This is a genomic window from Citrobacter sp. wls829, from assembly GCF_005280825.1.
GTDB classification, from domain to species: Bacteria; Pseudomonadota; Gammaproteobacteria; order Enterobacterales; family Enterobacteriaceae; genus Citrobacter; species Citrobacter gillenii.
Genome location: NZ_SZWP01000029.1, coordinates 173,015 through 284,536 on the forward strand (window position 1 = coordinate 173,015; position 111,522 = coordinate 284,536).

Here is a 111,522-nt window from a genome sequence, read left to right on the forward strand (position 1 = left end):
ACTTGAAGGATGAAGTGTATATTAGTTATCCAACTCACTCATATCCTTAACCTGATCGCGGTTAATTTGTTCCGTTTTACCGGTTTCCGCATTTTCATACGACACCAGGCCTGTATCATCATCCACCTGCGGCTTGCCGTTGGTGACAATGGTTTTACCGTCGGTTGTTTTAACCGCCTGGTTGGAGGAACAACCGACGACGGTGAACAGCGCTGCTGCGGTAAAAATGGAGGTGATCAGAATATGTTTTTGCATGGTGTTCTCCCTGCTTTTCAGTCATTTTCAGTGATATACCGTTTAAGTTTAGGCTAACTGACTGAGTAACAGGGAAAATACAGAACACTCCTAATGGCTGGCTCTGGACGCTGGCTTACTGCGGATCGTCATTTGGCTGGTCTGAGCCAACGTCAGCCCCCGCGTTTCTGGCGCAAAGGCAATGGAAACCAGCAGGCCAATCAGCGAAATCCCGGCCCCCATCAGCATCACATGGCTGATCCCGTATTTGGTGATGAATACTGGCAGCGCCCAAGTAGACACAATGGTTCCTACCCGGCTTAGCGACATGATCACCCCGACGGCGGACGCGCGAATATCGGTGGGGAACAGCTCATTGGGGTACAACCACTGAAGGTTCCCCGGTCCTCCCGAGAAAAACGCATACACGGCAAACGCCAGCACCACCAGCCAGACACCCATATCAGGAATCAGCCCTAACACGGCCAGCGCCAGCGTCATCATAATAAAGCTGCCGATTAACAGCGGCCTACGACCAGCACTGTTGAGCCAGAACATCGGTGGAATACAGCCCAGCATAAAGCACAGGCTAATCACCACGTTGCCCAGTGCGGCGCTTTTCCCAACGCCGAGGCCGAGCAATCCGACAATCTGTGGACCAAAGGTATAAATAGCGAACATCGGGATCACCTGGCAGGTCCAGATGGCGGCGACAAATAAGACAAACGGGAAATGGCGGCGATTAAACAACTGAAGAAAGCGTGTTTCCTGCGGTGCTTCTTCGTCGAACACCACCGGCTCGCCGAACAGCTTGATCATCATCGCGTCACACTCTTTTACCCGCCCTTTACGCAGTAGCCATCGCGGTGACTCGGGAAGATCGAAACGACCAATGAGGATCAATATACAGGGGATCACCGCACTCCCCAACATCCAGCGCCATCCCCCCTCGACATCATACAGCCAGTAGCCGACCAGATCGGCGCAGGTCGCACCGACATACCACATGGCAGCGATAAAACCGATGGAAAAGGCGCGCTGTCGGGTATTGGAGAACTCGGTGATCATGGAAGTGGCTATCGGATAATCTGCACCGATGACCACCCCGATCAACACCCGCATCACCAGCAGCTCTACGGGAGAAGAAACAAACATCGTCGCCGCCGATATCACGCCAATGGCGATGATATCGATGATGAACATTTTGCGCCGCCCGACTTTATCGGAGATGTAGCCAAACAGCGACGTGCCGACAAACAGCCCGGCCAGCGTCCCGGCACCTAACAGACCAATCCACTCCGCATCCAGCTTCAATGCCGGTGTGAGCTGCTCCAGTGCAACGCCAATCATCACCAGCACATAGCCATCCAGAAACGGTCCACCGCTTCCCCACAGCATTATTCGCCGGTGAATGGAGGTGAATTTGATGTCATCAAAGTTCCTGGGCTGCTGCATGGTGATGTCCTGTTTTATTTAACTTAATGCCTGATGGCGCTGCGCTTATCAGGCCTACGTACTGTGCCTGTAGGCCGGAAAAGGCGAAGCCGCCATCCGGCACCAGGTTTAGCCGTAGCGGAACTCCACACCAAAGGTGCCGCGTGGGTATTCCCATTTCTCCAGCGCCGTATCGAGTCCGAGAATTCGACAAGTGCCGCATTCCAGGCAACCGGCGTAATCAAAGCGCACGCTGCCGTCATCCTGTTTTTTGTACAAGCCGGCCGGGCAGGCTTTGATCAGCACCTCCAGCACCTGTTTATCGGGCTGAGTTTTCAGAATGATATGCGGGCTTTCTTCATCGACATTGAATTTATTGACGCCCAGTTTGACGTCTACATTGACGGGAGAAGTCATAATACGGTCACTCCTTTAAGGCCATCCTTCATCAGGTTGATGAAGCCCACTTTCTTCGCATGACGCAGCAATGTTTTACGCATCGGGACCGGCGCTGAACCATCCACGGTAAACAGGTCGCGGGCGATATTCACTACCATTTCTGGATAGGCGGTAAACATGCGGGGATTATCGAGGAACGCAGGCAGCTTCTGATACATGCGCATATCGCGCATCGGGCCGTCGTCCAAATGTTGGTGATATTCGGCAAGCGCTTGCTTGCTAAAGTCGTCACGCTTCATGGCTGAAAGTACCGTTTTAGCGGCCGCTTCGCCTGCCGAGATAGCCAAATCCATACCGCGAATGGTGAAGCCAAGGTTCATACACATTCCGGCAGCATCACCAGCAATCAGTACACCGTCGCCCACCAGTTCCGGCTGCATATTCATCCCGGCTTCCGGCACTACGTGAGCGGCATATTCCACCAGCTTGCCACCAGCAATCAGTGGGGCAACGGCCGGGTGCTGTTTGAAATCTTCCAGCATTTGCGGGACCGATTTTTTCGCGTCCTTCAGGTGATGAAGGCCGCATACCAGCCCTAAAGAAACAGTGGTTTCATTAGTATAGAGGAAGCCACCGCCCATCAGGCCGTCAGTTGGCGACCCAGCAAACAGACAGGCTGCGCCTTCGTTACCCTGCAGATGAAAGCGGTCTTCAATCACCGATTTCGGCAATTCAATAAGCTCCTTCACACCAACGGCCACATGTGCCGCGTCAACGCGCTTGGCCATACCCAACTTTTCTGCCAGAAGAGAATTCACGCCGTCAGCGAGGATCACCACTTTTGCTTCAAGAATATCGCCATCGGCCTCCACACCCACGACCTTGCCATCACGCTGGACGACATTATCCACGCGGATACCGGTAATCAGCTGGGCGCCCGCCTCTTCAGCCTGCTCCATCAACCAGGCGTCAAATTTACTGCGCAATACGGAATAAGAAACCTGCGACGCCGCCGCCTCTTCTCCGTTGCAATAATCCATCGTCATCGCCCCTTTTTCAGTCATAAAGGCGAGTTTTTCGTGGGTGATCATGCGTTCAATGGGAGCATGCTCAGCAAAGCCGGGGATGATACGCTCCAGGCTGTGCGCATACATGCGCCCACCGGTGACATTCTTCGCGCCAGCAGAATTGCCGCGCTCGATAACCAGCACCTGTGCACCTTCACGAGCGAGCACCAGCGCCGCAACCGAGCCAGCCAGCCCTGCACCCACGATGATGGCATCAAAGATATCTTCGGACATATACAACTCCTCTCAGCGGCAGAGTACTTTCGTACTCTGCCCGGAATGGTTTAGCGCGCTAATGCGGCCGTCAGCGCAGGCAGGATCTTCAGCGCATCGCCAACGATGCCAAAGTCGGCGTACTGGAAAATCGGGGCATTCTTATCTTTGTTGATGGCAAAAATCGTCTGTGCGCCGTTCGCGCCAACCATGTGCTGGATCTGCCCGGAGATCCCCACCGCCAGGTACAGGTCGGGCTTGAGCATCAAGTTGGAGATCCCAACGTAGCGTTCGTGCTCCATCCACTTCTCGTTTTCAGCCACCGGACGGGAGCAAGCCAGCTCAGCGCCCATGGCCTGGCACAGCGCTTCCGCCAGCGAGATATTCTCTTTGCTGCCAATACCGCGTCCCACGCTGACCACCAGTCGCGCTTTGTCGAGATCGACGCTGTTGCTCTTGCGCGCTTGCGTGGCGGTACGGGTGACCGCGACGGCCGGAGCCTGCCACTGCACCTCATGCTTCTCACCGATACGGGATGCCTCTGGCTGCATCGCGTCAAACGTTCTGCTGCTGAGCGTGATCACCGCAAATGGCGAGGCGATGGTTTCCGCCCCCATTGCCAGACCGCCATACACCATATGTTTGACCGCCACATTGCCGTCCTGCAACGTCACCGAGCTGGCATCGTTAGACACCGCAGCCGACAAACGAAAGCCCAGCTTTGCTGCCAGCAGTTTGCCGCGACGAGTATTCGGCAGCAGTACCGCGCCACCTTCACTGTGCTGACGAATGGTCTGGGCCATCACATCCGCATAATCTTCGATCATACGGTCATCGGGTTTACCGCTGAGCAGCCAGACATGGTTGGCGCCCAGCTGGATTGCTGCCGCACTGTCAGCCTCGCTCAGTACGAACGTGTTGATTGACTCACCTAAAGCCTGCGCACCCTTCATCAGCTCCGGCAGACGAGAAGGGGTATCGCTGAATACCCAGACACTGGAAAACTTGTTCATAACATCCCCTGATAATTAAATGATTTTGCGCAGGTTCTCGACAAACGCGGCAATCTGTTCTTCACCGTCACCTTCAATCACAACGCGCTGACGCTCGCGTTGCTTCGGTGCAGCAACCTGTTGGGCGGAATACACATCCACGCTATTTAGCGCAATATCCGCTGGCGACCAGACCTGAACCGGTTTTTTCGCCGCGCCAAGAATGGCTTTCATGGAAGGGATTTGTGGGGTGTTGATGTCGGTAGAGACCGCAATCACCGCTGGCAGCGGGATGCTCAGAGTTTCAATTTCATCTTCCAGCTCGCGTTCTACCGTGAGGGTGTTATCCGCCAGTGAGAGGATCTTGCTCACACCGTTAATCGCCGGGATATTCAATGCTTCGCCCACCAGCAGACCGACCTGCTGGGCATAAAGATCGGAAGATCCATCACCGCAGATAATCAGATCAAAACCGGATTTTTGTGCCGCGGCAGCCAGTGCTGTCGCCGTCTGCTGAGGCAGCGCCTGTTCGAATTGATCGTCAATCACCACGATCAGCTCATCCGGACCGCGAGAAAGCACATCTTTGCGCCCTTTAGCATTGGTCAACGCTTTGCCACCCACGCTCAGTGCAACAACCTGAGCCTCTCCCAGCTGCTGTTTTAACTGGCAAGCAGCCTCAATCGCATTCAGGTCGTACTGACTGATTTTGGCATCAGCCTTGCTGAGATCCAGCGAACCATCAGCATTATTAATCGCAATATCCTGTTCGTCAGGCACGCATTTGTAGCAAGTAATTATCTTCATTGCATCTCCAGAAATCATGAAGGAAACGTTATTCATATCGGCCGTGTTAAATACAGATATCACGCTCTTTAATTCGGAAATAAAACATTAATCACCAATATTGAAAATGTCACACATTCATATTCGTAACTTTCAATAGTGTTACGCATCTCAACAATATTGAAAATCACCTGTCAAACATGAAAGTTTTCAATATTGTTTGCTGGTTCAACAATATTGAAAGACAACGACTTATAAAACTTAAAAAACCAACATCAACATACTGATTTAAAACAATAAATAACAAAAAATCCAACAAAATAGCCAGCATAAAAAAGTGTGACACATATAACAGAACCACCGCTAACGAATACCCATTATGAGTTACTCACGGAGGCGCCCCAGAGGTTAAATAGTTATCAACAAATTATTAATAATAAATATACAAAACAGCACAATCGGGAACGCTAAATAAATTTCGTTTTCACACTGGAATTCACTTATGAAAAATGAAAAGAAGAAATCGGGAATAGAACCAAAGGTTTTTTTCCCGCCATTAATAATTGTCGGAATACTTTGTTGGCTAACAGTAAGAGATCTTGATGCCGCGAATGTGGTTATTAATGCGGTATTCAGTTACGTCACCAATGTCTGGGGCTGGGCATTTGAATGGTACATGGTGATCATGCTGTTCGGCTGGTTCTGGTTGGTCTTTGGCCCGTATGCCAAAAAGAAATTAGGTGATGAAAAACCGGAGTTTAGCACCACCAGCTGGATATTTATGATGTTCGCCTCCTGTACATCGGCTGCCGTGCTGTTCTGGGGTTCAATAGAGATTTACTACTATATCTCCACCCCGCCCTTTGCTCTCGCTCCTAATTCTACCGGCGCGAAAGAACTCGGTCTGGCGTACAGCCTGTTCCACTGGGGGCCGCTGCCGTGGGCAACCTATAGCTTCCTTTCTGTGGCCTTCGCCTACTTCTTCTTTGTGCGCAAGATGGACGTCATCCGTCCCAGCTCCACACTGGTACCGTTAGTTGGCGAGAAACACGCCAAAGGGTTATTCGGCACCATCGTCGATAACTTCTATCTGGTCGCGCTGATCTTCGCGATGGGGACCAGCCTCGGTCTGGCTACACCGCTGGTGACCGAGTGTATCCAGTATCTGTTCGGCATTCCGCATACCCTGCAATTAGACGCCATCATCATTACCTGCTGGATCATTCTGAACGCCATTTGCGTGGCCTGTGGTCTGCAAAAAGGGGTGAAGATCGCCAGCGACATTCGTAGCTACCTGAGTTTCCTGATGCTGGGCTGGGTGTTTATCGTCAGCGGTGCCAGCTTCATCATGAACTACTTCACCGACTCCGTCGGCATGCTGATGATGTATTTACCGCGCATGCTGTTCTATACCGACGCTATCGGTAAAGGCGGCTTCCCGCAGGGCTGGACCGTCTTCTACTGGGCATGGTGGGTGATTTACGCCATCCAGATGAGCATCTTCCTCGCCCGTATTTCTCGCGGCCGTACCGTACGTGAACTGTGCTTCGGCATGGTACTGGGTCTGACTGCTTCCACCTGGATCCTGTGGACGGTCCTTGGCAGCAACACGCTGCTGTTGATGGATAAAAATATTGTCAACATCCCACAACTGATTGAGCAACACGGCGTGGCGCGCGCCATCATCGAAACCTGGGCCGCATTGCCGTTCAGCACCGCCACCATGTGGGGATTCTTTATCCTCTGCTTTATTGCCACCGTCACGTTGATTAACGCCTGCTCTTACACCCTGGCGATGTCCACCTGCCGCGAAGTTCGCGACGGTGAAGAACCGCCGCTGTTAATCCGTATCGGCTGGTCGGTACTGGTCGGCGTCATCGGTATTGTTCTGCTGGCGCTGGGCGGACTGAAGCCCATCCAGACGGCGATTATTGCCGGAGGATGCCCGCTGTTCTTCGTCAACATTATGGTCACGCTGTCCTTTATTAAAGACGCCAAAGTGCACTGGAAAGACAAGTAAGTTTAATTAACCCATTACTGAAGAGGCTTGAAGATGGATTTCAATTTGAATGACGAGCAGGAACTGTTTGTCGCAGGTATTCGTGAACTGATGGCCAGTGAGAACTGGGAAGCTTACTTTGCCGAGTGCGATCGTGACAGCGTCTACCCAGAACGTTTTGTAAAAGCGCTGGCGGATATGGGCATCGACAGCCTGCTGATCCCGGAAGAACACGGTGGTCTGGAAGCCGGTTTCGTCACCGTTGCCGCGGTGTGGATGGAATTAGGTCGCCTTGGCGCACCGACTTACGTGCTGTATCAATTGCCGGGAGGTTTTAACACTTTCCTGCGTGAAGGCACCCAGGAACAAATTGATAAAATCATGGCGTTCCAGGGCACCGGTAAGCAGATGTGGAACTCCGCTATCACAGAACCGGGAGCTGGATCGGATGTTGGCAGTCTGAAAACCACTTATACACGCAAAGATGGTAAGGTTTATCTTAATGGCAGTAAGTGCTTTATCACCAGTAGCGCCTATACCCCGTATATCGTGGTGATGGCTCGTGATGGTGCATCGCCGGATAAACCGATTTACACCGAGTGGTTTGTTGACATGACGAAAGCCGGTATCAAAGTCAATAAGCTGGAGAAACTCGGCCTGCGCATGGACAGTTGCTGTGAAATTACCTTTGATGACGTCGAACTGGATGAAAAAGACATGTTCGGTCGGGAAGGTAATGGCTTTAACCGCGTGAAAGAAGAGTTTGACCACGAACGTTTCCTCGTCGCCCTGACCAACTACGGTACAGCAATGTGCGCCTTTGAAGATGCGGCGCGCTACGCCAATCAACGCGTCCAGTTTGGCGAAGCAATTGGTCGTTTCCAGCTCATTCAGGAGAAGTTTGCGCATATGGCGATCAAACTGAACTCCATGAAAAACATGCTGCTGGAAGCCGCGTGGAAAGCAGATAACGGCACCATTACCTCGGGTGATGCAGCAATGTGCAAATACTTCTGCGCTAACGCCGCGTTTGAGGTTGTGGACACCTCCATGCAGGTACTCGGCGGTGTGGGTATTGCGGGCAATCATCGCATCACGCGCTTCTGGCGTGACCTGCGTGTTGACCGTGTTTCCGGTGGCTCTGATGAAATGCAGATCCTGACGTTGGGTCGTGCGGTACTCAAGCAATACCGCTAAGTGGGATGCCGGATGGCGCTTCGCCTATCCGGCCTACAACTAACTGCCAGGAGTTACATTATGGACCATTTACCAATGCCTGCATTTGGGCCGCTTGCCGGCGTACGCGTTGTCTTTTCAGGAATCGAAATCGCCGGACCGTTCGCCGGACAGATGTTTGCCGAATGGGGCGCTGAGGTTATCTGGATTGAAAACGTCGCCTGGGCCGATACCATCCGCGTGCAACCCAACTACCCGCAGCTGTCACGCCGCAACCTGCACGCCCTGTCACTCAATATTTTCAAAGATGAAGGCCGGGAAGCGTTTCTGAAGCTCATGGAAACCACCGACATTTTCATTGAAGCCAGTAAAGGTCCGGCCTTTGCCCGCCGCGGTATTACCGATGAGGTTTTATGGGAGCATAACCCGAAGCTGGTTATCGCTCACCTCTCCGGCTTCGGCCAGTATGGCACCGATGAGTACACCAACCTCCCGGCGTACAATACCATCGCCCAGGCGTTCAGCGGTTATCTGATTCAAAACGGCGACGTTGACCAGCCGATGCCAGCCTTCCCGTACACCGCCGATTACTTCTCCGGCATGACAGCCACCACGGCAGCCCTGGCTGCTCTGTATAAAGTGCGCGAAACGGGTAAAGGCGAAAGTATTGATATTGCCATGTACGAAGTCATGCTGCGTATGGGCCAGTACTTCATGATGGATTACTTCAACGGCGGTGAAGTTTGCCCGCGTATGACCAAAGGTAAAGACCCCTACTACGCCGGTTGCGGCCTGTATAAATGCGCCGACGGCTACATCGTGATGGAGCTGGTTGGCATTACGCAAATCAACGAATGCTTTAAGGATATTGGTCTGGCGCACATTCTCGGAACGCCAGAAGTTCCGGAAGGCACACAGCTCATCCATCGTGTTGAGTGTCCGTACGGCCCGTTAGTCGAAGAGAAACTGGATGTCTGGCTGGCAGAACACACTATTGCAGACGTTCAGGCGCGCTTTGCCGAACTGAATATCGCCTGCGCGAAAGTACTGACGATCCCGGAACTGGAAGACAACCCGCAGTACGTAGCCCGTGAATCTATTACCCAGTGGCAAACGATGGATGGTCGCACCTGTAAAGGACCCAACATCATGCCAAAATTCAAAAATAACCCAGGGAAAATCTGGCGTGGCATGCCGTCACACGGCATGGATACCGCCGCCATTCTGAAAAATATCGGTTACAGCGAAGCAGACATTAATGAGCTGGTCGGCAAAGGCCTGGCCAGGGTTGAGGATTAAACGCGATGCGCTGACCGGCTTTGCGGGTTAGCGCTCACGCCTGATTTCAGTGGATAAGGTAAAATGGATATCGTTGGCAGACAAAACTTACGTCAGATGTGGGACGACCTGGCCGGGGTTTACGGAGATAAAGCAGCACTTATTTTCGAATCCTGCGAAGGAAACGTTCGGCAGTTTAGCTATGCCTCACTTAATGAAGAGATTAACCGTACGGCGAACCTTTTTCATTCATTGGGCATACGCAAAGGCGATAAGGTCGCATTACATCTGGATAACTGCCCGGAGTTCATTTTTTGCTGGTTTGGGCTGGCAAAAATTGGCGCCGTGATGGTACCGATTAACGCCCGCTTGCTGGGGGAAGAAAGCGCCTGGATCCTGCAAAACAGCCAGGTCAGCCTGCTGGTCACCAGCGCTCAGTTTTATCCAATGTACCGCCAGATAAAACGGGAAAATACCACCCCGCTCAATCACATTTGTCTTATCAGCGAGCAGGTTCCGGCTGACGATGGCGTGAGCCATTTTTCTCAGCTCAAGGACCAGCAGCCGACAACGCTGTGCTATACACCACCGTTATCCACTGATGACACGGCAGAAATTCTGTTTACCTCAGGCACCACCTCACGTCCCAAAGGGGTGGTGATTACTCACTATAACCTGCGTTTTGCCGGTTACTACTCCGCCTGGCAGTGCGCCCTGCGCGATGACGACGTCTACCTGACGGTCATGCCCGCTTTCCATATTGACTGCCAGTGTACGGCAGCCATGGCGGCTTTTTCCGCAGGCAGTACCTTTGTGCTGATAGAGAAATACAGCGCCCGGGCCTTCTGGGACCAGGTACGTAAATATCAGGCGACGGTGACGGAATGCATTCCGATGATGATCCGCACCCTGATGGTACAGCCCGCAAGCCCGACTGACAGGCAGCACAAGCTGCGCGAAGTGATGTTCTACCTCAATTTATCGGTGCAGGAAAAAGATGATTTTATCACGCGCTTTGGCGTTAGGCTGCTGACCTCCTACGGCATGACGGAAACCATCGTCGGTATTATTGGTGACCGCCCCGGTGACCAACGGCGCTGGCCTTCCATTGGCCGCGTGGGCTTTAGCTATGAAGCCGAAATCCGCGACGATCATAATCAGCCGTTACCTGCCGGAGAGATTGGCGAAATCTGCATTAAAGGCGTGCCGGGTAAAACGATATTTAAAGAGTACTACGCACAGCCACAGGCCACGGCCAACGCGCTGGAGCCGGACGGCTGGTTGCATACCAGTGATTCCGGCTACCGGGATGAAGACGGCTTTTTCTATTTCGTTGACCGGCGCTGCAACATGATTAAACGCGGTGGGGAAAATGTTTCCTGCGTCGAGCTGGAAAATATAATCGCTGCTCACCCTAAAATTCAGGACATTGTCATTGTCGGTATTAAAGACGCTATCCGCGATGAGGCGATTAAAGCCTTTATCGTATTGAATGAGGGCGAAACATTAAGCGAAGCGGAATTTTTCAGTTTCTGCGAAGGCAATATGGCGAAGTTTAAGGTTCCCTCGTTTTTGGAGATAAGAACCGACCTGCCGCGTAATTGTTCCGGAAAAATAATCAAAAAAAATCTGAAATAAATCCTCCGCCAGGAATGCCTCCTGTCGGCAAATCTATTTTTTGGAGATGAGCTATGAGTGAATCATTACATCTGACCCGTAACGGCCCGATTCTGGAAATTACATTAGACAGGCCCAAAGCGAATGCCATTGACGCCAAAACCAGTTTTGCCATGGGTGAGGCTTTTCTTCATTTCCGCGATGACCCGGAATTGCGCGTGGCGATTATCACCGGCGGCGGCGAGAAATTCTTTTCTGCCGGCTGGGACCTAAAAGCGGCAGCAGAAGGTGAAGCGCCGGATGCCGATTTTGGTCCCGGCGGTTTTGCCGGTTTAACGGAAATATTTGATCTCGACAAGCCGGTCATCGCCGCAGTAAACGGCTATGCCTTCGGCGGCGGATTCGAGCTAGCGCTGGCGGCAGATTTTATCATCTGTGCGGAAAACGCCAGCTTTGCGCTACCGGAAGCCAAGCTTGGTATCGTGCCAGACAGCGGCGGCGTGCTGCGTCTGCCGAAGCTGCTGCCGCCTGCTATCGTCAACGAAATGGTGATGACCGGCAGACGAATGAGCGCCGAAGAAGCACTGCGCTGGGGGATTGTGAACCGCGTCGTCAGCCAGGTTGAACTGATGGACAGCGCCCGCGAACTGGCGCAGCAGCTGGTGAATAGCGCCCCGTTGGCCATCGCCGCGCTGAAAGAGATTTACCGCGCGACCAGCGAAATGCCGGTAGAAGAAGGCTACCGCTACATCCGCAGCGGCGTGCTGAAGCATTACCCATCCGTACTGCACTCTGAGGATGCGCTCGAAGGACCGCAGGCATTTGCTGAAAAACGCGATCCGGTGTGGAAAGGTCGTTAATGTGCTGAGGCCGGATGGCGCTTTGCTTATCCGGCCTACAAAAAATGCACACTCGTAGGCCGCGTTATCCGGCAAAAACAACTGAGGAATATCGTGAGTTATTATGCGTTTGAAGGCCTGATCCCGGTGGTACACCCACAGGCGTATGTCCATCCTAGCGCAGTGCTGATTGGCGATGTGATCGTCGGTGCTGGCGTATATATCGGTCCTCTTGCCTCGCTGCGCGGCGACTATGGCCGCCTGATCCTTGAAGCAGGCTCGAATCTTCAGGATGGTTGCATCATGCACGGCTACTGTGATACCGACACCATCGTGCATGAGAATGGACACATCGGACATGGTGCAATCCTGCACGGCTGCGTCATTGGCCGGGACACGCTGGTTGGCATGAACAGCGTCATAATGGACGGCGCAACAATTGGCGAAGAGAGCATTGTCGCCGCCATGAGCTTTGTTAAAGCCGGATTTACCGGCGAGGCAAGGCAAATGCTGGTCGGTTCACCTGCCCGCGTGCTGCGAGAGGTGACAGACCAGGAGCTGCACTGGAAGCGGCTGAACACCAAAGAGTATCAGGATCTCGCGGTTCGCTGTCGGGTAGGGTTACGCGAAACACAGCCGTTAACGCAGATTGATAAAAACCGCCCGCGTCTGAAAGGCACAACGGATGTGAAGCCCAAATCAGCACAGTAATTGATGCCGGATGCGCTCACGCTTATCCGGCCTACGGGTCAATTACCGTTTATGCCGCCATCAGGCAAACTTACAATTAGCGACGCATACTTTTTGACAGCATCATCTGCCATTTCTGCTCGCGATTAAGCTCTGTTGGCGGTACAGCCGACATACGCGGCATTTTCCCTACGCTCACTTTTTTATCCTGCAAATTGTGATTCAATCTGCTGTAGAGATGAGAATCAATACTCACGACTTTCACCAGACGCTGGCACTGACAGCCCCGGCCTGCAATCTGGTTAGGGATCATCTTAACTTCACAAACAATTTCTCCCACCTCAGACAGAATATAGGAGAGCGTATTAATTGCTTTGCAGTGTTCAATATTAAAATGGAGGGAGATTTCTTTTGCCGTGACCCAACGATCTTCAGCCCTGATCCAATCGGCAATTAACAAATAAAGCGGTCTTTCAACATATTCTTCACACATAAGCACACCATTTCACAAATTAAAAATCTGGCTACGGCCTGTCTGGATAAATAAAAACAAAGCCCTATTAAAATTGTGTATATGAGAGATAGTATGCGACTTGAATGTTGATTAGTGTGAGCAACATCTTGCTTATTACATTGAAAATGTGGTTATCACAGCGCTATTTGCCTGTAATGACCTTAATAGATAAAAAAAACGGTTTCTTTACAGAAACCGTTTCTTATTAAATTGCAGACCCGACCCGCTCAGAAGCAGGTGGGTCATTGTCGATTACTTCGCGATCTGTGCGTGCATTTCCTGAACGGAGGTCACCTTCTCGGTAGCATCCGCATTCAGCGCCATCGCCGTGGCGAAACCGCCGTTTAGCGTGGTGTCATAATGAACTTTGTACTGCAGCGCGCTGCGGCGAATCAGCTTGGAGTCTTCAATCGCCTGACGACCTTCAGTGGTGTTGATGATATAGGTATATTCGCCATTCTTGATACGGTCCTGAATATGCGGACGACCTTCATGCACCTTGTTTACCAGACGCGGGTTGATACCGGCTTCCCCCAGTACAATTGCCGTACCGTGGGTGGCGTCCAGCTCGAAACCAAACTTCAGCAGCTTCGCCGCCAGGTCAACGACGCGCTCTTTATCGCCTTCACGCACGGAGAGCAATGCGCGGCCCTGTTTCTTCATGGTGGAGCTGCTGCCCAGCTGCGCCTTGGCGAATGCTTCCGCAAAGGTGCGGCCTACGCCCATCACTTCGCCGGTAGAGCGCATTTCTGGCCCTAACAGGGGGTCAACGCCCGGGAACTTGTTGAACGGCAGCACCACTTCCTTCACCGAGTAGTACGGCGGGATAATTTCCTTGGTGACGCCCTGCTGTGCCAGCGTTTGACCGACCATCACGCGCGCCGCCACTTTTGCAAGCGGTACGCCGGTGGCTTTGGAGACAAACGGTACGGTACGCGCCGCACGCGGGTTGACTTCAATCAGGTAAACTTCGTTGTTCTTCACCGCAAACTGGACGTTCATCAAACCACGAACCTGCAGTTCGAAGGCCAGTTTCTGCACCTGCTGGCGCATCACGTCCTGAATTTCCTGGCTCAGCGTGTAGGCTGGCAGGGAACACGCGGAGTCACCGGAGTGAACGCCCGCCTGCTCAATGTGCTCCATGATGCCGCCAATCAGCACCCTTTCGCCGTCGCAGATAGCGTCCACGTCCACTTCTACTGCGTCATCCAGGAAGCGGTCCAGCAGCACCGGCGCGTCGTTGGAGACGCTGACCGCGGTCTGGAAGTAGCGACGCAGGTCGGCTTCGTCGTACACAATTTCCATTGCCCGACCGCCAAGCACGTAGGACGGGCGCACCACCAGCGGGTAGCCAATCTCTTTTGCCTTCTCGACCGCCATTTCAATGGCGGTAACGGTGGCGTTGGCCGGTTGTTTTAGCTTCAGACGGTCAACCGCCTGCTGGAAACGCTCACGGTCTTCAGCGCGGTCAATCGCGTCCGGGCTGGTGCCGATAACCGGCACGCCTGCGGCTTCCAGCGCACGCGCCAGCTTCAGCGGAGTCTGCCCGCCGTACTGCACGATAACGCCTTTCGGCTTCTCGATACGCACGATTTCCAGCACGTCTTCGAACGTTACCGGTTCAAAGTACAGACGGTCGGAGGTGTCGTAGTCGGTAGAAACCGTTTCCGGGTTACAGTTGACCATAATGGTCTCGTAACCGTCTTCGCGCAGCGCCAGCGACGCATGTACGCAGCAGTAATCGAATTCGATACCCTGACCGATACGGTTCGGACCACCGCCCAGCACCATAATTTTGTCGCGATCCTGAGTCGGGTTCGCTTCGCACTCTTCTTCATAGGTGGAGTACATGTAGGCAGTGTCGGTGGAGAATTCTGCGGCGCAGGTATCCACACGCTTATAAACCGGGTGCAGCTTATACTGTTCGCGCAGTTTGCGGATTTCCGCTTCGCGCACGCCAGCCAGTTTTGCCAGACGCGCATCGGCAAAGCCTTTACGCTTGAGCTGGCGCAGGAAATCAGCGTCGAGGCCGTTAATCCCCAGCTCTGCAACTTTTTCTTCCAGACGCACCAGTTCTTCAATCTGTACCAGGAACCAGCGGTCAATGTTGGTCAGGTTGAAGACGCCATCAACGGACAGACCAGCACGGAACGCATCGGCGATGTACCAGATACGCTCAGCGCCTGCATCTTTCAGCTCGCGACGAATTTTGGTCAGCGCTTCCGGGTCATCCAGGCTCACTTTCGGGTCGAAACCGGTGGCGCCCACTTCCAGACCGCGCAGCGCTTTTTGCAGCGATTCCTGCTGTGTGCGGCCAATCGCCATCACTTCGCCGACGGACTTCATCTGCGTCGTCAGACGGTCGTTAGCACCGGCAAACTTCTCGAAGTTAAAGCGCGGGATCTTAGTCACAACGTAGTCGATAGACGGTTCGAACGACGCCGGGGTGCGACCACCGGTGATGTCGTTCATCAGCTCATCGAGGGTATAACCGACCGCCAGTTTCGCCGCCACTTTGGCAATCGGGAAACCGGTCGCTTTCGAGGCCAGCGCCGAGGAGCGGGAAACGCGTGGGTTCATTTCAATGACAATCAGGCGGCCGTTTTTCGGGTTCACCGCAAACTGCACGTTAGACCCGCCGGTTTCTACGCCGATTTCACGCAGTACCGCCATCGAGGCGTTACGCATGATTTGATATTCTTTGTCGGTCAGCGTCTGGGCAGGTGCCACGGTAATGGAGTCACCGGTATGAATGCCCATGGCGTCGAAGTTTTCGATGGAGCAGACAATAATGCAGTTATCATTTTTGTCACGTACCACTTCCATCTCGTACTCTTTCCAGCCAATCAGCGATTCATCAATCAGCAGCTCTTTCGTTGGGGAAAGATCCAGACCGCGTTCGCAAATCTCTTCAAACTCTTCGCGGTTATAGGCAATACCGCCGCCGGTACCGCCCATGGTGAAGGACGGGCGGATGATGCACGGGAAGCCGACGTCAGCGGCAACCGCCAGCGCTTCTTCCATGGTGTGGGCGATACCAGAACGCGCGGTGTCGAGATCGATTTTCTTCATTGCGATGTCGAAGCGACGGCGATCTTCTGCTTTATCAATCGCATCGGCGGTGGCACCAATCATGGTCACACCGAACTCTTCAAGTACGCCCTGACGCTCCAGCTCCAGCGCGCAGTTCAGCGCCGTCTGGCCGCCCATGGTAGGCAGTACCGCATCCGGGCGCTCTTTTTCGATAATTTTGCGTACCACTTCCCAGTGAATTGGCTCGATGTAAGTGGCATCGGCCATTTCCGGGTCGGTCATGATGGTCGCCGGGTTGGAGTTGACCAGAATAACGCGGTAACCCTCTTCACGCAGGGCTTTACACGCCTGCGCGCCGGAATAGTCAAACTCACACGCCTGGCCGATAACAATCGGACCCGCGCCCAGAATCAGGATACTTTTTATGTCTGTACGTTTTGGCATGGCTCTTTTAACTCCTGATTATTTCGCGGACTGACGGTATTGCTCAATTAACTCGATAAAGTGGTCGAACAGCGGCGCAGCATCGTGCGGCCCCGGGCTCGCTTCAGGGTGGCCCTGGAAGCTAAACGCCGGTTTGTCGGTGCGATGGATACCCTGCAGGGTGCCATCGAACAGTGATTTGTGTGTGACGCGCAAGGTAGCAGGCATCGAGGCTTCATCCACCGCAAAACCGTGGTTCTGCGCGGTAATCATCACGGTGTTGTTATCGATATCTTTCACCGGATGGTTGCCGCCGTGGTGGCCAAACTTCATCTTGATGGTCTTCGCACCGCTCGCCAGCGCCAGCAGCTGATGGCCGAGACAGATGCCAAACACCGGAATATCGGTTTCGAGGAATTTCTGAATCGCGGCAATCGCGTAGTCACACGGTGCCGGGTCGCCAGGACCGTTGGACAGGAAGATACCGTCCGGATTCATCTTTAATACGTCTTCTGCGGAGGTCTGCGCAGGCACAACCGTCAGGCGGCAGCCGCGGTCCACCAGCATACGCAGAATGTTGCGTTTCGCGCCGAAATCGTAGGCAACAACGTGGAACGGGAGTTCTTCAGCGGATTTTGCTTCCGGCAGGTCGCCTTCCAGCGTCCAGCTTCCCTGTGTCCAGCCATACGGTTCTGCCGTAGTGACTTCTTTCGCCAGATCCATGCCGTTTAGGCCCGGGAAGGCTTTCGCTTTTTCCAGCGCCAGCTGTGCATCCAGGTTATCCCCTGCGATGATGCAGCCGTTCTGAGCGCCTTTCTCGCGCAACAAACGGGTCAGCTTACGGGTATCAATATCGGCAATCGCCACGATGTTATGGCGCTTCAGGTAAGAAGAGAGGTCTTCGGTATTGCGGTAATTGCTGGCAATCAGCGGCAGGTCGCGGATGACCAGACCTTGCGCATGTACCTGAGAAGATTCTGCATCGGCTTCATTGGTGCCGACATTGCCGATATGAGGATAAGTAAGGGTGACGATTTGGCGGGAATAGGAAGGATCAGTGAGGATTTCTTGATAACCGGTCATTGAAGTATTGAAAACGACTTCCCCAACCGCCGAACCTGTTGCCCCTATGGCCCGACCGTGAAACTGGGTTCCGTCTTCCAGAACCAATAGCGCTGACTTAATCAAAACACCCTCCAGAGAATATTCACTCACTTTATTTGCATATTAATTCATTAACACAGTATGAATCAATGCAAATTTGCTTACCTATGGATTTCTGGCAAACGGCGGCATTCTAGAGACAGCCCGGGGAAAAGTCTACCCAAAAGGGGATTTTTTATTATTATTTTACGCCACTGGGACAAATCATGTGATTTAACAGGCAAAAAGATCAGCTAAGTAACGGTAGAAAACGCTTGCGGGAGGTCAAGAATGTAAAAATGAATCATGACAGACAAAAAAGTGGACCATTTGGTCAAAATTTACATTGAGGCAACAAAAACACATTACAAAACATCTTAAAATAAGTATTTTAATTGAAAATTATAAAAACAATGGAAAAATAAAAGGGCAATAAAATATTGCCCTATGTAATCAATAAATTATGATTACCATAACCACATCACGAAGGGTAATAAAACCTTATAAACTGCCTAAATCAAGCACATCTTTCATATCAAAAAGACCGTTTGACTTACCTTTCAACCACATCGCCGATCTTACCGCACCGTTGGCAAACGTCATACGGCTGGACGCTTTGTGCGTAATCTCGATACGTTCGCCAATATCGGCGAACATCGCTGTATGTTCCCCGACGATGTCACCAGCACGCACCGTGGCGAAACCGATAGTGCCAGGCACACGTTCACCGGTGTAACCTTCACGCGAGTAGACGGCACAGTCCTTTAAATCTTTGTCCAGCGCCCCGGCAATCGCCTCCCCCATCGCCAGCGCCGTCCCTGACGGTGCGTCGACTTTATGACGGTGGTGCGCTTCAATAATTTCGATGTCGGTGTAGTCGCCCATCACCTTCGCCGCTTTCTCCAGCAGTTTAAGCATCACGTTCACACCGACGCTAAAGTTGGCGGCAAACACAATGGCAATATCCTGCGAGGCATCGCGAATGGTCTGCTTACCGGCATCATCAAACCCGGTCGTGCCAATCACCATGCCTTTTGCATGCTGCCGACAAAATGCCAGATGCGTCAGCGTGCCTTCCGGGCGGGTAAAATCGATAAAGACATCGAAATCGTCTTTTACCGCTTCGAGGCTGCTCTGAACGGTTACGCCAGATTTTCCAACGCCCGCCAGCTCACCAGCATCGCTGCCCAGTAAAGAGGAGCCATCACGCTCTAGTGCCGCCCCCAGTTGTACTCCTTCCATCGCCATCGTGGCCTGAATTAACTGCCGTCCCATGCGGCCACCGGCGCCTGCAATGGCGACGCGGATTTGTGCATCATGCATAGCTATTCTCTTTTGTTAAAATTGCGTAAATCGTTTTCAGAGTAACCAGCCCGCGACAGGGTCGCCAGCCGAAAACGTCCATAATTAGAAATTAATGATAAACAGAGAGGAATATCAGTAAAAGACATGATTCACCCCGCAGGATGAATCATTGCCGCAGTCGGGGAAAGAAGTCAAACTCGCTCAGAATGGCGACAGACGATAAGAAAAGCACTTTAAAACCCAACGGTAGGTAGCCAATTCGCGTGACCGTTTCTGCCAGCCCATTTTCAGGCCGCTAGAGTATAGCTCACCACCATCTGCCCTTTTTTCAGCTTAACCTGTGTAATGATCACCTCACCCAGCTCGGATAAACGGGCCACGTGCGTACCGCCACAAGGATATCCCGGTAGGTCACCAAAACCGACCTGGCGTAAGCCGCCGTCAAAGGTAATTCGGCGCGCAAGATTGTCGGTCTGCCATTGGCCAATTTTCGCCATCAGTTGTGTCGCTTCCGGCAAAGTGCTGCCCTCACCTATCGCAAAAGTAATGCGCCCTTCATTCGGCCAATGGTGCGCTTTAACCGGTCGCCAACCAAATATTTCACCGGCCTGACCAATCATGTGCCCGGCTGAGTGCAGACGGGCGTGAAGATGGCGGACAGCAGCATCAATATGCAGCGTCGTTTCGCCAGGCGGCAGCGGTTGCGCCACAATATGCACCACCTCTTCACCGCGCGTCATCACGCCTTCAACCGGGACGCCACCGATCGCGCCACTGTCCGAGGGTTGTCCGCCGCCCTGTGGATGAAACAGCGTGCTATCGAGCGTAATCGCATAGCGCCCATCGGGTTCTGCCGTGCAGTGTGTGATCGTCGCATGGCCTCGGGTGTCATCGCTGGTGTAATAAAGACGTTCAGTCATGGTTGTTCTCCTCTTGATGAGCAGAGTATATTCACTTTACCAGCACCGATAATCCCATCAACATTCAATGCATCTTTGCCCGGTACGCACAAATGAATCCCAACCTGCTTCCTGACCTTGCCACCTTTGTGTTGATTGTCGACCAGGGGAGTTTCTCCGCCGCCGCCAAAATATCCGGCGCAACGCCTTCCGCTATCAGCCGCAGCGTCTCGCGGCTTGAGCAGGCATTAGGCAGCAAACTGCTGCACCGCACCACCCGTAAGCTGGCGCTAAGCGAGACCGGGAAGATGGTTTATGAACACGCGCAAGAGATGCTAAACGCCGCGCAAATGGCGGTAGACTCCGGCAGCAGCCGCCAGGCTATTGCCCAAGGGAAGCTAACGGTCAGCGTGCCAAAGGCGGTCGGGCGTTTTGTTATTCACCCTTTAATGGCGGAGTTTTTCACCCGCTTCCCGGACGTGGATGTCTGTCTGAGGCTGGAAGACCGCTATATGGACTTGATTGATGATGGCGTGGATCTGGCACTGCGCATCAGTCAGTCGCCGTCGCCGGGTTTGTACGGCAAGCCGCTGATGCCGGTCAGTCACGTTATCTGCGCCACGCCGGAATATTTGCGCCAGCACGGTACGCCCGATACCCCACAAGCCCTACGCGATCATAGCTGTATTAGCCTTGGCGAAACGCCCGCCGATTCGCGCTGGAAGTTTCGCCGTGGGGATAAAATTGAAACTCTGCAAACTCATGGGCGTTATGCTGCCAACCATACCGGCGTGCGGCTGGACGCGGTAAAGCATCATCTGGGGATTGGCAGCCTGCCGCTGTTTACCGCCCGTGAAACGCTTGCCAGCGGCGAGATTGTCCAGGTATTACCGGAGTGGGAGTTTATCAGCGATTACAGCGGCGATCTGTGGCTCTTATGGACACGCAACCAACACATGCCCGCCAGAATGCGGGCCATGATTGATTACCTTAGCGAGAAATTGCCTCAATCTGGCCGTTGATTATGGCGCGCGTGACAGCACCTCAGCGACCCACTGGCGGAAGCCGTCAACATCCAGCGCCAGCGCGACCTGCGCGTTGGCAGGCTGCCCAAGGCGACCCTCGATATCCACTACCGTCGTTCCCGAGGTGTATTCCCCCTGGGTTTCCACCGCCACAAAGCAGGGCTGGAGCGTGAACAGATCCGGGCGGACCAGCCAGGCAATGGCGCAGAGATCGTGCATACGCAGACCGGTATTCATGCTGCCGCTACGATAATGACTGAACAGCGCGTGCAGCATTTTCCCCGTCTGATTAAGTGCGGGTAATGTTGCTAGGTACTCTGGTGCCAGCATGGCCTGGTTGGTGACATCCAGCCCGCACATGACTATCTCCAGCCCACTGCGAAAGACCTTCGCCGCCGCTTCGGGATCGACAGCAATATTAAACTCCGCATTGGGCGTAAAGTTACCGCGCCCGGCTGAACCGCCCATCATCACCAGGCGGCGAATATTGAATACGCATTCAGGATAGTGGGTAAGCAACAGAGCAATATTGGTCAACGGGCCAATTGCCACCAGCGTAACGGGCTGCGGGGCATGCATCAGCGCATCTCGAATTGCCTGGAAGGCGGGTTTCGCCAGCGGCTGCCGATTGTGTTCGACAAAATCATACCCTGCCATACCGGACTCACCGTGCACTGAAGCCGCATCACGCAGCGGCCGCACCAGCGGCATAGCGGCCCCCTGCGCCAACGGAATATCCGCATTCCAAAAGTGCAGCAACTGCAACGCATTACGGGTCGTTTTTTCCACCGACACGTTGCCTGCCACCGTCGTCATCAGCTGCAGATCCAGCTCGGGGGAAAACAGTGCAGCGGCAATCGCCGCCGCATCATCAATGCCGGGATCGGTATCAAGAATGATCGGTAACCGCATGGTTTCTCCAAAAAAAATGCCAGACGTTAAGTCTGGCATCTTCTCATAATCATGACGCGAAAGAGTTACTCTACTTCACGAACATCCACACGCAGCTCTTTCGGCACTTCGAAAACGATGTTCTCTTCACGGCCTTCCAGTGGGATAGCATCCCCACCACCGAGCTCCTGCAGACGGACAATCACGTTCTGTACCAGAATATCCGGCGCAGAAGCACCGGCCGTCACGCCGACGCACGCCGCATCTTTCACCCAGACTTCCTGGATATCGGTCGCATCGTCAATCAGATACGCGGCCTTGCCCATACGCTGGGCCAGTTCTGCCAGGCGGTTGGAGTTCGACGAGTTTTTCGAGCCGACAACCAGTACCACATCCGCTTGCTTCGCCAACGCACGAACCGCTTCCTGACGGTTGGTGGTGGCATAGCAGATATCGTCTTTGCGCGGCCCAACAATTTTTGGGAAGCGTTGACGCAGGGCATCGATCACATCAGAGGTGTCATCAACCGAGAGCGTAGTCTGGGTCATGAAGGAGAGCTTACCTTCATTTTTAACATTCAACGTCAGAACGTCTTCCGGCGATTCCACCAGGTACATCCCCCCCTGCGGGTTGCTGTACTGGCCCATCGTACCCTCAACCTCCGGGTGTCCGGCGTGACCAATCAGAATCGACTCTTCGCCACGGCGGCTGGCGCGCGCGACTTCCATATGCACTTTGGTCACCAGCGGGCAGGTGGCATCAAAGACCGTCAGATCGCGGCCTTTGGCTTCGTTACGCACGGCCTGAGACACGCCGTGGGCGGAGAAAATCAGGATCGCACCGTCCGGTACTTCACTGATTTGCTCAATAAAAATAGCGCCGCGCTCGCGCAGGCTATCCACCACATAGCGGTTATGCACCACTTCATGACGGACATAAATCGGCGCGCCGTAGATAGCCAGCGCGTTTTCCACAATGCTGATAGCGCGGTCTACGCCAGCGCAAAATCCGCGCGGGTTAGCCAACAGGATCTGCATTTTACGCCTCCAGTGCCGGTTCGACTTCCAGCACTTCAATATCAAAATGAACGGTATGCCCAGCCAGCGGATGGTTGAAGTCAACCGTGATGGAATCACCGTTGATTTCGCGGATAACGCCTGGCATCTCACTGCCGTCCATTGCGGTAAAGAGCATGATAGCGCCAATTTCTGGCTCACCCGCGTCCATAAACTCCCGACGCGAGAAATACTGAATGAGGTCCGGGCTTGATACGCCAAAAGCAGCATCAGGCTCCAGAGCAAAAGTGGTTTTATCGCCCTCTTTTAACCCCAGCAGGTGTTGTTCCAGTCCTTCAGACAGAGAACCGTCGCCCAGGCGAAACAGCGCAGGCTTGCCGTTGCTGCGGGTTGACTCTGCGGTGGAGCCATCGTCGAGCTTTAAGGTGAAGTGCACCAGCACCGCACTGTTACTCTGTACTGATTTAGACATGCAGATTGCTCTTTAAAAGTGCTGCCGCCTGTTTGCCCGGTGGCGCTACGCTTACCGGGCCTACAAGATTCGCAGTAGAGTGTAGGCCGGATAAGCATAGCGCCATCCGGCATATTTTTATGCGGCTTTTTTCTCTTTCGCCGGTAAGAAGCCTTCCAGCACAATCAACGCCGCACCGATACAAATCGCCGTATCGGCAAGGTTGAAGGTGGCGAAATGCCAGTCACCGACGTAAAAGTCAATCATATCCACGACGAAGCCGTGCCACAGGCGGTCAAACAGGTTGCCCAGTGCACCGCCAATGATTAACGCATACGCGATGTTATTCAGCTTCTGCGTCGCCTTCGAGCGATACATCATCACCATTAGAATGACGCAAATACCGATCGCGATACCGGCAAAGAACCACCGCTGCCAGCCACCGCTGTCAGCCAGGAAGCTAAACGCCGCGCCATAGTTACGCGCATAGTGCAGATTAAGTGACGGGAACAGCGACACCGTATCCCCCAGAGCAAAATTCTGGAGGATCAGGTACTTGCTGCCCAAATCAATAATCAGCACGACTACCACCAGCCACAGCCAGCGGAGTCCTGTTGAACAAAGAGGCTGACTCATCAGGCAAACTTACGTTGTTCGCCATCACCGGCGATGTTGCTGACACAGCGTCCGCAGATTTCTGCGTGTTCCGCCACCTGACCCACGTCGGTCGTGTAATGCCAGCAGCGCGGGCATTTCTCGCCTTCGGCTTTGCTCAGAGCAATTTTCAAGCCTTTGAGCAGTTCGCTCTGCTGAGCATCGGCCGCTGCTGCAGCATAGTCCGCAACGGTCGCACCCGAGGTCAACAAAACAAAGCGTAACTCTTCGCCCAGTGCTGTCAGCTTGGCAGCCAGTTCAGGTTCAGCGTACAGGGTCACTGCCGCTTCCAGAGAACCGCCCACTTTCTTGTCTGCACGTGCCTGCTCGATGACCTTGTTCACTTCGCCACGCACTTTCAGCAGCTCGTCCCAGAACGTATCGTTCATCGCTTCGGTATCGGCCAGGCCAAACAGCCCCTGATACCACTCACCGGTGAAGACATACTTCTCGCGGGAGCCCGGCAGGTAGCCCCAGATTTCATCTGCGGTGAAGGACATGATAGGCGCCATCCAGCGCACCAGCGCTTCAGCAATATGGAACAGCGCGGTCTGGCAGCTACGACGCGCCACGCTGTCCGCTTTCGCGGTGTACTGACGGTCTTTGATGATGTCGAGGTAGAACGAACCCATTTCGACGGAGCAGAAACGCATCAGGCGCTGTACCACTTCGTGGAAGTCATAGGCTTCGTAGGCTTTGAGGATCTCGTCCTGCGCCGCTTGCGCACAGCCCACAGCCCACCGGTCCAGAACAACCATCTCTTCCGGTTTCACCATGTCTTTCACCGGATCAAACCCGTTCAGGTTTGCCAGCAGGAAGCGCGCGGTGTTACGGATACGGCGATAGCTGTCAGCAGCACGTTTCAGGATTTCGTCAGAAACGGCCATTTCACCGGTATAGTCGGTAGACGCCACCCACAGGCGCAGAATATCCGCACCCAGCTTGTTCATCACGTCCTGCGGAGAAACGGTATTACCGATGGACTTGGACATCTTGCGGCCCTGACCATCAACGGTAAAACCGTGGGTCAGTACCTGACGGTACGGCGCTTTGCCCTTCATCGCAGTGGAGATCATCAGCGAAGACATGAACCAGCCACGATGCTGGTCAGAGCCTTCCAGATACATATCTGCCGCATGCCCCGAAAACTCAGGACGCACGTCGACGACGGATGAGTGGGTAGAACCGGAGTCGAACCATACGTCCAGGGTATCCGGTACTTTGACGTACTGATCGGCTTCATCACCGAGGATATCTTTGGGATCGAGATCCCACCACGCCTGGATGCCGTCAACTTCAACGCGTTTAGCCACTTCTTCCATCAGTTCGATGGCGCGCGGATGCAGCTCTTCAGTGTCTTTGTGGACAAACAGAGACATCGGCACACCCCACGTACGCTGACGGGAGATACACCAGTCAGGACGGTTGGCGACCATCGATTCAATACGCGCCTGGCCCCAATCGGGGATCCACTGCACGCCTTTAATCTCTTTCAGCGACTGCGCACGCAGGCCTTTCTGATCCATGCTGACAAACCACTGCGGGGTGGCACGGAAGATGATCGGTGACTTGTGACGCCAGCAGCACGGATAGCTGTGCTGCATCTTCTCAACGTGCAGCAGTGCACCTTTTTCAGTCAGCAGCGCCACGACAACATCGTTCGCTTTGAAGACGTTAACCCCATCCAGGGTCGGGTACGTACCCGGCAGATAGGTACCATCTGGTCCTACCGGGTTTGCGACTTCCAGGCCGTATTTCTGACCAATCACGTAGTCATCCGGACCGTGGCCAGGCGCGGTGTGTACCGCACCGGTACCGGCATCCAGCGTCACGTGATCGCCCAGGATCGCCGGAACATCAAAGCCCATGAACGGATGGGTAAAGCGCAGCAGTTCCAGCTCAGCGCCTTTTACTGTGCCCAGAATGGTGTAATCCGCCGCGCCGAGGCGCTGCATCACACTTTCGACCAGGTCTTTTGCCAGAATCACGGCCTGACCGTCAATCTGCACCAGTGCATAGTCAAAATCAGGGGCCAGAGAAATCGCACGGTTAGCCGGCAGGGTCCACGGGGTGGTGGTCCAGATAACCAGAGAGATCGGGCCATTCACGTCAGAAACGCCAAATTTCGCTTTCACCGCATCCTGATCGGCGGCGTGGAACGCAACGTCGATAGACGGGGAGGTTTTGTCGTAATACTCAACTTCCGCTTCCGCCAGCGCGGAACGGCAGTCTACACACCAGTGCACCGGCTTCGCGCCTTTATGCAGATGACCGTTACCGATGATTTTGCCCAGCGCGCGAATGATGTTGGCTTCGGTTTTGAAGTCCATCGTCAGGTACGGCTTCTGCCAGTCACCCAGCACGCCCAGACGGATAAAGTCTTTACGCTGACCGTCAACCTGCGTTGCGGCGTATTCGCGGCACTTGGCGCGGAACTCTGCGGCAGTGAACTTTTCACCCGGCTTGCCGAACTCCTGCTCTACTTTCAGTTCGATAGGCAGGCCGTGGCAGTCCCAGCCAGGGATATAAGGGGAGTCGTAACCGGAAAGCCCTTTGGACTTCACGATAATGTCTTTCAGAATCTTGTTAACGGAGTGACCAATATGAATGCTGCCATTCGCATAAGGAGGGCCATCATGCAGAATAAAGGTTTTTTTGCCTTTTTTAGCCGCACGAATGATGCCGTACAGGTCATCATCGGTCCAACGCGCCAGCATTCCCGGTTCACGCTTGGCGAGATCGCCGCGCATCGGGAACCCTGTTTCCGGCAAATTCAGGGTTGATTTAAAGTCACTCATCAGATTCTCGGTTCCGTATTTAAAACTCGTATAGGCGTTAAGCCGGTTTTGATAGCCCAAAAAATTCGCGGGCAGTTAACTCATCACGCGCAATCTGCGCTTTTAGTTCATCCAGCGAGGCAAATCGCTGCTCGTTGCGTATTTTTTTACGCAGCACGACATCTATATGGCGACCGTAGAGGTCCATTACAACGTCCAGTAGATGCACTTCTAACTGCTGGCGTACACCGGCCACCGTTGGACGGGTTCCGATATTCGCGACACCGGGTAAAGGCGTTTCGCCCAAGCCCATCACCTCAACCGCGTACACCCCTTTAACTGGAGAAACCTGGCGACGAAGCGGTAAATTCGCCGTGGGGAACCCGATGGTCCGCCCTAACTCGTCGCCGTGTACCACCCGTCCTGATATGGTAAACGGATGGCCCAGTAAGCTTTCGGCTAACAGCAGATTATCTTCTGCTAGCGCCTGGCGCACAGCAGTGCTGCTGATTCGCACCCCGCCCTCACAGAAGGTCTGGGTGCTGGTGATATCAAAGCCATACTCCGCGCCCGCTTCCTGTAATAACAAGAAATCGCCCGCGCGGCTAGCGCCAAAGCGGAAATCATCACCTACGGCAAGAAATTGTACGCCAAGGCGCTTCACCAACAGGTCGCTGATAAAGTTCTGCGCCGTTAATGCGGCAAAACGCCGGTCAAAACGCACGCACAGCACGTAATCAACACCACATTCCGCCAGATAACGCAGCTTTTCCCGCAGGCGGGTCAGTCGCGCAGGTGACTTTTCAGTCGCAAACAGCTCCAGCGGCTGCGGCTCGAAAATCATCACCATGACCGGTAAATTTCGTTTGCGCCCTTCTTCCTGTAAGCCCTGCAACAACGCGCGATGACCACGGTGCACGCCGTCGAAATTACCAATAGTCAGCACACACCCATGCGGGGCCTGACTGAGATTATGTATGCCTCGTATCAGCTTCATGTCTGGCTCAAAACAGTGAAAATCGTGAAAGTATACCCTGTACAGCGGTCAAGGTTAACCGGCGATTGGTTCTGCGAAACAGAAAGAAGATTGTTTTCATTGTTATGAAACAAAATGCGGTCCTCCGCTGACCAATCAATTCAACTTTTCTCGTGGAAAAGCTGTATTCACAGCACGCAAGCTGGTAGAATCCTGCGCCATCACTACGCAACGAGTGCTGCAATTTAAACGGCGCTTATTTGCACAAATCCATTGACAAAAGAAGGCTAAAAGGGCATATTCCTCGGCCTTTGAATTGTCCATATAGAACACATTTGGGAGTTGGACCTTGGCTAATATCAAATCAGCTAAGAAGCGCGCCGTTCAGTCTGAAAAGGCCCGCAAGCACAACGCTAGCCGTCGCTCTATGATGCGTACTTTCATCAAGAAAGTATACGCAGCTATTGAAGCTGGCGACAAAGCTACTGCACTGAAAGCATTTAACGAAATGCAACCAATCGTGGATCGTCAGGCTGCTAAAGGTCTGATCCACAAAAACAAAGCTGCACGTCATAAAGCAAACCTGACTGCACAGATCAACAAACTGGCTTAATCGCCTGCTTGCTGTCGCTTTGTGAAAAAACCCGCGTAAGCGGGTTTTTTTATGTCTGTTTACTTACTCCCCGGCGCAAACAATGCCGAGTAGTTAGCATTGCAAATACGCTGCACCGCCGGATGCTGGATCATCCTCTCCGCAAAAATGGCATGGTACTCCTCCATCACATTCTCCACGCGTCCAATCTCAATGATGGAATCATCAGCGTAGAAATTGTTCGAATAGAGCGTAGGGGCGACGAAAATAGCATTGTGCGTAGCGCCAAAGGCTTTCATCAAGGCGGCATCGTCAAACTCCCCGAGGATCTCAACGTTCAGTCCCTGCGAGTTAATCCAGTTCAGCAGCTTGCGTCCGAGCATTGAGCGACGTCCTGGTATCAGCAGGCGACGCTCCTCAAGGCAGGCTGGAAACGGCTTCTCCGGCAGCGGATTGGTGCACCAGAAACTCACGCAACACTCGCCGATTTTTACCGAGAACAGCCCTTCCTGCTGCGTTGAGTCGATTGGGCAGTCGGAGATAATCATATCCAGCTTGTGCTGGCTGAGCTGTTCCAGCAGCATCTCATGCGTGGATTCAAAGCAGCGTAGATGGATTTGTTCATCGTCAACGACGGCAGCGTCGAGCACGCTACTGACCAGCTGTTTAGATAACGCATCCGCCACGCCCACATCGAACAGCAAGTTAGACTCTTTGCGGTAGTTCACGATATCCAGCATCTCCTGGCTTAAAGTGAACATTTTGTCCGCATAACGAAAAACTAATTCGCCTAGCTCACTAGGCTCCAGCCCTCGCCCCTTACGCTTAAACAACTTCCCCTGTAAGCGCTCCTCCAGCGCTTTGATCTGCCCGGTAATGGTTTGCGGTGTCAGATAAAGCGCTTCTGCGGCCCCCACCACCGACCCTTCTTTATACACATGCCAGAAGTAATACAGGTGGTTGTAATTTATATGAGACATACTCTCTCCCTGAAAATTGTCACCAAAGGGTTATCGGCTCAGGCTGACGCGTTTAACCGGGTACGCAGCCAGCTATAACCGATCACCGCCGATAGCAGAGAACCAATCAGGATCCCCAGTTTCGCCCAGTTAATCAGCTCCGGATCAACGTTACCAAACGCCAGGCTGGCGATGAAAATCGACATCGTAAAGCCAATCCCGCACAGAATACCCACCGCCATGATTTGCTGGAAGTTCGTGCCTTCAGGCAGCTGCGCCACCTTGAGGCGTAATGCCAGCCAGCAGAACAGGCTAATCCCCAGCGGTTTACCGATAAGCAGGCCGGCGATAATCCCCAGCGGCAGGATGGAGGTCAATCCGTCCATCGTCACACCCTGCAGTGGAACCCCCGCATTGGCGAAGGCAAACAACGGCAGAATCAAATAGGCCACCCACGGATGTAGCACATGCTCCAGACGTTTCGCCGGAGAACGGCCATGCTTTTCCTTCAACGGGATGAAGAAACCGACAATCACACCCGCCAGCGTCGCATGCACCCCTGACTTCAGCACTGCGGTCCATAGCACGACGCCCACCAGGATATAAATACCGGTACGTCTGACACCACACAGGTTCAACGCCGCCAGAATAAGAATCGCTAATGCGGCAACCCCCAACGACAGCAGAGAGAGATCGCTGGTATAGAACAGTGCGATGATCACAATCGCGCCAAGATCGTCAATAATCGCCAACGCCATGAGAAAGATTTTCAGCGCCAGCGGAACACGGCTACCCAGCAGCGCCAGTACGCCGAGCGCAAAAGCGATATCCGTTGCCGCCGGGATCGCCCATCCTTCACGTGTGATGGGGTCGGCATAGTTGAATGCCAGATACAACAGCGCCGGGACAATCATCCCGCCAATCGCGGCAATCACCGGAAACGCAGCCTGGCGTAAACTGGCCAGCGATCCCTGCATCAGCTCACGCTTAACTTCCAGACCAATCAGCAGGAAAAACACCGCCATTAAGGCGTCGTTGATCCACAGCAGCATATTTTTATTGATCTCAAGCGCGCCGACCCGCAGTTGAACCGGGGTCTCCAGAAAGTCGTGGTACCATCCACTGGTTACGCCGATATTGGCCATCAACATTGCTACTACCGCAGCGATGATCAAAATAATGCCTCCCGAGGCATCGCTACTAAAAAAACGATGTAGATGTTTCACTTTTATTCTCTCTATTGGGTGAATACTTCGTAATTACTATCTTACTCCGCATGACTCATCGTTAATATTAGATTATTCATGATAAATAGATCGGTTTTTACGATCTAACAATCTGGATTGTTTCGTTCCTGTTCAGGACGGATCCGAAAAAATAAAAAAGCCTGAGACTCTTCAGTCCCAGGCTTTTTATCAAATTTATGGCGGTAAATTAACGCGTCAGGTCGTCAAAGAATTTCTTCACGCCGTCGAAGAAGCTTTTAGAACGCGGGCTGTTTTGTTCGCCCGTTGGGCCGCCAAAACTGTCCTGCAGATCTTTCAGCAACTGTTTCTGCTTGTCGTTCAAACCAACCGGGGTTTCAACCACGACGCGACACAGCAGATCGCCCTGAGCACCACCGCGTACCGACTTAACGCCTTTACCACGCATACGGAAAAGTTTACCGGTTTGCGTTTCGCCAGGGACTTTTAACTTCACCCGGCCATCCAGCGTCGGGACTTCAATCTCGCCGCCCAGCGCAGCCATCGCAAAGTTGATCGGCACTTCACAGTACAGGTTATTCCCTTCACGTTCGAAAATCGGGTGCTGTTTCACCTGCACCTGAACGTACAAATCGCCTGACGGTGCGCCATGCTCACCCGCTTCGCCTTCACCAGATAAACGAATACGGTCACCGGTATCAACCCCTGCCGGGATTTTAACGGACAGTGTTTTGCTCTTCTCTACGCGGCCATGCCCGTGACATTTGTTGCACGGATCTTTAATCAGCGTACCGCGGCCCTGACAGTGTGGACAGGTCTGCTGTACGGCAAAGAAACCCTGACGCATCTGCACCTGACCGGAACCGTGACAGGTCGGACAGGTCTGCGGCTGAGTCCCGGATTTCGCGCCGCTGCCGTGGCAAACGTCACACTCTTCCAGCGTAGGAATACGGATCTCTTTGGTGACGCCACGCACGGCTTCTTCCAGAGTGAGATCCATGTTGTAACGTAAATCCGCACCACGTGAGGCGCGCTGACGGCCACGACCACCGCCAAAGATATCGCCAAACACGTCACCAAAGATATCGCTGAAGTCAGCACCGCCGCCGAAACCGCCACCGCCGCCCATACCGCCTTGCTCAAACGCAGCATGACCGTACTGATCGTAAGCCGCGCGTTTTTGCGCGTCGGTCAGGATCTCGTAGGCTTCTTTGATCTCTTTGAATTTGGCTTCGGCCTCTTTATCACCCTGGTTACGGTCCGGGTGAAATTTCATGGCCAGGCGCTTATAGGCCTTTTTGATTTCACGCTCTTCCGCTGTTTTGGAAACGCCCAAAATCTCGTAATAGTCTTGCTTAGCCATCTCTTTTTATCTGCCCCTAACATGCGTGCACGGGCGGAGAGGAAACCTCTTCGCCCGTGCCAGTGTTTTACCCGTTCAAAGGGCGATTATTTTTTGTCTTTCACTTCTTCAAACTCAGCGTCGACAACATCGTCATCTTTCGCGTTGTTCGCGGAAGCATCAGCTGAACCCGCCTGCTGCTGTGCATGCTGCTGCTGAGCGATTTCCATCAGTTTCTGGGAAACCTGTGCCAGCGCCTGCATTTTCGCTTCGATATCTGCTTTGTCTTCGCCTTTCAAAGACGTTTCCAGCGCAGTCAGAGCGGACTCGATAGCAGTTTTGTCGTCAGCCGGCAGTTTATCGCCTGCTTCTTCAACCTGCTTGCGAGTGCTGTGCAGCAGATGGTCACCCTGGTTACGGGTCTGGACCAGCTCTTCAAACTTACGGTCAGATTCTGCGTTCGCTTCTGCTTCGCGAACCATTTTCTGAATTTCTTCTTCGTTCAGACCAGAAGACGCCTTGATGGTGATCTTCTGCTCTTTACCGCTGTTTTTATCTTTCGCAGAAACGTGCAGGATACCGTCAGCATCGATATCGAAGGTCACTTCGATCTGCGGCATACCGCGCGGTGCCGGGCTGATACCATCCAGGTTAAACTGACCCAGATCTTTGTTATCAGCAGCACGTTTACGTTCACCCTGCAGCACATGGATGGTTACCGCGGACTGGTTGTCTTCAGCGGTAGAGAACACCTGGCTGTGCTTGGTCGGGATAGTGGTGTTTTTCGCGATCAGCGGAGTCATCACGCCGCCCATGGTTTCGATACCCAGAGACAGCGGGGTAACGTCCAGCAGCAGTACGTCTTTAACATCACCGGTCAATACACCACCCTGAACAGCAGCACCGATTGCTACAGCTTCGTCCGGGTTAACGTCTTTACGCGGTTCTTTACCGAAGAACTCAGCAACTTTCTTCTGTACCATCGGCATACGAGTCTGACCACCGACCAGGATAACATCCTGAACGTCAGAAACAGACAGACCAGCATCCTGCAGAGCAACTTTCAGCGGCTCGATAGAACGGTTAACCAGGTCTTCTACCAGGCTTTCCAGTTTCGCACGAGTCACTTTGATGTTCATGTGTTTCGGACCAGACGCATCTGCAGTGATGTACGGCAGGTTAACGTCGGTCTGCTGCGCAGAAGACAGCTCAATTTTCGCTTTCTCTGCGGCTTCTTTCAGGCGCTGCATTGCCAGCGGGTCGTTACGCAGGTCAATGCCCTGATCTTTCTTAAATTCATCAACGAGATAGTTGATCATGCGGCTATCGAAGTCTTCACCACCGAGGTGGGTATCACCGTTGGTTGCCAGAACTTCGAAGGTTTTTTCACCGTCAACTTCGTCGATTTCGATAATAGAGATATCGAAAGTACCACCACCGAGGTCGTAGACCGCGATAGTACGGTTGCCGACTTCTTTGTCCAGACCGTAAGCCAGTGCAGCAGCGGTCGGTTCGTTGATGATACGTTTGACTTCCAGACCTGCGATACGGCCGGCGTCTTTCGTTGCCTGACGCTGAGCATCGTTGAAGTATGCAGGTACGGTGATAACCGCTTCAGTTACCGGTTCGCCCAGGTAATCTTCAGCCGTTTTCTTCATTTTTTTCAGCACTTCAGCAGAGATCTGCGGCGGTGCCAGTTTCTGACCTTTTACGTCAATCCATGCATCACCGTTGTCAGCACCGATGATTTTGTACGGCATGATGGCTTCATCACGCTGTACTTCTTCGTCCTGGAAGCGGCGGCCAATCAGGCGTTTAATCGCAAACAGGGTGTTTTGCGGGTTTGTCACTGCCTGACGTTTAGCCGGCTGACCAACCAGAGTTTCACCATCCTGGGTATAAGCAATGATAGAAGGCGTGGTGCGATCGCCCTCGGCGTTCTCCAGCACACGTGCAGTAGTGCCATCCATAATCGCTACACAAGAGTTGGTAGTACCCAGGTCGATACCAATAATTTTACCCATCTAAACGTCTCCACTAAAAATTCTGTCATCAGGTGGTTGTGAATCTGTAATAAGGGCGAAACGTGCGGTTTCAACTACCCTGAATCGTTTTTTTTCAGACTCACCACTGCGGTTGTCTACAAGATGGGGTCGTAACCCACGTCATCAAGGGGGGCATGCAAATTTTTTTTAGCCCGATCGCAATAAAATGAGAGATAACGGGCAGAAAAACAGGAAAGTAAATAGTCACCACCCCAAAATAATTCATAAAACCAATATTAAAAATACCAGTCATTCACTTGAAAATTGTAATAAAAAGAAAAGATTACCTGCATGAACCGTTTTTCCAACGGCGGTATTATGGTCACTCGTCACTCACTTTTGAACCCGTCAAAGAGAAATTTCATGAAATCCCTGTTTACCCTTCCCGCCAGCCTGTTGATAGGTCTGCTGCTGAGCAGCACTGCACAGGCTAACGATCATAAAGTTCTGGGAATGATTGCCATGCCCAGAAATGCAACCAACGATCTCACGCTAAGAATCCCTATTTGTCGTGTCGTGAAGCGTATTCAACTGACGGCAGACCGTGGTGATATCACACTAAATGGCGCTTCCGTTTATTTTAAAGCCGCGCGCATGTCCAGCCAGAGCCTGAATGTTCCTTCCTCCATCAAAGAGGGGAAAACCACCAACTGGATTAACATCAATAGCGACAACGACAACAAACGCTGTGTGTCTAAAATCACCTTCTCTGGCCAGTCAGTAAACTCCTCCGACATGGCGACCTTAAAAGTCATTGGTGATGACTAACCCCCTGACTTCTCGGCCATGATATTCAGTACTGGGGAAAAAAATTCATTTTCCCCTCATCAGATCATAGACAGCCCCCTCTCCCCTGATTATCATGCCGCGCCCCGAAGTCCGTGATCGTTTTTCGGGGAAATTATTTCACCATTCAATCAATGATGATTTTGAGGAATTATGGGCAACACTAAGTTGGCTAATCCGGCACCGCTGGGCCTGATGGGCTTCGGCATGACCACCATTTTGCTTAACCTGCATAACGCGGGTTTCTTCGCCCTTGACGGTATTATCCTGGCGATGGGACTGTTCTACGGCGGTATCGCGCAAATTTTTGCCGGTCTGCTGGAGTACAAAAAAGGCAATACCTTCGGCTTAACCGCCTTCACCTCTTACGGCTCGTTCTGGCTGACGCTGGTCGCGATCCTGTTAATGCCGAAAATGGGCCTGACAGAAGCACCGAACGTGCAGTTCCTCGGCGTGTATTTGGGTCTGTGGGGCGTGTTCACCCTGTTCATGTTCTTCGGCACACTGAAAGCAAACCGCGCGCTGCAGTTTGTCTTCCTGAGCCTGACCGTGCTGTTCGCCCTGCTGGCTGTGGGCAATATTGCAGGTAACGAAGCGATTATTCATGTTGCTGGCTGGATTGGCTTAGTGTGTGGTGCAAGCGCCATTTACCTGGCGATGGGTGAAGTGCTGAACGAACAGTTTGGCCGCACCATCCTGCCAATTGGTGAAATGCACTAATTCTGTCTGTATCCCCCCGCAAGGGGGGATAATCCTTACAGACGCTGTAATTCTCCCTCAGCGTCCGTATCACGATGATAAATATCCTGTCGTAGCCAAATCCCCAGCCCTAAACCCACCAGCGAAAGCGCCAGCACATACCAGGCCGGAGCCATCGGCGACACACTCATCAACATCGTGACCGCGATTGGCGTCAAACCACCGAAAATGGCATACGAGACGTTATAGGAAAAAGAAATACCGGTAAAACGGACTTCCGCCGGGAACGCCCGTACCATCACGTAAGGCACCGCGCCAACCACGCCAACGCACAGCCCAACCAGACCGTACAACAGGAACAGGTGCTCAGGATGACTGCCGATCAGGTGATAGAAAAACCAGCTGGAACAGGCCAGCAGCAGGCTACCGACAATAAAGGTTTTGCTGGCACCCACTCTGTCGACCACGAATCCCGCCAGCAAGCACCCGATGCACAGCATAATGGTGGCCACGCTGTTGGCCTGTAACGTCAGCGCAGGTGCAAAACCATACTGTTTTTGCAGCCAGACGGGCGACATCAGGATCACCACCACAATCCCAGCTGAGAGCAGCCAGGTCAGTAGCATCGACACCGCCACCGCTTTTTTATGCTTGCTGACGACCGACTTCACCGGCAGTTCCTGCGCCAACGCTTTGCGCTGCTGCATCTCGAGAAAGATCGGCGTCTCCTGCAACCAGCGGCGCAAATACATTGCCACCAGCCCAAACGCACCTCCCAGCAAGAAAGGTATACGCCAGCCGTACTCATGTACCGCCTGCTGCGTCAGGCTGGTATTCACCAACGTGGCCACCACCGAGCCCAGAAGGATCCCCACCGTTAACCCGGCAGTCAGCGTTCCACAGGCAATGCCGATACGGCGCTCCGGCACGTGTTCGGCAACAAACACCCAGGCCCCCGGCACTTCTCCTCCAATGGCGGCACCTTGCAGAATACGCATCAGCAACAGCAACAGCGGGGCCAGGATCCCCATCGAGGAATACGTCGGCAGCAGACCTATCGCCAGCGTCGGTATCGCCATCAGTAAAATGCTCAGAGTGAACATTTTTTTGCGCCCGACCAGATCGCCAAAATGCGCCATGATGATGCCGCCTAACGGGCGCGCCAGATAGCCCGCGGCAAAAATACCGAAGGTTTGTACCTGACGTAGCCATTCGGGAATGTCCGCGGGGAAGAACAGCTCACCCACAACGGCGGCAAAGAAGACAAAGATAATAAAATCATAAAACTCGAGCGCCCCACCGAGAGCAGCGAGCGAAAGGGTTTTATAATCCTGGCGATTCAGCGGTCGAGAATGTTGTGACATAGCAAACCATGCGTCAGTGGAGTGATTGAAGGTGTTTAGCGATACGTGTATATCAAAAATTACTATATCGTAAACAATTCAATACTCCACCGGCATTGCGCTTTATGTCACGAAAAGGCTACTTTCAGGCATTTGTATCGCGTATCGCGCTTTTAGGCCGAAAAGATGCTACCACTTCCGGGGCGGTTTCCACATACGGCCCATCCAGCAGCTGTATACAATATGGTACACTTGCAAAAATACCCGCCACAATAACGTTACCGTCGGCGTCTTTCACCCCTTCCAGCGTTTCTTTGATCGATTTCGGCTGGCCAGGCAGGTTGAGGATCAGTGCCTGCTTGCGAATAACCCCAACCTGACGGGAGAGGATCGCCGTCGGCACAAAGTGCAGGCTAATCTGGCGCATTTGTTCACCAAAGCCGGGCATCTGCCTGTCGGCTACCGCCATCGTAGCATCTGGGGTTACATCACGACGCGCCGGGCCGGTGCCGCCGGTGGTCAGCACCAGGTGACAGCCCATTTCATCAACCAGTTCACACAATGTTTGTTCAATGATCGCCTGCTCATCCGGAATCAACCGGGTTTGCAGTTCAAAAGGCGTTGTCAGGGCGGACGCTAGCCACTCTTCAAGTGCGGGAATACCCTTATCCTGATAAACACCGCTGGAGGCACGGTCAGAAATAGAAACTAAGCCAATGCGTAAAGTATTCATGATTATTCCGTTTAAACAGTCTCGTTAAACAGAATGATACACTGCGAAGGGAAGGACAGACAGATTTCAGAAGAGGTAGCGTGACCCCCGTCAGGGCCACGCGCAAATGATTACAGCAGATCGCCGATCATTTTTTCCAGTTTGCCCTGGTCTACAGCAAACTTACGGATACCGTCCGCCAGTTTGTCTACAGCCATCGGGTCCTGGTTGTGCTGCCACAGGAACTCAGCTTCAGTGATACGTGCAGGACGGGCTTTCACTTCGCCAGAGAAGGACAGTTTACGTTCGAGCGCGCCTTCGCTTTCAGCCAGCTCTTTCAGCAGTGCCGGGGCAATAGTCAGACGATCGCAGCCCGCCAGCTCAATGATTTCGCCGATGTTACGGAAGCTCGCGCCCATCACCACGGTTTCGTAACCGTGCTGTTTGTAGTACTCATAGATTTCCGTGACGGAAACCACACCCGGATCTTCTGCCGGTGCGTACTCTTTCTTATCGGTGTTGGCTTTGTACCAGTCCAGAATACGGCCAACGAACGGAGAAATCAGGTAAACGCCTGCTTCTGCACATGCACGCGCCTGCGCGAAGGAGAACAGCAGAGTCAGGTTACAGTTGATGCCTTCTTTTTCCAGCTGCTCCGCGGCACGGATACCCTGCCAGGTAGAAGCCAGTTTGATCAGAATGCGATCGTTGCTGATGCCAGCATCGTTGTACATTTTGATCAGACGTTTCGCTTTCGCGATAGACGCTTCGGTGTCGTAGGACAGGCGCGCGTCAACTTCAGTAGAGATACGACCCGGGACCAGTTTCAGGATCTCCAGGCCGATGTTTACCGCCAGTTTGTCCGTCGCGTCGACTACCTGCTGCGCGCGGTCGTTGCTCTGCTGCTTAGCCCAGGCCACAGCGTCATCAATCAGCTTGCGGTATTCCGGGATCTGCGCTGCGTTAAGAATGAGAGAAGGGTTAGTTGTGGCATCCTGAGGCTGATACAGCTTCATTGCCGCGATGTCTCCGGTGTCGGCCACTACAGTGGTGAACTGACGAAGGGAGGTCAATTTGTCCGTCATGATAGCGTTTCTCTTTAAACAGCGTGTTAGGGGGATGTAACCGATCTTTCCTGATGATAGCACGACGCACTCTCAGCGCAACCGCCGGGAGTGCCTCACCTGCCGTTCAGCCCTGATTACGCATCTCAGAGCCTATAGTGCGCAATTAAAGAGTCGACCTGATGTTATGGTAAACTCCCACTATCAATCTCATTACAAGGTTTATACTGTTCGATAATTGGTAGCGCTTACATCAGGATATTAGCGCGTGCCGGCATCAACAAGAGGGATGTTAATGCCTGATTTTTTCGCATTTATTAATGAAATACTGTGGGGCTCGGTGATGATCTATCTCCTGCTGGGCGCAGGATTTTGGTTCACTTACCGTACCGGTTTCGTCCAGTTCCGCTACGTTCGCCAGTTTGGCAAAAGTCTTAAAAATAGCATCAACCCACAACCTGGGGGTGTAACCTCATTTCAGGCTCTGTGTACCAGCCTCGCCGCCCGTATCGGCAGCGGAAACCTGGCAGGCGTTGCCCTGGCTATCGCGGCTGGGGGGGCGGGTGCCGTCTTCTGGATGTGGGTCTCGGCGGTGATCGGCATGGCAACTTCATTTGCCGAATGCTCACTCGCCCAACTGTATAAAGAACGCGACAGTAAAGGCCAGTTTCGCGGCGGACCCGCGTGGTATATGGCGCGCGGGCTGGGCATGCGCTGGATGGGTGTTCTGTTCGCCATCTTTTTACTCATTGCCTATGGCTTAGTTTTTAACAGCGTCCAGGCGAACTCGGTCTCGCGTGCGCTGGAGTTTGCTTTCGACATCCCGCCCCTCGTATCCGGGATCTCGCTGGCAGTGCTGTCTTTGCTCGTCATCGTCGGCGGTATTAAAGGCGTTGCCCGCCTGATGCAATGGATCGTGCCCTTAATGGCCCTGCTGTGGGTCGGCTGCAGCATCGTCATCTGCCTGTGGCATATCGGACAGATCCCTGAGGTCATCGTCACCATTGTGAAAAGCGCGTTTGGCTGGCAGGAAGCCGCCGCCGGCGCCGCCGGGTATACGCTAAGCCAGGCCATTGCCAGCGGCTTTCAACGCGGTATGTTTTCTAATGAAGCGGGCCTGGGTTCAACGCCTAACGCCGCGGCCGCGGCCGCGTCATGGCCTCCGCATCCCGCCGCACAAGGCATTGTGCAGATGATTGGCGTGCTGGGCGATACGTTGGTTATCTGTACGGCCAGCGCAATGATTATTCTACTGGCAGGCAATGGCACCACGTACGTTCCAATGGAAGGTATTCAACTGGTCCAGAAGGCCATGGTAACGCTCACGGGGGAATGGGGTGCCGGGTTCGTTGCGCTGATTGTGGTTCTGTTCGCCTTCAGCTCTATTGTCGCTAACTACATTTATGCAGAAAATAATCTGATCTTTCTGAAACTGGACACCATTCGCATCATCTGGATTTTGCGTATTACCACCGTCTGCACCGTGATCGGCGGAACACTACTCCACTTTCCGCTGGTGTGGCAGCTCGCCGACATTATTATGGCCTGCATGGCCATCACGAATCTGACGGCGATTTTGCTGCTTTCCCCGGTTGTTCATACTCTTGCCAGCGACTACCTGCGCCAGCGAAAACTCGGCGTGCGACCGGAATTTGATCCGCAGCGTTATCCTGATATCAGACAACAGCTTGCACCTGATACCTGGGATGAGCCGCCGCGCAGCTAGCGCGGCAATCGCAACCATCGATCAATTCTGTCGTTTTTTTTGCTACAGTCGCAGTAAATCTCCCGCAAGGACTGGATATGCTGATTCTGATTTCACCTGCAAAAACGCTCGACTACCAAAGTCCACTGGCCACCACGCGCCATACGCTGCCCGAGCTGCTGGACCATTCCCAGCAGCTTATCCACGAAGCGCGTCAGCTGTCTGCACCGCAAATAGGTAAGCTGATGGGGATAAGCGACAAGCTGGCGGACCTGAACGCCACCCGTTTCCACGACTGGCAACCTGACTTCACGCCCGATAATGCGCGTCAGGCCATCCTGGCGTTTAAAGGCGACGTCTACACTGGGCTGCAGGCAGACACCTTCAGCGAGGCCGATTTTGATTTCGCCCAACGGCATTTACGCATGTTGTCCGGGTTGTACGGCGTGCTGCGCCCGCTGGATCTGATGCAGCCTTACCGCCTCGAGATGGGCATTCGCCTTGCCAACACCAAAGGCAAAGATCTCTACCAGTTCTGGGGGGACATCATCACTGACAAGCTGAACGAAGCGCTGGAAGCACAAGGCGACAACGTGGTGATTAACCTCGCCTCGGATGAGTATTTTAAGTCCGTGAAACCGAAAAAACTGAACGCGGAGCTGATCAAACCGGTCTTCCTCGACGAGAAAAATGGCAAATTCAAAGTGATCAGTTTCTATGCTAAAAAAGCGCGCGGTCTGATGAGCCGCTATATCATTGAAAACCGCTTAACCCAGCCAGAACAGCTGACCGCCTTTAACAGCGAGGGCTATTTCTTTGATGAAGAAGCTTCCGGTAAAGGCGAGTTGGTGTTTAAACGTCACGAGCACTAGTGTACATGCCGGATGGCGGCTAACGCCTTATCCGGCCTACGACACAAAACGAATGCCCGTAGGCCGGATAAGACGCGCTAGCGTCACCATCCGGCACAACAATTATCCGCGGGTCATCATCAGTTGACGCAGCGCGGCAAAATCAGCCGGTAGATGATGCGACAGCAGCGGCAAGTCCGCACGCTCCGCCAGCTCTTTTGGTAGATCCAGCGTCACATCAAGGATCTGTTCAACGCTTTCTTTAAACTTCGCCGGGTGCGCGGTCCCAAGGAACAGGCCATATTCGCCTGGGTTCAGTTGATCACGCAGCGCGCGGTACGCCACCGCCGCGTGCGGCTCTGAGGTGTAGCCAATCGCCTGCAGCTCACGCATCGTTTCCTCAGTGGTCGCATCGTCAACGGCCGCATAGCCCAGTTCGTTCAGACGCCAGATTTTACGACGGAACAGCTCTTCCACGCGCGGCCAGTTGTTCGGCTGGCTGACATCCATGGCATTCGATAAGGTCGCCTGGGTGGCTTTCGGCGCCCACTCGCCTTCTTCAAGGAAACGCGGAACCGTATCGTTGACATTGGTTGCCGCGATAAAACGCTTCACCGGCAAACCGAGCGATTTTGCCAGCAGTCCAGCGGTCAGATCGCCAAAGTTGCCGCTCGGTACAGAAACCACCAGCTGATTGCGCGCCTCCTGCGGCAGTTGCGCCACGGCCTCAAAGTAGTAGCAGATTTGCGCCAGCAACCGGCTGATGTTGATCGAGTTAGCCGAATTTAATCCCAGCGCCACCTTCAGTTCTTCGTCATCAAACGCCTGTTTCACCAGCGCCTGGCAGGCATCAAAATCACCGTCAATGGCGACAGTTTCAATGTTTCCACCCAGCGTACAGAACAGTTTTTCCTGTAACGGGCTGATCTTACCGTTAGGATAGAGGATCACCACGCGCACATTTTTCAGGCCATAAAAGGCATGCGCGACCGCCGCCCCGGTATCGCCGGACGTGGCCGTCAGGATGGTTACCGGCTTGTCGCCGCTGATGTGCGTCAGCATCTGCGCCATAAAGCGCCCGCCAAAGTCTTTAAAGGCCAGCGTCGGGCCGTGGAACAGCTCCAGACAACCGACATCCCCCGTCACCTGAGCAACCGGCGCAGGGAATGCAAACGCCGCGCGCACGCGATCTGCGAGGACGTCATTCGCTATTTCATCACCAATAAAGGCGGACAGGATCTTTGCGCTACGGCTGACAAAATCCAACTTCAGCATTTCATCGATTTCGGTCAGGCTAAATTCCGGCAGATCGTGCGGAAAAAATAACCCCTGTTTTCTACCCAACCCTTGGGTGACGGCCTGCGCGAAACTGACCTGCTCGTTATGATCTTTTAGATTGTAGAGTTTCATTTATTTTCCCAGTACCCGTGCGCCCGCCGTGTCCAGCCGGCAAATATGAACAAAGCCTTCCTGATTTTGCAGGTAATTTTTACCCAGCCAGTCTGCAACCCGCTGCGCCGTCTCCGGTTTATCGCACAGGGCAAACAGCGTCGGTCCAGAACCGGAAATACCACTGGCCACCGCGCCGATTTCCGCCACCGCCTGACGCGCCTGGCTGAAGCCGGGCAGCAAGCGGGTGCGATATGGCTCGGCAATCACATCTTTCATCAGCTTTGCCGCTAACCCTGGCTGACGGGAATAGCAAGCATGAATGAAGCCCGCCAGATGTCGCCCGTGGGCGATACAGTCCTGGCGACGGTATTGCGCCGGTAAAATCGCCCGCGCTTCAGCCGTTGAAACCTTAATTCCCGGATAGGCCAGCACCCACAACCACTCATCAAAGCCTGGCACCTGTTGGCTGATAATGCCGTTTTCCTCAATCATCAACTGCATACCGCCCAAAAAGCACGGTGCCACATTATCGTAGTGAACACTGCCGGAGATACGCCCTTCCAGCTCACCCATGATCGCCAGCAGGCGGGTGTCGTTGAGCGGTTTACCGCAGTGCTCATTCATCGCCACCAGCGCGGCCACAACAGAACAGGCGCTGGAGCCTAAGCCGGAGCCAATCGGCATATTTTTTTCCAGCGTCATCGTCACCGGAACGGCTTTCCCCAGCTCCTGACAAAATCGCTCCCAGCACTGGTAGACGATATTTTCCCGCGGCTCTGACGGCAGTTTGCTCGCAAAGCGCCCCAGGTTGTTGAGGCTAAAGCTGTCAGCGGCTTCCACAGAGACAACATCACCTAACAAAGAACCATCAACGGGCGTAACCGCCGCCCCGAGCACATCAAACCCGACGCTCATATTGGCACTGGAAGCCGGGGCATAAACTCTCACCATGTTAAACTCCTAACTTCCATGAAAGGGTGCGTAGCAGATCGGCAAAGACGCCCGCCGCCGTGACATCATTACCTGCACCGTAACCACGCAGTACCAGCGGTAATGGCTGGTAGTAGTGACTGTAGAACGCCAGCGCGTTTTCGCCATTTTTCACTTTATACAGCGGATCGTTGCCATCCACTTCGGCGATTTTCACCCGACACACACCGTCTTCTTCGATATTGCCAACATAGCGCATGACTTTCCCTTCATCACGGGCTTTCGCCACGCGCGCGGCAAACGCATCATCGAGCTGCGACAGCTTAGCCATAAACGCAGAGACATCGCCAGAATCATCAAAATCTTGCGGTAACACCGGCTCAATAACGATATCGCTAAGCTCCAGCTCGCGACCGGTTTCGCGGGCGAGGATCAGCAGTTTGCGCGCCACATCCGTCCCGGAAAGGTCATCGCGTGGATCGGGCTCGGTATAGCCCATTTCGCGTGCAAGCGTGGTGGCTTGCGAGAAGCTCATGCCTTCATCCAGCTTGCCAAAAATAAACGACAGCGAACCGGACAGAATCCCCGAGAAGCGTTGCAGTTCATCACCTGCACTGAGCAGGTTTTGCAGGTTTTCGATAACCGGTAATCCCGCGCCAACGTTGGTGTCATAGAGGAATTTACGTCGGGACTTCGCGGCGGCAAAACGTAGCTGATGGTAGTAATCCATCGACGAGGTATTCGCCTTTTTATTCGGCGTCACGACGTGGAAGCCTTCGCGCAGGAAGTCCGCATACTGATCTGCCACGGCCTGACTTGACGTACAGTCCACAATCACCGGGTTAAGCAGATGGTATTCTTTCACCAGGCGAATTAAGCGACCGAGGTTGAAAGGTTCCTTGGCTTCCGCCAGCTCCGCCTGCCAGTTTTCCAGATTCAGACCGTGAACATGGGTCAGCAGGGCCTTCGAATTCGCCACCCCACAAACGCGTAAATCAATATGCTTGCTCTTCAGCCAGGTTTGTTGCCGCTTAAGCTGTTCAAGCAGCGCAGACCCGACGCCACCGACGCCTATGACAAAGACTTCTATCACCTGATCGGTATTGAACAGCATCTGATGCGTCACGCGCACGCCGGTGGTGGCATCATCATTGTTCACCACCACCGAAATAGAGCGCTCAGACGAGCCCTGGGCGATAGCCACGATATTGATGTTGGCACGCGCCAGCGCGGCAAAGAATTTCGCGGAGATACCGCGCAGTGTACGCATACCGTCGCCAACTACTGAGATGATCGCCAGGCGCTCAGTGACCGCCAGCGGCTCCAGCAGTCCTTCTTTCAACTCGAGGTAGAATTCATCCTGCATCGCACGCTGTGCACGCGCACAGTCGCCCTGCGGGACGCAGAAGCTGATGCTGTATTCAGAAGACGACTGGGTGATCAGTACCACCGAAATCCCTGCGCGAGACATCGCGGCAAACACGCGGGCCGCCATGCCGACCATCCCTTTCATTCCAGGGCCCGACACGCTGAACATCGCCATATTGTTGAGATTCGAAATGCCTTTTACCGGCAGATCATCTTCATCGCGGCTGGCGCCAATCAGCGTACCCGGCGCTTGTGGGTTACCGGTATTTTTAATCAGGCAAGGGATCTGGAACTGGGCAATCGGGGTAATGGTGCGCGGGTGAAGCACTTTGGCGCCGAAATAAGACAGCTCCATCGCTTCCTGATAAGACATTGACTTCAGCAGTCTGGCATCGGGGACCTGGCGCGGGTCGCAGGTATACACGCCGTCAACGTCCGTCCAGATCTCACAGCAGTCTGCACGCAAACAGGCAGCCAGCACGGCGGCGGAGTAATCAGAGCCGTTACGTCCCAGCACCACCAGCTCACCTTTTTCATTCCCGGCGGTAAAGCCTGCCATCAACACCATATGGTCTGCCGGAATACGGCTGGCGGCAATTCGACGCGTAGACTCGGTAATATCAACGGTCGATTCGAGGTAATGACCCACCGCTAACAGTTTCTCAACCGGATCAATAACCGTCACTTTGTGGCCACGTGCTTCCAGCAGCCCGGCCATAATTGCGATCGACATTTTTTCACCACGGCAGATAAGCGCGGCGTTGATGCTGTCCGGGCACTGTCCCAGCAGGCTGATGCCGTGCAGGACATGCTTAATTTGGGCAAATTCTTGTTCAACAAAGGCTTTGAGTTGCGCCAGCGGGAAACCGGGCTGAACCGCGGCAAGACCGACCAAAAGCTCAGAGAAAATACGTTCGGCGTCGCTGATATTGGCTAAAGCATCCTGGCCACCGATGGTCTTCTCAATCATCGCCACCAGATGGTTAGTGATTTTTGCCGGGGCAGAGAGGACGGTCGCAACCTGCCCCTGCCTGGCATTGCTTTCCAGAATATCGGCAACCCGCAGAAAGCGCTCTGCATTTGCCACTGATGTACCGCCAAACTTCAACACTCGCATGGTTTACCTCGTTGCCTCTGGTCGAAAAAAAAGCCCGCACTGTTTAGGTGCGGGCTTTTTTCTGTGTTTCCTGTACGCGTCAGCCCGCACCGTTACCTGTGGTAATGGTGATGGTTGTAGTAATGGTGGTGCCGATGCGTTTCATGATGTTGTGTGCTCTGTAATTATTATCTGTCTGTGCTCTATTCTTTTAGGGTTAAAGTATCTCGTGACCTAAGTCAATAAATTTCTAAATTGATCACGTTCCGAAACTTGTTCACGAGTCACTGCTTACCGTTTTACTTTCAACCAATACGGCGCGTCAGGCACGCTTGAAGTTAGAATAAAAAACCCACAAAGAATAGATTGGCAATATTTTATTTTGTGATATTTTTTTCAATATCATGTAATAAACGGTGCAACATTGCCGTGTCTCGCTGTCCTAACAGGCCCATTCGTTGTTGCAACCAGTCCGTGAGTTTGATGTCATCGGCAACATCCAGCGTGGTCAATAAACGTAAAACACGCGTCCGTAATGCCTGGAGCTGAAGCTCATCCGTCACCTCAGCGGTTTTAGCGGGCTGTTGTATTAAACCGGCTAATTGATAGCAATACACCATCACCGCCTGCCCCAAATTCAGTGAAGGATAATCAGCCACCATCGGTACGCCGGTCAACACGTCTGCCAGCGCCAGTTCTTCATTCGTCAGGCCAGAATCCTCACGGCCAAAAACCAGCGCAGCGTGATCCATCCACGCCGATTTTTCCTCCAGCAACGGAACCAATTCGACCGGAGTAGCGTAATAATGAAACTTTGCGCGACTGCGCGCCGTGGTAGCAACGGTAAAATCCACGTCGTGCAGCGCCTCGGCTAACGTTGTAAAAACGTTAATATTATCAATAATGTCACCCGAACCGTGGGCCACCCAGCGCGTGGCCGGTTCCAGGTGTGCCTGACTGTCAACGATCCGCAACTCGGTGAATCCCATGGTTTTCATCGCACGGGCTGCCGCACCAATATTTTCCGCTCTGGCAGGGGCCACCAGAATAATTGTTAAACGCATTTTGCTACTCTTTTTGGTCAGTTTGCCGATAATAATGTGATGCACATCAACATATTACGCAGCGCGAATTTACATATTTTTAACAGAGATCACTGAAAAAGCATTTTACATTAAGTAAAAAATGCTAAACTGTTTCGTACCTGTACTATTGCTTTTTATGTTAACAGAAGTTGCATATCCTTCTGTTTATTCATGATAATTTAATTTAAAATGGATCTCATTCGTAGGATTCATTACATTTATTAGTTAGCACGTGCAACTAGTTGTATTATTGCAATTTTGTGATGAAAGCTAACATTTGGATACGATGATTTCATCAAACTGTTAACGTGCTACAATTGAACTTGATATATGTCAACGAAGCGTAGTTTTATTGGGTGTCCGGTACGTCTTAGCCTGTTATGTTGCTGTTAAAATGGTTAGGATGACAGCCGTTTTTGACACTGTCGGGTCCAGAGGGAAAGTGCCCACGACCAAGCTAATGATGTTGTTGACGTTGATGGAAAGTGCATCAAGAACGCAATTACGTACTTTAGTCATGTTACGCCGATCATGTTAATTTACGACATGCATCAGGCAGGTCAGGGACTTTTGTACTTCCTGTTTCGATTTAGTTGGCAATTTAGGTAGCAAACATGCAGACCCCGCACATTCTTATCGTTGAAGACGAGTTAGTAACACGTAACACGTTGAAAAGCATTTTCGAAGCGGAAGGCTATGATGTATTCGAGGCGACAGATGGCGCGGAAATGCATCAGATCCTCTCTGAATATGACATCAACCTTGTGATTATGGATATCAATCTGCTAGGTAAAAACGGTCTTCTGTTAGCGCGCGAACTCCGCGAACAAGCTAACGTTGCGCTGATGTTTCTGACGGGCCGCGATAACGAAGTCGATAAAATTCTCGGCCTCGAAATCGGCGCGGATGATTACATCACCAAACCGTTTAACCCGCGTGAACTGACTATCCGTGCTCGTAACTTGCTGTCCCGTACCATGAACCTGGGCACGGTCAGCGAAGAACGTCGTAGCGTCGAAAGCTACAAGTTCAATGGTTGGGAACTGGACATCAACAGCCGTTCTCTGATCGGTCCTGACGGCGAGCAGTATAAACTGCCACGCAGCGAATTCCGTGCCATGCTTCACTTCTGTGAGAATCCGGGCAAGATCCAGTCTCGCGCAGAACTGCTGAAAAAAATGACCGGTCGCGAACTGAAGCCGCATGACCGTACCGTTGACGTGACTATCCGTCGTATTCGTAAGCATTTCGAATCTACGCCGGATACGCCAGAAATCATCGCCACCATTCACGGTGAAGGCTATCGTTTCTGCGGCGACCTGCAGGATTAATCTCATCCTTGCGGGAACAAAAACGGCGCGTAAAGCGCCGTTTTTCATTTTATCTCCACCCTACTTCCACAAACGAAATTCATCGTTTTCCACGGGTTGCGTCTCTTTTGCTTTGGGCCGAGCCAGTGCGTGCCAGTCAAGATGACGCGTTAGGAACATAATCCCGCACAGTGCCAATAACAGCACGCCGGTTCCCAGTAGCAAAGAACTGTCCTGCGAACGCAGTAACACCCACATCACCCCGTCCAGTGCCAACAGCGCCAGGGTGAACAGAATACTGTTACGCCACCCTTGTAATACCGCCTGTAAATACACGCCGTTCATCAGGGCACCAATCAGGCTGGCAATAATCCACGCCGCGGTAAAACCAATATGTTCTGACAGTGCCAGCAACAGCAGATAAAACATCACCAGCGATAACCCTACCAACAGATACTGCATGGGGTGCAGGCGCAGACTGGTCATACTCTCCAGCACAAAGAAAGACATAAAAGTCAGTACGATCAGTAAGATGGCATACTTCGTTGCTCTGTCGGTCAGCTGATATTGATCGGCCGGTGTAGCTACCGCCACGCTAAACGCTGGCATTCCCTGCCAGCCAATTTTTTCCCCATCAAAACGATCACCGAGGTTATTGGCAAACCAGCTGCTTTGCCATTGGGCCGTAAACCCTGATGCACTAACTTCACGCTTCGTGGGCAAAAAATCCCCCAGAAAATTGGGATGCGGCCAGTTACTGGTTAGGGTCATTTCGCTGTTACGTCCAATGGGGACAACGGAAAAATCCCCGGTACCGTTCAGATTAAGCGACAGCGCCAGACTAAGGTTTTGCTTCGTCCATTCCGCATCCGGCAGCGGAATGTGGATCCCCTGCGCACGCCCATCAAGCCCCGTTCCCGGCTCAACGGCCAGCGACGTCCCGTTAATCTGCGGCACTTTCACCACGCCAATCCCGCGTGCGTCGCCGACGCCAACCACAATAAACGGTTTCCCTAACGTTATATTAGGGTGATGCAATTCACTCAGCCGTTCAGCATTGAACTCCGCGTTCAACGACACATCGTTATGCCAGACCTGGCCCTCATAAATGCCGACTTTACGTCCTTCAACATTTTGATTGCCCTCAACCATCAACGACTCCGGTAGCCAGAAATGGATATAGCTGCGCTTTTGCGAGACTTCTTTACCGTCTTCCAGCGAGGTATAAAGTTCGGTCACGGGGATAGCAATTAGCGGCCCAACTAACTTCTGCGGCCCACTGGTACTCTGCCGGATAGCATCTTCGACCTCATTACGGTAATCCGATCGCTCAACGATTATCTGCCTGACCATCGTCAGAGGAATTAACAGCAACAGCATGGCGCCACCTAAGGTGACGATTTTCCAGAACAGGGGGGATTTCAACATAGCGTTCTCCTTTGCAATGACGACAAGGTAGAACGGCTATGTGCGCAGAATTTGAAGTTATGTGAAGTGACGGTGAAGTGTGAACGACGCCTGTACTCCGCCTTCGGGGCGATTACTCAGTGTCACATCGCCGTCAAACAGACGGGCAACTTCGCTGACAAACGCCAGCCCCAGACCGCTGCTCTTGTGACCATTCTTGCGGGGCAGTGAATAAAATCGTTCAAAAATGCGCGGTAACGCAAAATCAGGGATCCCGCTGCCGCAGTCCGTCACCTGCAATGAGACCTTTTCTCCTTGCTGCTGCGCACTCAGGACAATGGTCCCCTGTTCAGGGGTAAAGTCGATGGCGTTATCCAGCAGATTACCCATGGCCTGCTCCAGCAGCGCAGGTTCAGCCGCAACCACCCATGATGAGGGCACAATGTTGAGCGTGATATGTTTAGCAGCCAACTGGACGCTACGCGACTCGCGCAGCTGAGCAAACAGTGCATCAACCGCAACGGGCGTAAACGCAACATCCTGCCGGTTTTCCAGCCGCGCCTGGCGCAACAGGGTTTCGACCAGTGCCTGCATACGCGCATTTTGCGTCAGAATATTTTCGGTAAAACGTGCCACCACGTCAGGTGGCGGCCCTTCACGTAAAATCTCCGCCGCGCCACGAATAGCCGCCAGCGGGCTTTTCAGTTCATGGGTTAAGGCATACACATACTGCTCAATGTAATTCTTACCCTCCAGCTTCAGGCGCATACTTTCCAGCGCCTGCGCCAGTTTTCGCAATTCACTGCTGCCTAAATCCGGTAACGCGACGGGCCGATTCTCCGTCACCGAGTCAGCATAGCGCGCCAGCCGGGCAATAGAGCGGTTGATCCACCATACCATTCCCACGCCAATCACTAATGCGATCCCCAGCAACACCGCGCTCGCCCACAGCATCCGCCGCTCGCTGCGTTTAATTACCGGTGCCATTGCCGCATTGGGCTTCCCGACGCTAAGCACCCCAATAATGCGCTCACCGTCGATAATCGGTGCCGCAACGTACATCACCGAGCTTTCTGGGTCAGCCGGATTTTGCAGCGTACTGCGCGCGCCATATTGCCCGCGCAGCGTTAACCACACGTCGTTCCAACGGGAATAATCTTCCCCTACTGCTTTATTGGCGGAATCAAACAACACCTTGCCCTGAGCATCTGTCATGTAGACGTGATACTCATTGCGCACTTTGTTAATGCCGCTGATGTTGGCACGAAAAGGGCGGTTATGCAGTTGCGAGAAGGCCTGCGCCAACTTACCGTTGGCAGCAGAGCCAGAGAGTACGTCGTCGCGTGCCAGCGCCGCTAACAGCGTGGCGGTGTCAATCAGCGTGCCTTCGGTGGCCCGGCGTACGCCAGGTTTAATCTCCTGCACAAAAATAGACAGAACAAACCAGGCGGCAACGGCGACAATCAAAAAGTAGCCCAGCAGCAGTCGCATGCCAATGCGCATCAGGCGTTCCTCAGGCTGTATCCCATCCCGCGATGCGTGTTAATCGGCGAGAGATCCGGATTAATAGCTCGCAGTTTGGCGCGCAGTGTTTTGATATGCGTGTCCACCGTTCTGTCGTAGGTATCCTGCGCATCGGCCCAAACTAAATCCATCAGTTGCTGGCGCGAGTAGATACGCCCCGGCGACATCAGCAAGGTTTTCAGCAACAGGAACTCATAGCGCGTCAGGTTTAACGGACAGCCAAACCACGCAATCTGCGCGGCGGGTTCATTGAGTTCAAAATTGCCAAAACGCGCTGCCAATGGCGGTGCTGCAAATTTCCTCACCCGCCGCAGCAGCGTGCGCACTCGGGCGCACACCTCGCGCGGCGAGAAGGGTTTGGCGACGTAATCATCCGCGCCAATCTCCAGACCTAACAGGCGGTCCACTTCATCGCTGCGGGCGGTCAGAAAAAGAACCGGCAGCGCCGGGTGGCGCTCCAGCAGGCGACGGCACAGTTCAAAACCGCTGATATCAGGCAGTCCGACGTCGAGGATTATCGCATCCGGGCATCGCTGACGCGCGCTTTCCAGCACCGGCAGTCCACGCTCAAACGCTTCCACGCTAAAACCTTCCTGTTGCAGCATGTAGATAAGCGTATCCGCGATACCCTGCTCATCCTCAACCAACCAGATCAACGCCTGTTGCATTTTGCTTCCTTGTTACTGCCGCCACGGCATGATGGGCACCGCGCTGATGGCATTTTTTGGCGAACCGTCGACAACCTTGTCGGAATAGGCCAGATACGCCAGCGTGTTGCGTTTTTCATCATAAAAACGCACCACCTGTAATGATTTAAACACCAGCGACGTCCGTTTCTTAAAGACGACTTCGCCCTGCGCTTTACCGTTCTTGATTCTGTCGCTCAGCTCAACCGGCCCCACTTGCTGGCAGGAAATGGCGGCATCGGAAGTATCTTCAGCCAGACCTAACCCGCCCTTAATGCCACCGGTTTTTGCGCGGCTAACATAGCAGGTCACATTGGTTACATCGGGATCGTCAAACGCTTCGACGACGATTTTATGATCCGGCCCAAACATTTTAAATACCGTATCGACAGAACCAATCTGCTCCGCATGGGCCACCTGCGCCAACAACAGCAAAATTGAGGAAATGACTAAGCTCTTATATTTCATATTGTTACCATTTTTAAAAGTTGCCCTGAGCAATTATTCAACATTCTAAAATAAAATGTATACAGATCACAGGATTACAATAATCACGCTTTCGTATGTCCGAAAACAGCATTTATGAGCAAAAAAAACACTGAATGCTAAAACAGCAAAAAATGCTATTATCCTCTTACCTGACGTCAGGTACTCGCTGTTGAAAGGATGAGGATATTTTATGGATCAGGCTGGCATTATTCGCGACCTATTAATCTGGCTGGAAGGTCATCTGGATCAGCCTCTGTCGCTTGACAATGTGGCGGCAAAAGCAGGCTATTCCAAGTGGCATCTGCAGAGAATGTTTAAGGACGTGACGGGCCACGCTATTGGTGCCTACATCCGCGCCCGTCGTTTATCGAAGTCCGCTGTGGCGCTACGCCTGACTGCGCGTCCGATTCTGGATATTGCCCTGCAATACCGTTTTGACTCTCAACAGACGTTTACCCGTGCGTTCAAAAAACAATTCGCTCAGACGCCTGCACTGTACCGCCGCTCGCCGGAATGGAGCGCTTTTGGTATTCGCCCACCGATGCGACTCGGGGAATTTGCGATGCCAGCGCATCAGTTCGTGACGCTGGAAGACACGCAGTTGCTCGGCACCACGCAAAGCTACTCTTGCTCGCTGGAACAGATTTCCGACTTCCGTCATGAAATGCGTATTCAGTTCTGGCGCGACTTCCTGAGCCAGGCTCCTGCCATTCCGCCGGTGCTGTACGGACTCAACGAAACGCGTCCGAGTTTTGAAAAAGATGACGAGCAGGAAGTCTTCTATACCACCGCACTCACACCGGAACAGGCCAGCGGCTATGTACCGTCCGCGCAGCCAATCCTGTTGCAGGGCGGCGAATATGTCATGTTTACCTATGAAGGCCTGGGAACGGGCGTGCAGGAATTTATTCTGACAGTGTATGGCACCTGTATGCCAATGCTGAACCTGACTCGTCGTAAAGGTCAGGATATAGAGCGATACTACCCGGCAGAAGATGCCAAAGCAGGCGATCGCCCTATTAACCTACGCTGCGAATTCCTGATTCCTATTCGCCGTTAACGCTGTAGCTCATCCAACGCAGGGGCGTCCAGATGCGAGATGTCCCCTGCCGTTTCTACCACCCAACCCGGCGCAAGCCATAAACTTTCCTGATAATCGACGCGGGAAATCGAGCAGTTGCGCAGACGCAGCCGACGCTCAGCCCAGGCGGGCAGTCCCAGAATCGTACTCACCAGGCAACCCAGCGCAATACCGTGGCTTACCAGCAATGGGCGGCTCCCTTGCGGCAGTTCCAGACAAGATGCCAACGCGGCGTTAACACGATCGGCCAGTTCCTGCATGGATTCCCCATCCGGAATACGACCATCAACCGTGCCGTTGACTAACTGGCGACGCCAGCCCTCTTCCTCTGGCGTCAGAGAGTCGATGTGGCGCTTTTCCAGCACCCCCATATTCAGCTCGCGCAGGCGGGCGTCGAAGGTGATATCACAGCCACACGCCTGGGCGATGATTTCTGCGGTGCGTCGTGTACGACCTAAATCGCTACTGATGACGTGAGTAATGCCAAGCGAGCGGACGCGTTCGCCAACCTGCATAGCTTGCTGTTCACCTTTAGCGGTCAGCGGGCTGTCTGACTGGCCTTGAATACGTCGCTCGGCGTTCCACTGCGTTTCACCGTGGCGAACAAGGTATACCTGTAACATGCGTTTTTTCCGTTATACTGCGATGCGATGAATTTTCAAACTGAGCTTAATTATGCACAAGGTTATCTCTGCGACCACCAATCCTGCCAAAATTCAGGCAATTCTTCGGGCATTTGAAGAGATTTTCGGTGAAGGATCCTGCCATATTGAACCCGTCGCCGTCGAGAGCGGTGTGCCGGAACAACCTTTTGGAAGTCAGGAAACGCGCACTGGCGCACGAAATCGCATAGATAACGCACGCCGCCTGCATCCTCAGGCCGATTTCTGGGTGGCCATTGAAGCCGGCATTGACGATGACGCGACCTTCAGCTGGGTGGTGATTGATAATGGCGTTCAGCGTGGTGAAGCGCGTTCCGCTACGCTGCCGCTGCCGGCGGTGATTCTCGACAGAGTCCGTCAGGGAGAAGCGCTCGGTCCGGTGATGTCACAGTACACAGGCATTGACGAGATAGGCCGTAAAGAAGGGGCGATTGGCGTGTTTACCGCCGGGAAGTTAACCCGTGCCAGCGTCTATCACCAGGCGGTGATCCTGGCGCTCAGCCCGTTCCATAACGCGGTGTATCGGTAATTATTTGCGCTACGTTGTAGGCCTGATAAGCACTGCGCCATCAGGCAATTCAATCTTTTCCGAGCAGCACCTGTTCCAGCCACTGACGCAGCTCGACCGGCGCAGTTTTGAGGCTATTGGACCCACGCGTTATGGTCGCAATACCGGCCCCAAGCTCGTTTTTCAACTCGCGTTGGCTCATCTCGCCGCGCAGCAGTTCTTCAATAATGCGCACGCGAGTCCCCAGCGCTTCGCGCTCATCAGGCGTTAACATCAAATTGAGCAATGGCTGGTGTAAATCTTGCTCATAAGCGTGTTTAAGCAGGTCGACAAAACGTAACCACTCCTGGTGACGCTGTTCTGCCATCTCTGCTGAATAGGGTGATTGCTGAGTCATAAGATATCGCCATCGTTGCGGGGGAGGCGCGATTGCCTCCCCCTTTGTACTCTTTAACGAGTACGATAGCATAACACACTCACCACGATCAGTAACGGCGTTGCCATTCTGCGTCGTTCATCAATTCCGGCTTATCACCGAGGAAGTAACGATAGTAGGCATCGTAAGCCAGCACGTTTTTCACGTACCCACGGGTCTCGGAGAACGGGATGCTTTCTACAAAGGCCACCGCGTCAATGCGCCCTGCACTGTTGCCAAGCCAGGTACGAACGCGACCCGGTCCGGCGTTATAGGCTGCTGAAGCAAAGATGCGGTTATTGCCAAACTGTTGATACACATACTGTAAATAGCTGGTGCCGATGTTGATATTGGTCTCAGGATCCAACAGCTGATTAGGACTGCTGTAACCCGGAATCGAGAACATCTTCACTGTATGCGTCGCCGTACCCGGCATAATTTGCATCAACCCGCTGGCACCCACCGGCGATTTTACCTTCGGGTTCCAGGCACTTTCCTGACGGGCAATGGCCATCGCGTAGCTTGGCTGAATGTCTTTCCCGCTGGTGTAACGGGTAAACAGATCTTTGTAGGCCAGCGGGAAACGCTCTTCCAGATGATCCCAGAGTTTGCCAGCGATCGTGGCCTGCACGCTCAGATCCCACCAATGGTTGTTAAACGCATAACGCGCCAGCTGCGCCTGCTCAGACTTGGTGCGGCTGGTGACCAGATTCGCCCACTCGCTGCGCGCGGTGTTGTCCATGTTCCAGTACATCAACTCACGTACGCGCGCCATCTCCGGTCCCTGCGTCAGGGCAGCGTCAACATCCGCAGGCGCTTTGTCTATTTTCAGCGTGTATTCTTCACCAAGGCGCTGTGCCGCCACCATCGGATAGAAACCACGCTGCTGCATCAGCGCATGCAGGATCTCTTTCGCTTCGGCGTCACGTCCGCGCTCCAGCAGCAGATCCGCCTGCCAGTAACGCCATTCATCTTTTTCCTTCGCGTCCATCGGCAGGCGCGCCAGCCAGGTATTCAGCCCTCGACGATCGCCAGTTCCCAGCGCCATCCGCACACGGCGCTCCACAAGCGTGGTGGATTGTGAGCGCATAATCGCATCATCGCGCCATTTGGCCTGCTCGTCAGTAACGTCGTTGCCCATCAGACGCCAGGCGACGATATCGCGTAGCTCCTGAGTTTGATCGTCATTTAACTGCTGCGCCTGCGCCAATGAAGGGATCATCAAACGTGCATTTTCCGCGTCCTGACGCGCTACGCTGGCAAACGCCACCGCCGCCATCTGACGGGTAAAATCCGTAGCGCCGGTGGTGCGCGCAAACGTCATCACCGAGTTAGGGTTGTTTGCCAGTGCAATAATCGCTGAAGCAATGGTCTGATAATCCGCTGGCATTTGTCCGGCCAGCGCGGTAACCAGTCCGGTATTACCCGCCTTCATCGCCAGGCGAATACGTTCAAGATACGCTAACGGATCCTGAGTCCCCGATGCCCGCCATACGCCGAATAATTTGTCACAGGCGTTGGGCTGACTCTTCCCGGTCAGCCAAAGATCTTTTGCACCTTGCCAGGCTTCTTCGGCCTGCCCGGTACTCCATTTCGCATAGTAGTAATTACATTGCGCTTCGGTGGTGCCGGGCTTATCCGGGCTGAATGCTAACAACCCTCGCCAGTCTTCCCGACGTGCCAGTTCGTTCACGAAGCGCGATTGCAACGTGCGTGCAGGCGGCAGCGTTGGATTAGCGCGCACAAAATTGGTGACGGTAACGGTGGGCTGATTCATCAGATCGTCAGTAATCTGGTGATATTCAAGGTAGGGATACAGAGGATAGCTTTTCAGGCCCGGCATCATCTGCTCGACGACGTCCATCTGCCGGTTATCCCAGGCCTGCTTAATTTGTGCATAGCGATTGCGCTGTTCATCCAGAGAATCCGCTCGCGCCACTTGACTGATCGTCAGCAGACATACGCTGGCTGCCAGCAGGCGCCAGGCTACGTGTTTGGCTTTGTCCACAAGCTCTTCCTCTTATCGTGTTACGACTGTGCAGCATCATGCCGCTTAATAGATTCATGCTAATCAGACATTGCAGAAAGTGCCACGTTCCGGACACTTTTTTACTTTTGTTGCGAGTGAGATCTGCTGGCTGGGATTGAGCAATGAAAAAGGCTACACTTCGCCTTTGATAACTATTCATCACCCTACTCAAAATCATTCTGGCTGCATCAAGGCGGCAAGAGAGAAAATCCCTGCGAGCATAGATGGCTATGTGACCAGGGTTTTCGAATGCAGCCAACACAGAGGCAGCCTGAAGGATGAAGAGTATATAAAAGAGGCGAAGTCCAACGTGGCTCAATTCGTTTATACCATGCATCGTGTCGGCAAAGTCGTTCCGCCGAAACGTCATATTCTTAAAAACATCTCTCTGAGCTTCTTCCCGGGTGCCAAAATCGGTGTACTCGGTCTGAACGGCGCGGGTAAATCCACCCTGCTGCGCATCATGGCCGGTATTGATACCGACATCGAGGGCGAAGCTCGTCCACAGCCGGGCCTCAAGATCGGTTACCTGCCTCAGGAGCCGAAGCTGAATCCGGAACATACCGTGCGTGAGTCCGTTGAAGAAGCGGTCGCCGACGTGGTTAACGCCCTGAAAGGCCTGGATGAAGTGTACGCGAAGTACGCCGAGCCGGATGCCGACTTCGATAAGCTTGCCGCACAGCAGGGTAAATTCGAAGAAATCATTCAGGCACACGACGGCCACAACCTGAACGTACAGCTGGAGCGCGCCGCTGACGCACTCCGTCTGCCGGACTGGGATGCCAAAATTGAGAAGCTGTCCGGGGGTGAACGCCGCCGCGTCGCGCTGTGCCGCCTGCTGCTGGAAAAACCAGACATGCTGCTGCTCGACGAACCGACCAACCACCTGGATGCTGAATCCGTGGCATGGCTGGAACGCTTCCTGCACGACTTCGAAGGGACCGTGGTGGCAATTACCCACGACCGTTACTTCCTCGATAACGTGGCTGGCTGGATCCTGGAGCTTGACCGCGGTGAAGGTATTCCGTGGGAAGGTAACTACTCTTCCTGGCTGGAGCAGAAAGATCAGCGTCTGGCGCAGGAAGCCTCTCAGGAAGCGGCTCGCCGTAAATCCATTGAGAAAGAGCTGGAGTGGGTACGCCAGGGTGCAAAAGGCCGTCAGTCGAAGGGTAAAGCCCGTCTGGCACGCTTTGAAGAGCTCAACAATACCGAATACCAGAAGCGTAACGAAACCAACGAACTGTTTATCCCACCAGGACCTCGTCTGGGCGATAAAGTCGTTGAGGTTACTAACCTGCGTAAATCCTACGGCGACCGCGTCCTGATCGACGACCTGAGCTTCTCGGTACCGAAAGGCGCTATCGTCGGGATCATCGGTCCGAACGGCGCGGGTAAATCCACCCTGTTCCGCATGCTCTCCGGTGAAGAACAGCCAGATAGCGGCACCATTGAACTGGGTGAAACCGTGAAACTGGCCTCCGTTGACCAGTTCCGTGACGCAATGGATAACAGCAAAACCGTGTGGGAAGAAGTGTCCGGCGGGCTGGATATCATGAAGATCGGCAACACCGAAATGCCAAGCCGCGCTTACGTAGGCCGCTTCAACTTCAAAGGTGTTGATCAGGGTAAACGCGTCGGCGAGCTGTCCGGTGGTGAGCGTGGTCGTCTGCACCTGGCGAAGCTGCTGCAGGTTGGCGGCAACATGCTGCTGCTCGATGAACCGACCAACGACCTGGATATCGAAACCCTGCGCGCGCTGGAAAACGCCCTGCTGGAGTTCCCGGGCTGCGCAATGGTTATCTCGCACGACCGTTGGTTCCTCGACCGTATCGCCACCCACATTCTGGATTACCAGGATGAAGGCAAAGTCGAGTTCTTCGAAGGTAACTTTACCGAATACGAAGAGTACAAGAAACGCACGCTGGGCGCAGATGCGCTGGAACCGAAGCGTATCAAGTACAAGCGTATTTCTAAGTAATTGCCGTTAAGTGCCGGATGGCGCTGTGCGTGTCCGGCCTACGAGGTGAGTGCAACTTGTAGGCCGGACAACGCGTTTATGCCGCCATCCTGCATTAAAATCTACCCCTGCTCACCCATCAATTCTTTCACCAACTCCACGCAGCGCAGGAAGCGACCGTCATAGTCTGGCTCCTCGACGTGGACAAAATCGATGTTATTTTCCTGCAGCATTTCCACCAGCAGCGACTGAAACGCCTTCCGGTCAACCGAACTGCCCAGACTGCGTAGTCCATCTGCCACCCACGGCGTGTTATTTTCCAGCAGAATCACCAGGTCAAAGCGGTACTCGTCGATCAGCGCCTGCACAAACGGGTGCTCACGCCCTTCATACTTTTTACAGAACGCCTGCGTCGTGACAAAGTCGGTGTCGATAAATGCCACTTTATTAGCATATTTAACTGCAAAATCAATGTATTGCGCTTGTCCAAGCGCGATTTTATCGTAATCGGAATACTGCAGAGCCATCTCATCGCCGCCCAAATGGGAGAAGACGTAATCACGGCCATATTCCCACGCACTGGTGGTGTTGAAGATATTGGCGAGTTTGTTCACCAGCGTCGATTTTCCGCTCGACTCACCGCCAAGGATCGCCACGGTGCGCACGAAAAACGGTTTCACCTCGGTGGGAATATACTCCCAGTAGCGAAACGGGTTCTCACGGATTTGCCCGCCGCTGATGCTCATGAATGTGCGCTTGGGATCGACCAGCACCGTTTCAATTCCCAGATGTTCCAGATACTGCGGCGCATCGGCTTCTTCAGAGGTGTAGATCCAGTTTGGCTGGATCCCTTTCTCCTGCATAAACGTTTTTATGCCGTTACTCCAGACATCCCAGCCGTGCGGATAGGGCTCCATGCCTTCTTCATTAAAGGCATGAATACGGATATTTTTCTGATATTTGAAGGTTTGCAGCAGCCAGCGAAGACGGTCAGAAACTGTGGGCTGCTGTGACATGGCGCTGTCTTCAAACAGGCTACGGTCGCGCGTTTCATCATAGCCCATGATGATATGCAGCTCGTCAACCTGGCTACAGGCGCGCTGGATCAGATAGATATGCCCGGTATGCAGCGGATAAAACTTACCGAATACCACACCGATATTTTTCTGCTGACGGGGAAACTCAAGCCCGAGAAAACGGTGCAGCGCCTCCAGCTTTTGCGCGCTGGGGCTTTTGATTTTGGCATTCAGCAGTTGGCTTAAATATCCCTTGGTCATACCACTGGCATCCGCCACCTGTTGCAAGGTACAGCCCTTTTGCTTAATGGCGGTTTTGAGATAGTCGAACGATGACACAAGAGCCTCCTGCTGGAAAAATCGCGTAACACTGCCTGATGGCGCTTCGCTTATCAGGCCTACAGGGTGAAACAAATAATTACCCTATGGATTTCTGGTGGCAGCCAACATACCTGCCGACAGAAAGACGACGGGTAATGAATTATAAGTCGTCAAACACGTTTAACGCATCCGCGAGCTTTTTAACGCCAAAAACCTGCATTCCTTCCGGCACCTTTTTCGGCACATTGGCGGCAGGGACAATCGCCCGACGGAAACCGTGCTTCGCCGCTTCAGAAATTCGCTCCTGGCCGCTGGGAACCGGGCGAATCTCCCCCGCCAGCCCCACTTCGCCAAAGACCACGAGATCGTGCGGTAACGGCCTGTCGCGCAGGCTGGAAACCATCGCCAGCAGTAACGCAAGATCGGCACTGGTTTCGGTGACTTTGACGCCGCCAACCACGTTAACGAACACGTCCTGGTCAGACATTTGCAGGCCGCCGTGACGGTGCAACACTGCCAGCAAGATCGCCAAACGGTTTTGTTCCAATCCGACTGCTACGCGCCGAGGGTTCGCCATCATCGAGTGATCGACCAGCGCCTGAATCTCCACCAGCAGTGGACGCGTCCCTTCCCAGACCACCATCACCGAGCTGCCGGAGGTCACTTCATCGCCACGGCTTAAGAAAATAGCGGAAGGGTTGCTGACTTCGCGCAGGCCCTGTTCGGTCATGGCGAAGACGCCAAGCTCATTCACCGCACCAAAGCGGTTTTTATGGCTACGCAGGGTACGGAAACGAGAATCCGCATCGCCGTCAAGCAGCACCGAGCAGTCAATGCAGTGCTCCAGTACTTTTGGCCCAGCCAGAGAGCCATCTTTGGTGACGTGACCGACCATGACAATCGCCACGCCGCGCGTTTTAGCAAAGCGCGTCAGGTATGCGGCGGTTTCACGCACCTGCGCCACGCTGCCCGGCGAAGACTGAATATCCGCCATGTGCATCACCTGAATGGAGTCGATGACCATCAGCTTTGGCTGCTCTTCCTCTGCAATCAGGCAAATCTGCTCAATGCTGGTTTCTGACAGCATATTCAGATTTGCCGTCGGCAGACCGAGTCGATGGGCGCGCATCGCCACCTGTTGCAGCGATTCTTCCCCGGTGACGTACAGGGTCTTCATCTGCTCGGCAAGCTTGCACAGCGTTTGCAGCAGCAGGGTGGATTTCCCGGCGCCTGGATTACCGCCGATCAGAATGGCACTGCCGGGCACCACACCGCCGCCCAGCACGCGGTCAAACTCTTTAAAACCGGTAGAAAAACGCGGCAGCTCTTCCAGACTGATATCCGCCAGCTTTTGCACCTTAGCGACGCCTGCATTACCGGCATAGCCGCTGAGGCGCTCGTTACGTGCCACCGTCGGTGACGCCGCAAGACGCACCTCGGTGATGCTGTTCCAGGCCTGACAGGCGCTACATTGCCCCTGCCAGCGCGGATAATCGGCCCCGCATTCATTACATACAAAGGCGCGTTTAGGAGCTTTTGCCACGTTTTACCTCGTTATTTCTGGTTCATGCTACCGGAGAGAATGCAGAACACCCCCATCAGGTCAGCGTGACGGATAGTAATCTCTGTCTTTTCATTCACTTTCGGCTTAGCATGGTAGGCGATCCCCAGCCCTGCCGTTTTGATCATCGGCAGATCGTTAGCGCCGTCGCCAATCGCCACCGTTTGCGTCATTGGGATTTCATATTCCTGCGCCAGTCGGGTCAGGGTGGTGGCCTTGTACTGAGCATCGACGATATCGCCAATCACGTTGCCGGTAAATTTCCCGTCCATGATCTCCAGCTCGTTCGCCACAACCGCCGTCAGGCGCAGCTTTTCGCGCAGATATTCAGCAAAGAAGGTAAAGCCACCGGAGGCTATCGCGACTTTCCAGCCCAGCGTTTCCAGCTTCAGCACCAGTTGCGTTAAGCCGGGCATCAGCGGGAGATTTTCACGTACCTGCATCAAAATATTGGCATCCGCACCCTTCAGCGTGGCGACGCGGCTGCGCAAGCTAGCGGTAAAATCCAGCTCCCCGCGCATCGCGCGTTCCGTCACTTCTGCGACCATCTCGCCGGTTCCGGCCAGTTTAGCGATTTCGTCAATGCACTCGATCTGGATCGCCGTCGAATCCATGTCCATCACCAGCAGGCCTGGCGTGCGCAAATGCGGGATTTTCCCCAGCGGGGCAACATCCAGTTTGGCATCATGCGCCAGTTTTGTTGCCCGCGGCGTTAACGATCCCGCGAGGCGAATCACCTGATAATCCTCGACGCACCAGGCCGCCACAATCACCATCGCCGCCCCCAGTTTGCTCTGGTATTGCGTTAAGCGTTGTTTATCCAGCCCACGACCATACAGCAGCCAGCCGCTACGGCCCGCGTGGTAATCCAGTGGCATCACTTCATCACCACTTAAAGAGAGGGGCAGACCTGGCCACAGAGAGACATCTTCAGGTAGATCGCACCAGGTAATGTTAGGCATTAAAGCTCCTGTAAAATCGTTCGGGTCGGAATCATCAGGGGAAAATAACGCATGAGGCTACCCTGTAACCAGCGCTTCTGGCAACATTAAGTCTCAAATTTTCAGCAGGTGGAATATGGCTCGCGCAAAACTGAAATTCCGACTTCATCGTGCAGTGATTGTATTGTCCTGCCTCGCGCTGCTCGTCGCCCTGATGCAGGGCGCGTCGTGGTTTAGTCAAAACCATCAACAGCAGCGAAATCCGCAGCTGGAAGAGCTGGCCCGCACGCTGGCCCGCCAGGTTGCGTTAAACGTCGCGCCGCTAATGCGTACCGAAACGCCGGATGAAAAACGCATCGCTGTCGTGCTGCGCCAACTCACCGACGAGAGCCGTATTCTCGATGCGGGCGTCTATGATGAACAGGGCGATCTCATTACGCATGCCGGTGAGAGCGTGAATGTTCGCGACCGGCTGGCGCTGGACGGTAAAAAAGCCGGGGGCTATTTTAATCAGCAAATTGTCGAACCCATTCAGGGCAAAAATGGTCCGCTGGGCTACCTGCGCCTGACGCTGGATACCCATACCCTTGCCACCGAGGCCAAACAGGTGGATAACACCACCAACATTCTACGCCTGATGCTGCTCCTGTCACTGGCGATTGGCGTGGTATTAACCCGGACATTACTGCAAGGTAAGCGCACCCGCTGGCAACAATCGCCGTTCCTGCTGACCGCCAACAAACCGGTGCAGGAAGAAGACAGCGAGAAAAAAGAGTAATTCACCAGGAAGGAAATCAACCATGACCACATTACGCCTGCTTATCTCCGACTCTTACGATCCGTGGTTTAATCTGGCGGTTGAAGAGTGCATTTTTCGTCAAATGCCCGCCACGCAGCGCGTGCTGTTTTTATGGCGCAACGCCGATACGGTGGTCATAGGCCGGGCGCAAAACCCGTGGAAAGAGTGCAATACCCGACGCATGGAAGAGGATAACGTCCGGCTGGCTCGCCGTAGCAGCGGCGGCGGCGCGGTGTTTCACGATCTCGGTAATACCTGCTTTACCTTTATGGCAGGCAAACCGGAATACGACAAAACCATCTCCACCACTATCGTACTCAATGCCCTGAACGCACTGGGCGTCAACGCTGACGCCTCCGGGCGTAACGATCTGGTGGTCAAAACGGCCGAAGGCGATCGCAAAGTTTCAGGTTCGGCGTATCGAGAAACCAAAGATCGCGGGTTCCACCACGGTACGCTGTTGCTGAATGCCGACCTCAGTCGTCTGGCGAATTACCTCAACCCTGATCAGAAAAAGCTTCAGGCGAAGGGGATCACCTCCGTGCGTGGTCGGGTCGCGAATCTGGTTGAACTGCTGCCTGAGATCACTCATGAAAAAATCTGTGAAGCCGTGACCGACGCCTTTTTCCAACACTACGGCGAACGCGTAGCGGCTGAAATTATTTCCCCGGATAACACGCCGGATCTGCCCAACTTCGCCGAAACGTTTGCCCGCCAGAGCAGTTGGGAGTGGAACTTTGGTCAGGCCCCTGCCTTCTCTCATCTGCTGGATGAGCGTTTTACCTGGGGTGGCGTCGAGTTACATTTCGACGTGGAGAAAGGCCATATCACCCGCGCGCAGGTCTTTACCGACAGCCTCAATCCCGCGCCATTAGAAGCGTTGGCGGGCAGCTTGCAAGGGTGTCTGTATCGGGCGGACAGGCTGCAACAGGAGTGCGAGGCGTTGATTGGCGATTTCCCGCAACAGGAAAAAGAGCTACGAGAACTGTCGGCGTGGATAGCAAGCGCGGTACGCTAATAAAAAAGCCCGCTGGCGCTGTGCTTAGCGGGCCTACAAAACCGTAGGCCGGGTCAGGCGAAGCCGCCCCCCGGCACTAAAGATATTACTCTTTATCGCCCAGCAGCACGGATTCCAGCGCGATTTTGATCATGTCGTTGAAGGTCGTCTGACGTTCAGCAGCCGTGGTCTGCTCGTGAGTACGGATATGGTCGGACACGGTGCAAATGGTCAGCGCTTTCGCACCAAACTCAGCCGCAACACCGTAGATACCCGCCGCTTCCATTTCCACGCCCAGCACGCCGTATTTTTCCATCACGTCGAACATTTCGCCGTCCGGAGAGTAGAACAGGTCAGCGGAGAACAGGTTGCCCACGCGCGCGTCTACGCCCAGCGCTTTGGCCGCATCAACAGCATTACGCACCATGTCGAAGTCAGCAATAGCGGCAAAGTCATGATCTTTAAAGCGGATACGGTTAACTTTGGAGTCGGTGCAAGCACCCATTCCAATCACCACGTCACGCAGTTTGACGTCCATACGCACAGCGCCACAGGAGCCTACGCGGATGATTTTCTTCACGCCGAAATCGGTGATCAGTTCTTTGGTGTAGATGGAGCAGGATGGGATACCCATACCATGACCCATGACGGAGATCTTACGGCCTTTGTAAGTCCCGGTGAAACCTAACATGCCGCGAACGTTGTTCACTTCACGGACATCTTCGAGGAAAGTTTCAGCAATGTGCTTCGCACGCAGCGGGTCGCCAGGCATCAATACGACGTCAGCGAAATCACCCATTTCTGCATTAATATGTGGAGTTGCCATCTTTTATCCTTATTTCGTTGTTATTGCCTGATGGCGGCTACGCCTTATCAGGCCTACAAAACCGTAGGCCCGGTAAGCTTGCGCCACCGGGCAATTGCATTACAGCATGTTTTTACCGTAGTCCATCGGCGACGTGCCAAAGTAGCTCGCCAGCGTCTGACCGATATCCGCGAAGGTTTCGCGGTGACCCAGTGAACCCGGTTTGACTTTCGGGCCATAGATCAACACCGGAATGTGCTCACGAGTGTGGTCAGTGCCCGGCCAGCTTGGGTCACAGCCGTGGTCAGCGGTCAGGATCAGAATGTCATCTTCCCCTACCAGCTCCATCAGCTCAGGCAGGCGGCGGTCGAACAGCTCCAGGCCTGCGGCATAGCCGGCGATATCGCGACGATGGCCCCAGGAAGAGTCGAAGTCGACGAAGTTGGTGAAGACGATGGTCTCATCACCCGCTTCTTTCATCTCTTTGATGGTGGCGTCGAACAGCGCGTCCAGACCGGTTGCTTTCACTTTTTTAGTGATACCGCAGTTCGCGTAAATGTCAGCAATCTTACCTACAGAGACAACATGGCCTTTTTTCTCGTCGACCAGTTTCTGCAGAACGGTCGCCGCTGGCGGTTCTACGGCCAGATCGTGACGGTTACCGGTACGTTGGAAGTTACCGGCTTTATCACCAATAAACGGACGGGCGATCACGCGACCAATGTTGTAGCCGCCTTCGGTCAGTTCTTCACGGGCGATTTCGCACAGCTCGTAGAGTTTATCCAGACCGTAGGTCTCTTCGTGACAGGCAATCTGGAACACGGAGTCAGCGGAGGTATAGAAAATCGGCTTGCCGGTTTTCATATGTTCTTCGCCCAGTTGATCCAGAATGACCGTACCGGAAGAGTGGCAGTTGCCGAGGTAGCCCGGCAGGTTGGCGCGCTTAACCAGTTTGTCCAGCAGCTCCTGCGGGAAGCTGTTTTCATGATCGGAGAAGTAACCCCAGTCAAACAGCACCGGCACACCGGCGATTTCCCAGTGACCAGACGGCGTGTCTTTGCCGGAAGAGAGTTCATGCGCCCATGCGTAGGCACCGATCACTTCCGCATTACCGTCCATTCCGGCGGCAATTTTACCTGTAGAACCTTCGTGAGCTTTCACCAGGCCCAGACGGGTCAGGTTAGGCAAATTCAGCGGACCTTTGCGACCATTGTCAGCTTCGCCTTTCGCACAGGCTTCTGCAATATGCCCCATAGTATCGGCGCCAACGTCGCCAAAGCGGTCAGCGTCTTCAGTCGCACCTATACCAAAGGAGTCCAGCACCATAATAAATGCACGTTTCATATTATTCTCCGTACCTTTTGCGCCGCAAAAAAGCGATCAGATCAGTATACAGTTATTCGGTTATACGACGATAGACTGTCGGTGTAATTTCTGGCGCTTTGTCGTCAAGACTGATTGCCGCTTTGACCGCTTTCGCCGCTTCCTGCCAGCTGGCTTCATCTTTGGCATGGATCACCGCCAGCGGACGCTGCCCGTCTACGCTGTCGCCCAGACGCGCCATGTCGCTAAAGCCGACGCTGTAATCAATGGTGTCCGATGCCTGACGACGACCGCCGCCCATGGAAACTACCGCCATCCCCAGCGCACGGGTATCCATTGAGCTAACAAAACCTTCGGTATCAGCATATACCGCTTTGCTGAGCATTGCCGTCGGCAGATACTTCGCATAATTTTCCACGAAGTCGGTCGGACCTTTTTGCGCCGCGACCATGCGACCAAAAATTTCCGCCGCTTTACCGTTATCCAATACCGCCTGCAGCTTGGCGCGGGCTTCGGCATCGTCTTTCGCCAGTTTGCCGGAGATCAGCATTTCCACACTCAGCGCCATGGTGACGTCTAACAAACGTGGATTGCGGTATTCACCGGTCAGGAACTGCACGGCTTCGCGGACTTCTACTGCGTTACCGGCGCTGGAAGCCAGCACCTGGTTCATATCGGTTAACAGTGCGGTGGTACGCACGCCTGCCCCATTCGCCACGCCGACAATTGCTTCAGCAAGGGCTTCTGAAAGTTCGTAGGTTGGCATAAAGGCGCCGCTACCAACTTTCACGTCCATGACCAGCGCATCCAGCCCTTCCGCCAGCTTTTTCGCCAGGATCGAACCGGTGATCAGCGGAATGGAATCCACCGTCGCGGTAATGTCGCGGGTGGCATAAAAACGTTTATCCGCCGGTGCGAGCGAGCTGGTTTGCCCAATAATCGCCACACCCACGTCTTTAATAATTTCACGGAAACGCGCGTCATCCGGGAAGATGTCAAATCCCGGGATCGCTTCCAGTTTATCCAGCGTACCGCCGGTATGACCCAGACCCCGCCCGGAAATCATCGGAATATAGCCGCCGCATGCTGCAACCATTGGACCTAACATCAGTGACGTTACGTCACCCACACCGCCGGTAGAGTGCTTATCCACAATCGGGCCGTTCAGCTGCAGACTTTTCCAGTCCAGCACGGTTCCTGAATCACGCATTGCCATGGTCAGCGAAACACGCTCAGGCATTGTCATATCGTGGAAGAAAATGGTCATCGCCAGGGCGGCGATTTGCCCTTCAGAGATGGTGTTGTCGCGAATACCGTTAATAAAGAAACGAATTTCTTCATCACTCAGCGCATGACCATCACGTTTTTTACGAATAATTTCTTGTGCGAGAAACAAGGGAACCTCCCGATTATGGGCCGGGTAAGCAATGCGCCACCCGGCAAGTCGTATTCATGCCGGATGGCGGCTTGCGCCTTATCCGGCCTACGATGGGCAATAAAAACTTAGTAGCTGCTTGCGCTCTTACCGTCGCCGTGACCCAGCGCCTTCAGCAAGCTTGCCAGCAGGCTGGATGCGCCAAAGCGATAGTGACGGGAATCCGCCCAGTCTGCGCCAAACAGTTCATCAGCAATGGCGAGGAATTGCTGCGCGTCTTCCGCTGTACGCACGCCGCCAGCCGGTTTGAAACCAACGGTTTTCGAAACGCCCATATCGCGGATCACTTCCATCATGATGCGTGCGCTTTCCGGCGTCGCATTAACCGGGACTTTACCGGTAGAGGTCTTGATGAAATCAGCCCCTGCTTTGATGGAGATTTCAGATGCTTTGCGAATCAACGCTTCTTCTTTCAGTTCACCGGTTTCGATGATCACTTTCAGCAGCACGTTTGCCGCTGCACACTCTTCTTTACAGGCTTTCACCAGGTCAAAACCGACCTGCTCATTACCGGCGATCAGCGCACGATACGGGAATACCACATCAACTTCGTCTGCGCCGTAGGCAATCGCTGCGCGGGTTTCTGCCAGCGCAATATCGATGTCATCGTTGCCGTGCGGGAAGTTGGTTACCGTTGCAATACGGATATCCGGCGTGCCCTGCTCGTTCAGCGTTTTACGCGCAATAGGGATGAAACGCGGATAGATACAGATTGCCGCCGTGTTACCCACTGGGGTTTTTGCCTGATGACACAGCGCGATCACTTTTTCGTTGGTGTCGTCATCATTCAGGGTGGTCAGGTCCATCAGTTTCAGGGCACGCAGGCTGCTTGCTGTTAAATCGGTCATAACATTCTCCAACGGCATCGCCGTATAAAATTTCACCTTGCGAGTTTGTTAGTATTCTAACATCCACTCGCTATTACACTTCGATATACATCACAGTTAATGAAAACCACATACAGATTTGCATTACTCTAATGAGATCTACTTCAAATAATTGAGCTTTACTGGCGAGAAGCGATGGCATCAGGCGCATCCGGATCAAAGGTTGAGGATCGGTTGCTTCCTACAATGTTGCTTAACCTTCGGCACATAAAGGAATCGACGATGCCCACTTCAAGCGAACTCGCGCTGCAACAGCGCTGCCAACAAATCGTGACCAGTCCGGTGCTCAGCCCTGAGCAGAAACGCCACTTTCTGGCGCTGGAGGCAGAAAACGCACTGCCTTATCCGCAGTTGCCTGCTGAAGCACGCCAGGCGTTGGATGACGGGGTTATCTGCGATATGTACGAAGGTCATGCCCCGTTCAAACCACGTTATGTTTTGCCCAATTATGCGCATTTTCTGGCCAACGGTTCAGCCTGGCTGGAGCTGGAAGGTGCACAGGATCTTGATGACGCCTTATCCTTGCTCACCATTCTGTACCACCATGTTCCGTCAGTGACGTCGATGCCGGTGTACCTTGGTCAGCTCGATGCCCTGCTGCAACCGTATGTTAGAATTCTAACACAAGAAGAGATCGATATTCGAATAAAACGTTTCTGGCGGTATCTCGACAGAACCCTGCCAGACGCCTTTATGCATGCCAATATTGGCCCGGCCGATACGCCGATCACCCGCGCCATTTTACGTGCAGATGCAGAGCTAAAGCAGGTCTCGCCTAATCTTACCTTTATTTATGATCCACAAATCACACCTGACGACCTGCTGTTAAACGTGGCGCAAAATATTTGCGAATGCAGTAAACCGCATATTTCCAACGGCCCTGAAAATGATAAAATTTTCACAAAAGGCCATTATGGCGTCGTCAGTTGTTACAACTCGCTGCCGCTGGCGGGCGGCGGAAGTACGCTGGTTAGGCTGAATCTGAAAGCCATCGCAGAGCGCAGCACGTCTGTCGATGACTTCTTTACGCACACCCTACCGCACTATTGCCAGCAGCAAATTGCCATCATTGATTCACGGTGTGAATTCCTCTATGAGAAATCACATTTCTTTGAGAATAGCTTCCTGGTGCAGGAAGGGTTGATTGATCCCGAACGTTTTGTGCCGATGTTTGGTATGTACGGCCTGGCGGAGGCGGTAAACCTGCTGTGTGAGAAGGCCGGGCTGAACGCACGCTACGGCAAAGATGAGAGCGCTAATGAGATGGGCTATCGGATCAGCGCCCAGCTTGCCGACTTTGTGGCCAACACACCGGTGAAATACGGCTGGCAGCAGCGGGCGATGCTGCATGCGCAGTCGGGGATCAGTTCAGACATTGGCACCACGCCGGGCGCGCGTCTGCCGTATGGCGACGAGCCGGATCCTATTACTCATCTGCAAACCGTGGCCCCGCATCACGCGTATTATCACGCCGGGATCAGCGACATCCTCACGCTGGATGAAACCATCAAGCGTAACCCACAGGCGCTGGTACAGCTTTGCCTGGGCGCGTTTAAAGCCGGAATGCGTGAATTTACCGCCAACGTCAGCGGTAACGATCTGGTCCGCGTCACCGGTTATATGGTGCGCCTGTCAGATCTGGAAAAATACCGTGCCGAAGGCTCACGCACCAACACCACCTGGCTGGGCGAAGAGGCCGCTCGCAATACTCGCATTCTGGAACGTCAACCTCGCGTGATGAGTCATGAACAGCAGATGCGCTTCAGTAAGTAGGCTGATCCCTTTCTCCTGCGTCGACGGGCCGGGCAGTCGCCTGGCCCTGTTCCTGCAAGGGTGCAATCTGCGCTGTAAAAATTGCCACAATCCGTGGACGATGGGGCGATGCAACGATTGCGGGGAGTGCGTACTGCATTGTCCACATGACGCCTTAAGTCTGAGTGCGGGAAAAGTGTGGTGGCAGTCCGATGTTTGCCAGCAGTGCGACACCTGCCTACAAATGTGCCCGCAGCAGGCCACGCCAATGACGCAGACGATGAGCGTCGATGAGGTGCTGCATCACATTCGTAAGGCATCGTTGTTTATTGAAGGGATAACCGTGAGCGGCGGTGAGGCGACAACGCAGCTTCCTTTCGTGATTGCGCTGTTCTCAGCGATCAAAGCCGATCCGCACCTGCAACACCTGACCTGCATGGTGGACAGCAACGGCATGCTGCGTGAAACCGGCTGGGAGAAGCTGCTGCCGGTTTGCGATGGTGTCATGCTGGATTTAAAAGCCTGGGATAGCGCATGTCATTTGCAGCTCACCGGGCGCGATAACGCGGCAATCAAGCGCAGTATTCTCTTTCTGGCCGAGCGGGGAAAACTGGCGGAGCTTCGCCTGCTGGTCATTCCCGGACACGTTGATTACCTGCAGCACGTTGATGCGCTGGCCGCGTTTATTCACCGCCTGGGCAACATTCCCGTGCGGCTTAACGCGTTTCATGCGCATGGCGTGTATGGTGAAGCCAAAGCCTGGCCGAGCGCGACGCCAGAGGACGTGCAGCAACTGGCGCAAGGACTGCGCGAACGCGGTGTGAATAATGTGATTTTCCCGGCGCTGTACCTGTGAAATGCCTGATGCGCTTCGCTTATCAGGCCTACGGAGCGCACACTTTTGTCGGCCGGATACGCCATCCGGCACTCAACAATCACACCGTAAACAATGCCGTCGTATTGCGATACAACGCCTCGGCGATGACCTCTGCGGGCTCCGGGCGCAGCTCACATAATACTTCAAACACCCTGGTGACCTGCTCCGGGCGATTGGGCTGACCCTGAAAGCCGTTGAGCGGCATATCCGGCGCATCGGTTTCCAGCAGCAAGGATCCCAGCGGCAGCCGCGCCATCACCTCGCGCGTTTTGCTGGCACGGGGATAGGTAATGGTTCCGCCCACGCCAATTTTATATCCCAGCTGCACAAAGCGTTCCGCCTGCTGCAAGCTCCCGGCAAAGCCATGCACTACGCCGGTACGCGGTAGCGCATGGCGCTTAAGGTGCATCGCCAGTTTGTCATGAGTACGTCGTGAATGCAGGATCACCGGCAGTTCGTAGCGCTTCGCCAGTTGAAGCTGCGCGTCCAGCATCCTTTCCTGCTTGTCGAACTGCGGATCGTCACGATACAAATCCAGTCCTATCTCTCCTACCGCCACCACCTTCTGTACACGCTTTTCCAGCGCCTGTTGCAACTGGTCAAGGGCATCATCGTCATGATGTTCAATCACAATCGGATGTAAACCCAGAGCTGCAAATAGCGGGGGGTAGGTTTGCGCCAACGCCAGCACGCGGGAAAAGTTCGCCGCCTCGGTCGCCGGCATAATAATGCGGCTCACACCGGCTTCAATTGCCCGCTGAATGCTGGCAGGTTCGTCGCCGGTGAACGGCGGAAAATCAAAATGACAATGCGTATCGATAAACCGATAGCTCACGCCAGATCCTCATGGCTAAACGTCGTGTCGTTGGCCTGAGGTGCATCGGCCACCACCGGTATAAGGGCATCGTTGGCAACCGGTGCCGGAGGGACCACCACCGGTCCAGGCACCATAATCTTCGGCGTCTGGCGGGGCAACGGTGTGTTTTTCGCCAACAGTTTACCGACGGTCGCCAAAAAGTAACGTCCACACAGGCGTCCGGTTTTGTAGTCTTCCCGCAGGGCCGGAATTCGGCTTCCCAGCGCCATACTGTGGAGCGGCTTGGGCGGATAGATCTCAAAGATACGCAGCTTACCCGGCGGTTTTTCAATAAAACTCTGAATGGCGCGATAGCTGGCCTCATGATGCTGCACCAGATTGACCAGCGGTTGCAGGCTGCTTTCCCCCAGCCAACGTTCCATGCGTTTGAACCACTGCGGGGTGTAGTACATTTGCGAGGGCACGGTGCGGATCACCACCAGCGTTTTGGCCCCCTGCTTTACCGCCTGCTGAACGGGGATGGCGTCACTGACCCCACCGTCCAGATAGTTCACGCCGTCCAGCGCTACCCCGCTACGATAAAATCCAGGAATGGCGCTGGACGCACGCAGAAGGTCGAGCCAGTTTTGTCGGTTCGGCGAAAAATAGCCCGGCGTGTAGTCATCTCCGCGACAGGCGCACATGTAAAACGCTTTTCCCGCGGCAAATAACTGTTCGGCATGGTCTATCGCCAGCGGCATCTGCGCGGCGGTGGCCTCTACCAGCCAGTCGAGATCGATGAGATTTCCCCCGCGCACAAACCGCACCGGGTCAAAGAATTCACGTCGGGTGGTGTAGCGCATAATCACTTTGCGCCCGTAACCCGGCTGGTTACAGAGATAGGCCGACAGGTTTTGCGCACCAGCGGACGTCCCGTAGAAGAGATCAAAAGGATTAAACTGCGCGCGCATAAACTCGTCCAGCACGCCCGCGGTAAAAATGCCTCTTTGCCCTCCGCCCTCGCACACCAGCGCCATGCTGCCGGGTTGAAACGGACGTAACGATAACGGCGCAATATTACCGAGCGTGACGGGTATTCTCTGCCCCACCTCTGCCTTCCTGTTTTTTTTATGATAGAGCGACAAAGTAACGCAAATTACGTATCACTAAAACCGTAAAAGCCAGTCCGCTGGACTGGCTGAGTAGCAATTTTTCTTTACGGTTTACCAACTAGGGTCGTTTACGCCCGGTAAACAGGCTGACCAGGAACAGGATAATCCCCACCACGAAGACAATTTTCGCTGCACCTGCAGCGGTACCCGCCAGTCCACCAAAGCCCAGAGCGGCGGCAATTAACGCGATAACCAGAAATATGATGCCCCAACGAAACATACGCTTCTCCTTTACCATAGTTAATGTCAACCGCTTGATATGGGCGCTCAGGCCGCCCATTGCGATATTTTAGTGTGGTGCACAACGCGCCTTCCGACAAATATCAGGTTGGCGAATTAAGTCGAATTACTGAGTTTTGAGGTCGTTTTTAACGCTTTTCACGCCATCAACGGCTTTGGCGATACTCTCAGCGCGCTCGATTTGCGCCTGTGAGTCAACGGTGCCTGAAAGCTGAACCACGCCATCGGTGGTCTCCACTTTCACTTTGCGAGAAGGAACGATGTCATCAGCCAGCAATTTGGCTTTGACTTCACTGGTGGTTGCCGTATCGCCCGCATAGCCTTTTACAGAAGTGCTTTTGCTGTCACGCACGTGCAGTTTGTCGCTCACGGAGGTAACTCCCTCAACGCCTTTCGCCACTTTTACCGCTTCTTCTGCCTGCGCCTGGCTTTCAACAAATCCGCTTAACGTGACCACTTTCTGGTCTGTTTTAACCGAGATATCGGTGCTCTTAATGCTTTCGTGATCGACCAGCGCGGCTTTCACTTTTGCGGTAATGGAGCTGTCATCCATGAAATCGCCGACTTTATTCATCGAGCTATCAACTTTCTGCCCTGCGCTTTCAAGACCGGATTGCCCTTTATCGGTGGTCGCGTTTTCTGCAAATGCAGACCCCGTGGCAACAGCAGACGTCAGCATCACAGCCAGCAGCGTTTTTGAGATCTTCAGTTTTGTCATTGTCATCGATTTAATCCTTTTTTTGCTCATATCGATGCTCTGCCGCTTATCGGGCTGAGCCAGCAACTAATCTCGTAATCAAAATAAATATCAGCTAAAACAACTAAGATGAGAAAGTAACGTAGAATTTAAAGCCGATATTTATGTCATCACATTGTTAAATATAGATCACAATTTTGATGCCGCAGACAAATATGGTCAAAAAATAGGCGAAATAAGGAAAAAGTGCGGGATTTAAGAACATTCCGTAAGGGATTAATAAGGCAGGGAAAGTCGCAGGGCACGGCATAAGCCGCACCCTGGAAGGTCGATTAGTGTTCGCGAGTTTTACGGAACGTCACGTCCGGATAACGTTCCTGGGTGAGGTTCAGGTTAACCATGGTCGGGGCGATATAGGTCAGGTTATCGCCGCCATCCAGCGCCAGCTGAATTTCGTTTTTACGCTTAAACTCTTCGAATTTCTTCACGTCTGAGCATTCTACCCAGCGCGCGGTCGCCACATTGACCGATTCGTAGATCGCTTCAACGTTGTATTCGCTTTTCAGGCGGGAAACGACGACGTCAAACTGCAGCACACCAACGGCACCGACGATCAGGTCGTTGTTGGCAATTGGACGGAAGACCTGCACAGCACCTTCTTCAGACAGCTGTACCAGCCCTTTCAGCAGCTGTTTTTGCTTCAACGGATCTTTCAGGCGAATACGACGGAACAGTTCTGGCGCGAAGTTCGGAATACCGGTGAATTTCATCATCTCACCCTGGGTAAAGGTGTCGCCAATCTGAATGGTGCCGTGGTTGTGCAGACCGAGGATATCGCCCGGGTAGGCTTCTTCCACGTGAGAGCGGTCACCCGCCATAAAGGTCAGCGCATCAGAGATCACTACGTCTTTACCAATGCGCACCTGACGCATTTTCATGCCTTTCTCGTACTTGCCGGAAACCACACGCATGAACGCCACGCGGTCGCGGTGTTTCGGGTCCATATTGGCCTGAATTTTAAACACAAAACCGGTGAATTTCTCTTCAGATGCCTCAACGATGCGGGTGTCGGTTTTGCGCGGCATAGGCGCAGGCGCCCACTCCACCAAACCGTCAAGCATATGGTCAACGCCGAAGTTACCTAACGCGGTTCCGAAGAACACCGGAGTGATTTCACCGGCGAGGAACAATTCCTGGTCGAACTCGTTAGACGCGCCCTGCACCAGTTCCAGCTCGTCGCGCAGCTGCTGCGCCAGGTCTTCACCGACGGCGGCATCCAGCTCCGGATTATTCAGGCCTTTAACAATACGGACTTCCTGAATAGTGTGACCTTTACCGGTCTGGTACAGATAAGTTTCGTCTTTATACAGGTGGTAAACACCTTTGAACAATTTACCGCAGCCAATCGGCCAGGTAATTGGCGCGCAGCCAATTTTCAGTTCGTTTTCGACTTCATCCAGCAGCTCCATCGGATCGCGGATATCACGGTCGAGTTTGTTCATGAACGTCAGGATCGGCGTATCGCGCAGACGCGTTACTTCCATCAGCTTACGGGTACGGTCTTCTACACCTTTCGCGGCGTCGATAACCATCAGGCAGCAGTCCACCGCCGTCAGCGTACGGTAGGTATCTTCCGAGAAGTCTTCGTGCCCTGGGGTATCCAGCAGGTTTACCAGGCAGTCATGATACGGAAATTGCATCACAGAGGTGGTAATAGAGATACCACGCTGCTTTTCCATCTCCATCCAGTCTGATTTCGCATGCTGGTTAGAGCCGCGGCCTTTAACGGTACCGGCGGTCTGGATTGCCTGTCCGAATAACAGCACCTTTTCGGTGATCGTCGTTTTACCGGCATCCGGGTGAGAAATAATGGCAAAGGTGCGGCGTTTGGCCACCTCTTGCAAATAAGGAGACAACGTCATAGTTCAATCTTCTTGAGTAAGCGCGGCTCTACGTCACGCATGTTGAATACGAAAAATTGCGGCTATTTTACCCATCAATGGGGGGGAGGCAATCAGTGTTTACACAGGAGTTGTTCCAGTTCGCTTAATGAAGCCACGGTCCAGGTCGGTTGAATGCCCACCGGCTGTTCGCGTTGGTGCGCATTTAGCCAGCAGGTTGATAGCCCGGAATTGATGCCACCCAGAATATCGGACTCCGCCGTGTCACCCACCATCAGCACGCGGGAGCGTTCGGGATTGCCCGCCTGCTCCAGCGCATAATCAAAAATACGCGGGTCGGGTTTTGCTACACCAACCTGCTCAGAAATAACCATCAGGTCAAAATAATCGCGCAGACCGGTGCGCTCAAGACGGATTTGCTGCAACGCGGTAAACCCGTTGGTAATAATACCGATTTTCGTTTTGCCACGAATCGTATTCAGCAGCGACACCGCACCTGGCAACGGAGAGCAGATTTCTGCCATCGCATTAATAAACGCATCATTGAGCGACCCAGGCGGCACATTCAGACGCTCAGCCCAGCTCAGGAAACGGGCATGCTGCAGTTGTAATGAGGTAATCGCACCGTTTTGATAATCCACCCACAGCGGTTTATTCACGGCCTGGTAGTCCTGAAAATCCTCAGCGGTAAAGGTAATGCTGTAGTCAAGAAACATCCGCTGTAGGCCGGTAAACGCGTCAAATGTGAACAGCGTTTCGTCGGCATCAAAGAAAATCCAGTCCCACTTCTTCATCATTACACCTTGTCTTACATACTGATTGGCAATGCCATAATAATGGCGTCTTCGTGGCCGTCGGCTGTCGGGTAGTAATTGCGACGGATCGTCGCCTCGTTAAAGCCCAGGCTTTCGTACAGCGCAATCGCCGCAGCGTTCGAGGCGCGAACTTCTAACCACAGCGTCAGAATGCCGCGTTTTTCCAGCTCGTCGATCAGGTACTCCAGTAGCTCACGTCCCAGTCCCCGTCGCTGAAAATCAGGATCGACGGCAATGTTGAACAGCGTGGCTTCATCCAGCACGACCTGCGTTATCGCAAAGGCGGCCATCGTTCCATCAACGGTTAACTGATAGTTGAGATAGCGATCGCCCTGGTTGCTGGCAAATGTTTTTTCGCTCCATGGAAAAGCATGGGCGCGTTTTTCAATCTGAAATGCTGCGGGTAAATCAGTCGGATTGAGGGAAGAAATCGTGTTCATATGCGCAGATTTGTTGCCATAAGGCGGCGCGTGCCGCTGGGTTTTCCCGTAATTCATTAAACGCAGGACTGGTGACCTGAGCGCCATCCAGTTGCAGAGGCTCTTCGGTTCCCAGCCGCCAGCTATTACAGCGACTGCCTTGCGGCAGCATGGCGACACGGTCTGGCGTCAGTTGTAAAACCTGATCCGCACTGACGGTCAATGCGCGTAAAATATCGTTCATCAACGGTTCGGTTAACGCGGGTGGCTCCGCCGCGACCATCACCAGACGGACGTGCGCAGGAATGGAAATCGCGATCTCCCCTTGCAGTGCGCCAGGACGGCGCAGCGACCACTGCGTAATGCCCAGTTGCTGTAACTGCCAGTCTCGTCGGGATGTCATAGCGAAACACTCCTGTCTATCAGGGGCGCAAATATAGCAAATCTGTCGAATCTACGCCAACAAACAACGATACACGACATCCCGCAGGCCGCCTTGATTCAGCTTGACTGATTTTGTGTATATAATCGCAACCTGTATAAATTGAGGAGCATTCCATGTCTGCTTTTACCCCGGCAAGTGAAGTCTTGCTGCGCCACAGTGATGATTTCGAACAAAGCCGTATTCTGTTTGCCGGTGATTTGCAGGATGACCTGCCTGCCCACTTCGAAAGTGCCGCCAACCGCGCACATACCCAACAACTCCACCACTGGCAGGTGTTAAACCGCCAGATGGGCGATAACGTACGCTTTAGCCTCGTAGCCCAGGCCGAAGACGTTGCGGACAGCGATACGCTGATCTATTACTGGCCGAAGAATAAGCCGGAAGCCCAGTTCCAACTGATGAACATTCTGTCGCTGCTGCCAGTCGGCACCGATATTTTTGTCGTTGGCGAGAACCGCAGCGGTGTACGCAGCGCGGAGCAGATGCTGGCCGAATTCGCGCCACTGAATAAAATCGACAGCGCACGCCGCTGTGGTCTCTATCACGGTCGCCTGGAAAAACAGCCGGTCTTTGATGCCGAAAAATACTGGGACGAGTACAGCGTCGACAACCTGACCATCAAAACGCTGCCGGGCGTGTTCAGCCGTGACGGCCTGGATGTCGGCAGCCAACTGCTGCTCTCAACCCTGACGCCGCACACCAAAGGTAAAGTGCTGGATGTCGGTTGCGGGGCGGGTGTTCTCTCCGTAGCCTTAGCCAGTCATTCACCGAAAGTGCGACTGACCCTGTGTGATGTCAGTGCATCCGCGGTTGAAGCCAGCCGAGCTACGCTTGCGGCAAACGGAATTGAAGGCGATGTCTTCGCCAGCAACGTTTTTTCTGACGTGACCGGTCGCTTTGACATGATCATCTCCAACCCGCCGTTCCACGACGGGATGCAAACCAGCCTCGATGCCGCACAAACCCTGATTCGCGGCGCAGTGCGTCATCTGAACAGCGGCGGTGAACTGCGTATTGTGGCCAACGCCTTCCTGCCGTACCCGAAAATTCTGGATGAGATGTTTGGCTTCCATGAAGTCATCGCCCAGACCGGTCGTTTTAAGGTGTATCGCACGGTAATGACCCGCCAGGCAAAGAAAGCCTAACGGAAATCACTCACGGCCATGTACGTGGCCGTTTTTGCGCCAATCAACCCAGACCGCGCAATTAGCTATTGACGAAAAGTTGAAAACCACTAGAATGCGCCTCCGTGGTAACGATACTTTTTGAGTGTCGATGGTATGCGAAGGTGGCGGAATTGGTAGACGCGCTAGCTTCAGGTGTTAGTGTCCTTTCGGACGTGGGGGTTCAAGTCCCCCCCCTCGCACCATAATCCACGTTTGATATTGCTCGCACTGGGCGAAGGTGGCGGAATTGGTAGACGCGCTAGCTTCAGGTGTTAGTGTCCTTAGGATGTGGGGGTTCGAGTCCCCCCCCTCGCACCAACGAGGCGATATCAAAAAAAAGTAAGATGACTGTGCGAAGGTGGCGGAATTGGTAGACGCGCTAGCTTCAGGTGTTAGTGTCCTTAGGATGTGGGGGTTCGAGTCCCCCCCCTCGCACCAATTATCTTATTTTCCTCTCGATTATCTTCCTTGCTTTGTTCATCCCTGATTCCAGTTCATCATCATCAGAACCACACCGGCGATCACTGCTGCGCATGAAGGCAGTAAAACAAAATGCCGTAAACGCTTGTGGTACAGCATCAGTGAAGTTAACAGTAATCCTAATACAATCATCGCTTTCCATGCGTGAACTGACAGGTCAGTAAAAGCCAGACCCGCAATGAATATCCCCGGCAGCAGCACACCCCATCCACTGCCCAGCGCACGTTGCAACATGGTTTCACCTATGACATTGATAATGATAACCAATATCATATGATATATTTTCTCATTTGTCAGCGGGGAGGTACTATCAATTATATGAGTTTTACTTAACGATTGATGACATGAATAATTTAAGGTGATAAATTGCTCGCCGGTTAGCTTTTCAACTAAAAACAATAAAGACCCCGGCTAATGATACCTCGTTCGTTATTTGTTTTATTTACCAACACACCTTCGTATATAGCAGATAAATAACAACATTTACCTATGACAGTACAATCCTGGCGAACGCTACGCACCAAAAAATATCAACTCTCTTTACGACTGTTTCTGCTGCTCAACGCAGTCTCCGCACTGTTTACACTCTTTTTTCCACTTTTTGCCGTTAAAGCGTTATCAGAACCGGCGTTGACGATACTCGTGATGAGTACACTGGTGCTGGCATGGCATGGGAAATATGCGGATAAACGAATTAATCTTCCTTTTATTTCACTCGCTTTTGGCTTGTTGTGGGCATTACATATTTCCTTGAAATATAACGCACTAGGTCATAATGATTATTCTTTTCTATTGATAGCGCTGCTCAGCGTACTGTTTATTGGATCAATTGCTTTTGCCAATAATATCATCGCCTTTACCTTCCATTCACTCCCCTCCGTTGCCGTCTGCTTGTGGCTGAACGGCAGCGAACATGGACTGCGCGTGATCTATTTTATGGCGCTGCCGATGGCCGGGATCGCCATTCAGCACGTGATACAAAAGCGCTATGACGGTTTTGCTCAGCAACTGATGTACAAGCTACTGGAAGAACGGGAAACGCTAAACGGTCTCAGTATGCTCGACCCGTTAACCGGGTTGTATAATCGCCGGGGACTGCAACACCGACTCGATACGCTGCTGGCCCTGAGCAACGCGAAGCATTACGTGCTGCTGCTGGATATCGACCATTTCAAAGCCTATAACGACCATTACGGGCATATGATGGGTGACCAGGCGCTGATCCGTGTTTCTGCCGCCATTCGGGATTCCGTACGCTCACGAGATGTGGTGGCACGCTTTGGCGGCGAGGAATTTATGGTTTTACTGACAGCAGTCGATCCGCAGCAGGCACAGGCCGCCGCCGAGCGTATTCGCCAGAAAGTCTACGATCTTAAAATTCCCCACATGTTTAACGAAAACGTGGCCACCAACGTGACCGTCAGCATCGGCATTGCGCCGTTGGTGGATCAGGATATTGATGCCGCAATAAGCAAAGCGGATAAAGCCCTTTACGAAGCCAAAAATCAGGGACGCAATAACACGCTAGTCAGCGATGAACTGCGGATAAACTAACCCCTGCCTACGCTATCCGTGCGCTGCCTCCCGACACCACGACAAAGATCTTGCCATCGCCAGCCCTCGCCTATAGGATTAGCAATCATTATCATTTAGATTAACATCCTTATATAGCTATGGCTTATCGTTCCGCACCGATCGTTGAAATCGTTGAAGATGTCATCTGGCGCAGCCACCTCCCTACGGAGATGCCGTCGCTGGCCGATTCAGTGCGTACAACCATTGCTCAAACCCGTGAGCACCTACTGGACTTCATTCGTCTCGATGAAACACCGCCACAAGGTGCCATGACGCTGCATGAATGGGCCCAACCCGCCACGCTGCGTTCACTCCTGGCAATTTATTCCGATCATATCTATCGCAATCAGCCCACGTTAACTCGTGAAAACAAACCGCTGATTTCACTCTGGGCACAGTGGTATATCGGCCTGATGATGCCCCCGCTGATGGTGGCGCTGCTGACGCAAAAAGACGCCATTGATGTTGCACCCGAACATATGCACGTCGAGTTTCACGAAACGGGTCGTGCAGCCTGCTTCTGGATAGACGTTCACCCCGACAGGCAGACCACCGCCCGCTCCCCACAACAGCGGATGGAAACACTGATTCTTTCTGCACTGACGCCGGTTGTCCGGGCGCTGGAAGCAACGGGAGAGATTAACGGCAAGCTTATCTGGAGCAATACCGGATACTTAATTCACTGGTATTTGACAGAGATGAAGCCGCTGCTGGGTGATGAACTACTGGCTGCGTTGCGCCAGACCTGCTTCTTTGAGAAACAACTCACCTGTGGCGAGGATAATCCACTCTGGCGCACCGTGGTGCCACGTGACGGGCTGTTAGTCCGCAGAACATGCTGCCAGCGCTACCGTCTGCCAGACGTCCAGCAATGCGGCGACTGTACGCTGAAATAAGCGAGAATCCTCCCCCCTCGCCGCTCGTCTTAAACGTCCTGCTGATGTTGCTTTGTTGTAACAATAAAATATTTACAGCCACGCTTCCCCTGTGACAAATTACGCCATGCGGTTTTCTGCCGTGCAGAACTGCGCGTACGCTATCGGGAGAGAAGAATGAGTTTGCAATCAGTACGGCTATTTTTGGCGGAACATGCCCCGGATATTGAAATCATTGAACTGGACCAGAGCACGACCACCGTCGATCTGGCAGCGAAAGCCCACAATGTCGAACCCGGACAGATCGCTAAAACGCTTTCTCTAAAGGTAAAAAATGACATTATCCTGGTCGTCGCCAAAGGCGATGCCCGTCTGGATAATAAGAAGCTAAAAGGTACGTTTGGCGCGAAAGCCCGCATGCTGAGTAGTGATGAAGTGGTCAACGCAACGGGACATCCGGTTGGTGGCGTCTGCCCTTTTGGACTGGAGACCCCCATTTCAGTCTACTGTGATATCTCCCTGAAGCATTACGCTGAAGTCCTTCCCGCAGCTGGAGCCACGCACAGCGCAGTGCGTATCACGCCAGACAGAATGGCTGAACTGACTTCTGCTACCTGGGTTGATGTCTGTCAGTAACGAATACCCACCCTGGTGCCGGAGAGTGAATCCGGCACACGCGTAATCGCCCCGTTACGAAACCGCATGGAGAAAAGGCGCTGGCTCCCCGGCACGCAGGTACAGCAGAATATCAGCGGCATCCAGGAGTCCGGCGTCAGAATTCACACCCAATTTAGACATCACGTTAAATTTATGCGCCCGAATGGTTTTAATGTTCCGTTCAAGCTGAATGGCGATCTGCGGCATCGAGTATCCATTCGACATAAAACGCAGTATTTCGCGCTCAGTAGGGCTTAACATACGGTTTTGGTTAACAAACCAGTGATTTTTTGTCCCTTCGATTCCCCGTTTGGCGCAATTCAAGGCCGCGAGTAGCCCTTCCTGTAATACATCCAATGATGATGCTTTGCTGATGACCCCATCCAGCGGCAGCGGGGAAAGCGAGCTAATTAATCGCACTTCCGCATCATCATCAGCGATCACCACGCGCCGGATACGCGGGTAATTGACCGCCAGTTCCGTCAGGTAGACCAGCCCTGCGCGGCGATCCGCTCTTAACGCTGAAAGTGAAAAAATGACCGCAGAAAAAGACGTTTTTAACATTTCCTGGCTAAAGGTCGGCTGATTAGAAAACTGATAAAGATGGTATGGGCTATCTGGCATGGTATTAAATAAACTCTTAATACCTACACGACTCATTGCGCACTTTTCTACCAGTGCGACATTGCTTTTGTTATTTCTGCTTTCCATTCCGTGGTCTCTCCATAAACTGAAGGTAAGTTCAGCTCTCGTGCTCCTTGAGAACTGTTTATCCATGCATACATTTCTGCATTGCTATGGATTGATAAACGACGCATCGCGCTATTTTTTTGCGCGCTAATTGTTTTATTACTTTTCTTTAGTAACATCGCAATCTGGTTAATTCCCCAACCTTTTCCGAGTAGCCGTAACACTTTTCTTTCAGAAAGGGTGAGCACAATTGACCGAGCGCTGTGATCCTGTAATTCAGGGATAATTGGCGGAGAGAGCAGCACCTTACTGATTCTCTCGGCCCGGGTATTTCCCGAATGAATAACATTCACCAGACTCTCAATGGGTTCCGCATCAGATAAGAGTGAGCTGACAGGACACATGAGCAACTCAACAGCCAGAGGATAAAACAGGCGTGAAACGAGAAAAACCCAGTGGATATCGCGATATTGAGACAGTAAAGAATAGTATTGATCGCAGATTGCACGCGGATTACTACAGTCCCTGGTTAAGTCGGCTATCACCAGGTCAGAGCAGCGCAACTGCAGCAAAGTTAGTTCTTCTACGGAGCGACAATACGTCAGTTCATAATCAGAGAACTGCCCTTGCATCACCCCTTTAAGCCCAGTTTGTATGATTGGTAATTTACTAATGATAATTGCGTTCTTGCAGCGTCCTGGCAACATAAATCCTCCATATTCACCTGTCCGCAATCTTGTTCACCTGAAATTCTTTCATAAATAAAAAAACAATAAGACAGCAGGTAAAAAAGATAGACAGTATGAATTGTTTATCCTTGGTTTTTATTTTAAATATATGAAAAAGTGATGACACTACAATCCTAATAGCATCACACTATAAAACCATCCTGACATAATCACTTAGAGGAACATTAATTGTACAATTAAAATATCTACATTAATTTATTAGCGCTACTTACGTAATTGCTGCACACAGGAATAACCGCACCAGGGAAGTTAACCCTATAGCATAGAAAAGAGAGCCGTACATCGGCAAAACTCACCGCTCTGCCTCTTTTTTCAACACAAAGATTGATCTTAGCCAGAGCCAGCGGGATCATGCTTCATGATAAAAAGAAGACAGTCGTTATCCAGAGTGCATCTTTTCAGTCAGAGCGAGCCATGCAAACAGAGCAGTCGTCACAGCGAACGGTTACACGGTTATGTATACAATGCGGACTATTTTTATTGCAACACGGAGCGGAAAGCGCGCTGGTTGACGAACTCTCTACCCGCCTCGGCCTGGCGCTTGGTATGGATAGCGTAGAAAGCGCCATCTCCTCTAATGCTATCGTCCTGACCACCATTAAAGACGGACAATGCCTGACATCGACCCGAAAAAATCAGGATCGCGGCATCAATATGCACGTCGTAACCGAAGTTCAGCACATCGTCATTTTGGCCGAGCATAAGCTGCTGGACGGCAAAGGCGTGGAGAAACGCTTTAGTCAGATTAAACCGCTGCGCTACCCTCGATGGCTGGTTTCATTGATGGTCGGCCTGTCCTGCGCCTGCTTTTGTAAGCTGAATAATGGCGGATGGGATGGGGCGGTTATTACCTTTTTTGCCAGCATGATTGCCATGTATATCCGCCAGATTCTGGCCTCTCGGCATTTGCATCCGCAAATTAACTTTTGCGTCACCGCTTTTGTCGCCACCACCATTTCCGGTCTGCTGCTGACGTTGCCGACGTTTAATCACACGCCGACGGTTGCCATGGCGGCCAGCGTGCTGCTGCTGGTTCCAGGTTTCCCATTGATTAACGCGGTCGCAGATATGTTTAAAGGGCACATAAATACCGGGCTGGCGCGCTGGGCCATTGCCAGCCTGCTCACGCTAGCAACCTGCGTTGGTGTAGTGATGTCGATGACTCTGTGGGGGTTACGCGGATGGGTGTAATTGATTTCATTTTTGCCCTGCTGCAGGACATGATCCTGTCTGCAATTCCGGCTGTCGGATTCGCCATGGTCTTTAACGTACCGCATCGGGCGCTCCCCTGGTGTGCCCTGCTCGGCGCGCTTGGGCACGGTTCACGCATGGTGATGATGACCGCGGGGCTCAATATCGAATGGTCAACCTTTATGGCATCATTAGTGATTGGCTGCATCGGGATCCAATGGTCACGCTGGTATCTGGCGCACCCGAAAGTCTTTACCGTCGCGGCAGTAATCCCCATGTTTCCGGGGATCTCCGCGTACACGGCGATGATCTCTGCGGTAAAAATCGGTCATTTCGGTTACAGCGAAGAGCTGATGATTACCCTGCTGACTAACTTCCTGAAAGCCTCGTCCATCGTGGGGGCTTTGTCCATCGGGCTTTCCGTACCTGGATTATGGCTGTATCGCAAACGCCCGCGCGTGTGACGGTGCACCTGCTTAATACCATAGCGGATGGGGAATCACCCTCATCCTGCTGCTCTCCTTCTTCTCTGTGTTACTATAAAAGCAGTCCCCTTCTCGGTTGTTGTTCAGTATTGAGAAACATTATGCCCTGTAAAATTTTGACTCCGGACGTCGTCGGTATTGACGCCTTATTACACGATCACCAGGCCGTGCTGGCAAAGTCAGCAGGTGGCGCAGTGGCCGTTTTCGCCAATAATGCGCCCGCGTTTTATGCCGTAACCCCTGCGCGTCTGGCCGAGCTACTGGCGCTCGAAGAGAAGCTGTCACGTCCGGGAAGCGATATCACGCTGGATGCGCAATTTTACGAAGAGCCGCAAGCGGCACCTGTTGCCGTACCGATGGGGAAATTTCCGATGTACGCTGACTGGCAGCCCGATGCTGACTTTCAGCGACAGGCCGCGCTATGGGGCATCGCGCTCAGAGAACCGGTCACCGCCGAAGAGCTGGCCGCGTTTGTGGCCTACTGGCAGGCAGAGGGCAAGATCTTTCACCATGTTCAGTGGCAGCAAAAACTCGCGCGTAGCGTACAAATTGGCCGGGCCAGCAATGGCGGAATGCCCAAACGTGATGTTAACAGTGTCAGCGAACCTGACAGTCATATTCCACCGGGTTTTAGAGGATAACGATGAAAAACGTTGGCGACCTGATGAAACGTCTGCAAAAAATGATGCCGCCCAATGTCGAGCCCGCATTCAAAACGGGCGAGGAACTGCTGGCGTGGCAAAAAGAACAAGGTGAAATTCATGCCGCGGCGCTGGCGCGCGAGAACCGGGCCATGAAAATGCAGCGCACGTTTAACCGCTCCGGTATCCGTCCGCTGCACCAGAACTGCTCGTTTGAGAACTATCGGGTCGAGTGCGAAGGACAAATGAATGCCCTGAGCAAAGCCCGTCAGTACGTCGAAGAGTTTGATGGCAATATCGCCAGCTTTATCTTCTCCGGCAAACCTGGCACCGGAAAAAACCATTTGGCTGCCGCTATCTGCAACGAACTGCTGCTGCGCGGCAAGTCAGTGCTGATCATTACCGTGGCAGACATTATGTCGGCAATGAAAGAGACGTTCAGCAATCGTGAAACCAGCGAAGAACAGCTGCTCAACGATCTCAGCAACGTAGATCTGCTGGTGATCGACGAGATCGGCATGCAGACCGAATCGCGCTATGAAAAAGTGATCATCAACCAGATCGTCGATCGCCGCTCTTCCTCCAAGCGACCGACCGGCATGCTGACAAACAGCAATATAGATGAAATGAACAAACTGCTGGGTGAGCGCGTGATGGATCGTATGCGACTCGGCAATAGCCTGTGGGTGATTTTTAACTGGGAAAGTTATCGCAGCCGGGTGACAGGCAAAGAGTATTGAGACCATTCCTAACATCAGCAGCGCTATACTGCGCTGAAAAGGCATAACACGAGTTACCTATAATGATAATGATGAAAGCAACAAAACGATTTCTGTGCTGTGCGGTTGCCGCCAGCACGCTGATCTCCACCAGCGTTTTCGCCGCCTCCTGGCAGGATTCACTCTCCAGCGCGGCTGGCGAACTGAGTAAGCAAACCTCTGGCTCTCAGAGCAGCAGCTCACTTTCTTCCCTGACCAGCCTGCTCGGCAGTAATCAGTCGCTCACGTCCAGCAGTATGAACAACGCAGCCGGGATTCTGGAATATTGTGCGAAACAGAAACTGGCTTCGGTCACCGATACCGAAAACGTCAAAAATCAGGTGCTGGATAAACTAGGCCTGGGCGCAACGGAGCAGAAAAAAGACACCAACTATCTGGACGGCATTCAGGGCATGCTCAATGCCAAAGATGGTCAACAGCTAAATCTGGATACGATTGGTAACAGCTCGCTGGCAAAGCAAGTCAAAACCAAGGCCTGCGATCTGGTGTTAAAACAGGGTATGAACTTCATTTCCTGATGCACAAATGCCGCGCACGGTTTTTCACAACCTGCGCGGTATCAATTTATGTCCCGCAAACATTCCTCAAAATAATCAGTAATCCCCTTCAACACCCTGCATATCTAAACCAATTCTGAATAACAACGTAATTAAATGTCACTACAATTGCAGCAATGTAACAACGCTATTACATTGTACTTTCCAGAAATGATTAGCCTGCCAGGTATTTACCCGGCTTACTGAGGATCGTCCGTTGTCTGAATTATTCTCCATCACTCTGTTTCTCGCGTCGGTGTTGATTTACGCTTGGAAAGCGGGTCGCAACACCTGGTGGTTTGCTGCCACGTTAACGGTGCTGGGGATTTTTATTGTCCTGAATATCACGCTGTATGCCAGCGACTATTTCACCGGCGACGGCATCAACGACGCAGTTCTGTACACGTTGACCAACAGTCTGACCGGCGCGGGCCTTGGCAAATATGTTCTGCCCGGCATTGGGATTGCACTGGCGCTGGCCACCGTGTTTGGCGCGCTGGGTTGGGTGCTTCGCCGTCGTCGCCACCATCCTCATCACGTGGGTTACAGCCTGCTGGCTCTGCTGCTGGCGCTGGCGTCGGTGGATGCCAGCCCGGCGTTTCATCAGATAACCGAACTGGTGAAATCCCAGTCGCGCGATGGCGACCCGGATTTTGCGGCGTATTACAAAGAGCCGTCAAAAACCATTCCCAACCCGAAGCTGAACCTGGTATATATCTACGGCGAAAGCCTGGAGCGCACCTATTTTAACAATGATGCATTCCCGGATCTGACCCCGGAGCTCGGGGCATTAAAAAACGAAGGGATGGATTTCAGCAATACTATGCAGCTGCCGGGAACGGATTACACCATCGCCGGCATGGTCGCTTCACAGTGCGGCATTCCGCTGTTTGCCCCGTTTGAAGGTAACGCCTCGGCATCAGTTTCCAGCTTCTTCCCAAACAATATTTGCCTGGGCGACATCCTGAAGAACTCCGGCTATCAAAACGTCTTTGTACAGGGCGCAAATCTGCGCTTTGCCGGGAAAGACGTGTTCCTGAAATCCCATGGTTTTGATCATCTGTACGGCGCTGAAGAGTTAAAAGGCGTAGTAGCGGACCCGGCCTATCGTAATGACTGGGGCTTTTACGACGATACCGTCCTCGATGAAGCGTGGAAAAAATTCGAAGAGCTTTCACAGTCTGGTCAACGTTTTTCACTGTTTACCCTGACGGTCGATACTCATCACCCGGATGGATTTATTTCGCGCACCTGCAACCGCAAACGCTATGACATCGATGGCAAAGCCAATCAGTCATTTAGCGCAGTCAGCTGTAGTCAGGAAAACATTGCCGCGTTTATTAATAAGATCAAAGCGTCACCGTGGTTTAAAGATACCGTTATTGTAGTGTCCTCCGATCATCTGGCGATGAACAACACCGCCTGGAAATACCTGAACAAGCAGGATCGCAACAACCTGTTCTTCGTGCTACGCGGCGACAAGCCGCAGCAGGATACGCTGGCGGTGAAACGCAACACGATGGATAACGGCGCGACCGTCCTGGATATTCTCGGCGGCGATAACTTTATCGGTCTAGGACGCAGTAGCTTGTCGAGCGAGTCCGTGTCAGAAGTATTCCTGAACATCAAAGAGAAAATGCTGGCCTGGAAGCCCGATATTATTCGCCTGTGGAATTTCCCCAAAGAGATGAAAGCATTCACCGTCGACACGGACAAAAGCATGATCGCGTTCTCCGGCAGTCACTTCCGCCTGCCGCTGCTGCTGCGCGTGTCGGAGCAACGCGTTGAGCCACTGCCGGAAAGTGAATACTCTGCCCCGCTGCGCTTCCAGCTGGCGGATTTCGCCCCGCGCGATAACTTTGTCTGGATAGACCGCTGCTACAAAATGGCCCAGCTGTGGGCACCGGAACTGGCGCTCTCCACCGACTGGTGTGTATCACAAGGGCAACTGGGCGGGCAGCAAATTGTACAACACGTCGATAAAGCCAAATGGCAAGGTAAAACCGCGTTTAAAGACACGGTGATCGACATGGAGCGCTACAAAGGTAACGTCGATACGCTGAAAATTGTTGATAACGATATTCGCTACAAGGCCGACAGCTTCGTCTTTAACGTGGCCGGCGCGCCAGAAGAGGTGAAACAATTTAGCGGGATTTCGCGCCCCGAATCCTGGGGGCGCTGGTCCAACGCGCAGCTGAGTGACGAGGTAAAGATCGAATACAACGCCCCGTTACCGAAGAAATTCGATCTGGTGATCACTGCCAAAGCGTTCGGTGACAACGCCAATCGTCCCATCCCGGTACGCATCGGCAACGAGGAACAAACGCTGGTGTTAAGCCATGACGTCAGCACCACCACGCTGCATTTTGATAACCCAGCAGACGCCGACACGCTGGTCATTATCCCACCCGATCCCGTCGCTACCAACGAGGGCAACATTCTGGGCCACTCTCCGCGTAAGCTGGGGATCGGAATGGTTGAAATCAAAATCGTGGACCTGCAAGGATAAAAAAACAGCGCCCAACACACCTCCGGGCGCTGCATGGCAACCTTATCAGAAGGTGATCACGCCCTTAATCAGTTCACGGTTGTTGATCACATCCCGCTCGTAGATCTCTGCAAGCGTGGCAAACGCGTAACGGTGAGTCAGCATCATGTCCGCCGTCAGCTTACCTTCCGACATCAGGCGACCGACTTTGGCAAAGTCTTCCGGCGTGGCGTTGCGACTGCCCATCATGGTGGTTTCTTTCTTGTGGAATTCTGGGTCAGAAAACTGCAAATCACCTTTGAACAGCCCAACAAACACAATGCTGCCGCCGTGACGAATCAAATTCACCGTGTTGTTCATTGCATGCTGATTCCCCGTCGCATCAATCACTTTTTGCGCCAGAGAACCGTCAAACTGCGCGCGTAGCTGCGCGTCAAAATCCTCAGCAGAGGGATCGATAACCGGTAATCCTAAGCGGGAGACTACATGCTCCCGCCTGGCGGGGCTGGTATCCGCCACCACCACCTGCGCACCATCGGCTTTGGCAATCGCCGCTGCGCCAAGACCAATCGGCCCCGCTCCCACCACCAGCACCTGCTCGCCAGGCACCACGGCAGCCCGACGCACAGCATGCGCACTGATGGCATACGGTTCGATCAGCGCCGCCGCCTGCGGATCAATGCCCTGCGCATCCAGCAAGTTGGTCTCCGGCACGGACAGGTATTCGCTGAAGCCCCCATCCTGGTGCACGCCAATCACCGAAATCTTCTCGCAGCAGTTGGTGCGCCCGCTCTGGCACGCCGGGCACTGTTGGCACGCAACGTAAGGAATAACCGCAACCTGCTGGCCTATTTCCAGATTTTGTATATTCCGCCCCAGACTGACAACTTCCCCACATATTTCATGGCCTAATACGCGTGGATAGCTGAAAAAAGGTTGATTGCCACCCCATGCATGAATATCGGTCCCACAAATCCCGACAGACTTTATTTTTATTAATGCTTCGCCATTACCCGGAATAGGTATATCACGTTCTTTCCAGACTAATTTTTTGGGTTCCTGGCAAATCAGTGTATTCATCGTAGACATGATTCTGCTCTCCTGTTTTTTTGTTGCCTCAGATATCGATGAAAATAAAAATACTGGCGCAAGCAGAAACATAATCTGTGAAACCCAACGCATAAAAATGTTTTAAATCGGGTTTTAATAGGTAAAAAGGAGACGCCATGAGCCGTTCACAGAATCTACGCCACAATGTGATTAACCAGATAATTGATGATATGGCGCGGGGTCATATTCCTTCCCCACTTCCTTCGCAAAGCGCGCTGGCAGAGATGTACAACATCAGCCGCACCACCGTGCGCCATATGCTGGGCCATTTAGCTGAATGCGGTGTGCTGACTCAGGTGGGTAGCCACTACGTAATCGTACGCAAACCGGATCATGACGACGGTTTTGATTGCACTACGGCCTCCATGGCTGAGCAAAATCGTATTTTTGAACAGGCCTTTTTCACTATGATTAACCAGCGCCAGTTGCGCGCAGGCGAAACGTTCTCCGAGCTGCAGCTTGCCAGAGCAGCGGGCGTCAGCCCGGTCGTTGTGCGGGAATACCTTTTAAAATTCGAACGTTACAACCTGATTAAAAACGAAAAACGCGGTCAGTGGAGCATGAAGCAGTTCGACCAGGCCTATGCCGAACAACTGTTCGAACTGCGCGAAATGCTGGAAACGCATTCTTTGCAACATTTCCTGAATCTGCCCGACAACGACCCGCGCTGGCTACAGGCCAAAACGCTGCTCGAGCGCCACCGGATGCTGCGCGACAGCATTGGCAGTAGCTTTCGTATGTTCTCGCAGTTAGACCGCGAGTTCCACGCCCTGCTGCTTTCCGCTGCTGATAATATCTTTTTCAATCAGTCACTTGAGATAATTTCTGTGATTTTCCACTTCCACTATCAGTGGGACGAAAGCGACCTCAAGCAGCGCAACATCATTGCCATCGATGAGCATATGACCATTCTCAGCGCGCTGATCTGCCGCAGCGACCTGGATGCCACCCTGGCACTCTGTAACCATTTGAATTCAGCCAAACAATCGATGATTCGCTCTATCAATCAAACCAGTGACAGCACCCATTAAGAACGGATAAAAAACAGCAAACCACTACCGGGAGCACGATTTTATAAAAATAAAAACGCCAGAAAAAACCTCTTGCCTATGCTCACGCTAAGTCGACTGCATTAAAAAAATTTCGTGAGCGGTGATGAATAACGTGATTTATCACTGGTATTTTTCAATACAGCACGGTCTGGCACCGTGTAAAAATAAATTATTGAGGTTCAGGAGTCCGGCGTGGAAAAAAATAATATTACCCTCGACCCGAGTTCTTCGTTTGGCACCTCGTCATCTGCGGATATTAATGTCCCGCCAGACGGCATGGTGCAACGCAGCAGTCGAATAAAACGTATTCAGACCACAGCAATGATTTTATTATTTTTTGCGGCGGTCATTAATTATCTCGACCGCAGTTCACTGTCAGTAGCTAACCTGACAATTCGTGAAGAACTGGGACTCAGCGCAACCGAAATCGGCATCCTGCTGTCCGTGTTCTCTCTCGCTTACGGTATTGCGCAACTGCCCTGCGGTCCGCTGCTGGATCGCAAAGGCCCGCGCATTATGCTGGGGCTAGGCATGTTTTTCTGGTCGCTGTTTCAGGCGATGTCCGGCATGGTACATACCTTCACTCAGTTTGTGCTGGTACGTATCGGGATGGGGATTGGTGAAGCGCCAATGAACCCGTGCGGCGTGAAGGTGATCAACGACTGGTTTAACATTAAAGAACGCGGCCGCCCGATGGGATTATTCAACGCAGCCTCAACGATTGGTGTCGCCATTAGCCCGCCGATTCTGGCCGCGATGATGCTGGTGATGGGCTGGCGCTGGATGTTTATCACTATCGGCGTACTGGGTATTTTCCTCGCCATCGGCTGGTACATGCTGTATCGCAACCGCGAGCAGATTGAACTGAGCGCCACCGAACAAGCGTACCTGAACGCCGGTAGCGTCAATGCCCGCCGCGATCCGCTGAGCTTTGCCGAATGGCGCAGCCTGTTCCGTAACCGTACCATGTGGGGCATGATGCTGGGCTTTAGCGGCATCAACTACACGGCATGGTTGTATCTGGCCTGGCTGCCGGGTTACCTGCAAACGTCCTATAACCTGGATTTAAAAAGTACCGGGCTCATGGCCGCGATCCCGTTCCTGTTTGGCGCAGCTGGCATGCTGATTAACGGTTTTGTCACCGACTGGCTGGTGAAAGGCGGCATGGCGCCGATTAAGAGTCGTAAGATTTGTATCATTGCCGGGATGTTCTGCTCTGCTGCATTTACCTTCGTGGTACCGCAGGCGACAACCTCAATGGCCGCCGTGTTACTGATTGGGATGGCGCTGTTCTGCATCCACTTCGCCGGCACGTCCTGCTGGGGTTTGATCCACGTCGCAGTGGCTTCCCGTATGACCGCGTCCGTGGGCAGTATTCAGAATTTTGCCAGCTTTATCTGTGCGTCGTTCGCACCGATTGTCACCGGATTTATCGTGGATACCACCAACTCTTTCCGTCTGGCGCTGATTATCTGTGGTTGCGTGACGATGGTAGGGGCGTTCGCTTATATCTTCCTGGTTCGCCAGCCGATTAGCGACCCGCGTCAGGAGTAATGACGTGTAGCCCGATAGCATCGGGCTACACATACCTTCCCGGTAAGCCGGATGAGCAATAGCACCATCCGGCATCACAGGCTTAGAACGTTTCCCAGTTCTCACCCGCATCCGTCGCCACGGCTTTACGCGGCTGGGTGGTTGTCGATGCCGGTTTTACGGCAGCAACATCACGCGGACGCTTTTGATCGTGCTGAATACGGAACACGGCAACGGCCTGGGTCAAACGGCTGGCTTGTTCTTCCAACGCCGCCGCGGCGGCAGCGGACTCTTCCACCAGCGAGGCGTTCTGTTGGGTTACACGATCCATCTCGGCAACGGCCAGACCGACCTGATCGATACCGCGGCTCTGCTCGTCAGATGCTGAGGCGATTTCCCCCATGATATCGGTCACGCGGGTCACCGCATTGACGATCTCATCCATGGTTTCACCGGCGCTTTCAACCAGCGTTGACCCGACATCCACGCGGCTGACCGAGTCTTCAATCAGGCTCTTGATCTCGCGCGCGGCCTGCGCACTGCGCTGGGCCAGGTTACGTACTTCACCGGCGACCACCGCAAATCCACGGCCCTGCTCACCTGCGCGTGCCGCTTCTACCGCGGCGTTCAACGCCAGAATGTTAGTCTGGAAGGCAATACCGTCGATCACGCTAATAATGTCGGCAATTTTCTGCGAACTGGAGGCAATGTCACGCATGGTTTGTACCACGTTATCCACCACTTTGCCGCCTTTCTGCGCCGTTTCAGAGGCACTCAGCGCCAGATGGCTGGCCTGACGGGCGTTTTCGGCGTTCTGCTTCACGGTTGCCGTCAACTCTTCCATGCTGGCCGCGGTTTCTTCCAGCGAAGCCGCCTGCTGCTCAGTACGTGACGAGAGATCGTTATTGCCCATCGCAATCTCGCTGGCACCGCTGTAAATGGCGTTAGCACCGTTACGCACATCACCCACGGTGCTCATCAACTCACTCTGCATGTGGCGCAGGCTCTCGGCCAGTTGCCCAATCTCGTTGGAGCCTTCCACGTCGATGCGCTTCACCAGGTCACCGCTGGCAATATGACGAATGCTGTCAATCAGGCGGTTCATCGGGGCGATCAGCGAGAACTTAATGCCAAACCAGACGGCGATAATGGCCGCCAGCACGGTAATCAGCACGCAAGCCAGCACCCACATCGCCTGGCTGTAAGAGCTGTTGTTATCTTCAACCGCAATGTCATACAGACGATCGTTCTGCTGCATGTAGTTCATATACTGCTTCTCAAAGCCATCCTGATAGCTTTGTGTCGGCTGATCAAAGAACGCATTGATCTTGCCGTCGCCCAGCAACTGGATCAGCTCCGCCAGCGCGCCGTGGTAAATGTCATAGGTACGATTGATCTCCTGGAACGCGGCTTCGCTTTGACGCGGATCGCGCGGCAGCGATTCATAGGTTGCCCAGTTTTTCTCAGTCATTTTCAGCGCAGTGCTCGCCACCTGCATCAGCTCCGCCACGGTGGCGCCGCTGCCGATATTGCTCTGATCCATCATGTAGCGGATCCCTGCCCTGTTCAGGGTATTTCGCGTTTGCAGCAGTTCAACCCAGGTCGCGTTCAGCGCAGACTGCTGCTGGCGAATGGTTTGCAGAACGGTAAAGTTCTCCTTGTCATTCTTCAGTGAATTAAAGAACAACCCGCCCGAGGCCAGTTGTAAAAGGCCAAACAGCGCCAATACCAGCAGTAAGCTGGTAACAATCTTCATTCGTTTTAACATGTTTTCTCTTTCCGCTAGACAGATGTCAGAATTTTCGGCCTGAAAAGAGAAAACTTTACGGAATTCGTGCTTCCTGAATCGATCGCAGCATCGACGAATCGTCGATACCGCCTTCCGTAAGGGCTCTAAAAGAGTTTTTTAGTGATCTCAATCACATAATCATCCCCATTTACCGCTCCCCGGAACCGCTCGCTGACACTTGGGACCGCTTAAGCTGACATATAACCACTCACATATTTACCTTACTTTACGCGCGTAATTCTCTGGCAAGATCCTCCCAACATAGCAGTCAACTTATCTCCTCAAACACACACTCAAACTCACGCGGCTTCGGCCAATTATTAATTAGATACCAGGTTTTACTATGGATACGAAAAAGTTATTCAAGCACATACCCTGGGTGATTCTCGGAATCATCGGTGCATTTTGCCTCTCGGTAGTGGCATTACGTCGGGGTGAACACATCAGCGCCCTGTGGATCGTGGTCGCCTCTGTCTCTGTTTATCTGGTGGCCTATCGTTACTACAGTCTGTACATCGCCCAGAAAGTGATGAAACTTGACCCCACGCGTGCCACGCCAGCGGTCATCAACAACGACGGTCTGAACTACGTCCCGACCAACCGTAACGTCCTGTTCGGTCACCACTTTGCTGCCATCGCCGGGGCAGGTCCGCTGGTTGGACCGGTACTGGCCGCGCAAATGGGCTACCTGCCTGGTACGCTGTGGTTGCTGGCGGGCGTGGTGCTGGCCGGTGCAGTGCAGGACTTCATGGTGCTGTTTATCTCTTCTCGTCGTAACGGCGCGTCTCTCGGTGAGATGATCAAAGAAGAGATGGGCCCGGTACCGGGAACCATCGCGCTGTTCGGCTGCTTCTTAATCATGATTATCATCCTGGCAGTGCTGGCGCTGATTGTGGTGAAAGCGCTGGCGGAAAGCCCGTGGGGTGTGTTCACCGTCTGCTCAACCGTACCGATCGCGCTGTTCATGGGGATCTACATGCGCTTCCTGCGCCCGGGACGTGTGGGCGAAGTGTCGGTGATTGGTATTGTTCTGTTGGTTGCCTCCATTTACTTCGGCGGCGTGATTGCCCACGACCCGTACTGGGGCCCGGCACTGACCTTTAAAGACACCACCATTACCTTTACGCTTATCGGCTACGCATTTATCTCTGCGCTGCTGCCGGTATGGCTGATCCTCGCCCCGCGCGACTATCTGGCCACCTTCCTGAAAATCGGCGTTATCGTTGGTCTGGCTGTCGGTATCGTTATCCTGAACCCAGAGCTGAAAATGCCGGCGATGACCCAGTACGTTGACGGTACCGGTCCGCTGTGGAAAGGGGCACTGTTCCCGTTCCTGTTCATCACCATCGCCTGTGGCGCGGTGTCTGGCTTCCACGCGCTGATCGCCTCCGGTACCACACCGAAGCTGCTGGCCTGTGAAACCGATGCGCGTTTCATTGGTTATGGCGCCATGCTGATGGAATCATTCGTCGCAATTATGGCGCTGGTTGCCGCCTCCATCATCGAACCGGGTCTGTACTTCGCGATGAACACCCCGCCTGCGGGCCTTGGCATCACTATGCCAAACCTGCATGAAATGGGTGGCGAGAACGCGCCGCTGATTATGGCGCAGCTGAAAGACGTGACCGCGCAGGCAGCGGCAACCGTCAGCTCCTGGGGCTTCGTGATTTCGCCTGAGCAGATCCTGCAAACCGCGAAAGACATTGGTGAACCGTCCGTTCTGAACCGCGCCGGTGGCGCACCGACGCTGGCTGTCGGTATCGCGCACGTGTTCCACAAAGTGCTGCCGATGGCTGACATGGGCTTCTGGTACCACTTCGGTATTCTGTTTGAAGCGCTGTTCATCCTGACCGCACTGGATGCCGGTACCCGTTCTGGCCGCTTTATGCTGCAAGATTTGCTGGGTAACTTCGTCCCGTTCCTGAAGAAAACCGACTCCCTGGTTGCCGGTGTTGTGGGTACTGCGGGCTGCGTAGGCCTGTGGGGCTACTTGCTGTATCAAGGCGTGGTTGACCCGCTGGGCGGCGTGAAGAGCCTGTGGCCACTGTTCGGTATCTCTAACCAGATGCTAGCCGCTGTGGCGCTGGTTCTCGGCACCGTGGTACTGGTTAAAATGCAGCGCACCAAATACATCTGGGTCACCGTGGTTCCGGCCGTATGGCTGCTGATCTGCACCACCTGGGCGCTGGGTCTGAAACTGTTCAGCACCAACCCGCAGATGGAAGGCTTCTTCTTCATGGCAAGTCAGTACAAAGAGAAGATTGCTAACGGCGGTGAACTGACCGCGCAGCAGATTGCCAACATGAACCATATCGTCATCAACAACTACACCAACGCAGGCCTGAGTATTCTGTTCCTGGTGGTGGTGTACAGCATCATTTTCTACGGGTTCCGTACCTGGCAGAAAGCCCGCGCCATCAACGGCCGCTCTGATAAAGAGACGCCGTATGTACCGGTGCCGGAAGGCGGCGTGAAGACCTCTTCACACCACTAACCTGATGCCGGGAGGCGCGCAGCGATCCCGGCCTACAGAATGCAGTTAACGTAGGCCGGATAAGGCGCAAGCCGCCATCCGGCTTTATTCATTAACAGGACGGCAGAATGTTTGGTACTTTAGGTCAGGCAAAAAAGTATCTCGGTCAGGCGGCAAAAATGCTGATTGGTATTCCGGACTACGACAACTACGTCGAGCATATGAAGACCAACCATCCCGATAAGCCGTACATGACCTACGAAGAATTCTTCCGCGAGCGCCAGGAAGCCCGCTACGGTAGCGGCGGAAGCAGTTGCTGTTAGAAGGAGAAATGAATGACCCCGATTGCAGTCACCCTACTCACCGGTTTTCTCGGCGCGGGTAAAACCACCCTGCTGCGCCATATTCTCAACGAGCAGCACGGTTACAAAATTGCCGTTATCGAAAACGAATTCGGCGAAGTCTCGGTGGACGATCAGCTAATTGGCGACCGCGCCACGCAGATCAAAACCCTGACCAACGGCTGCATCTGCTGCACCCGCTCCAGTGAACTGGAAGACGCCTTGTTAGACCTGCTCGACAACCTCGACAAGGGGGCGATCGATTTTGACCGTCTGGTGATTGAGTGCACCGGCATGGCCGATCCCGGCCCGATTATTCAGACCTTTTTCTCCCATGAAGTGATTTGCGAACGCTACCTGCTGGACGGCGTGATCGCACTGGTTGACGCGGTGCACGCCGACGAACAGATGAAGCAGTTCACCATCGCCCAGTCGCAGGTTGGCTACGCCGACCGCATCCTGCTGACCAAAACCGACGTAGCAGGTGAAAGCGAGAAACTGCGTGAGCGCCTGGCGCGCATCAACGCCCGCGCGCCGGTGTATACCGTCACTCATGGCGACATCGACCTCGCGCAGCTGTTCGACACCAACGGTTTTATGCTGGAAGAGAACGTGGTCAGCGCCAAACCGCGTTTCCACTTTATCGCCGACAAACAAAACGATATCTCCTCGATCGTCGTCGAACTGGATTACCCGGTGAATATCAGCGACGTGTCCAGGGTGATGGAAAACCTGCTGCTGGAATCTGCCGAGAAACTATTGCGTTACAAAGGCATGTTGTGGATCGAAGGCGAACCCAACCGCCTGCTGTTCCAGGGCGTTCAGCGCCTGTACAGCGCCGACTGGGACCGCCCGTGGGGCGACGAACAGCCGCACAGCCAGCTGGTGTTTATCGGTATTAACCTGCCGGAAGACGAAATTCGGGCGGCATTTGCGGGCTTGAAGAAGTAATCCCTGCTGATTTGCCCGGTGGCGCTACGCTTACCGGGCCTACAAAGCCTTCTCCCGTAGACCGGATAAGGCGCAGCCGCCATCCGGCACTCACAACCTCGGTATAGGGCTATTTCTTGTTTTGCTCTCTCAGCATAGCCTCGCGCAAAATAGCATTTAGCCGCGTCTGGTAACCCTTCCCGGGACGCTTTAACCACTCCATCACATCGGCATCAATGCGCACCGATGCCTGAGTTTTCAACGGACGGAAAAACGTACCGCGATTAGCCTCTGACCACTGCTCATCTTCGGTCACCGGAATGTCTCTGTAATCAATATCATCATCCGGTTTATTCGCCAGCGCCTTCAGTTCCGCCTCATGCTGAGCACTCAGCGCGGATGCGCTGCCACGTTTATGTTTAATCATGCTCATAACGATTCCTCTCTTTACGATCTGCCTTTCTGGCACTGATGATACGAATGACTTCAAAGCCACTTTCAAACCTAACGCTATGGGCAACCAGAATAACCACAATGCCATGAACAAGACCGATGGTCTGCCACCGGTACTCACCGTTCTCATAACGATCCTGTCTGGACAAATGCCGGGGATCGTCGAAAACGAGTACCGCGTCCTCAAAGCGAACACCATGTTTACGGTGGTTACTTTGTGCCTTGTTTGCATCCCACTCAAACTCCATTGGCATGTATTTTATCCCTAATTGTATATACAAAAATGTATCTACAATTATCTTACGATTATACCTGGATTGTTGGAAATAGCTTCACAACTTGACGATCAGGGATTAAATTTTGTAGGCTGGATAAGGCGGTTACGCCGCCATCCGGCACTGACAGCCTCTGTCGATGAAAGAACAATTACTCCACCTGATCGCGTCGCAGCCCGACATCCTTTAGCCGCTCATCGCTCATCTGTTGCAATACGCGCCGCGTTTGCGCCCGCAGATGCCAGCGTTTAATCGCCCTCCAGACCTGCACCAAACCAATAAATGGCTGCTTTGCTCTGTTCTCATGAAATTCCATACCCGCCTCCCCGTCTTATCTGAGACGTTATCTTCGCGGATCCAGGGGGATACAATACAGATTCACAAAGTACTTTTATTTAACATACAGATTGGTTAAAAAGGATCCTGAATCGCCTTTTTCACGCCAGTCTGTACGGGTTTTTTGATCTGTATGGTACCCATGAGGGATACAGCATGACGCGTTACCAATATCTGGCCAGTCTGCTGGCCGAACGCATTGAGCAGGGACTGTATCGCCATGGCGAAAAGCTGCCGTCGGTGCGCAGCCTGAGTCAGGAACATGGGGTCAGCATCAGCACCGTACAGCAGGCATATCAGATGCTGGAACAGCGACAGCTGATCACCCCGCAGCCGCGCTCTGGCTATTTTGTCGCCCCGCGTAAAGCACAGCCGCCGGTGCCGCCAATGTCGCGTCCGGTACAGCGTCCGGTGAAGATAACCCAGTGGGATCAGGTGCTGGACATGCTGGCAGGTCACGCAGACACATCAATCGTCCCTTTCAGCAGCGGCGTTCCCGATATTAATCAACCCAGCCTGAAACCGCTGTGGCGCGAGTTAAGCCGCGTGGCGCAGCATAATCTGCGCGCGGTGCTGGGTTACGACGAGCTGCCCGGCTGTCGGGAACTGCGCCAACAGATAGCCCGGCTGATGCTGGACGGCGGTTCGGTGGTCAGTGCGGACGATATCGTAATCACCAGCGGCAGCCAGAGCGGAATGTCGCTGGCGCTGCTGACGGTCTGCCAGCGCGGCGATATCGTCGCTGTGGAATCCCCCGCCTATTACGGCACCATGCAGCTGCTACGCGGTCTTGGCATCAAAGTGATTGAGATCCCGACCGATCCGGATACCGGGATCAGTATTGAAGCCCTGGAACTGGCGCTGGATCAGTGGCCGATTAAAGGGGTGCTGCTGGTTCCCAACTGCAATAATCCCCTCGGATTTATTATGCCGGATGCCCGCAAGCGAGCGGTACTCGCCCTCGCCCAGCGTCACGACATTGTGATTTTCGAAGATGATGTGTATGGCGAACTGGCTACAGAGTATCCGCGCCCGCGCACGATCCACTCCTGGGATATCGACGGTCGGGTGCTGCTGTGCAGCTCATTTACCAAATCTGTGGCACCGGGTCTGCGCGTGGGTTGGGTGGTTCCGGGTCGCTATCATGACAAACTGCTGCACATGAAATACGCCGTCATCGGCACCAGCGTTCCCGCCACGCAGCTGGCGGCGGCAACCTTTGTGCGCGAGGGTCATTATCATCGCCATGTCCGGCGCATGCGCCAGATCTACCAGCGCAATATGGAAATCTACACCTGCTGGGTACGAGAATACTTCCCCTGTGGGATCTGCGTCACCCGACCAAAAGGCGGCTTTATGCTGTGGGTCGAATTGCCACCACTGGTCGACATGGTCTGCGTCGCCAAACAGCTCTGCCGCCTGAAAATCCAGGTCGCGCCAGGTTCGCTGTTCTCGGCGTCAGGAAAGTATCGCAACTGCGTACGCATCAACTGCGCACTGCCACCAGACGAAAAGCACCGGGAAGTGATGCAGAAACTCGGAGAGGCGGTGATGGTGGCGATAGAGTAAATCGGCACACCCGGCTTCGCCTCTATCTAATGGCTTAAACCCTGGATATCCTCAGCGGACAGTCGGGTAATTTTTTGTATCGTGTTGATATCGATACCGTCGGTCAACATGGTGCGGGCAATACGCAATGCTTCATCACGCCGCCCCTCCATCAGCCCTTCCTGTTTACCTTCCTGTTTATCTTCCTGTTTGCCTTCCTGCCATCCTTTTTTAAATCCCGCCTCATGCAATCTGTCCGCGATCGTCATCAAATGCTCCTTATGTTGCGGTGAACGTTCGGCAATCGCACTGATAAACGTATTGAAGCGAGGTGCATCACCGGTTCGCAAAATATAATTAAACAGCGTCTTGAGCTGGCTGTCATTAGTGGACCCGGTAACTAACAGAGAAACAATGTTCTCGACCAATCCCATAAGATCGCGCTGACGGATATGTTTTTGTATTAATTCCAGCAGCGCCATACGGCGATGCTGCACAATCTCATCGTCCGGAATAACTGTAATATCGACCAGCGGAAACGCTGCGGCATAAAGCCGACGAGCCAATGTTGGATTGGCAAATTCATCCAGCCAGCACAGTGACCAGGGATACGGACTTTTAGCGCCGTGATAAAACAGCATCGGCACCACCAGCGGTAATTGCGGGTGTCCGGCATCTAAATGTTTTTGCATGGCCGCTATCGCATAGCGCATCAACCTGAACGCCATATGCGCATCCGGTGTACTCTGATGTTCAATCACTACGTAAATATATCCATCCCCTTCCGTCGTTTTCAGCGACCACAGCACATCGGAGTAATACGCGCGTAAATCCCCCTCAATAAAACTGTCAGACTCGAGCTTTAGTGTCTGCAGGTCACATATTTCGCGTAACGCATCAGGGAGATGAATCTGTAGAAAATCCCGGGCAGTCTCCGGATGACGTAAAAATGTTTTAAAGACCGCATCATGCGGGGTTGAGGTCGGTGTTTTTTGCATGGAGATCCATCGTCCGAGGAAAAAGATGGCGCGACTATAACGGTTAAATTTATGACTCTCATTCAACACGTTTTATGTCTGCGAGGCACTATCCACAGTAAATACCGCCCTCTGCAAGGCAGACATTTTCTCAGAACACTCCCCGCAAAAACGCGTTTGCTTACGCGCCCATTCGCATTACACTGCGGATGTCTATTTTCCATTCAACTGACGCCACCCGAGGTGCGATCTCGCTATTCCCGTTGAGGGTTTTCTCCCGACAAGGAGCTGTTTTATGCAACGGATTTTCGCGTTTTTCTCGCAACGCGCCACGACGCTGTTTTTCCCCATCGCGCTGATTCTGTACGACTTCGCCGCCTACCTGTCAACGGACCTGATCCAACCCGGCATCATTAATGTCGTGCGGGATTTCAACGCCGATGTCAGCCTGGCACCGGCTGCGGTTAGCCTGTATCTGGCGGGTGGGATGGCGCTACAGTGGTTGTTAGGTCCGCTTTCCGATCGAATTGGTCGCCGACCGGTGCTAATTACCGGCGCGCTCATCTTCACCCTTGCCTGCGCGGCTACACTGTTCACCACCTCAATGACGCAGTTTCTGATTGCACGCGTTGTGCAGGGCACCAGCATCTGCTTTATCGCCACCGTCGGCTACGTCACGGTGCAGGAGGCATTTGGCCAGACAAAGGCCATCAAGCTGATGGCCATCATCACCTCCATTGTGCTGGTGGCACCGGTAATTGGCCCGCTCTCCGGGGCAGCGCTGATGCACTTTGTCCACTGGAAGGTTCTGTTTGCCATCATTGCCGCGATGGGCCTGGTCGCCTTTATTGGCCTGCTGCTGGCGATGCCGGAAACGGTGCAGCGCGGCTCGGTGCCGTTCAGCGCACGCGGCGTACTGCGGGATTTTCGCGATGTATTTCGCAACCGGGTGTTCCTGTTTGGGGCCGCCACGCTATCGCTGAGCTACATCCCGATGATGAGCTGGGTGGCGGTATCGCCGGTGATCCTGATCGACGCGGGTGGCATGACCACCTCGCAGTTTGCCTGGGCGCAGGCTCCAGTATTTGGGGCGGTTATCGTCGCTAATATGGTGGTGGTGCGATTTGTGAAGGACCCGACAAGGCCGCGCTTTGTCTGGCGGGCGGCACCTGTCCAATTGAGCGGGCTGGCGATACTGATTGGTGGCAATTTACTCTGGCCGCACGTCTGGCTGTGGTCGGTGCTGGGCACCAGTCTGTATGCATTTGGTATCGGGATGATTTTCCCGACGCTGTTCCGTTTTACGCTGTTTTCCAACAACCTGCCGAAGGGCACGGTCTCCGCATCGCTGAATATGGTGATCCTGACGGTAATGGCGGTTTCTGTCGAAATTGGGCGCTGGCTGTGGTTTAACGGCGGCAGGATTTCGTTTCACCTGTTGGCGGTTGTCGCAGGTATTGTCGTGGTATTCACGCTCGCCGGATTGTTGAAGCGGGTACGTCAGCACGAGGCCACGACGTTAGCCACGGAAAACTAACCTGCCATGCTTATCCGGCCTACGCCATCGTGGTAGGCCGGATAAGGTGCTGGCACCGCATCCGGCATTTATCACATCACATTACGCGATACGCGCGAACCCGGCGTCCAGATCGGCAATCAAATCACCGACATCTTCCAGGCCAATATGCACCCTGACCAGCGTGCCGCTGAAGTCGACATCCCCGGCCGGGCGAATGCTGTTCAGCTCCTCCGGCTGGTTAGCCAGAATCAGCGACTCGAATCCGCCCCACGAATAGGCCATATGGAACAGTGAGAAGTTATCGAGGAAATTCGCCATCTGTTCATCAGTCAGGCGCTTTTTCAGGATAAACGAGAACAGGCCCGAGCTACCGGCAAAGTCGCGCTGAAAATACTCATGGCCCGGACACTCCGGTAACGCCGGATGGTTCACCCGCGCCACCTCCGGTCTTGCCGACAGCCAGCGGGCAATATGGATACTGCTTTCCTGATGCTGTTTCAGACGTACCGCCAGCGTGCGCAGTCCGCGGCTGCCGTTGTACGCCGTGTCGGCATCCAGCGTTTGCCCCATCAGATACGAGTTCTCACGCAGACGATCCCAGCAGCGGGCGTTGGACACCGCCGTGCCCAGCATGCCGTCCGAGTGACCAATGGTGTATTTCGTCCCCGCCTGAATGGAAATATCCACGCCGAAATCCAGCGCCTTAAACAGCACGCCCGCCGCCCAGGTGTTGTCGATCATGATGACGATGTCCGGGTTCACTGCGCGGATCGCCTTCACCATTCCCGGCACGTCCTGGACTTCCATGGTGATTGAACTGGGCGATTCCAGAAACACCACTTTCGTCTCAGGGCGCAGAAAATCGACGATACCTGCGCCAATCAGCGGATCGTAATAGGTGGTTTCCACGTTGAATTTACTCAGGATCTTATTACAGAAATCCTGGGTTGGCTCATAGGCCGCGCCGGTCATCAGGATATGATCGCCGCTTTGTACAAACGCCAGAATCGCATTGGTAACCGCCGCGGCCCCGCACGGGTACAGCGCACAGCCCGCACCGCCTTCCAGCTCGCTCATCGCCTTCTGAAAAGCGAAGTGGGTATAGGTACCGCGACGACCATAAAACAGTTCCCCGTTAGCGCGATTGGCGGTGGCGAATTTTTTATCCTTCACGGTATCAAACACCAGCGAAGAAGCGCGTTGGATAACCGGATTCACCGCCCCCTGGGTGTAACGTTTGTCACGTCCGGCGACGACCAGCTGGGTTTCAATCTTCATTGCGTCTTTCATAACATCTCCTGTTTCTTAATCCGTGTGCAAACCTATACCGCAGCGGCGGTCGTGTTGATTTCAGCGTCGTTCTGCTTTTTTCCAGCAAACCGCTCAACAATTTGTGCCGCGTTCAAATCATGGATCACGTTGATAAGCGTGGCGGGCGCATCGGTAATCGTACCCAGCACCACCAGCATCGGGATCGCTTCCATCGGCAACCCGAGCGTGGTGACAATAAAGATCTCACCCAGAAACGCGCCGCCCGGTACGCCGCCGACGATAATGGCCGAGAGCACGGCAATCAGCATGGTCAGGAAGAAGGTCTCGGTGGTGAACGGCATGCCGAGCACGGAATAGATAAAGACAATTTTCAGCGCGGCAATCATCGCCACGCCGCCTTTGTTCAGGTTAACCAATAACGGAATAGAGACATCGACGATTTCCGGGTTAATCCCCATCGCCTTACCGGCGCGCAGCGTGACAGGTAACGTGCCCAGTGAAGAACAGGTTCCCAGCGCGGTGGCGGAAGGTTCAATCGCATTACGCCAGAAGGCTCTGACCGCCGGAACACCGCCGCCAATATACGAATAGAGAATTGAGCCGAAAACAAAGTAGACCAGCGTGGCGACCATAAACAGGCCAATGGCGCGGGCAAAGGTTAACAGCAGCGCGGAATCCTGGCTGGCCATGGTCGCAGCGAAATAGCAACCAAGACCAATCGGCGCCACTTTCATAATGATAGAGACGATCTTCATGATCACGGTATTGGCATCTTCCAGCAGTGACGCAATGCGTTTCCCCGCCTGATCTGATTGCCCAATCGCCACACCGGCAATGATCGCCATGACGATCAGCGCCAGAATATTGGACTTCGAAAACAGTCCGATAAAATCATTGGTGGTGATCATGCTGACAAAATCCATCTTGCCACTGCCCGCCTGCACGGACTGCGAGAGATCGATAGTGACGCCCTGCGCCGGGTTGTACCATAGCGCCAGCGCCACAATCCCGGCAGCCGGAATAAAGGCCATCGCGATCGAAACAATAAAGATAATCGCCATAATGCGTCCCAGCCTTTTCAGGTCGGTCATACTGGCGATAGAAGACATGACGCTGATCCCCACCAACGGCACGATGATCATAAATAACAGGTTTAAGAATATCTGACCGACTGGCTGGAGTGTGCTGGCAAACGTCGGGGCATAAATACCTAATAAGCCGCCAATAACCAGAGCAAATAATAAAATAATCGACGATCTGTAGGGTTCGAGTCGTGACCACATAATGGGTACCTTTTAAATTATATAATTTTTAATGAGACTACATTCACAACTTGATGCGTTTCTGGCCTGCCTCCTTATATTTTGTGATGCAACTCACTTAACCTGTTATTTTTTCATTTTGCCAGCGAGTTGTTTCCTGTGATTCAATAGTTGCATGTTTAAAATGCGAATGTAACGGCCTATTCGTACCGTTTTTGCAAATCACTTGTGAATTAAAGGAAATTATGGGTACGCCGATTTCACTCAAGCATTTGGAATTTTTCGTCAAAATCGTTGACTGCGGAGGGTTATCGGAGGCCGCCGCACAGCTCAACGTCTCGCCTTCCGCGGTAAGCAAAAGCCTGACGGCAATGGAAGACACGCTGGGGACAACGTTAATTAAACGCACCACCCGCAGTATTACCCTGACCGATGCCGGGCAATATTTATTTAACCGCGCCAATAAGCTACTGACAGAGTTTGATGAAACGCTGAATACTACCTCCGGTTATTACCACAGCCCGCAGGGCGAATTACGCATCACCTGTTCCATTGCCTTTGGTTATTCGCGACTGGTAAACCTGGTGGATAAATATCGTACCCAGTTCCCGGATGTGAATCTGTACATCGATCTCAACGATAACTTCGTCAATCTGAACGAAACCGATTTCGACATCGCCCTGCGCATCTCCACCGCGCCGCCGCAGAATTACGCCATGCGTAAACTGGTCCCCATCCGCTGGGCGTACTGCGCGTCGCCGGGATACCTCGCAAAAAAAGGGATGCCCCAGCGTCGCAGCGACTTGGTGAATCATGATTGCCTGGTTTACCCCGGCCTCACGCCAGTGCTTAAAGTGGCAGACGAGCAGGATCGTTTGCACCAATTGAAGCTGCATATGCCGATCCAGGCCAACAGCAGCCTGGTGTTATTGAAGTCGGTGTTAGAAGATCAGGGCGTGGCGTATTTACCCACCTATCTGATTGGCGATCATATTCAAAAAGAAGAGGTCACGCCGCTGATGCTCGACGGCACCATCACCTGTGAAACCCACGCCCTGTATGCGCTGTATTTTCCCAGCAAGTACAGTAATCCGAAGGTACGGTCGTTTATCGATTTTCTGGTGGCGGAACTCGGTCCGTTACCCGCGTGGGACAACTGGATCCCAGGATAAGATCATTCAGTCTAAAAATGGGAGGCGTGCCACAATTTTTGCACGTTCCCCCCGTCTGGCTCTATCCTTAAGTCTATGAATAAAATTGCTGAACTCAAACGCGCCAAGCGACTGGCGCTCTCTCTGCTGCTGATTGCTGCCGCGACCTTCGTCATCACGTTGTTTCTGCCACCCAACTTCTGGGTGCTCGGGATCAAAGCGATTGCCGAAGCGGCGATGGTAGGTGCGCTGGCGGACTGGTTCGCCGTGGTCGCGCTTTTTCGCCGGGTACCGATCCCGTTTATCTCGCGCCATACGGCGATTATCCCGCGTAATAAAGACCGCATCGGCGAAAACCTGGGTCAGTTCGTGCAGGAAAAATTCCTCGACACCCAGTCACTGGTGGCGCTGATTCGCCGCCATGAACCGGCGCTGCTCATTGGCAACTGGTTCAGCCAACCGGAAAATGCCCGGCGCATCGGCCAGCATCTGCTGCAGATCATGAGCGGATTTCTCGAACTGACCGACGACGCCCGCATCCAGCGGCTGATCAAACGCGCGGTGCATAAGGCTATCGACAAGGTCGATCTCTCCGGCACTAGCGCATTAATGCTGGAAAGCATGACCAAAAACAACCGCCACCAGGTGCTGCTCGACACGCTGATTACGCAGCTGATCGCCCTGCTACAGCGCGACAGTTCGCGGGCGTTTATCGCCCAGCAGATTGTGCGCTGGCTGGAGACCGAACATCCGCTCAAAGCGAAGATCCTGCCAACCGAATGGCTCGGTGAACACAGCGCCGAGCTGGTCTCTGATGCGGTCAACTCCCTGCTGGATGACATCAGTCACGATCGGGCGCATCAGATCCGCCACGCCTTCGATCGCGCCACGTTGAACCTGATCGATAAGCTCAAACACGATCCTGACATGGCCGCACGTGCAGAAAGCCTCAAAAGCTACCTGAAAGAGGACGAAGCCTTTAACCGCTATCTCGGCGAGTTGTGGGCGGATCTGCGTCAGTGGGTGAAAACCGACATTAACGCCGATGATTCTCGCGTGAAACAACGCATTGCCAGCGCCGGACAGTGGTTTGGCGAAACGCTGGTTGCCGATGGTGCCCTGCGTGCGTCGCTGAATGAACACCTGGAGCAGGCTGCGAAAAAAGTCGCACCGGAGTTCGCTACCTTCCTGACGCGCCACATCAGCGACACCGTCAAAAGCTGGGATGCACGGGAGATGTCGCAACAAATTGAGCTCAACATCGGCAAAGATTTGCAGTTTATTCGCGTCAACGGCACGCTGGTTGGCGGTTCTATCGGGCTGGTGTTATATCTGTTGTCGCAACTACCGTCTCTGCTCACGCTGCCGAATTTTTAAGGAGAAAAAATGGCTGAAATCACCCTGTCATCCGCGGAGCGCGATCGCCTGCGCAACGAACTGGAAACGTATTGCAGCGACCACTTCGATCTCGACCTTGAGCAGTTCGATGCCGAGTTCTTTATTGATTTTATTATCGAAAAACTGGGACCTGCGTTTTACAACGCCGGTATTGAAGAGGCGATCCGCACCCATATCGCCTACAGCGAACGGATCCAGGAAGAAATGGACCTGAAGAAAATCCTCTGACGGTAACCTCGCATCATTTAACTTTAAATTATCATTTGCATATGTAATATAACAAATATCCACATAACAGCGTGAAGTGAGCGTCTGCATGCCGCAGGGAAGTCCTGGTTCAAATCATCATTCCATCCGCATCGCGCTGTTTGGCCTGCTGGTCTTGACGCTGGGCATGGGGATTGGCCGCTTTCTGTATACGCCAATGCTGCCGGTGCTGCTGACTGAAGGTCAGTTTACCTTTAGCCAACTCTCGTGGATTGCCAGCGCCAACTACGCCGGGTATCTGGCAGGCAGCCTGCTGTTTTCCTTCGCCTTGTTCCACCAGCCCTCACGCCTGCGTCCGATGCTATTAGCGTCTGCGCTCGCGACCACCGGACTTATCCTGGCGATGGCGTTTTTTACCCAGCCCGCACTGATGATGGCGATCCGCTTTCTGGCAGGTGTCGCCAGTGCCGGTATGATGATCTTTGGTTCGATGGTGGTTCTGCAGCATACCCGTCATCCGTTTGTGATTGCGGCCCTGTTCTCCGGCGTCGGGACCGGCATTTTTCTCGGTAATGAGTATGTCATCGCTGGTTTACGCTTTGCGCTGTCATCGCATACGCTGTGGCTGGGTGCCGGAGTCCTTTCTGGCTTACTCCTTCTGCTGCTGGTCGTGCTGCTCCCCTCTCGTGACCGCGTGCTGCCCGCCGTACCACTGGCAAAATCCGCGCATCAACCGATGTCATGGTGGCTGCTGGCGTTGCTTTACGGGCTGGCCGGTTTTGGCTACATCATTGTCGCCACTTACCTGCCGCTGATGGCGAAAAATGCCGGTTCGCCACTGCTGACCGTACACCTGTGGTCGCTGGTTGGCATCGCAATCATTCCGGGGTGTTTCGGCTGGCTATGGGCGGCGAAACGTTGGGGAGTCCTGCAATGCCTGACAGCCAATCTGCTGACCCAAAGCGCCTGCGTGGTGTTAACACTTGCCAGCGACTCGTTGTTCCTGCTGGTTCTCAGCAGTATCGGTTTTGGCGCAACCTTTATGGGAACCACCTCACTGGTGATGCCGCTCGCCCGCCAACTCAGCGTGCCGCGAAACATTAACCTATTGGGACTGGTGACGCTGACGTACGGCATTGGGCAAATTCTCGGGCCGCTATTAACCAGCCTGCTGGGAAGCGGTGCTGTCGCCATTATCAACGCTACGCTGTGTGGTGCAGCGGCGCTATTTTTTGCTGCACTGATTAGTGCAGTACAATGCTATAAACAGCGTTCTCTTACACCTAAGGAAGGTGCGAACAAGTTCCTGATA

At 53.4% G+C, this 111,522-nt stretch carries 105 protein-coding genes, 3 tRNA genes and 1 other annotated feature; of the genes, 44 read left to right on the forward strand and 64 right to left on the reverse strand.

Going from position 1 to position 111,522, the window contains the following annotated elements; translation table 11 throughout:
• Positions 1–21: 21 nt before the first annotated feature.
• The 6 genes from FDW88_RS03380 to FDW88_RS03405 all read right to left on the reverse strand — a co-directional run bounded on the left by FDW88_RS03380 (position 22) and on the right by FDW88_RS03405 (position 5,146).
• A complete protein-coding gene (locus tag FDW88_RS03380) occupies positions 22–255 on the reverse strand; it encodes a YgdI/YgdR family lipoprotein (RefSeq protein WP_096758343.1) in 234 nt (77 codons plus the stop codon).
• Between the two features lie 90 nt (positions 256–345).
• The gene (locus FDW88_RS03385; RefSeq protein ID WP_115259487.1) at positions 346–1,689 is read right to left on the reverse strand and encodes an MFS transporter; all 1,344 of its coding nucleotides are present in this window, start codon (positions 1,687–1,689) and stop codon (positions 346–348) included.
• A gap of 108 nt (positions 1,690–1,797) precedes the next feature.
• Complete coding sequence (gene fixX, locus FDW88_RS03390) at positions 1,798–2,085, reverse strand: ferredoxin-like protein FixX (RefSeq protein WP_096758345.1); 288 nt, start codon at positions 2,083–2,085, stop codon at positions 1,798–1,800.
• Entirely contained in the window at positions 2,082–3,368 is a 1,287-nt protein-coding gene (locus FDW88_RS03395; RefSeq protein ID WP_135912607.1) for an FAD-dependent oxidoreductase, read from the reverse strand. Before FDW88_RS03395 ends, fixX begins: the two co-directional genes overlap by 4 nt.
• A gap of 50 nt (positions 3,369–3,418) precedes the next feature.
• Positions 3,419–4,360 (reverse strand): electron transfer flavoprotein subunit alpha/FixB family protein, encoded by a 942-nt coding sequence (locus tag FDW88_RS03400; protein ID WP_137362025.1) that lies wholly within the window; start codon positions 4,358–4,360, stop codon positions 3,419–3,421.
• 15 nt (positions 4,361–4,375) lie between these two features.
• Positions 4,376–5,146 (reverse strand): electron transfer flavoprotein FixA, encoded by a 771-nt coding sequence (locus FDW88_RS03405; protein ID WP_137362026.1) that lies wholly within the window; start codon positions 5,144–5,146, stop codon positions 4,376–4,378.
• A 481-nt stretch (positions 5,147–5,627) separates the two neighbouring features.
• Here FDW88_RS03405 and caiT point away from each other — a divergent pair, with 481 nt between their 5' ends.
• The 6 genes from caiT to caiE all read left to right on the forward strand — a co-directional run bounded on the left by caiT (position 5,628) and on the right by caiE (position 12,745).
• Positions 5,628–7,145: an L-carnitine/gamma-butyrobetaine antiporter gene (gene caiT, locus FDW88_RS03410; RefSeq protein ID WP_096758349.1), complete on the forward strand. Its 1,518-nt coding sequence runs from the start codon at positions 5,628–5,630 to the stop codon at positions 7,143–7,145.
• A 33-nt stretch (positions 7,146–7,178) separates the two neighbouring features.
• A complete protein-coding gene (gene caiA / locus FDW88_RS03415) occupies positions 7,179–8,321 on the forward strand; it encodes a crotonobetainyl-CoA dehydrogenase (RefSeq protein ID WP_096758350.1) in 1,143 nt (380 codons plus the stop codon).
• Between the two features lie 60 nt (positions 8,322–8,381).
• Positions 8,382–9,599, forward strand: coding sequence for an L-carnitine CoA-transferase (gene caiB / locus FDW88_RS03420; protein WP_137362027.1), 1,218 nt, complete (start codon positions 8,382–8,384; stop codon positions 9,597–9,599).
• Between the two features lie 63 nt (positions 9,600–9,662).
• Positions 9,663–11,216: a crotonobetaine/carnitine-CoA ligase gene (gene caiC / locus FDW88_RS03425; RefSeq protein ID WP_137362028.1), complete on the forward strand. Its 1,554-nt coding sequence runs from the start codon at positions 9,663–9,665 to the stop codon at positions 11,214–11,216.
• A gap of 53 nt (positions 11,217–11,269) precedes the next feature.
• On the forward strand, positions 11,270–12,055 hold the full coding sequence (gene caiD / locus FDW88_RS03430; protein WP_115259493.1) for a crotonobetainyl-CoA hydratase: 786 nt from the start codon (positions 11,270–11,272) through the stop codon (positions 12,053–12,055).
• 93 nt (positions 12,056–12,148) lie between these two features.
• Positions 12,149–12,745: a carnitine operon protein CaiE gene (caiE, locus tag FDW88_RS03435; protein WP_137362029.1), complete on the forward strand. Its 597-nt coding sequence runs from the start codon at positions 12,149–12,151 to the stop codon at positions 12,743–12,745.
• Between the two features lie 76 nt (positions 12,746–12,821).
• Here the strand turns inward: caiE and caiF are convergent, their stop codons facing one another.
• The 5 genes from caiF to FDW88_RS03460 all read right to left on the reverse strand — a co-directional run bounded on the left by caiF (position 12,822) and on the right by FDW88_RS03460 (position 20,062).
• Positions 12,822–13,217 (reverse strand): carnitine metabolism transcriptional regulator CaiF, encoded by a 396-nt coding sequence (gene caiF / locus FDW88_RS03440; protein WP_096758355.1) that lies wholly within the window; start codon positions 13,215–13,217, stop codon positions 12,822–12,824.
• A 273-nt stretch (positions 13,218–13,490) separates the two neighbouring features.
• A complete protein-coding gene (carB, locus tag FDW88_RS03445; protein ID WP_137362030.1) occupies positions 13,491–16,715 on the reverse strand; it encodes a carbamoyl-phosphate synthase large subunit in 3,225 nt (1,074 codons plus the stop codon).
• 18 nt (positions 16,716–16,733) lie between these two features.
• A complete protein-coding gene (gene carA / locus FDW88_RS03450; protein ID WP_096758357.1) occupies positions 16,734–17,882 on the reverse strand; it encodes a glutamine-hydrolyzing carbamoyl-phosphate synthase small subunit in 1,149 nt (382 codons plus the stop codon).
• Positions 17,883–18,338: 456 nt separating this feature from the next.
• Entirely contained in the window at positions 18,339–19,160 is an 822-nt protein-coding gene (dapB, locus tag FDW88_RS03455) for a 4-hydroxy-tetrahydrodipicolinate reductase (RefSeq protein ID WP_115259496.1), read from the reverse strand.
• Positions 19,161–19,429: 269 nt separating this feature from the next.
• Positions 19,430–20,062, reverse strand: a complete 633-nt coding sequence (locus FDW88_RS03460) for an alanyl-tRNA editing protein (RefSeq protein ID WP_115259497.1) — start codon at positions 20,060–20,062, stop codon at positions 19,430–19,432.
• A gap of 92 nt (positions 20,063–20,154) precedes the next feature.
• On the opposite strand from FDW88_RS03460, the gene FDW88_RS03465 reads away from it, so the two are divergent.
• Complete coding sequence (locus tag FDW88_RS03465) at positions 20,155–21,063, forward strand: LysR family transcriptional regulator (protein WP_137362031.1); 909 nt, start codon at positions 20,155–20,157, stop codon at positions 21,061–21,063.
• Here the strand turns inward: FDW88_RS03465 and rihC are convergent, their stop codons facing one another.
• From rihC to FDW88_RS22655, 7 genes are all read right to left on the reverse strand, one after another.
• Complete coding sequence (gene rihC, locus FDW88_RS03470) at positions 21,064–21,978, reverse strand: ribonucleoside hydrolase RihC (protein WP_096759472.1); 915 nt, start codon at positions 21,976–21,978, stop codon at positions 21,064–21,066.
• A 65-nt stretch (positions 21,979–22,043) separates the two neighbouring features.
• A complete protein-coding gene (gene ispH, locus FDW88_RS03475) occupies positions 22,044–22,994 on the reverse strand; it encodes a 4-hydroxy-3-methylbut-2-enyl diphosphate reductase (protein ID WP_137362032.1) in 951 nt (316 codons plus the stop codon).
• 1 nt (position 22,995) lies between these two features.
• Positions 22,996–23,445, reverse strand: coding sequence for an FKBP-type peptidyl-prolyl cis-trans isomerase (gene fkpB, locus FDW88_RS03480; protein ID WP_115259500.1), 450 nt, complete (start codon positions 23,443–23,445; stop codon positions 22,996–22,998).
• 117 nt (positions 23,446–23,562) lie between these two features.
• A complete protein-coding gene (gene lspA, locus FDW88_RS03485; protein ID WP_096758363.1) occupies positions 23,563–24,060 on the reverse strand; it encodes a signal peptidase II in 498 nt (165 codons plus the stop codon).
• Entirely contained in the window at positions 24,060–26,876 is a 2,817-nt protein-coding gene (gene ileS, locus FDW88_RS03490) for an isoleucine--tRNA ligase (RefSeq protein WP_137362033.1), read from the reverse strand. The genes lspA and ileS overlap by 1 nt, the downstream gene beginning before the upstream one ends.
• 37 nt (positions 26,877–26,913) lie before the next feature.
• Positions 26,914–27,852 carry a bifunctional riboflavin kinase/FAD synthetase gene (ribF, locus tag FDW88_RS03495; protein WP_115259502.1) on the reverse strand — a complete coding sequence of 313 codons (939 nt, stop codon included), beginning with the start codon at positions 27,850–27,852 and terminating at the stop codon, positions 26,914–26,916.
• 7 nt (positions 27,853–27,859) lie between these two features.
• Complete coding sequence (locus FDW88_RS22655) at positions 27,860–28,075, reverse strand: DUF2575 family protein (protein WP_096758366.1); 216 nt, start codon at positions 28,073–28,075, stop codon at positions 27,860–27,862.
• 105 nt (positions 28,076–28,180) lie between these two features.
• Between FDW88_RS22655 and rpsT the strand changes: the two genes are divergently transcribed.
• A complete protein-coding gene (gene rpsT, locus FDW88_RS03505) occupies positions 28,181–28,444 on the forward strand; it encodes a 30S ribosomal protein S20 (protein ID WP_003018940.1) in 264 nt (87 codons plus the stop codon).
• Between the two features lie 59 nt (positions 28,445–28,503).
• Here the strand turns inward: rpsT and nhaR are convergent, their stop codons facing one another.
• From nhaR to dnaK, 4 genes are all read right to left on the reverse strand, one after another.
• On the reverse strand, positions 28,504–29,403 hold the full coding sequence (gene nhaR / locus FDW88_RS03510; protein WP_115259503.1) for a transcriptional activator NhaR: 900 nt from the start codon (positions 29,401–29,403) through the stop codon (positions 28,504–28,506).
• Between the two features lie 38 nt (positions 29,404–29,441).
• On the reverse strand, positions 29,442–30,608 hold the full coding sequence (nhaA, locus tag FDW88_RS03515; RefSeq protein WP_115259504.1) for a Na+/H+ antiporter NhaA: 1,167 nt from the start codon (positions 30,606–30,608) through the stop codon (positions 29,442–29,444).
• Positions 30,609–30,816: 208 nt separating this feature from the next.
• On the reverse strand, positions 30,817–31,950 hold the full coding sequence (gene dnaJ / locus FDW88_RS03520; protein ID WP_115259505.1) for a molecular chaperone DnaJ: 1,134 nt from the start codon (positions 31,948–31,950) through the stop codon (positions 30,817–30,819).
• Positions 31,951–32,036: 86 nt separating this feature from the next.
• Positions 32,037–33,953: a molecular chaperone DnaK gene (gene dnaK / locus FDW88_RS03525; protein WP_096758373.1), complete on the reverse strand. Its 1,917-nt coding sequence runs from the start codon at positions 33,951–33,953 to the stop codon at positions 32,037–32,039.
• Positions 33,954–34,337: 384 nt separating this feature from the next.
• Between dnaK and FDW88_RS03530 the strand changes: the two genes are divergently transcribed.
• Together FDW88_RS03530 and satP are read left to right on the forward strand one after the other, a co-directional pair.
• The gene (locus FDW88_RS03530; RefSeq protein ID WP_137362034.1) at positions 34,338–34,742 is read left to right on the forward strand and encodes a DUF2541 family protein; all 405 of its coding nucleotides are present in this window, start codon (positions 34,338–34,340) and stop codon (positions 34,740–34,742) included.
• 171 nt (positions 34,743–34,913) lie between these two features.
• A complete protein-coding gene (gene satP, locus FDW88_RS03535; protein ID WP_096758375.1) occupies positions 34,914–35,480 on the forward strand; it encodes an acetate uptake transporter in 567 nt (188 codons plus the stop codon).
• Between the two features lie 35 nt (positions 35,481–35,515).
• Here the strand turns inward: satP and FDW88_RS03540 are convergent, their stop codons facing one another.
• The 3 genes from FDW88_RS03540 to tal all read right to left on the reverse strand — a co-directional run bounded on the left by FDW88_RS03540 (position 35,516) and on the right by tal (position 38,599).
• Positions 35,516–36,823 (reverse strand): MFS transporter, encoded by a 1,308-nt coding sequence (locus tag FDW88_RS03540; RefSeq protein ID WP_137362035.1) that lies wholly within the window; start codon positions 36,821–36,823, stop codon positions 35,516–35,518.
• A 124-nt stretch (positions 36,824–36,947) separates the two neighbouring features.
• Positions 36,948–37,535 carry a molybdopterin adenylyltransferase gene (gene mog, locus FDW88_RS03545; protein WP_117342344.1) on the reverse strand — a complete coding sequence of 196 codons (588 nt, stop codon included), beginning with the start codon at positions 37,533–37,535 and terminating at the stop codon, positions 36,948–36,950.
• 110 nt (positions 37,536–37,645) lie between these two features.
• The gene (gene tal, locus FDW88_RS03550) at positions 37,646–38,599 is read right to left on the reverse strand and encodes a transaldolase (protein ID WP_096758378.1); all 954 of its coding nucleotides are present in this window, start codon (positions 38,597–38,599) and stop codon (positions 37,646–37,648) included.
• A 274-nt stretch (positions 38,600–38,873) separates the two neighbouring features.
• Here tal and FDW88_RS03555 point away from each other — a divergent pair, with 274 nt between their 5' ends.
• Together FDW88_RS03555 and yaaA are read left to right on the forward strand one after the other, a co-directional pair.
• The gene (locus FDW88_RS03555; protein ID WP_137362036.1) at positions 38,874–40,304 is read left to right on the forward strand and encodes a sodium:alanine symporter family protein; all 1,431 of its coding nucleotides are present in this window, start codon (positions 38,874–38,876) and stop codon (positions 40,302–40,304) included.
• Positions 40,305–40,381: 77 nt separating this feature from the next.
• A complete protein-coding gene (gene yaaA, locus FDW88_RS03560; RefSeq protein WP_115259511.1) occupies positions 40,382–41,155 on the forward strand; it encodes a peroxide stress protein YaaA in 774 nt (257 codons plus the stop codon).
• A 102-nt stretch (positions 41,156–41,257) separates the two neighbouring features.
• Here the strand turns inward: yaaA and thrC are convergent, their stop codons facing one another.
• From thrC to yjjY, 6 genes are all read right to left on the reverse strand, one after another.
• Positions 41,258–42,544 carry a threonine synthase gene (gene thrC, locus FDW88_RS03565; protein ID WP_096758381.1) on the reverse strand — a complete coding sequence of 429 codons (1,287 nt, stop codon included), beginning with the start codon at positions 42,542–42,544 and terminating at the stop codon, positions 41,258–41,260.
• Positions 42,545–43,477, reverse strand: a complete 933-nt coding sequence (thrB, locus tag FDW88_RS03570) for a homoserine kinase (protein WP_096758382.1) — start codon at positions 43,475–43,477, stop codon at positions 42,545–42,547.
• A gap of 1 nt (position 43,478) precedes the next feature.
• Complete coding sequence (thrA, locus tag FDW88_RS03575; RefSeq protein ID WP_137362037.1) at positions 43,479–45,941, reverse strand: bifunctional aspartate kinase/homoserine dehydrogenase I; 2,463 nt, start codon at positions 45,939–45,941, stop codon at positions 43,479–43,481.
• 23 nt (positions 45,942–45,964) lie between these two features.
• Positions 45,965–46,091 (reverse strand) — a sequence feature (Thr leader region).
• Positions 46,021–46,086, reverse strand: coding sequence for a thr operon leader peptide (thrL, locus tag FDW88_RS03580; RefSeq protein ID WP_096759473.1), 66 nt, complete (start codon positions 46,084–46,086; stop codon positions 46,021–46,023). Its footprint overlaps the feature before it by 66 nt.
• Before the next feature lie 206 nt (positions 46,092–46,297).
• A complete protein-coding gene (locus FDW88_RS03585; RefSeq protein ID WP_137362038.1) occupies positions 46,298–46,984 on the reverse strand; it encodes a tRNA/rRNA methyltransferase in 687 nt (228 codons plus the stop codon).
• A gap of 399 nt (positions 46,985–47,383) precedes the next feature.
• Complete coding sequence (yjjY, locus tag FDW88_RS03590) at positions 47,384–47,524, reverse strand: protein YjjY (RefSeq protein ID WP_001541509.1); 141 nt, start codon at positions 47,522–47,524, stop codon at positions 47,384–47,386.
• Positions 47,525–47,619: 95 nt separating this feature from the next.
• Between yjjY and arcA the strand changes: the two genes are divergently transcribed.
• Complete coding sequence (gene arcA, locus FDW88_RS03595; protein ID WP_057109228.1) at positions 47,620–48,336, forward strand: two-component system response regulator ArcA; 717 nt, start codon at positions 47,620–47,622, stop codon at positions 48,334–48,336.
• A 60-nt stretch (positions 48,337–48,396) separates the two neighbouring features.
• On the opposite strand, the gene creD is transcribed toward arcA, so the two are convergent.
• From creD to creA, 4 genes are read right to left on the reverse strand one after another with little or no spacing between them, the layout of a single operon-like run.
• Positions 48,397–49,743: a cell envelope integrity protein CreD gene (creD, locus tag FDW88_RS03600; protein WP_115259515.1), complete on the reverse strand. Its 1,347-nt coding sequence runs from the start codon at positions 49,741–49,743 to the stop codon at positions 48,397–48,399.
• 57 nt (positions 49,744–49,800) lie between these two features.
• Positions 49,801–51,225 (reverse strand): two-component system sensor histidine kinase CreC, encoded by a 1,425-nt coding sequence (gene creC, locus FDW88_RS03605; RefSeq protein WP_137362039.1) that lies wholly within the window; start codon positions 51,223–51,225, stop codon positions 49,801–49,803.
• The gene (gene creB, locus FDW88_RS03610) at positions 51,225–51,914 is read right to left on the reverse strand and encodes a two-component system response regulator CreB (RefSeq protein ID WP_115259517.1); all 690 of its coding nucleotides are present in this window, start codon (positions 51,912–51,914) and stop codon (positions 51,225–51,227) included. Before creB ends, creC begins: the two co-directional genes overlap by 1 nt.
• A 12-nt stretch (positions 51,915–51,926) precedes the next feature.
• Positions 51,927–52,400 (reverse strand): protein CreA, encoded by a 474-nt coding sequence (creA, locus tag FDW88_RS03615; protein WP_096758388.1) that lies wholly within the window; start codon positions 52,398–52,400, stop codon positions 51,927–51,929.
• Positions 52,401–52,611: 211 nt separating this feature from the next.
• Between creA and robA the strand changes: the two genes are divergently transcribed.
• Positions 52,612–53,481 carry an MDR efflux pump AcrAB transcriptional activator RobA gene (gene robA, locus FDW88_RS03620; RefSeq protein ID WP_096758389.1) on the forward strand — a complete coding sequence of 290 codons (870 nt, stop codon included), beginning with the start codon at positions 52,612–52,614 and terminating at the stop codon, positions 53,479–53,481.
• Here robA and gpmB read toward each other — a convergent pair.
• Positions 53,478–54,125: a 2,3-diphosphoglycerate-dependent phosphoglycerate mutase GpmB gene (gene gpmB, locus FDW88_RS03625; RefSeq protein WP_137362040.1), complete on the reverse strand. Its 648-nt coding sequence runs from the start codon at positions 54,123–54,125 to the stop codon at positions 53,478–53,480. The genes robA and gpmB overlap by 4 nt on opposite strands.
• Before the next feature lie 52 nt (positions 54,126–54,177).
• Between gpmB and yjjX the strand changes: the two genes are divergently transcribed.
• Positions 54,178–54,693: an inosine/xanthosine triphosphatase gene (yjjX, locus tag FDW88_RS03630; protein ID WP_096758391.1), complete on the forward strand. Its 516-nt coding sequence runs from the start codon at positions 54,178–54,180 to the stop codon at positions 54,691–54,693.
• Positions 54,694–54,742: 49 nt separating this feature from the next.
• On the opposite strand, the gene trpR is transcribed toward yjjX, so the two are convergent.
• Both trpR and sltY read right to left on the reverse strand, forming a co-directional pair.
• A complete protein-coding gene (gene trpR / locus FDW88_RS03635; protein ID WP_096758392.1) occupies positions 54,743–55,069 on the reverse strand; it encodes a trp operon repressor in 327 nt (108 codons plus the stop codon).
• Positions 55,070–55,157: 88 nt separating this feature from the next.
• The gene (gene sltY, locus FDW88_RS03640; RefSeq protein WP_137362041.1) at positions 55,158–57,095 is read right to left on the reverse strand and encodes a murein transglycosylase; all 1,938 of its coding nucleotides are present in this window, start codon (positions 57,093–57,095) and stop codon (positions 55,158–55,160) included.
• A gap of 331 nt (positions 57,096–57,426) precedes the next feature.
• On the opposite strand from sltY, the gene ettA reads away from it, so the two are divergent.
• The gene (gene ettA, locus FDW88_RS03645; RefSeq protein WP_096758394.1) at positions 57,427–59,094 is read left to right on the forward strand and encodes an energy-dependent translational throttle protein EttA; all 1,668 of its coding nucleotides are present in this window, start codon (positions 57,427–57,429) and stop codon (positions 59,092–59,094) included.
• 101 nt (positions 59,095–59,195) lie between these two features.
• Here ettA and nadR read toward each other — a convergent pair whose 3' ends face one another.
• From nadR to serB, 3 genes are all read right to left on the reverse strand, one after another.
• Positions 59,196–60,428: a multifunctional transcriptional regulator/nicotinamide-nucleotide adenylyltransferase/ribosylnicotinamide kinase NadR gene (gene nadR, locus FDW88_RS03650; protein ID WP_135912622.1), complete on the reverse strand. Its 1,233-nt coding sequence runs from the start codon at positions 60,426–60,428 to the stop codon at positions 59,196–59,198.
• Positions 60,429–60,570: 142 nt separating this feature from the next.
• Complete coding sequence (gene radA / locus FDW88_RS03655; RefSeq protein ID WP_096758396.1) at positions 60,571–61,953, reverse strand: DNA repair protein RadA; 1,383 nt, start codon at positions 61,951–61,953, stop codon at positions 60,571–60,573.
• Between the two features lie 11 nt (positions 61,954–61,964).
• Positions 61,965–62,933, reverse strand: coding sequence for a phosphoserine phosphatase (gene serB / locus FDW88_RS03660; RefSeq protein WP_115259521.1), 969 nt, complete (start codon positions 62,931–62,933; stop codon positions 61,965–61,967).
• Positions 62,934–63,048: 115 nt separating this feature from the next.
• Here serB and FDW88_RS03665 point away from each other — a divergent pair, with 115 nt between their 5' ends.
• Both FDW88_RS03665 and lplA read left to right on the forward strand, forming a co-directional pair.
• Positions 63,049–63,690: a YtjB family periplasmic protein gene (locus FDW88_RS03665; protein WP_096758398.1), complete on the forward strand. Its 642-nt coding sequence runs from the start codon at positions 63,049–63,051 to the stop codon at positions 63,688–63,690.
• A gap of 22 nt (positions 63,691–63,712) precedes the next feature.
• A complete protein-coding gene (lplA, locus tag FDW88_RS03670; RefSeq protein WP_115259522.1) occupies positions 63,713–64,729 on the forward strand; it encodes a lipoate--protein ligase LplA in 1,017 nt (338 codons plus the stop codon).
• An 85-nt stretch (positions 64,730–64,814) separates the two neighbouring features.
• Here lplA and deoD read toward each other — a convergent pair whose 3' ends face one another.
• From deoD to deoC, 4 genes are all read right to left on the reverse strand, one after another.
• Positions 64,815–65,534, reverse strand: coding sequence for a purine-nucleoside phosphorylase (gene deoD / locus FDW88_RS03675; protein ID WP_000224864.1), 720 nt, complete (start codon positions 65,532–65,534; stop codon positions 64,815–64,817).
• A 99-nt stretch (positions 65,535–65,633) separates the two neighbouring features.
• Positions 65,634–66,857, reverse strand: coding sequence for a phosphopentomutase (gene deoB, locus FDW88_RS03680; protein WP_096758401.1), 1,224 nt, complete (start codon positions 66,855–66,857; stop codon positions 65,634–65,636).
• Between the two features lie 52 nt (positions 66,858–66,909).
• Positions 66,910–68,232: a thymidine phosphorylase gene (gene deoA / locus FDW88_RS03685; RefSeq protein WP_137362042.1), complete on the reverse strand. Its 1,323-nt coding sequence runs from the start codon at positions 68,230–68,232 to the stop codon at positions 66,910–66,912.
• Between the two features lie 107 nt (positions 68,233–68,339).
• The gene (deoC, locus tag FDW88_RS03690; protein WP_181883348.1) at positions 68,340–69,119 is read right to left on the reverse strand and encodes a deoxyribose-phosphate aldolase; all 780 of its coding nucleotides are present in this window, start codon (positions 69,117–69,119) and stop codon (positions 68,340–68,342) included.
• Between the two features lie 261 nt (positions 69,120–69,380).
• Here deoC and FDW88_RS03695 point away from each other — a divergent pair, with 261 nt between their 5' ends.
• On the forward strand, positions 69,381–70,931 hold the full coding sequence (locus tag FDW88_RS03695; RefSeq protein WP_137362043.1) for a YjjI family glycine radical enzyme: 1,551 nt from the start codon (positions 69,381–69,383) through the stop codon (positions 70,929–70,931).
• Positions 70,903–71,766 (forward strand): YjjW family glycine radical enzyme activase, encoded by an 864-nt coding sequence (locus FDW88_RS03700; protein WP_137362044.1) that lies wholly within the window; start codon positions 70,903–70,905, stop codon positions 71,764–71,766. The genes FDW88_RS03695 and FDW88_RS03700 overlap by 29 nt, the downstream gene beginning before the upstream one ends.
• A gap of 79 nt (positions 71,767–71,845) precedes the next feature.
• Here FDW88_RS03700 and FDW88_RS03705 read toward each other — a convergent pair whose 3' ends face one another.
• From FDW88_RS03705 to FDW88_RS03740, 8 genes are all read right to left on the reverse strand, one after another.
• Positions 71,846–72,622, reverse strand: coding sequence for a metal-dependent hydrolase (locus FDW88_RS03705; protein WP_137362045.1), 777 nt, complete (start codon positions 72,620–72,622; stop codon positions 71,846–71,848).
• On the reverse strand, positions 72,619–73,692 hold the full coding sequence (locus FDW88_RS03710; RefSeq protein WP_096758407.1) for a patatin family protein: 1,074 nt from the start codon (positions 73,690–73,692) through the stop codon (positions 72,619–72,621). Before FDW88_RS03710 ends, FDW88_RS03705 begins: the two co-directional genes overlap by 4 nt.
• A gap of 121 nt (positions 73,693–73,813) precedes the next feature.
• Positions 73,814–73,975: a DUF1328 domain-containing protein gene (locus FDW88_RS03715; protein WP_003019081.1), complete on the reverse strand. Its 162-nt coding sequence runs from the start codon at positions 73,973–73,975 to the stop codon at positions 73,814–73,816.
• 126 nt (positions 73,976–74,101) lie between these two features.
• On the reverse strand, positions 74,102–74,719 hold the full coding sequence (osmY, locus tag FDW88_RS03720) for a molecular chaperone OsmY (RefSeq protein WP_115259528.1): 618 nt from the start codon (positions 74,717–74,719) through the stop codon (positions 74,102–74,104).
• A gap of 305 nt (positions 74,720–75,024) precedes the next feature.
• A complete protein-coding gene (gene prfC / locus FDW88_RS03725; RefSeq protein WP_115259529.1) occupies positions 75,025–76,614 on the reverse strand; it encodes a peptide chain release factor 3 in 1,590 nt (529 codons plus the stop codon).
• 92 nt (positions 76,615–76,706) lie between these two features.
• On the reverse strand, positions 76,707–77,387 hold the full coding sequence (gene yjjG / locus FDW88_RS03730) for a pyrimidine 5'-nucleotidase (protein ID WP_096758410.1): 681 nt from the start codon (positions 77,385–77,387) through the stop codon (positions 76,707–76,709).
• 14 nt (positions 77,388–77,401) lie between these two features.
• The gene (rimI, locus tag FDW88_RS03735) at positions 77,402–77,848 is read right to left on the reverse strand and encodes a ribosomal protein S18-alanine N-acetyltransferase (RefSeq protein ID WP_096758411.1); all 447 of its coding nucleotides are present in this window, start codon (positions 77,846–77,848) and stop codon (positions 77,402–77,404) included.
• Positions 77,817–78,230, reverse strand: a complete 414-nt coding sequence (locus FDW88_RS03740) for a DNA polymerase III subunit psi (protein ID WP_096758412.1) — start codon at positions 78,228–78,230, stop codon at positions 77,817–77,819. Before FDW88_RS03740 ends, rimI begins: the two co-directional genes overlap by 32 nt.
• A 155-nt stretch (positions 78,231–78,385) precedes the next feature.
• Here FDW88_RS03740 and rsmC point away from each other — a divergent pair, with 155 nt between their 5' ends.
• The 4 genes from rsmC to FDW88_RS03760 all read left to right on the forward strand — a co-directional run bounded on the left by rsmC (position 78,386) and on the right by FDW88_RS03760 (position 79,876).
• The gene (gene rsmC / locus FDW88_RS03745; RefSeq protein WP_115259530.1) at positions 78,386–79,417 is read left to right on the forward strand and encodes a 16S rRNA (guanine(1207)-N(2))-methyltransferase RsmC; all 1,032 of its coding nucleotides are present in this window, start codon (positions 78,386–78,388) and stop codon (positions 79,415–79,417) included.
• 137 nt (positions 79,418–79,554) lie between these two features.
• A tRNA-Leu gene (locus FDW88_RS03750) sits at positions 79,555–79,641 on the forward strand.
• Between the two features lie 29 nt (positions 79,642–79,670).
• Positions 79,671–79,756, forward strand: a tRNA-Leu gene (locus FDW88_RS03755).
• 34 nt (positions 79,757–79,790) lie between these two features.
• Positions 79,791–79,876: transfer RNA gene (locus tag FDW88_RS03760), tRNA-Leu, on the forward strand.
• 39 nt (positions 79,877–79,915) lie between these two features.
• Here the strand turns inward: FDW88_RS03760 and FDW88_RS03765 are convergent.
• Complete coding sequence (locus FDW88_RS03765) at positions 79,916–80,191, reverse strand: DUF1435 domain-containing protein (protein ID WP_096758414.1); 276 nt, start codon at positions 80,189–80,191, stop codon at positions 79,916–79,918.
• 216 nt (positions 80,192–80,407) lie between these two features.
• On the opposite strand from FDW88_RS03765, the gene FDW88_RS03770 reads away from it, so the two are divergent.
• From FDW88_RS03770 to FDW88_RS03780, 3 genes are all read left to right on the forward strand, one after another.
• Positions 80,408–81,472, forward strand: coding sequence for a diguanylate cyclase (locus FDW88_RS03770; RefSeq protein WP_137362046.1), 1,065 nt, complete (start codon positions 80,408–80,410; stop codon positions 81,470–81,472).
• A gap of 119 nt (positions 81,473–81,591) precedes the next feature.
• Positions 81,592–82,389 (forward strand): siderophore-iron reductase FhuF, encoded by a 798-nt coding sequence (gene fhuF, locus FDW88_RS03775; RefSeq protein ID WP_137362047.1) that lies wholly within the window; start codon positions 81,592–81,594, stop codon positions 82,387–82,389.
• Positions 82,390–82,545: 156 nt separating this feature from the next.
• A complete protein-coding gene (locus FDW88_RS03780; protein WP_137362048.1) occupies positions 82,546–83,004 on the forward strand; it encodes a YbaK/EbsC family protein in 459 nt (152 codons plus the stop codon).
• Between the two features lie 54 nt (positions 83,005–83,058).
• On the opposite strand, the gene bglJ is transcribed toward FDW88_RS03780, so the two are convergent.
• Both bglJ and FDW88_RS03790 read right to left on the reverse strand, forming a co-directional pair.
• Complete coding sequence (bglJ, locus tag FDW88_RS03785) at positions 83,059–83,736, reverse strand: DNA-binding transcriptional activator BglJ (RefSeq protein ID WP_117342362.1); 678 nt, start codon at positions 83,734–83,736, stop codon at positions 83,059–83,061.
• The gene (locus FDW88_RS03790; RefSeq protein ID WP_117342363.1) at positions 83,697–84,422 is read right to left on the reverse strand and encodes a LuxR C-terminal-related transcriptional regulator; all 726 of its coding nucleotides are present in this window, start codon (positions 84,420–84,422) and stop codon (positions 83,697–83,699) included. The genes bglJ and FDW88_RS03790 overlap by 40 nt, the downstream gene beginning before the upstream one ends.
• 456 nt (positions 84,423–84,878) lie before the next feature.
• Here FDW88_RS03790 and FDW88_RS03795 point away from each other — a divergent pair, with 456 nt between their 5' ends.
• The 6 genes from FDW88_RS03795 (at position 84,879) to opgB (ending at position 90,605) form a co-directional block, all read left to right on the forward strand.
• Positions 84,879–85,655 (forward strand): threonine/serine exporter ThrE family protein, encoded by a 777-nt coding sequence (locus FDW88_RS03795; RefSeq protein WP_138140550.1) that lies wholly within the window; start codon positions 84,879–84,881, stop codon positions 85,653–85,655.
• Positions 85,646–86,119, forward strand: coding sequence for a threonine/serine exporter (locus FDW88_RS03800; protein ID WP_137362049.1), 474 nt, complete (start codon positions 85,646–85,648; stop codon positions 86,117–86,119). The genes FDW88_RS03795 and FDW88_RS03800 overlap by 10 nt, the downstream gene beginning before the upstream one ends.
• A gap of 122 nt (positions 86,120–86,241) precedes the next feature.
• A complete protein-coding gene (gene dnaT / locus FDW88_RS03805; protein ID WP_096758422.1) occupies positions 86,242–86,781 on the forward strand; it encodes a primosomal protein DnaT in 540 nt (179 codons plus the stop codon).
• Positions 86,782–86,783: 2 nt separating this feature from the next.
• Positions 86,784–87,521, forward strand: coding sequence for a DNA replication protein DnaC (gene dnaC / locus FDW88_RS03810; RefSeq protein ID WP_096758423.1), 738 nt, complete (start codon positions 86,784–86,786; stop codon positions 87,519–87,521).
• A 68-nt stretch (positions 87,522–87,589) separates the two neighbouring features.
• Positions 87,590–88,078, forward strand: a complete 489-nt coding sequence (locus tag FDW88_RS03815) for a DUF2501 domain-containing protein (protein ID WP_115259538.1) — start codon at positions 87,590–87,592, stop codon at positions 88,076–88,078.
• Between the two features lie 235 nt (positions 88,079–88,313).
• Positions 88,314–90,605 (forward strand): phosphatidylglycerol--membrane-oligosaccharide glycerophosphotransferase, encoded by a 2,292-nt coding sequence (gene opgB / locus FDW88_RS03820; RefSeq protein ID WP_137362050.1) that lies wholly within the window; start codon positions 88,314–88,316, stop codon positions 90,603–90,605.
• A gap of 45 nt (positions 90,606–90,650) precedes the next feature.
• On the opposite strand, the gene FDW88_RS03825 is transcribed toward opgB, so the two are convergent.
• Entirely contained in the window at positions 90,651–91,673 is a 1,023-nt protein-coding gene (locus FDW88_RS03825; RefSeq protein WP_096758426.1) for a zinc-binding alcohol dehydrogenase family protein, read from the reverse strand.
• A 137-nt stretch (positions 91,674–91,810) separates the two neighbouring features.
• On the opposite strand from FDW88_RS03825, the gene FDW88_RS03830 reads away from it, so the two are divergent.
• Complete coding sequence (locus FDW88_RS03830; protein WP_096758427.1) at positions 91,811–92,725, forward strand: GntR family transcriptional regulator; 915 nt, start codon at positions 91,811–91,813, stop codon at positions 92,723–92,725.
• 213 nt (positions 92,726–92,938) lie between these two features.
• On the forward strand, positions 92,939–94,300 hold the full coding sequence (locus tag FDW88_RS03835) for an MFS transporter (RefSeq protein ID WP_096758428.1): 1,362 nt from the start codon (positions 92,939–92,941) through the stop codon (positions 94,298–94,300).
• 82 nt (positions 94,301–94,382) lie between these two features.
• Here the strand turns inward: FDW88_RS03835 and tsr are convergent, their stop codons facing one another.
• The gene (gene tsr, locus FDW88_RS03840; RefSeq protein WP_115259543.1) at positions 94,383–96,047 is read right to left on the reverse strand and encodes a methyl-accepting chemotaxis protein; all 1,665 of its coding nucleotides are present in this window, start codon (positions 96,045–96,047) and stop codon (positions 94,383–94,385) included.
• Between the two features lie 364 nt (positions 96,048–96,411).
• On the opposite strand from tsr, the gene btsT reads away from it, so the two are divergent.
• The 3 genes from btsT to yjiA all read left to right on the forward strand — a co-directional run bounded on the left by btsT (position 96,412) and on the right by yjiA (position 99,833).
• Positions 96,412–98,562, forward strand: a complete 2,151-nt coding sequence (gene btsT, locus FDW88_RS03845) for a pyruvate/proton symporter BtsT (RefSeq protein WP_096758430.1) — start codon at positions 96,412–96,414, stop codon at positions 98,560–98,562.
• A 107-nt stretch (positions 98,563–98,669) separates the two neighbouring features.
• The gene (locus FDW88_RS03850) at positions 98,670–98,864 is read left to right on the forward strand and encodes a YbdD/YjiX family protein (RefSeq protein ID WP_003830038.1); all 195 of its coding nucleotides are present in this window, start codon (positions 98,670–98,672) and stop codon (positions 98,862–98,864) included.
• A gap of 12 nt (positions 98,865–98,876) precedes the next feature.
• On the forward strand, positions 98,877–99,833 hold the full coding sequence (gene yjiA / locus FDW88_RS03855; RefSeq protein WP_137362051.1) for a GTPase: 957 nt from the start codon (positions 98,877–98,879) through the stop codon (positions 99,831–99,833).
• 109 nt (positions 99,834–99,942) lie between these two features.
• On the opposite strand, the gene FDW88_RS03865 is transcribed toward yjiA, so the two are convergent.
• From FDW88_RS03865 to FDW88_RS03875, 3 genes are all read right to left on the reverse strand, one after another.
• Positions 99,943–100,245, reverse strand: a complete 303-nt coding sequence (locus tag FDW88_RS03865) for a BrnA antitoxin family protein (RefSeq protein ID WP_137362052.1) — start codon at positions 100,243–100,245, stop codon at positions 99,943–99,945.
• A complete protein-coding gene (locus FDW88_RS03870) occupies positions 100,232–100,519 on the reverse strand; it encodes a BrnT family toxin (RefSeq protein ID WP_117342369.1) in 288 nt (95 codons plus the stop codon). The genes FDW88_RS03865 and FDW88_RS03870 overlap by 14 nt, the downstream gene beginning before the upstream one ends.
• Positions 100,520–100,691: 172 nt before the next feature.
• On the reverse strand, positions 100,692–100,856 hold the full coding sequence (locus FDW88_RS03875) for a DUF1127 domain-containing protein (RefSeq protein ID WP_117342370.1): 165 nt from the start codon (positions 100,854–100,856) through the stop codon (positions 100,692–100,694).
• 176 nt (positions 100,857–101,032) lie between these two features.
• Between FDW88_RS03875 and FDW88_RS03880 the strand changes: the two genes are divergently transcribed.
• Entirely contained in the window at positions 101,033–102,445 is a 1,413-nt protein-coding gene (locus FDW88_RS03880; protein ID WP_137362053.1) for a PLP-dependent aminotransferase family protein, read from the forward strand.
• Between the two features lie 26 nt (positions 102,446–102,471).
• Here the strand turns inward: FDW88_RS03880 and FDW88_RS03885 are convergent, their stop codons facing one another.
• Positions 102,472–103,422 carry an Rpn family recombination-promoting nuclease/putative transposase gene (locus FDW88_RS03885; protein WP_137362054.1) on the reverse strand — a complete coding sequence of 317 codons (951 nt, stop codon included), beginning with the start codon at positions 103,420–103,422 and terminating at the stop codon, positions 102,472–102,474.
• 274 nt (positions 103,423–103,696) lie between these two features.
• Here FDW88_RS03885 and mdtM point away from each other — a divergent pair, with 274 nt between their 5' ends.
• The gene (mdtM, locus tag FDW88_RS03890) at positions 103,697–104,938 is read left to right on the forward strand and encodes a multidrug efflux MFS transporter MdtM (RefSeq protein WP_137362055.1); all 1,242 of its coding nucleotides are present in this window, start codon (positions 103,697–103,699) and stop codon (positions 104,936–104,938) included.
• An 81-nt stretch (positions 104,939–105,019) separates the two neighbouring features.
• Here the strand turns inward: mdtM and metC are convergent, their stop codons facing one another.
• Entirely contained in the window at positions 105,020–106,210 is a 1,191-nt protein-coding gene (gene metC, locus FDW88_RS03895; protein WP_117342374.1) for a cystathionine beta-lyase, read from the reverse strand.
• A 32-nt stretch (positions 106,211–106,242) separates the two neighbouring features.
• A complete protein-coding gene (locus FDW88_RS03900) occupies positions 106,243–107,475 on the reverse strand; it encodes a dicarboxylate/amino acid:cation symporter (RefSeq protein ID WP_137362056.1) in 1,233 nt (410 codons plus the stop codon).
• A gap of 224 nt (positions 107,476–107,699) precedes the next feature.
• Here FDW88_RS03900 and FDW88_RS03905 point away from each other — a divergent pair, with 224 nt between their 5' ends.
• From FDW88_RS03905 to FDW88_RS03920, 4 genes are all read left to right on the forward strand, one after another.
• Positions 107,700–108,626, forward strand: coding sequence for a LysR family transcriptional regulator (locus FDW88_RS03905; RefSeq protein WP_115259548.1), 927 nt, complete (start codon positions 107,700–107,702; stop codon positions 108,624–108,626).
• Between the two features lie 75 nt (positions 108,627–108,701).
• A complete protein-coding gene (locus FDW88_RS03910; RefSeq protein ID WP_115259549.1) occupies positions 108,702–109,982 on the forward strand; it encodes a DUF445 domain-containing protein in 1,281 nt (426 codons plus the stop codon).
• Between the two features lie 9 nt (positions 109,983–109,991).
• Complete coding sequence (locus tag FDW88_RS03915) at positions 109,992–110,231, forward strand: DUF2164 domain-containing protein (RefSeq protein WP_115259550.1); 240 nt, start codon at positions 109,992–109,994, stop codon at positions 110,229–110,231.
• A gap of 88 nt (positions 110,232–110,319) precedes the next feature.
• Positions 110,320–111,522: MFS transporter (locus tag FDW88_RS03920; protein ID WP_137362057.1), on the forward strand; the 1,203-nt coding region annotated here is incomplete at its 3' end.

What these genes read in the sequence shown, in the direction of transcription:
- FDW88_RS03380 (WP_096758343.1), bottom strand. Translation starts at nt 255, where the DNA reads ATGCAAAAACATATTCTGATCACCTCCATTTTTACCGCAGCAGCGCTG.
- FDW88_RS03385 (WP_115259487.1), bottom strand. Translation starts at nt 1,689, where the DNA reads ATGCAGCAGCCCAGGAACTTTGATGACATCAAATTCACCTCCATTCAC.
- fixX (WP_096758345.1), bottom strand. Translation starts at nt 2,085, where the DNA reads ATGACTTCTCCCGTCAATGTAGACGTCAAACTGGGCGTCAATAAATTC.
- FDW88_RS03395 (WP_135912607.1), bottom strand. Translation starts at nt 3,368, where the DNA reads ATGTCCGAAGATATCTTTGATGCCATCATCGTGGGTGCAGGGCTGGCT.
- FDW88_RS03400 (WP_137362025.1), bottom strand. Translation starts at nt 4,360, where the DNA reads ATGAACAAGTTTTCCAGTGTCTGGGTATTCAGCGATACCCCTTCTCGT.
- FDW88_RS03405 (WP_137362026.1), bottom strand. Translation starts at nt 5,146, where the DNA reads ATGAAGATAATTACTTGCTACAAATGCGTGCCTGACGAACAGGATATT.
- caiT (WP_096758349.1), top strand. Translation starts at nt 5,628, where the DNA reads ATGAAAAATGAAAAGAAGAAATCGGGAATAGAACCAAAGGTTTTTTTC.
- caiA (WP_096758350.1), top strand. Translation starts at nt 7,179, where the DNA reads ATGGATTTCAATTTGAATGACGAGCAGGAACTGTTTGTCGCAGGTATT.
- caiB (WP_137362027.1), top strand. Translation starts at nt 8,382, where the DNA reads ATGGACCATTTACCAATGCCTGCATTTGGGCCGCTTGCCGGCGTACGC.
- caiC (WP_137362028.1), top strand. Translation starts at nt 9,663, where the DNA reads ATGGATATCGTTGGCAGACAAAACTTACGTCAGATGTGGGACGACCTG.
- caiD (WP_115259493.1), top strand. Translation starts at nt 11,270, where the DNA reads ATGAGTGAATCATTACATCTGACCCGTAACGGCCCGATTCTGGAAATT.
- caiF (WP_096758355.1), bottom strand. Translation starts at nt 13,217, where the DNA reads ATGTGTGAAGAATATGTTGAAAGACCGCTTTATTTGTTAATTGCCGAT.
- carB (WP_137362030.1), bottom strand. Translation starts at nt 16,715, where the DNA reads ATGCCAAAACGTACAGACATAAAAAGTATCCTGATTCTGGGCGCGGGT.
- dapB (WP_115259496.1), bottom strand. Translation starts at nt 19,160, where the DNA reads ATGCATGATGCACAAATCCGCGTCGCCATTGCAGGCGCCGGTGGCCGC.
- FDW88_RS03460 (WP_115259497.1), bottom strand. Translation starts at nt 20,062, where the DNA reads ATGACTGAACGTCTTTATTACACCAGCGATGACACCCGAGGCCATGCG.
- FDW88_RS03465 (WP_137362031.1), top strand. Translation starts at nt 20,155, where the DNA reads ATGAATCCCAACCTGCTTCCTGACCTTGCCACCTTTGTGTTGATTGTC.
- rihC (WP_096759472.1), bottom strand. Translation starts at nt 21,978, where the DNA reads ATGCGGTTACCGATCATTCTTGATACCGATCCCGGCATTGATGATGCG.
- ispH (WP_137362032.1), bottom strand. Translation starts at nt 22,994, where the DNA reads ATGCAGATCCTGTTGGCTAACCCGCGCGGATTTTGCGCTGGCGTAGAC.
- fkpB (WP_115259500.1), bottom strand. Translation starts at nt 23,445, where the DNA reads ATGTCTAAATCAGTACAGAGTAACAGTGCGGTGCTGGTGCACTTCACC.
- lspA (WP_096758363.1), bottom strand. Translation starts at nt 24,060, where the DNA reads ATGAGTCAGCCTCTTTGTTCAACAGGACTCCGCTGGCTGTGGCTGGTG.
- ileS (WP_137362033.1), bottom strand. Translation starts at nt 26,876, where the DNA reads ATGAGTGACTTTAAATCAACCCTGAATTTGCCGGAAACAGGGTTCCCG.
- ribF (WP_115259502.1), bottom strand. Translation starts at nt 27,852, where the DNA reads ATGAAGCTGATACGAGGCATACATAATCTCAGTCAGGCCCCGCATGGG.
- nhaR (WP_115259503.1), bottom strand. Translation starts at nt 29,403, where the DNA reads ATGTCTCATATAAATTACAACCACCTGTATTACTTCTGGCATGTGTAT.
- dnaJ (WP_115259505.1), bottom strand. Translation starts at nt 31,950, where the DNA reads ATGGCTAAGCAAGACTATTACGAGATTTTGGGCGTTTCCAAAACAGCG.
- dnaK (WP_096758373.1), bottom strand. Translation starts at nt 33,953, where the DNA reads ATGGGTAAAATTATTGGTATCGACCTGGGTACTACCAACTCTTGTGTA.
- FDW88_RS03530 (WP_137362034.1), top strand. Translation starts at nt 34,338, where the DNA reads ATGAAATCCCTGTTTACCCTTCCCGCCAGCCTGTTGATAGGTCTGCTG.
- satP (WP_096758375.1), top strand. Translation starts at nt 34,914, where the DNA reads ATGGGCAACACTAAGTTGGCTAATCCGGCACCGCTGGGCCTGATGGGC.
- FDW88_RS03540 (WP_137362035.1), bottom strand. Translation starts at nt 36,823, where the DNA reads ATGTCACAACATTCTCGACCGCTGAATCGCCAGGATTATAAAACCCTT.
- mog (WP_117342344.1), bottom strand. Translation starts at nt 37,535, where the DNA reads ATGAATACTTTACGCATTGGCTTAGTTTCTATTTCTGACCGTGCCTCC.
- tal (WP_096758378.1), bottom strand. Translation starts at nt 38,599, where the DNA reads ATGACGGACAAATTGACCTCCCTTCGTCAGTTCACCACTGTAGTGGCC.
- FDW88_RS03555 (WP_137362036.1), top strand. Translation starts at nt 38,874, where the DNA reads ATGCCTGATTTTTTCGCATTTATTAATGAAATACTGTGGGGCTCGGTG.
- yaaA (WP_115259511.1), top strand. Translation starts at nt 40,382, where the DNA reads ATGCTGATTCTGATTTCACCTGCAAAAACGCTCGACTACCAAAGTCCA.
- thrC (WP_096758381.1), bottom strand. Translation starts at nt 42,544, where the DNA reads ATGAAACTCTACAATCTAAAAGATCATAACGAGCAGGTCAGTTTCGCG.
- thrB (WP_096758382.1), bottom strand. Translation starts at nt 43,477, where the DNA reads ATGGTGAGAGTTTATGCCCCGGCTTCCAGTGCCAATATGAGCGTCGGG.
- thrA (WP_137362037.1), bottom strand. Translation starts at nt 45,941, where the DNA reads ATGCGAGTGTTGAAGTTTGGCGGTACATCAGTGGCAAATGCAGAGCGC.
- FDW88_RS03585 (WP_137362038.1), bottom strand. Translation starts at nt 46,984, where the DNA reads ATGCGTTTAACAATTATTCTGGTGGCCCCTGCCAGAGCGGAAAATATT.
- yjjY (WP_001541509.1), bottom strand. Translation starts at nt 47,524, where the DNA reads ATGACTAAAGTACGTAATTGCGTTCTTGATGCACTTTCCATCAACGTC.
- arcA (WP_057109228.1), top strand. Translation starts at nt 47,620, where the DNA reads ATGCAGACCCCGCACATTCTTATCGTTGAAGACGAGTTAGTAACACGT.
- creD (WP_115259515.1), bottom strand. Translation starts at nt 49,743, where the DNA reads ATGTTGAAATCCCCCCTGTTCTGGAAAATCGTCACCTTAGGTGGCGCC.
- creC (WP_137362039.1), bottom strand. Translation starts at nt 51,225, where the DNA reads ATGCGCATTGGCATGCGACTGCTGCTGGGCTACTTTTTGATTGTCGCC.
- creB (WP_115259517.1), bottom strand. Translation starts at nt 51,914, where the DNA reads ATGCAACAGGCGTTGATCTGGTTGGTTGAGGATGAGCAGGGTATCGCG.
- creA (WP_096758388.1), bottom strand. Translation starts at nt 52,400, where the DNA reads ATGAAATATAAGAGCTTAGTCATTTCCTCAATTTTGCTGTTGTTGGCG.
- robA (WP_096758389.1), top strand. Translation starts at nt 52,612, where the DNA reads ATGGATCAGGCTGGCATTATTCGCGACCTATTAATCTGGCTGGAAGGT.
- gpmB (WP_137362040.1), bottom strand. Translation starts at nt 54,125, where the DNA reads ATGTTACAGGTATACCTTGTTCGCCACGGTGAAACGCAGTGGAACGCC.
- yjjX (WP_096758391.1), top strand. Translation starts at nt 54,178, where the DNA reads ATGCACAAGGTTATCTCTGCGACCACCAATCCTGCCAAAATTCAGGCA.
- trpR (WP_096758392.1), bottom strand. Translation starts at nt 55,069, where the DNA reads ATGACTCAGCAATCACCCTATTCAGCAGAGATGGCAGAACAGCGTCAC.
- serB (WP_115259521.1), bottom strand. Translation starts at nt 62,933, where the DNA reads ATGCCTAACATTACCTGGTGCGATCTACCTGAAGATGTCTCTCTGTGG.
- FDW88_RS03665 (WP_096758398.1), top strand. Translation starts at nt 63,049, where the DNA reads ATGGCTCGCGCAAAACTGAAATTCCGACTTCATCGTGCAGTGATTGTA.
- lplA (WP_115259522.1), top strand. Translation starts at nt 63,713, where the DNA reads ATGACCACATTACGCCTGCTTATCTCCGACTCTTACGATCCGTGGTTT.
- deoD (WP_000224864.1), bottom strand. Translation starts at nt 65,534, where the DNA reads ATGGCAACTCCACATATTAATGCAGAAATGGGTGATTTCGCTGACGTC.
- deoB (WP_096758401.1), bottom strand. Translation starts at nt 66,857, where the DNA reads ATGAAACGTGCATTTATTATGGTGCTGGACTCCTTTGGTATAGGTGCG.
- deoC (WP_181883348.1), bottom strand. Translation starts at nt 69,119, where the DNA reads ATGACCGATTTAACAGCAAGCAGCCTGCGTGCCCTGAAACTGATGGAC.
- FDW88_RS03695 (WP_137362043.1), top strand. Translation starts at nt 69,381, where the DNA reads ATGCCCACTTCAAGCGAACTCGCGCTGCAACAGCGCTGCCAACAAATC.
- FDW88_RS03700 (WP_137362044.1), top strand. Translation starts at nt 70,903, where the DNA reads ATGAACAGCAGATGCGCTTCAGTAAGTAGGCTGATCCCTTTCTCCTGC.
- FDW88_RS03715 (WP_003019081.1), bottom strand. Translation starts at nt 73,975, where the DNA reads ATGTTTCGTTGGGGCATCATATTTCTGGTTATCGCGTTAATTGCCGCC.
- osmY (WP_115259528.1), bottom strand. Translation starts at nt 74,719, where the DNA reads ATGACAATGACAAAACTGAAGATCTCAAAAACGCTGCTGGCTGTGATG.
- prfC (WP_115259529.1), bottom strand. Translation starts at nt 76,614, where the DNA reads ATGACGTTGTCTCCTTATTTGCAAGAGGTGGCCAAACGCCGCACCTTT.
- yjjG (WP_096758410.1), bottom strand. Translation starts at nt 77,387, where the DNA reads ATGAAGAAGTGGGACTGGATTTTCTTTGATGCCGACGAAACGCTGTTC.
- rimI (WP_096758411.1), bottom strand. Translation starts at nt 77,848, where the DNA reads ATGAACACGATTTCTTCCCTCAATCCGACTGATTTACCCGCAGCATTT.
- FDW88_RS03740 (WP_096758412.1), bottom strand. Translation starts at nt 78,230, where the DNA reads ATGACATCCCGACGAGACTGGCAGTTACAGCAACTGGGCATTACGCAG.
- rsmC (WP_115259530.1), top strand. Translation starts at nt 78,386, where the DNA reads ATGTCTGCTTTTACCCCGGCAAGTGAAGTCTTGCTGCGCCACAGTGAT.
- FDW88_RS03765 (WP_096758414.1), bottom strand. Translation starts at nt 80,191, where the DNA reads ATGATATTGGTTATCATTATCAATGTCATAGGTGAAACCATGTTGCAA.
- FDW88_RS03770 (WP_137362046.1), top strand. Translation starts at nt 80,408, where the DNA reads ATGACAGTACAATCCTGGCGAACGCTACGCACCAAAAAATATCAACTC.
- fhuF (WP_137362047.1), top strand. Translation starts at nt 81,592, where the DNA reads ATGGCTTATCGTTCCGCACCGATCGTTGAAATCGTTGAAGATGTCATC.
- FDW88_RS03780 (WP_137362048.1), top strand. Translation starts at nt 82,546, where the DNA reads ATGAGTTTGCAATCAGTACGGCTATTTTTGGCGGAACATGCCCCGGAT.
- bglJ (WP_117342362.1), bottom strand. Translation starts at nt 83,736, where the DNA reads ATGGAAAGCAGAAATAACAAAAGCAATGTCGCACTGGTAGAAAAGTGC.
- FDW88_RS03790 (WP_117342363.1), bottom strand. Translation starts at nt 84,422, where the DNA reads ATGTTGCCAGGACGCTGCAAGAACGCAATTATCATTAGTAAATTACCA.
- FDW88_RS03795 (WP_138140550.1), top strand. Translation starts at nt 84,879, where the DNA reads ATGCAAACAGAGCAGTCGTCACAGCGAACGGTTACACGGTTATGTATA.
- FDW88_RS03800 (WP_137362049.1), top strand. Translation starts at nt 85,646, where the DNA reads ATGGGTGTAATTGATTTCATTTTTGCCCTGCTGCAGGACATGATCCTG.
- dnaT (WP_096758422.1), top strand. Translation starts at nt 86,242, where the DNA reads ATGCCCTGTAAAATTTTGACTCCGGACGTCGTCGGTATTGACGCCTTA.
- dnaC (WP_096758423.1), top strand. Translation starts at nt 86,784, where the DNA reads ATGAAAAACGTTGGCGACCTGATGAAACGTCTGCAAAAAATGATGCCG.
- FDW88_RS03815 (WP_115259538.1), top strand. Translation starts at nt 87,590, where the DNA reads ATGATGAAAGCAACAAAACGATTTCTGTGCTGTGCGGTTGCCGCCAGC.
- FDW88_RS03825 (WP_096758426.1), bottom strand. Translation starts at nt 91,673, where the DNA reads ATGTCTACGATGAATACACTGATTTGCCAGGAACCCAAAAAATTAGTC.
- FDW88_RS03830 (WP_096758427.1), top strand. Translation starts at nt 91,811, where the DNA reads ATGAGCCGTTCACAGAATCTACGCCACAATGTGATTAACCAGATAATT.
- tsr (WP_115259543.1), bottom strand. Translation starts at nt 96,047, where the DNA reads ATGTTAAAACGAATGAAGATTGTTACCAGCTTACTGCTGGTATTGGCG.
- btsT (WP_096758430.1), top strand. Translation starts at nt 96,412, where the DNA reads ATGGATACGAAAAAGTTATTCAAGCACATACCCTGGGTGATTCTCGGA.
- FDW88_RS03850 (WP_003830038.1), top strand. Translation starts at nt 98,670, where the DNA reads ATGTTTGGTACTTTAGGTCAGGCAAAAAAGTATCTCGGTCAGGCGGCA.
- yjiA (WP_137362051.1), top strand. Translation starts at nt 98,877, where the DNA reads ATGACCCCGATTGCAGTCACCCTACTCACCGGTTTTCTCGGCGCGGGT.
- FDW88_RS03865 (WP_137362052.1), bottom strand. Translation starts at nt 100,245, where the DNA reads ATGAGCATGATTAAACATAAACGTGGCAGCGCATCCGCGCTGAGTGCT.
- FDW88_RS03870 (WP_117342369.1), bottom strand. Translation starts at nt 100,519, where the DNA reads ATGCCAATGGAGTTTGAGTGGGATGCAAACAAGGCACAAAGTAACCAC.
- FDW88_RS03875 (WP_117342370.1), bottom strand. Translation starts at nt 100,856, where the DNA reads ATGGAATTTCATGAGAACAGAGCAAAGCAGCCATTTATTGGTTTGGTG.
- FDW88_RS03880 (WP_137362053.1), top strand. Translation starts at nt 101,033, where the DNA reads ATGACGCGTTACCAATATCTGGCCAGTCTGCTGGCCGAACGCATTGAG.
- FDW88_RS03885 (WP_137362054.1), bottom strand. Translation starts at nt 103,422, where the DNA reads ATGCAAAAAACACCGACCTCAACCCCGCATGATGCGGTCTTTAAAACA.
- mdtM (WP_137362055.1), top strand. Translation starts at nt 103,697, where the DNA reads ATGCAACGGATTTTCGCGTTTTTCTCGCAACGCGCCACGACGCTGTTT.
- metC (WP_117342374.1), bottom strand. Translation starts at nt 106,210, where the DNA reads ATGAAAGACGCAATGAAGATTGAAACCCAGCTGGTCGTCGCCGGACGT.
- FDW88_RS03900 (WP_137362056.1), bottom strand. Translation starts at nt 107,475, where the DNA reads ATGTGGTCACGACTCGAACCCTACAGATCGTCGATTATTTTATTATTT.
- FDW88_RS03905 (WP_115259548.1), top strand. Translation starts at nt 107,700, where the DNA reads ATGGGTACGCCGATTTCACTCAAGCATTTGGAATTTTTCGTCAAAATC.
- FDW88_RS03910 (WP_115259549.1), top strand. Translation starts at nt 108,702, where the DNA reads ATGAATAAAATTGCTGAACTCAAACGCGCCAAGCGACTGGCGCTCTCT.
- FDW88_RS03915 (WP_115259550.1), top strand. Translation starts at nt 109,992, where the DNA reads ATGGCTGAAATCACCCTGTCATCCGCGGAGCGCGATCGCCTGCGCAAC.